This window comes from Pseudomonas sp. UBT, assembly GCF_050915955.1.
Lineage (GTDB): Bacteria > Pseudomonadota > Gammaproteobacteria > Pseudomonadales > Pseudomonadaceae > Aquipseudomonas > Aquipseudomonas antarctica_A.
In genome coordinates, this window is sequence record NZ_CP168081.1 from 57,672 (window position 1) to 169,648 (window position 111,977).

Annotated in this window: 111 protein-coding genes, 1 tRNA gene and 2 pseudogenes (2 of these 114 cut by a window edge); 67 read left to right on the forward strand and 47 right to left on the reverse strand. The window is 59.7% G+C overall.

Annotation, left to right across the window (positions count from 1 at the left end; translation table 11 throughout):
* Positions 1-576, forward strand: the 3' portion of a protein-coding gene (locus tag ACDZ94_RS24650) for a hypothetical protein (RefSeq protein WP_432751760.1). 315 nt of this gene lie to the left of the window's left edge; the window shows 576 of its 891 coding nt (coding positions 316-891); its start codon lies beyond the left edge, outside the window; its stop codon occupies positions 574-576.
* Between the two features lie 137 nt (positions 577-713).
* On the opposite strand, the gene deoC is transcribed toward ACDZ94_RS24650, so the two are convergent.
* Positions 714-1,397 carry a deoxyribose-phosphate aldolase gene (gene deoC / locus ACDZ94_RS24655; protein WP_432751761.1) on the reverse strand — a complete coding sequence of 228 codons (684 nt, stop codon included), beginning with the start codon at positions 1,395-1,397 and terminating at the stop codon, positions 714-716.
* Positions 1,398-1,525: 128 nt separating this feature from the next.
* Between deoC and deoR the strand changes: the two genes are divergently transcribed.
* A complete protein-coding gene (gene deoR, locus ACDZ94_RS24660; protein ID WP_064452463.1) occupies positions 1,526-2,284 on the forward strand; it encodes a DNA-binding transcriptional repressor DeoR in 759 nt (252 codons plus the stop codon).
* Here the strand turns inward: deoR and ACDZ94_RS24665 are convergent.
* Genes ACDZ94_RS24665 through rbsK form a run of 3 tightly spaced genes read right to left on the reverse strand, consistent with a single transcriptional unit; the run spans position 2,281 to position 5,602 of the window.
* Positions 2,281-3,327: an aldose 1-epimerase family protein gene (locus tag ACDZ94_RS24665; RefSeq protein WP_432751762.1), complete on the reverse strand. Its 1,047-nt coding sequence runs from the start codon at positions 3,325-3,327 to the stop codon at positions 2,281-2,283. The genes deoR and ACDZ94_RS24665 overlap by 4 nt on opposite strands.
* Positions 3,324-4,655, reverse strand: coding sequence for an L-fucose:H+ symporter permease (gene fucP, locus ACDZ94_RS24670; protein WP_432751763.1), 1,332 nt, complete (start codon positions 4,653-4,655; stop codon positions 3,324-3,326). Before fucP ends, ACDZ94_RS24665 begins: the two co-directional genes overlap by 4 nt.
* Positions 4,656-4,681: 26 nt before the next feature.
* Positions 4,682-5,602 carry a ribokinase gene (gene rbsK, locus ACDZ94_RS24675; RefSeq protein WP_432751764.1) on the reverse strand — a complete coding sequence of 307 codons (921 nt, stop codon included), beginning with the start codon at positions 5,600-5,602 and terminating at the stop codon, positions 4,682-4,684.
* Positions 5,603-5,898: 296 nt separating this feature from the next.
* On the opposite strand from rbsK, the gene ACDZ94_RS24680 reads away from it, so the two are divergent.
* Together ACDZ94_RS24680 and ACDZ94_RS24685 are read left to right on the forward strand one after the other, a co-directional pair.
* Positions 5,899-7,101 (forward strand): multidrug effflux MFS transporter, encoded by a 1,203-nt coding sequence (locus tag ACDZ94_RS24680; RefSeq protein ID WP_064452467.1) that lies wholly within the window; start codon positions 5,899-5,901, stop codon positions 7,099-7,101.
* Between the two features lie 111 nt (positions 7,102-7,212).
* On the forward strand, positions 7,213-7,476 hold the full coding sequence (locus ACDZ94_RS24685) for a DUF2790 domain-containing protein (RefSeq protein ID WP_064452468.1): 264 nt from the start codon (positions 7,213-7,215) through the stop codon (positions 7,474-7,476).
* 6 nt (positions 7,477-7,482) lie between these two features.
* Here ACDZ94_RS24685 and ACDZ94_RS24690 read toward each other — a convergent pair whose 3' ends face one another.
* Both ACDZ94_RS24690 and ACDZ94_RS24695 read right to left on the reverse strand, forming a co-directional pair.
* Complete coding sequence (locus tag ACDZ94_RS24690) at positions 7,483-8,397, reverse strand: site-specific integrase (protein ID WP_221294800.1); 915 nt, start codon at positions 8,395-8,397, stop codon at positions 7,483-7,485.
* Between the two features lie 108 nt (positions 8,398-8,505).
* Entirely contained in the window at positions 8,506-9,324 is an 819-nt protein-coding gene (locus ACDZ94_RS24695) for a M949_RS01915 family surface polysaccharide biosynthesis protein (RefSeq protein ID WP_064452470.1), read from the reverse strand.
* Positions 9,325-9,790: 466 nt separating this feature from the next.
* Here ACDZ94_RS24695 and arnC point away from each other — a divergent pair, with 466 nt between their 5' ends.
* The 12 genes from arnC (at position 9,791) to ACDZ94_RS24755 (ending at position 22,855) form a co-directional block, all read left to right on the forward strand.
* Positions 9,791-10,825, forward strand: coding sequence for an undecaprenyl-phosphate 4-deoxy-4-formamido-L-arabinose transferase (gene arnC / locus ACDZ94_RS24700; protein ID WP_064452471.1), 1,035 nt, complete (start codon positions 9,791-9,793; stop codon positions 10,823-10,825).
* A complete protein-coding gene (arnA, locus tag ACDZ94_RS24705; RefSeq protein ID WP_432751765.1) occupies positions 10,822-12,813 on the forward strand; it encodes a bifunctional UDP-4-amino-4-deoxy-L-arabinose formyltransferase/UDP-glucuronic acid oxidase ArnA in 1,992 nt (663 codons plus the stop codon). The genes arnC and arnA overlap by 4 nt, the downstream gene beginning before the upstream one ends.
* On the forward strand, positions 12,813-13,697 hold the full coding sequence (gene arnD / locus ACDZ94_RS24710) for a 4-deoxy-4-formamido-L-arabinose-phosphoundecaprenol deformylase (RefSeq protein WP_064452473.1): 885 nt from the start codon (positions 12,813-12,815) through the stop codon (positions 13,695-13,697). The genes arnA and arnD overlap by 1 nt, the downstream gene beginning before the upstream one ends.
* Positions 13,694-15,349 carry a lipid IV(A) 4-amino-4-deoxy-L-arabinosyltransferase gene (gene arnT, locus ACDZ94_RS24715; RefSeq protein WP_407017759.1) on the forward strand — a complete coding sequence of 552 codons (1,656 nt, stop codon included), beginning with the start codon at positions 13,694-13,696 and terminating at the stop codon, positions 15,347-15,349. The genes arnD and arnT overlap by 4 nt, the downstream gene beginning before the upstream one ends.
* Complete coding sequence (gene arnE / locus ACDZ94_RS24720) at positions 15,346-15,693, forward strand: 4-amino-4-deoxy-L-arabinose-phosphoundecaprenol flippase subunit ArnE (protein ID WP_432751766.1); 348 nt, start codon at positions 15,346-15,348, stop codon at positions 15,691-15,693. Before arnT ends, arnE begins: the two co-directional genes overlap by 4 nt.
* On the forward strand, positions 15,690-16,103 hold the full coding sequence (arnF, locus tag ACDZ94_RS24725) for a 4-amino-4-deoxy-L-arabinose-phosphoundecaprenol flippase subunit ArnF (protein ID WP_064452476.1): 414 nt from the start codon (positions 15,690-15,692) through the stop codon (positions 16,101-16,103). Before arnE ends, arnF begins: the two co-directional genes overlap by 4 nt.
* Positions 16,100-17,479 carry a UDP-glucose dehydrogenase family protein gene (locus ACDZ94_RS24730; RefSeq protein ID WP_064452477.1) on the forward strand — a complete coding sequence of 460 codons (1,380 nt, stop codon included), beginning with the start codon at positions 16,100-16,102 and terminating at the stop codon, positions 17,477-17,479. The genes arnF and ACDZ94_RS24730 overlap by 4 nt, the downstream gene beginning before the upstream one ends.
* 3 nt (positions 17,480-17,482) lie before the next feature.
* Positions 17,483-19,105 (forward strand): ArnT family glycosyltransferase, encoded by a 1,623-nt coding sequence (locus ACDZ94_RS24735; protein WP_221294803.1) that lies wholly within the window; start codon positions 17,483-17,485, stop codon positions 19,103-19,105.
* Positions 19,106-19,398: 293 nt separating this feature from the next.
* Positions 19,399-19,566: a hypothetical protein gene (locus ACDZ94_RS24740; protein ID WP_432751767.1), complete on the forward strand. Its 168-nt coding sequence runs from the start codon at positions 19,399-19,401 to the stop codon at positions 19,564-19,566.
* Between the two features lie 173 nt (positions 19,567-19,739).
* Positions 19,740-20,450 carry an HPP family protein gene (locus tag ACDZ94_RS24745; protein WP_064452479.1) on the forward strand — a complete coding sequence of 237 codons (711 nt, stop codon included), beginning with the start codon at positions 19,740-19,742 and terminating at the stop codon, positions 20,448-20,450.
* A 131-nt stretch (positions 20,451-20,581) separates the two neighbouring features.
* Entirely contained in the window at positions 20,582-21,700 is a 1,119-nt protein-coding gene (locus ACDZ94_RS24750) for an enoyl-CoA hydratase/isomerase family protein (RefSeq protein WP_432751768.1), read from the forward strand.
* 3 nt (positions 21,701-21,703) lie between these two features.
* On the forward strand, positions 21,704-22,855 hold the full coding sequence (locus tag ACDZ94_RS24755) for an acyl-CoA dehydrogenase family protein (protein ID WP_262664751.1): 1,152 nt from the start codon (positions 21,704-21,706) through the stop codon (positions 22,853-22,855).
* 206 nt (positions 22,856-23,061) lie between these two features.
* Here the strand turns inward: ACDZ94_RS24755 and ACDZ94_RS24760 are convergent, their stop codons facing one another.
* The 5 genes from ACDZ94_RS24760 to ACDZ94_RS24780 are packed head-to-tail and all read right to left on the reverse strand — an operon-like array spanning position 23,062 to position 28,619.
* Positions 23,062-23,835, reverse strand: a complete 774-nt coding sequence (locus tag ACDZ94_RS24760) for an enoyl-CoA hydratase (RefSeq protein WP_064452482.1) — start codon at positions 23,833-23,835, stop codon at positions 23,062-23,064.
* An 11-nt stretch (positions 23,836-23,846) separates the two neighbouring features.
* Entirely contained in the window at positions 23,847-24,974 is a 1,128-nt protein-coding gene (locus ACDZ94_RS24765; protein WP_407017755.1) for an acyl-CoA dehydrogenase, read from the reverse strand.
* A gap of 9 nt (positions 24,975-24,983) precedes the next feature.
* Positions 24,984-26,168, reverse strand: coding sequence for an acetyl-CoA C-acyltransferase (locus ACDZ94_RS24770; protein WP_064452484.1), 1,185 nt, complete (start codon positions 26,166-26,168; stop codon positions 24,984-24,986).
* A 12-nt stretch (positions 26,169-26,180) separates the two neighbouring features.
* Positions 26,181-26,948, reverse strand: a complete 768-nt coding sequence (locus tag ACDZ94_RS24775) for an SDR family NAD(P)-dependent oxidoreductase (protein WP_064452485.1) — start codon at positions 26,946-26,948, stop codon at positions 26,181-26,183.
* Positions 26,949-26,969: 21 nt separating this feature from the next.
* The gene (locus tag ACDZ94_RS24780) at positions 26,970-28,619 is read right to left on the reverse strand and encodes an AMP-binding protein (protein WP_221294807.1); all 1,650 of its coding nucleotides are present in this window, start codon (positions 28,617-28,619) and stop codon (positions 26,970-26,972) included.
* A gap of 223 nt (positions 28,620-28,842) precedes the next feature.
* Here ACDZ94_RS24780 and ACDZ94_RS24785 point away from each other — a divergent pair, with 223 nt between their 5' ends.
* The 4 genes from ACDZ94_RS24785 (at position 28,843) to ACDZ94_RS24800 (ending at position 34,184) form a co-directional block, all read left to right on the forward strand.
* Entirely contained in the window at positions 28,843-29,736 is an 894-nt protein-coding gene (locus ACDZ94_RS24785; RefSeq protein WP_432751769.1) for a bestrophin family protein, read from the forward strand.
* Positions 29,737-29,812: 76 nt separating this feature from the next.
* The gene (locus tag ACDZ94_RS24790; protein WP_064452488.1) at positions 29,813-30,871 is read left to right on the forward strand and encodes a HEAT repeat domain-containing protein; all 1,059 of its coding nucleotides are present in this window, start codon (positions 29,813-29,815) and stop codon (positions 30,869-30,871) included.
* Between the two features lie 143 nt (positions 30,872-31,014).
* The gene (locus tag ACDZ94_RS24795; RefSeq protein ID WP_221294809.1) at positions 31,015-32,517 is read left to right on the forward strand and encodes an ATPase domain-containing protein; all 1,503 of its coding nucleotides are present in this window, start codon (positions 31,015-31,017) and stop codon (positions 32,515-32,517) included.
* Entirely contained in the window at positions 32,514-34,184 is a 1,671-nt protein-coding gene (locus tag ACDZ94_RS24800; RefSeq protein ID WP_432751770.1) for an ATP-binding protein, read from the forward strand. Before ACDZ94_RS24795 ends, ACDZ94_RS24800 begins: the two co-directional genes overlap by 4 nt.
* Positions 34,185-34,209: 25 nt before the next feature.
* Here the strand turns inward: ACDZ94_RS24800 and ACDZ94_RS24805 are convergent, their stop codons facing one another.
* The 5 genes from ACDZ94_RS24805 to ACDZ94_RS24825 form a co-directional block, all read right to left on the reverse strand.
* A complete protein-coding gene (locus ACDZ94_RS24805) occupies positions 34,210-34,587 on the reverse strand; it encodes a response regulator (RefSeq protein ID WP_003217591.1) in 378 nt (125 codons plus the stop codon).
* A 78-nt stretch (positions 34,588-34,665) separates the two neighbouring features.
* The gene (locus ACDZ94_RS24810) at positions 34,666-35,859 is read right to left on the reverse strand and encodes a hybrid sensor histidine kinase/response regulator (RefSeq protein ID WP_221294811.1); all 1,194 of its coding nucleotides are present in this window, start codon (positions 35,857-35,859) and stop codon (positions 34,666-34,668) included.
* On the reverse strand, positions 35,853-36,452 hold the full coding sequence (locus ACDZ94_RS24815; RefSeq protein ID WP_064452492.1) for a chemotaxis protein CheB: 600 nt from the start codon (positions 36,450-36,452) through the stop codon (positions 35,853-35,855). Before ACDZ94_RS24815 ends, ACDZ94_RS24810 begins: the two co-directional genes overlap by 7 nt.
* Complete coding sequence (locus ACDZ94_RS24820) at positions 36,449-37,279, reverse strand: CheR family methyltransferase (protein WP_208604435.1); 831 nt, start codon at positions 37,277-37,279, stop codon at positions 36,449-36,451. The genes ACDZ94_RS24815 and ACDZ94_RS24820 overlap by 4 nt, the downstream gene beginning before the upstream one ends.
* Positions 37,280-40,777: a response regulator gene (locus ACDZ94_RS24825; RefSeq protein WP_432751771.1), complete on the reverse strand. Its 3,498-nt coding sequence runs from the start codon at positions 40,775-40,777 to the stop codon at positions 37,280-37,282. It abuts the gene before it with no gap.
* 276 nt (positions 40,778-41,053) lie between these two features.
* Here ACDZ94_RS24825 and ACDZ94_RS24830 point away from each other — a divergent pair, with 276 nt between their 5' ends.
* The 3 genes from ACDZ94_RS24830 to ACDZ94_RS24840 all read left to right on the forward strand — a co-directional run bounded on the left by ACDZ94_RS24830 (position 41,054) and on the right by ACDZ94_RS24840 (position 47,221).
* Complete coding sequence (locus tag ACDZ94_RS24830; RefSeq protein ID WP_432751772.1) at positions 41,054-44,953, forward strand: hypothetical protein; 3,900 nt, start codon at positions 41,054-41,056, stop codon at positions 44,951-44,953.
* 258 nt (positions 44,954-45,211) lie between these two features.
* Positions 45,212-45,583 carry a response regulator gene (locus ACDZ94_RS24835; RefSeq protein WP_407017751.1) on the forward strand — a complete coding sequence of 124 codons (372 nt, stop codon included), beginning with the start codon at positions 45,212-45,214 and terminating at the stop codon, positions 45,581-45,583.
* 243 nt (positions 45,584-45,826) lie between these two features.
* Positions 45,827-47,221: a DUF1254 domain-containing protein gene (locus tag ACDZ94_RS24840; RefSeq protein ID WP_064452496.1), complete on the forward strand. Its 1,395-nt coding sequence runs from the start codon at positions 45,827-45,829 to the stop codon at positions 47,219-47,221.
* A 111-nt stretch (positions 47,222-47,332) separates the two neighbouring features.
* Here the strand turns inward: ACDZ94_RS24840 and ACDZ94_RS24845 are convergent, their stop codons facing one another.
* Positions 47,333-48,004 (reverse strand): DUF3313 domain-containing protein, encoded by a 672-nt coding sequence (locus ACDZ94_RS24845; protein ID WP_128589230.1) that lies wholly within the window; start codon positions 48,002-48,004, stop codon positions 47,333-47,335.
* Positions 48,005-48,073: 69 nt separating this feature from the next.
* Positions 48,074-48,568: a hypothetical protein gene (locus tag ACDZ94_RS24850; protein ID WP_432751773.1), complete on the reverse strand. Its 495-nt coding sequence runs from the start codon at positions 48,566-48,568 to the stop codon at positions 48,074-48,076.
* 163 nt (positions 48,569-48,731) lie between these two features.
* Here ACDZ94_RS24850 and ACDZ94_RS24855 point away from each other — a divergent pair, with 163 nt between their 5' ends.
* Positions 48,732-49,424, forward strand: coding sequence for an aspartate/glutamate racemase family protein (locus tag ACDZ94_RS24855; RefSeq protein WP_407017750.1), 693 nt, complete (start codon positions 48,732-48,734; stop codon positions 49,422-49,424).
* On the opposite strand, the gene ACDZ94_RS24860 is transcribed toward ACDZ94_RS24855, so the two are convergent.
* Entirely contained in the window at positions 49,421-49,933 is a 513-nt protein-coding gene (locus ACDZ94_RS24860) for a GNAT family N-acetyltransferase (RefSeq protein ID WP_262664763.1), read from the reverse strand. The genes ACDZ94_RS24855 and ACDZ94_RS24860 overlap by 4 nt on opposite strands.
* A gap of 229 nt (positions 49,934-50,162) precedes the next feature.
* On the opposite strand from ACDZ94_RS24860, the gene ACDZ94_RS24865 reads away from it, so the two are divergent.
* The 4 genes and pseudogenes from ACDZ94_RS24865 (at position 50,163) to ACDZ94_RS24880 (ending at position 54,459) form a co-directional block, all read left to right on the forward strand.
* Positions 50,163-51,134: a helix-turn-helix transcriptional regulator gene (locus ACDZ94_RS24865; RefSeq protein WP_432751774.1), complete on the forward strand. Its 972-nt coding sequence runs from the start codon at positions 50,163-50,165 to the stop codon at positions 51,132-51,134.
* Positions 51,135-51,252: 118 nt separating this feature from the next.
* Complete coding sequence (locus ACDZ94_RS24870; protein WP_432751775.1) at positions 51,253-52,128, forward strand: transporter; 876 nt, start codon at positions 51,253-51,255, stop codon at positions 52,126-52,128.
* A gap of 36 nt (positions 52,129-52,164) precedes the next feature.
* Positions 52,165-53,350, forward strand: a pseudogene (locus ACDZ94_RS24875) (MFS transporter).
* Positions 53,347-54,459, forward strand: coding sequence for a class II histone deacetylase (locus ACDZ94_RS24880; protein ID WP_064452504.1), 1,113 nt, complete (start codon positions 53,347-53,349; stop codon positions 54,457-54,459). Before ACDZ94_RS24875 ends, ACDZ94_RS24880 begins: the two are co-directional and overlap by 4 nt.
* On the opposite strand, the gene ACDZ94_RS24885 is transcribed toward ACDZ94_RS24880, so the two are convergent.
* Positions 54,456-55,598, reverse strand: a complete 1,143-nt coding sequence (locus tag ACDZ94_RS24885) for a glycerate kinase (RefSeq protein WP_064452505.1) — start codon at positions 55,596-55,598, stop codon at positions 54,456-54,458. The genes ACDZ94_RS24880 and ACDZ94_RS24885 overlap by 4 nt on opposite strands.
* 91 nt (positions 55,599-55,689) lie before the next feature.
* Positions 55,690-56,796, reverse strand: a complete 1,107-nt coding sequence (locus ACDZ94_RS24890) for a sugar diacid recognition domain-containing protein (protein WP_064452506.1) — start codon at positions 56,794-56,796, stop codon at positions 55,690-55,692.
* Positions 56,797-56,957: 161 nt separating this feature from the next.
* Between ACDZ94_RS24890 and ACDZ94_RS24895 the strand changes: the two genes are divergently transcribed.
* Positions 56,958-58,268, forward strand: coding sequence for an MFS transporter (locus ACDZ94_RS24895; RefSeq protein ID WP_432751776.1), 1,311 nt, complete (start codon positions 56,958-56,960; stop codon positions 58,266-58,268).
* A 51-nt stretch (positions 58,269-58,319) separates the two neighbouring features.
* Here the strand turns inward: ACDZ94_RS24895 and ACDZ94_RS24900 are convergent, their stop codons facing one another.
* The gene (locus tag ACDZ94_RS24900; RefSeq protein WP_432751777.1) at positions 58,320-59,024 is read right to left on the reverse strand and encodes an SDR family oxidoreductase; all 705 of its coding nucleotides are present in this window, start codon (positions 59,022-59,024) and stop codon (positions 58,320-58,322) included.
* 101 nt (positions 59,025-59,125) lie between these two features.
* Here ACDZ94_RS24900 and ACDZ94_RS24905 point away from each other — a divergent pair, with 101 nt between their 5' ends.
* From ACDZ94_RS24905 to rarD, 3 genes are all read left to right on the forward strand, one after another.
* The gene (locus ACDZ94_RS24905; protein WP_432751778.1) at positions 59,126-60,028 is read left to right on the forward strand and encodes a LysR family transcriptional regulator; all 903 of its coding nucleotides are present in this window, start codon (positions 59,126-59,128) and stop codon (positions 60,026-60,028) included.
* A gap of 81 nt (positions 60,029-60,109) precedes the next feature.
* Positions 60,110-61,120 carry an aldo/keto reductase gene (locus tag ACDZ94_RS24910; protein WP_432751779.1) on the forward strand — a complete coding sequence of 337 codons (1,011 nt, stop codon included), beginning with the start codon at positions 60,110-60,112 and terminating at the stop codon, positions 61,118-61,120.
* Between the two features lie 219 nt (positions 61,121-61,339).
* Complete coding sequence (rarD, locus tag ACDZ94_RS24915) at positions 61,340-62,221, forward strand: EamA family transporter RarD (protein WP_064452511.1); 882 nt, start codon at positions 61,340-61,342, stop codon at positions 62,219-62,221.
* Positions 62,222-62,277: 56 nt separating this feature from the next.
* Here rarD and hppD read toward each other — a convergent pair whose 3' ends face one another.
* Both hppD and ACDZ94_RS24925 read right to left on the reverse strand, forming a co-directional pair.
* A complete protein-coding gene (gene hppD / locus ACDZ94_RS24920; protein ID WP_064452512.1) occupies positions 62,278-63,354 on the reverse strand; it encodes a 4-hydroxyphenylpyruvate dioxygenase in 1,077 nt (358 codons plus the stop codon).
* Between the two features lie 243 nt (positions 63,355-63,597).
* Positions 63,598-64,521, reverse strand: a complete 924-nt coding sequence (locus ACDZ94_RS24925) for a DMT family transporter (protein WP_432751780.1) — start codon at positions 64,519-64,521, stop codon at positions 63,598-63,600.
* 77 nt (positions 64,522-64,598) lie between these two features.
* Between ACDZ94_RS24925 and ACDZ94_RS24930 the strand changes: the two genes are divergently transcribed.
* Positions 64,599-65,477, forward strand: a complete 879-nt coding sequence (locus tag ACDZ94_RS24930) for a LysR family transcriptional regulator (RefSeq protein WP_432751781.1) — start codon at positions 64,599-64,601, stop codon at positions 65,475-65,477.
* On the opposite strand, the gene ACDZ94_RS24935 is transcribed toward ACDZ94_RS24930, so the two are convergent.
* Genes ACDZ94_RS24935 through ACDZ94_RS24955 form a run of 5 tightly spaced genes read right to left on the reverse strand, consistent with a single transcriptional unit; the run spans position 65,474 to position 71,296 of the window.
* Entirely contained in the window at positions 65,474-66,502 is a 1,029-nt protein-coding gene (locus ACDZ94_RS24935) for a fimbrial protein (protein WP_432751782.1), read from the reverse strand. The two genes, ACDZ94_RS24930 and ACDZ94_RS24935, sit on opposite strands and share 4 nt — an antisense overlap.
* A gap of 14 nt (positions 66,503-66,516) precedes the next feature.
* Positions 66,517-67,272: a fimbrial biogenesis chaperone gene (locus ACDZ94_RS24940; protein ID WP_432751783.1), complete on the reverse strand. Its 756-nt coding sequence runs from the start codon at positions 67,270-67,272 to the stop codon at positions 66,517-66,519.
* Entirely contained in the window at positions 67,272-69,890 is a 2,619-nt protein-coding gene (locus tag ACDZ94_RS24945) for a fimbria/pilus outer membrane usher protein (RefSeq protein WP_432751784.1), read from the reverse strand. The genes ACDZ94_RS24940 and ACDZ94_RS24945 overlap by 1 nt, the downstream gene beginning before the upstream one ends.
* A 2-nt stretch (positions 69,891-69,892) precedes the next feature.
* Positions 69,893-70,675, reverse strand: coding sequence for a fimbrial biogenesis chaperone (locus ACDZ94_RS24950; RefSeq protein ID WP_432751785.1), 783 nt, complete (start codon positions 70,673-70,675; stop codon positions 69,893-69,895).
* A gap of 60 nt (positions 70,676-70,735) precedes the next feature.
* Positions 70,736-71,296 carry a fimbrial protein gene (locus tag ACDZ94_RS24955; protein ID WP_221294830.1) on the reverse strand — a complete coding sequence of 187 codons (561 nt, stop codon included), beginning with the start codon at positions 71,294-71,296 and terminating at the stop codon, positions 70,736-70,738.
* Positions 71,297-71,592: 296 nt separating this feature from the next.
* On the opposite strand from ACDZ94_RS24955, the gene ACDZ94_RS24960 reads away from it, so the two are divergent.
* Both ACDZ94_RS24960 and ACDZ94_RS24965 read left to right on the forward strand, forming a co-directional pair.
* A complete protein-coding gene (locus tag ACDZ94_RS24960; RefSeq protein ID WP_432751786.1) occupies positions 71,593-73,134 on the forward strand; it encodes an EAL domain-containing protein in 1,542 nt (513 codons plus the stop codon).
* Between the two features lie 198 nt (positions 73,135-73,332).
* Entirely contained in the window at positions 73,333-73,695 is a 363-nt protein-coding gene (locus tag ACDZ94_RS24965; protein WP_064452520.1) for a histone-like nucleoid-structuring protein, MvaT/MvaU family, read from the forward strand.
* Between the two features lie 110 nt (positions 73,696-73,805).
* Here the strand turns inward: ACDZ94_RS24965 and ACDZ94_RS24970 are convergent, their stop codons facing one another.
* Positions 73,806-74,354 (reverse strand): DUF4946 domain-containing protein, encoded by a 549-nt coding sequence (locus ACDZ94_RS24970; protein ID WP_407017765.1) that lies wholly within the window; start codon positions 74,352-74,354, stop codon positions 73,806-73,808.
* A 196-nt stretch (positions 74,355-74,550) separates the two neighbouring features.
* Here ACDZ94_RS24970 and gloA point away from each other — a divergent pair, with 196 nt between their 5' ends.
* A complete protein-coding gene (gene gloA / locus ACDZ94_RS24975) occupies positions 74,551-75,072 on the forward strand; it encodes a lactoylglutathione lyase (protein WP_064452521.1) in 522 nt (173 codons plus the stop codon).
* Positions 75,073-75,180: 108 nt separating this feature from the next.
* On the opposite strand, the gene ahpF is transcribed toward gloA, so the two are convergent.
* The 3 genes from ahpF to ACDZ94_RS24990 all read right to left on the reverse strand — a co-directional run bounded on the left by ahpF (position 75,181) and on the right by ACDZ94_RS24990 (position 78,506).
* Positions 75,181-76,746, reverse strand: coding sequence for an alkyl hydroperoxide reductase subunit F (gene ahpF, locus ACDZ94_RS24980; protein WP_064452522.1), 1,566 nt, complete (start codon positions 76,744-76,746; stop codon positions 75,181-75,183).
* Positions 76,747-76,876: 130 nt separating this feature from the next.
* Positions 76,877-77,440: an alkyl hydroperoxide reductase subunit C gene (gene ahpC, locus ACDZ94_RS24985; RefSeq protein ID WP_053255965.1), complete on the reverse strand. Its 564-nt coding sequence runs from the start codon at positions 77,438-77,440 to the stop codon at positions 76,877-76,879.
* A 133-nt stretch (positions 77,441-77,573) separates the two neighbouring features.
* The gene (locus ACDZ94_RS24990; protein WP_432751787.1) at positions 77,574-78,506 is read right to left on the reverse strand and encodes a site-specific integrase; all 933 of its coding nucleotides are present in this window, start codon (positions 78,504-78,506) and stop codon (positions 77,574-77,576) included.
* Positions 78,507-78,676: 170 nt separating this feature from the next.
* Here ACDZ94_RS24990 and ACDZ94_RS24995 point away from each other — a divergent pair, with 170 nt between their 5' ends.
* A complete protein-coding gene (locus tag ACDZ94_RS24995; protein ID WP_432751788.1) occupies positions 78,677-79,684 on the forward strand; it encodes a DNA-binding protein in 1,008 nt (335 codons plus the stop codon).
* Here ACDZ94_RS24995 and gorA read toward each other — a convergent pair whose 3' ends face one another.
* Together gorA and galU are read right to left on the reverse strand one after the other, a co-directional pair.
* On the reverse strand, positions 79,685-81,043 hold the full coding sequence (gorA, locus tag ACDZ94_RS25000) for a glutathione-disulfide reductase (protein ID WP_432751789.1): 1,359 nt from the start codon (positions 81,041-81,043) through the stop codon (positions 79,685-79,687).
* A 106-nt stretch (positions 81,044-81,149) separates the two neighbouring features.
* On the reverse strand, positions 81,150-81,989 hold the full coding sequence (galU, locus tag ACDZ94_RS25005) for a UTP--glucose-1-phosphate uridylyltransferase GalU (protein WP_003212579.1): 840 nt from the start codon (positions 81,987-81,989) through the stop codon (positions 81,150-81,152).
* 307 nt (positions 81,990-82,296) lie between these two features.
* Between galU and ACDZ94_RS25010 the strand changes: the two genes are divergently transcribed.
* Together ACDZ94_RS25010 and ACDZ94_RS25015 are read left to right on the forward strand one after the other, a co-directional pair.
* Positions 82,297-82,482, forward strand: a complete 186-nt coding sequence (locus ACDZ94_RS25010; protein WP_017734216.1) for a hypothetical protein — start codon at positions 82,297-82,299, stop codon at positions 82,480-82,482.
* Between the two features lie 143 nt (positions 82,483-82,625).
* Complete coding sequence (locus ACDZ94_RS25015) at positions 82,626-82,910, forward strand: hypothetical protein (protein ID WP_053255959.1); 285 nt, start codon at positions 82,626-82,628, stop codon at positions 82,908-82,910.
* A 9-nt stretch (positions 82,911-82,919) separates the two neighbouring features.
* Here the strand turns inward: ACDZ94_RS25015 and ACDZ94_RS25020 are convergent, their stop codons facing one another.
* Positions 82,920-83,150, reverse strand: a complete 231-nt coding sequence (locus ACDZ94_RS25020) for a hypothetical protein (RefSeq protein WP_064452526.1) — start codon at positions 83,148-83,150, stop codon at positions 82,920-82,922.
* 211 nt (positions 83,151-83,361) lie between these two features.
* Positions 83,362-83,712 carry a hypothetical protein gene (locus ACDZ94_RS25025; RefSeq protein ID WP_064452527.1) on the reverse strand — a complete coding sequence of 117 codons (351 nt, stop codon included), beginning with the start codon at positions 83,710-83,712 and terminating at the stop codon, positions 83,362-83,364.
* 212 nt (positions 83,713-83,924) lie between these two features.
* Between ACDZ94_RS25025 and ACDZ94_RS25030 the strand changes: the two genes are divergently transcribed.
* The 4 genes from ACDZ94_RS25030 to ada all read left to right on the forward strand — a co-directional run bounded on the left by ACDZ94_RS25030 (position 83,925) and on the right by ada (position 86,209).
* Positions 83,925-84,227 (forward strand): DUF1883 domain-containing protein, encoded by a 303-nt coding sequence (locus tag ACDZ94_RS25030; protein WP_064452528.1) that lies wholly within the window; start codon positions 83,925-83,927, stop codon positions 84,225-84,227.
* 26 nt (positions 84,228-84,253) lie between these two features.
* Positions 84,254-84,421: a hypothetical protein gene (locus ACDZ94_RS25035; RefSeq protein WP_262664782.1), complete on the forward strand. Its 168-nt coding sequence runs from the start codon at positions 84,254-84,256 to the stop codon at positions 84,419-84,421.
* Positions 84,422-84,424: 3 nt separating this feature from the next.
* On the forward strand, positions 84,425-85,090 hold the full coding sequence (alkB, locus tag ACDZ94_RS25040) for a DNA oxidative demethylase AlkB (protein ID WP_262664783.1): 666 nt from the start codon (positions 84,425-84,427) through the stop codon (positions 85,088-85,090).
* A gap of 75 nt (positions 85,091-85,165) precedes the next feature.
* Positions 85,166-86,209, forward strand: a complete 1,044-nt coding sequence (gene ada / locus ACDZ94_RS25045) for a bifunctional DNA-binding transcriptional regulator/O6-methylguanine-DNA methyltransferase Ada (RefSeq protein ID WP_221294836.1) — start codon at positions 85,166-85,168, stop codon at positions 86,207-86,209.
* 4 nt (positions 86,210-86,213) lie between these two features.
* Here ada and ACDZ94_RS25050 read toward each other — a convergent pair whose 3' ends face one another.
* Both ACDZ94_RS25050 and ACDZ94_RS25055 read right to left on the reverse strand, forming a co-directional pair.
* Positions 86,214-86,675 (reverse strand): GyrI-like domain-containing protein, encoded by a 462-nt coding sequence (locus ACDZ94_RS25050; protein WP_082895895.1) that lies wholly within the window; start codon positions 86,673-86,675, stop codon positions 86,214-86,216.
* Between the two features lie 12 nt (positions 86,676-86,687).
* Entirely contained in the window at positions 86,688-87,281 is a 594-nt protein-coding gene (locus tag ACDZ94_RS25055; RefSeq protein WP_407016819.1) for a CGNR zinc finger domain-containing protein, read from the reverse strand.
* A 175-nt stretch (positions 87,282-87,456) separates the two neighbouring features.
* Here ACDZ94_RS25055 and ACDZ94_RS25060 point away from each other — a divergent pair, with 175 nt between their 5' ends.
* The 8 genes from ACDZ94_RS25060 to ACDZ94_RS25095 all read left to right on the forward strand — a co-directional run bounded on the left by ACDZ94_RS25060 (position 87,457) and on the right by ACDZ94_RS25095 (position 95,818).
* Positions 87,457-88,335, forward strand: coding sequence for an alpha/beta fold hydrolase (locus tag ACDZ94_RS25060; RefSeq protein ID WP_432751790.1), 879 nt, complete (start codon positions 87,457-87,459; stop codon positions 88,333-88,335).
* Positions 88,336-88,444: 109 nt separating this feature from the next.
* Entirely contained in the window at positions 88,445-89,509 is a 1,065-nt protein-coding gene (locus ACDZ94_RS25065; RefSeq protein ID WP_221294838.1) for an NAD(P)H-dependent flavin oxidoreductase, read from the forward strand.
* Between the two features lie 114 nt (positions 89,510-89,623).
* The gene (gene modA, locus ACDZ94_RS25070) at positions 89,624-90,397 is read left to right on the forward strand and encodes a molybdate ABC transporter substrate-binding protein (RefSeq protein WP_432751791.1); all 774 of its coding nucleotides are present in this window, start codon (positions 89,624-89,626) and stop codon (positions 90,395-90,397) included.
* Positions 90,398-91,078 (forward strand): molybdate ABC transporter permease subunit, encoded by a 681-nt coding sequence (modB, locus tag ACDZ94_RS25075; protein ID WP_259762452.1) that lies wholly within the window; start codon positions 90,398-90,400, stop codon positions 91,076-91,078.
* Between the two features lie 3 nt (positions 91,079-91,081).
* Entirely contained in the window at positions 91,082-92,161 is a 1,080-nt protein-coding gene (modC, locus tag ACDZ94_RS25080; RefSeq protein ID WP_221294840.1) for a molybdenum ABC transporter ATP-binding protein, read from the forward strand.
* Between the two features lie 74 nt (positions 92,162-92,235).
* Positions 92,236-93,285 carry a DNA topoisomerase IB gene (locus ACDZ94_RS25085; protein WP_064452537.1) on the forward strand — a complete coding sequence of 350 codons (1,050 nt, stop codon included), beginning with the start codon at positions 92,236-92,238 and terminating at the stop codon, positions 93,283-93,285.
* 124 nt (positions 93,286-93,409) lie between these two features.
* On the forward strand, positions 93,410-95,044 hold the full coding sequence (locus tag ACDZ94_RS25090; RefSeq protein WP_432751792.1) for an ABC-F family ATP-binding cassette domain-containing protein: 1,635 nt from the start codon (positions 93,410-93,412) through the stop codon (positions 95,042-95,044).
* Between the two features lie 69 nt (positions 95,045-95,113).
* Positions 95,114-95,818, forward strand: a complete 705-nt coding sequence (locus ACDZ94_RS25095) for a YoaK family protein (RefSeq protein WP_221294841.1) — start codon at positions 95,114-95,116, stop codon at positions 95,816-95,818.
* A 144-nt stretch (positions 95,819-95,962) separates the two neighbouring features.
* Here ACDZ94_RS25095 and ACDZ94_RS25100 read toward each other — a convergent pair whose 3' ends face one another.
* Entirely contained in the window at positions 95,963-96,316 is a 354-nt protein-coding gene (locus ACDZ94_RS25100) for a hypothetical protein (protein ID WP_128589283.1), read from the reverse strand.
* 109 nt (positions 96,317-96,425) lie between these two features.
* Here ACDZ94_RS25100 and ACDZ94_RS25105 point away from each other — a divergent pair, with 109 nt between their 5' ends.
* Complete coding sequence (locus ACDZ94_RS25105) at positions 96,426-96,683, forward strand: hypothetical protein (protein WP_064452540.1); 258 nt, start codon at positions 96,426-96,428, stop codon at positions 96,681-96,683.
* A 107-nt stretch (positions 96,684-96,790) separates the two neighbouring features.
* Here the strand turns inward: ACDZ94_RS25105 and ACDZ94_RS25110 are convergent, their stop codons facing one another.
* The 3 genes from ACDZ94_RS25110 to ACDZ94_RS25120 all read right to left on the reverse strand — a co-directional run bounded on the left by ACDZ94_RS25110 (position 96,791) and on the right by ACDZ94_RS25120 (position 98,081).
* On the reverse strand, positions 96,791-97,102 hold the full coding sequence (locus tag ACDZ94_RS25110) for an AzlD domain-containing protein (protein ID WP_064452541.1): 312 nt from the start codon (positions 97,100-97,102) through the stop codon (positions 96,791-96,793).
* Entirely contained in the window at positions 97,099-97,794 is a 696-nt protein-coding gene (locus tag ACDZ94_RS25115) for an AzlC family ABC transporter permease (protein WP_064452542.1), read from the reverse strand. Before ACDZ94_RS25115 ends, ACDZ94_RS25110 begins: the two co-directional genes overlap by 4 nt.
* 71 nt (positions 97,795-97,865) lie before the next feature.
* Positions 97,866-98,081, reverse strand: a complete 216-nt coding sequence (locus ACDZ94_RS25120) for a hypothetical protein (RefSeq protein WP_064452543.1) — start codon at positions 98,079-98,081, stop codon at positions 97,866-97,868.
* Between the two features lie 177 nt (positions 98,082-98,258).
* Between ACDZ94_RS25120 and ACDZ94_RS25125 the strand changes: the two genes are divergently transcribed.
* The 10 genes from ACDZ94_RS25125 to ACDZ94_RS25170 all read left to right on the forward strand — a co-directional run bounded on the left by ACDZ94_RS25125 (position 98,259) and on the right by ACDZ94_RS25170 (position 107,455).
* Entirely contained in the window at positions 98,259-98,615 is a 357-nt protein-coding gene (locus tag ACDZ94_RS25125) for a metalloregulator ArsR/SmtB family transcription factor (protein WP_064452544.1), read from the forward strand.
* 19 nt (positions 98,616-98,634) lie between these two features.
* Entirely contained in the window at positions 98,635-99,918 is a 1,284-nt protein-coding gene (locus ACDZ94_RS25130) for an arsenic transporter (protein ID WP_432751793.1), read from the forward strand.
* 13 nt (positions 99,919-99,931) lie between these two features.
* Complete coding sequence (locus ACDZ94_RS25135) at positions 99,932-100,402, forward strand: arsenate reductase ArsC (protein ID WP_221294842.1); 471 nt, start codon at positions 99,932-99,934, stop codon at positions 100,400-100,402.
* A gap of 9 nt (positions 100,403-100,411) precedes the next feature.
* Positions 100,412-101,101, forward strand: coding sequence for an arsenical resistance protein ArsH (arsH, locus tag ACDZ94_RS25140; RefSeq protein ID WP_432751868.1), 690 nt, complete (start codon positions 100,412-100,414; stop codon positions 101,099-101,101).
* Positions 101,102-101,149: 48 nt separating this feature from the next.
* Positions 101,150-101,941, forward strand: coding sequence for a helix-turn-helix domain-containing protein (locus ACDZ94_RS25145; protein WP_432751794.1), 792 nt, complete (start codon positions 101,150-101,152; stop codon positions 101,939-101,941).
* A 73-nt stretch (positions 101,942-102,014) separates the two neighbouring features.
* Positions 102,015-102,626 carry a LysE family transporter gene (locus tag ACDZ94_RS25150; RefSeq protein WP_407016825.1) on the forward strand — a complete coding sequence of 204 codons (612 nt, stop codon included), beginning with the start codon at positions 102,015-102,017 and terminating at the stop codon, positions 102,624-102,626.
* Between the two features lie 317 nt (positions 102,627-102,943).
* Positions 102,944-103,252, forward strand: coding sequence for a hypothetical protein (locus tag ACDZ94_RS25155; RefSeq protein WP_259746045.1), 309 nt, complete (start codon positions 102,944-102,946; stop codon positions 103,250-103,252).
* A gap of 235 nt (positions 103,253-103,487) precedes the next feature.
* Positions 103,488-106,202 carry a magnesium-translocating P-type ATPase gene (gene mgtA, locus ACDZ94_RS25160; RefSeq protein WP_432751795.1) on the forward strand — a complete coding sequence of 905 codons (2,715 nt, stop codon included), beginning with the start codon at positions 103,488-103,490 and terminating at the stop codon, positions 106,200-106,202.
* Positions 106,203-106,267: 65 nt separating this feature from the next.
* Positions 106,268-106,615, forward strand: a complete 348-nt coding sequence (locus tag ACDZ94_RS25165) for a DUF2493 domain-containing protein (protein WP_064452551.1) — start codon at positions 106,268-106,270, stop codon at positions 106,613-106,615.
* 18 nt (positions 106,616-106,633) lie between these two features.
* Positions 106,634-107,455 (forward strand): hypothetical protein, encoded by an 822-nt coding sequence (locus ACDZ94_RS25170; RefSeq protein ID WP_064452552.1) that lies wholly within the window; start codon positions 106,634-106,636, stop codon positions 107,453-107,455.
* Here ACDZ94_RS25170 and ACDZ94_RS25175 read toward each other — a convergent pair.
* Positions 107,452-108,144 carry a DUF533 domain-containing protein gene (locus ACDZ94_RS25175; protein WP_432751796.1) on the reverse strand — a complete coding sequence of 231 codons (693 nt, stop codon included), beginning with the start codon at positions 108,142-108,144 and terminating at the stop codon, positions 107,452-107,454. The genes ACDZ94_RS25170 and ACDZ94_RS25175 overlap by 4 nt on opposite strands.
* A 122-nt stretch (positions 108,145-108,266) precedes the next feature.
* Here ACDZ94_RS25175 and ACDZ94_RS25180 point away from each other — a divergent pair, with 122 nt between their 5' ends.
* The gene (locus ACDZ94_RS25180; protein WP_432751797.1) at positions 108,267-108,794 is read left to right on the forward strand and encodes a DinB family protein; all 528 of its coding nucleotides are present in this window, start codon (positions 108,267-108,269) and stop codon (positions 108,792-108,794) included.
* Between the two features lie 2 nt (positions 108,795-108,796).
* Here ACDZ94_RS25180 and ACDZ94_RS25185 read toward each other — a convergent pair whose 3' ends face one another.
* Positions 108,797-109,255: a GFA family protein gene (locus tag ACDZ94_RS25185; RefSeq protein WP_064452555.1), complete on the reverse strand. Its 459-nt coding sequence runs from the start codon at positions 109,253-109,255 to the stop codon at positions 108,797-108,799.
* Between the two features lie 183 nt (positions 109,256-109,438).
* On the opposite strand from ACDZ94_RS25185, the gene ACDZ94_RS25190 reads away from it, so the two are divergent.
* Positions 109,439-109,720 (forward strand): hypothetical protein, encoded by a 282-nt coding sequence (locus ACDZ94_RS25190; protein ID WP_064452556.1) that lies wholly within the window; start codon positions 109,439-109,441, stop codon positions 109,718-109,720.
* 92 nt (positions 109,721-109,812) lie between these two features.
* Here the strand turns inward: ACDZ94_RS25190 and ACDZ94_RS25195 are convergent.
* A pseudogene (locus ACDZ94_RS25195) lies at positions 109,813-109,989 on the reverse strand (VOC family protein); the annotation flags it as partial.
* A 134-nt stretch (positions 109,990-110,123) separates the two neighbouring features.
* Here ACDZ94_RS25195 and ACDZ94_RS25200 point away from each other — a divergent pair.
* From ACDZ94_RS25200 to ACDZ94_RS25210, 3 genes are all read left to right on the forward strand, one after another.
* Positions 110,124-110,210, forward strand: a tRNA-Leu gene (locus ACDZ94_RS25200).
* Between the two features lie 341 nt (positions 110,211-110,551).
* Positions 110,552-111,028 carry a YkgB family protein gene (locus ACDZ94_RS25205; protein ID WP_064452557.1) on the forward strand — a complete coding sequence of 159 codons (477 nt, stop codon included), beginning with the start codon at positions 110,552-110,554 and terminating at the stop codon, positions 111,026-111,028.
* Between the two features lie 120 nt (positions 111,029-111,148).
* Positions 111,149-111,835: an SOS response-associated peptidase family protein gene (locus ACDZ94_RS25210; RefSeq protein WP_407016828.1), complete on the forward strand. Its 687-nt coding sequence runs from the start codon at positions 111,149-111,151 to the stop codon at positions 111,833-111,835.
* A 39-nt stretch (positions 111,836-111,874) separates the two neighbouring features.
* On the opposite strand, the gene ACDZ94_RS25215 is transcribed toward ACDZ94_RS25210, so the two are convergent.
* On the reverse strand, positions 111,875-111,977 hold the final stretch of the coding sequence (locus ACDZ94_RS25215) for a hypothetical protein (protein ID WP_407016829.1). Its footprint extends 206 nt past the window's final position; the window shows 103 of its 309 coding nt (coding positions 207-309); the start codon falls outside the window, past its right edge; it ends in the stop codon at positions 111,875-111,877.

Sequence of the window (111,977 nt, forward strand, 5' to 3'; positions counted from 1 at the left end):
ACCCCATCGAGCGCCGTTGCTGAGCGCCCCTGGGATGTGCTGACGGGTAACACGCTGAACTTCACCAACGAGCGTGACACGCCGATGACTATCGTGTTCACCGCCAATGCCGGCCAGCCCCTTGTTCCCTCCGTCACACTCAAACCCGGCGAAACACTGGCGCAGTCTTTCCCCGAAGGTTGGTCGGGTAACTTCCGCTCCTCGACCGGCGATGGCGTCAACGCCACACTTGGCGAAGTGGCTTTCAATGGTGGAGCGGACGGTAAGCAGACTTTCTACGACGTCAGCTATATCGAGGGCAACAACGCCCGTATGACCATCGAACCGAGCTCGGGCGGCCCGGTGTCCGGCACACTGAAGGACATCGTGAGCGGCGCACCCGACAGCATCAAGGCGCGGGATGAGCACGGCAATGTCTACGGGCTGAAGAAAACCACCAACGCGCAAGTCATCAACGATTCGGTGGTCAGCTACTACCGTGCCGCAGTCGGTGACGGCGAGGGGTACGTCGTGCCGAAGGATGACGCGAGCACGCTCGGCTCCAACTCCAACAGCCTTAACGTGCGAATTGCTTGATTAGGTTGCGCCCATACACGTCTAAAATCGCCCTATGTAAAAAAGCTGGCCCTTGAGGCCAGCTTTTTCTCGGCTGGCAAAAGCTGAAGCTGACCGCCGCCGTAAGGACTGCAAGTACATACTAGACCGGAGACCCTTCAGTAACCGCTCGCCGCCGTCATCGCCCCACCCACGATCGCAATCCCTGAACTGCTGCCCAAGCGCGTCGCCCCGGCTTCAATCATTTTCACCGCCGTCGGGTAATCACGCACCCCACCGGATGCCTTGACCCCAACCCCGGCGCCTACGGTTTTGCGCATCAGTGCCACGTCTTCGACCGTGGCGCCGCTTCGGCTGAACCCGGTAGACGTCTTGACGAAAGCCACACCCAAGTCCCGGCAGATTTCGCACGCCTGGACCTTCTGTGCGTCGTCGAGCAGGCAGGTTTCCAGGATGACCTTCAACGGTACGGTGCCGCAGGCCTTGTGGACCACGGCAATATCATCGCGCACCGCGTCCAGCAGCCCTTCCTTCAACCAACCGATATTGAGCACCATGTCGATCTCCCCTGCCCCGGCGGCAATCGCCCGTGCGGCTTCAAATGCCTTGCTGTCACTCAGGCCCGCGCCCAGCGGGAAGCCCACCACCGCACAAATCACCACGGTATCGTCGGTCAGGCACGACGCGGCGTAAGGTACCTGTCCCGAATTCAGGCACACCGAATAAAAGCCGTGTTCCTGGGCTTCTTCGCACAAGGTGCGAATCTGCTCACGGGAGGCGTCGGGAGACAGCAAAGTGTGATCGATGTACTTTGCCAATGCTGCGGGTTGAAGAGTGTTCATTTAACGGGCCCTTGCCTGTATGTTGCCAATGATCGTGTGCCGCTTGTCACAGCGCTCACAATAATACGTTACAATAGTCACACTTAATGTTGCGTATTTAACAACAACAATCAAGCCCTGGAATACTCGTGGACAGTAAAAAAGCCGAGCGACTCAAGCTTATCCAACAAGCCTTGCAGGACCAGAACGCCATTCACCTGAGGGAAATGGCAGCGTTGCTGGACGTCTCCGAGATGACGCTGCGCCGTGATCTCAATCACTTCAGCGATCACCTGCGACTGTTGGGCGGCTACATAACCCGGGGCGGCAGTGAGGTCAGCGAATACCGGGTCGCCGACCAAGGCACGCGCCACGTCGAAGAGAAACGCCGCATCGGCAAGCTCGCTGCCGGTTTGATACAGCCGGGTGACACGGTCTTCTTCGACTGCGGCACCACCTCGCCCTTCGTCATAGACTTCATCCCCGATGAGCTGGAGTTCACGGCCGTGTGCAGTTCGTTGAACGTGCTGCTCAAGTTGCATAACAAGCCCAACTGCCACATCGTCTTGTGCGGCGGCACCTTTCACCGCAAGAACCAAGTATTCGAAAGCAGCGCCGAAAGCAGCATTCTCGACAGCGTGCGCCTGACGTGGGCCTTCGTGACTGCGGCGGGTGTCAGTCAGGAATTCGGTGTGACGTGCTTCAACTTCAATGAAGTCGAGGTCAAGCAAAAGGTCCTGCGCCAGGCCCAGCAACGCGTGTTGCTCGCCGACTTCAGCAAGTTCGACACGGTGCGCACCGCTCATTTCGCTAGCCTTGAAGACTTCCAGTACGTGGTGAGCGACAAGAAAATCCCCCGCGCCTATAAAGAAGTCATCCAGGCCCGCGGTGCGCAATTGCTGGTTTAACCCAACAACCTCTGCCGTTCCTTCTTATTCAAATAGCCGGTGGTCACGCTGAACGAGGCGCTCGCCCCGGCCGCCAGCTGCCTCACGTGGCCTTTGGCTTTCTCAGCGTTGTAGCCCTCGGGCTCGCAGGTCGACGGCAGCACGAACGCGGCCACTTGCTGATCCGGTGTGTGCAGGACCCAGCGTGCGGCGTGCTCGAATTGCTCGGGGCGATAACGGGTGTAGAACGCGGCGCCATCGGGATGCTCGAGCAGAAAGTGCGCGTGGCCGCTGGCGTCGGTGCCGACGCCGTCGAGGAAAAACACAATTTCAGGGTCATACAGCGCAGGCGCTTCGAGGCAGGCCAACTGGGCGGGATGCTCGGCCAGTTGCGCCATGTAGGCACTCCAGTCGGGTGTCGGCTTGACGTGGTCCGGCACACTGGTCCGCAGGCGCAGACGCTGCATGCCCAGCGGCTCGACGAACCGGGCACCGTCCACATAGGCGTAGTTCATGTGGGCCATGTACATCAGGTCCATGGGCTTGCCGGCCAGGTTCGTCACATCCATCTCGATATCGAACAAGGCCGAATCAGCGCGCAGTGTCACGCTGGGGCAGGCCCGGTAGCGATCGCCGAACCCCTTGGCATATTCATATGACCCGCCCAGGCGCACAAAGCCCTCGCCCAACTCCAGCCAGGCGGTGTCCATATGCGCGCAGGGCATTTCGCCGTGCAAGGCATGCGTGTCATCCGGCGCCGGGCAGCCGTTGCGCAGCAAGCCACTGTGAAACATGAAACAGCCATAGGTATCAATGACCGTCGGGCTCGGCCGGGGCTGCTCGAACAGGTTGCGCATGGTCAGGTCACACCCCTCGAACACGGCCGACCAGATCATCTGCCCTTGATAAGGCAGCACCACCAGGCGTCCACGGCTGTTCTCCAGGCTCAGGGCCAACACACCGGACGGGTAGGTCCAGGCACTGACCTTGAAATCCTCAGACTGCAAAAGGATCTTTTCCTGCTCGCCAAACACCGCACGATACAGCGCGATACGTGTGTTCATGAGGCCACCGCCGCTGCCGCGCCCGCTGGCAAGGTGTCTGACTGGCGCAGGCATTTGACCGCGTACATCACGATCACGATAAAGCACAGCAACGGCACGCTGTAGGCCAGTTGCATGTTGCCGCCACTGGCATCGGACAACAGGCCCTGGAAGATGGGGATGACCCCGCCACCGACGATGCTCATCACCAGCAATGAACCACCGACGCCGGTGTCTTCACCCAGGCCATCGATGGTCAGGCCGTAAATGGTCGGCCAGCATGGGCCGAGAAAAATACTCACGCCAACCGCTGCATACACCGCCGAAATGTTCGGCACCATAATCGTGTAGGCCAGCAGCACAATGCACAGCACGCCGTAAATCGCCAACACTCTGGCCGGGTGCAGCCTGCGCATCAACAGGTTGGCGATCATCTTGCCAACAAAGTACGCCGCAAAAGTGGTCAGCAGAAACCACGAGGCGCTGCGTTCATTCATACCGCCCATTTGCATGGCCAGGCGAATGGTAAAACTCCACACACCCACCTGTGCGCCCACATAGAGAAACTGCGCCAGTACGCCAAAGGTAAAACGCGGGTTACGCAACAGCCGCCCCAGGCTTTGACGCAGGCTGCCAGGTTTGCTGTCGGCAGGCTTATTGCCCTTGCAGGCGGGGAACCGGGTAATGGCGATCAGGATAAACATCAGCACCAGTACAGCGATCATCCACTTGTACGGCAGCAACGTGGACTGGATCATTTGCAACTGCTGCACCGCCGCCTCGGAGGCGCTCATTTGCTTCAGTTGTTCAGTGGTGGCGTCGGAGTCCTTGAACATCACAAAGCTGCCCACGTACACCCCGGCCATCGCGCCGAATGGGTGAAAGGTCTGCGAGATATTCAAACGTCGCGTCCCGGTTTCCCGTGGGCCCATCAGCGTCGAGTAGGTGTTGCACGCGGTCTCCAGGAACGACAGGCCGGCGGCAATCACAAACAGTGCCAGCAGGAACATGCCGTACTTGGCGGTGGAGGCCGCCGGAAAAAACAGCAGGCAGCCAAACATGTACAACAACAGCCCGATCAGAATCGTGCTCTTGTAGCTCAAGCGACGCACCACCATCGCGGCCGGAATCGCTACAAAAAAATAGCCCAGGTAAAACGCCGACTGCACGAAGGCGGTCTGGAAATCACTGAGCAAAAACGCTTTCTTGAAGTGTGCGATCAGCACGTCGTTCATGCTCGCGGCGGCTGCCCACAGCGCAAAGATGCTGCACAGCAGGATAAAGGCGAACCAGGGCGTGCGGTTCAGGTAAAAACCGTCGGGGGTTTGTTGCAGCGCAGGTTTGTTCATTATTGTTCTCCGGGCTGATGGGGGTGTTACCGCTGTTGCTGAAAGCGGGCGAATGCTTCGCTGTCGGGATAGGAGGTCTGCGTACCCAGCGCCATCACCGAGCAGGCGGAATACGCCACTGCCTGTTCCATGGCATGACGAATCCCATCGTTGCGGTTCCAGTGTTGAATAAAGCAGCCAATAAAGGCGTCACCGGCACCGGTGGTATCACGGGCGGCAACCCGTTGGCCCGGCACCTGGAATTCGCCCTCCTCGCCCACGTACAGCGCGCCTTGCTCGCCAAGGGTGACAATCACGTGGCGAATACCGCTGGCTACCAGGGTTTTTGCGGCGGTGCGGGCTGAGTCCGGCGAGTCCACGGTCTGGCCGGTGATCAGCGCCAGTTCCGATTCGTTGGGGATCAGGAAATCCAATTTGGCCAAATGCTCGGCGCTCAACCCGGCCATGGCCGGTGCCGGGTTGAGCAGTACCGCAATGCCATGCCGGTGAGCGAATTCGATGGCGTAGTAGACCGTCTCCAGGTTGATCTCCAGTTGCAGCACGATCAACGTGCACGCGCGCAGGTCGGCTGCTGCCGCATCGATATCCGCAGGCGACAAATGCGCGTTGGCGCCTTTGACGATCAAAATGCTGTTGTGGGAGTCGGCCCGGACAAAAATCGGCGCCACGCCGCTGGAAACGCCAGGCACCCGCTGCACATAACGAGTGTCGATACCAAAGTGCTGGAAGTTGGCCAGGGTGTTGTCGGCAAACATGTCGTCCCCGACCTTGCTCAACATCAACACATCCGCCCCAAGCTTGGCTGCCGCCACCGCCTGGTTGGCCCCTTTGCCGCCGCAACCCAGGGCAAAGCCCGGTGCTTCCAGGGTTTCGCCCTGGCCCGGCATGCGGTCGATGTACGTAATCAAATCCACCATATTGCTGCCGATGACTGCGATCTTGCTCATTGCTATTCCACCTTGTTGCGGCACGACCAGGCAGGTTGTGGCGCTCTTGTTTTGTTATTTAAATAACATTATGTGTGAATATTCAATCTTTTTTTTGCGATGAGAGATCAACGGAGTGTGCACATGGTCGGCAGCGCCCTTAAGCAGTCGCTGATCGACTGCGTCGGGTCTGCTCCATAGCCCGACTCAAATAGGGCAAGGTCGCAATTATGTAGCGTGTGTGTAAGCGTCACCTTGTGTCCCCGGGGAGCGCTCACTAAGCTGGCCGATCTTTTTTGATGCAACCCGGAATCCCCATGCCTCGAAGTATTGCCCACCTCGCCTTGCTGCTGGGGTTGATCACCGCCATAGGCCCTTTCGCCATCGACAGCTATTTGCCCGCGCTGCCCACCCTCGGGGCCAGCCTGCAGGCGTCGCCGGCGGCCGTGCAGATGAGCTTGACGGTGTTCTTCATGATCATTGGCGTGTGCCAGCTGTTCTACGGGCCCATCAGCGATGTGTTCGGTCGCAAGCCGCCGATTTATGCAGGGTTGGTGATTTTTGCCGTGGGCAGCGTCGGTTGTGCGCTGGCCCCCACTATTGAAGTGCTGATCGGCTTTCGTGCCCTGCAAGCGTTTGGTGCGTGTGCCGGCATGGTCATTCCCCGGGCCATCGTTCGTGACCTGTATACCGGCCATGAAGCGGCGCGCTTGATGGCCTTGCTGATGCTGGTGATGAGTGTTTCACCGATCCTGGCGCCCTTGGCCGGCAGCGTCGTCATTTCCCTTTGGAGTTGGCGTGAAGTGTTCGTGGCGCTGGCTGTCGTGGCGGTGCTGTGCCTGGTGATGACCATCGTGCAACTGCCGGAAACCCATCCGGCCGAACGCCGTTTGGGCAAGACCCTGGGCAATGCGTTCGGCAGCTACGGCGCCCTCCTTCGTGACCCGGTATTCACTGGCCTGTCGGTGGTGTGTGGCTTTGGCCTGGCGACGTTCTTTGTGTTTATCGGCAGCGCACCGTTCGTATACATCGAGTATTTCGGACTGACGCCGACGCAATTCAGCCTGTGCTTTGCAGTAAACGCTGCCTCATTCTTCGCCATGAGCCAACTGACGGCGCGCCTGAGTGCGCGCTTTGGCCTGGCCCCGCTGATTCGCTGGTCGGTTGTAGGCGTTGCCGTGGTCATGACATTGCTGGCCACCACCACGCTATGGAGCGACAACCTGGCGTTGATGATGGCGCTGCTGTTTATCGGTTTCGGCTTTCTCGGCCTGTTACTGCCGGCCGCAGGGGTATTATCCATGGAAGATCATGGTGCCGTGGCGGGTTCCGCGTCGGCGCTGCTCGGTGCTATCCAAATGATCACGGCGGCCGTCTCGATGACCCTGGTTGGTGTGTTTGCCGACCACACACCTGCCCCCATGCTGATTGGCATCGCGCTGTGTGCCGTCGCCGCGATGCTGGTCACCCTGTGGACCCTGCGTCGTTTACCGACTCATCTGGCCCGCGCCAGGTCCTGACATTGTTTTGACTGATAGCCGTTATTGGCCGGAATCCGTTCTGGGGCGGGGCCAGGCTTTATAGAATGGCGACCACAGTCTAACCGCCACCGATCGGTGCTGGAGGTCGTCATGCGTTACCTGTTTATTGCACTGCTGAGCGTGGTCAGCACTTTCGCCGCCGCCCAGGGCGCCCCTAATCCGGGCGCGGACAAACCGGTCAATCAGGCCGACAATTACGCCGAAGACTTGGACATCGCCAAGGCCGTGCGTAATACCAACGCCGCGTCCGCCACCTGCGGCCCGGTCAAGGGCCATGTTGTGTACGTTGACAGCCAGGGCGTGCGTCACGAACTGGACTATAGGCGGGTCGGTGACACCTGCCCGCACAGTTAAGCTCACTTACAAATCAAACCGGTCCACCGCCCGTCGCCGCTCGTTGTCATCGCGCACGTCATAACTGGCGGTCGTCTGGATATTGGAGTGATGCGCCAGTTTCTGCGCGATCGACAGGTCATGCTCTTCGATCACCCGGGTGATGAAGGACCGTCGGAAATCATGGGGCATGATCTTCACGCCCACCTGTTCGCCGCGCTGACGGGCGATGTAGTAAATCGCGTGCTTGGTAATCCGTTCGCGCGTGATATGGCTGCCCCGGCGGATACGATTGAACAGAAATGGATCGTCCTGTTCGCCTTCCTTGAGGTGTTCGCGGCGAAACTCCAGCCATGCTTGCAGCTTGGCAAACGCCCAGGCGGGTGCGTACTTGATCAGTTCCTTGTTGCCCTTGCCGGTCACGCGCAAGCTGCGTTCGTCGAAGTTGATCTGCGCCAGGTCGAGGTTGACCGACTCCGACTTGCGCATGCCCGAGCCATACAAAATACCGATCACCGCCGCATCCCGCAGGCCCTGGGGGCGTGGGTCGGCGGCGCAGACGTCCATCATTTCGCGGATCAGTGTGCGCCGCAGGTTACGGCCCTGCCCCAGGCGGGTGCCGGGCGCAGCCTTGACCGAACGCATCTTCAACAGGTGGTCCTGGCTGATCAAGCTCATGCGCCACGCCTCGTTCATTACCCCGCGCACCGCATTTACATACAGCGAAGAGGTGTTCGGCGCATAGCCGTCCTCGCGCAACGCGGCGACAAGGGCAATCACGTGTTCGGGTTGCAGCAGGTGCCAGTCGATCTCTTCGAGATTGATGTCTTCAAAACCGAGTCGGTCGGCGGCGTCCTGCAGCACGTAACGCATGGTCAGTTGACTGGAGGGCGCCAGGCGGGTGAGGTAGAGGGTCAGCGGGTTGCGGATAGACTCAGTCAAGGTAGATCAGCCTTTGGATTAAATACCTCGACCAACTCATTGTTTAATCGAGGTATTTAGTGAATTGGCGAGCGCCGAGTTTAACGCACGACCGGCCCTTGCACAAAATCACTGGGCCGATTCGTCATCCTCTGTGGCGTCTTCGGGCTGAGGCTGGGTTTGGGTCTGGCTCCATTCAGTGTCCTGTTTCTGCATCAGCCCAAACCAATGCTGGCGCATGAACGCCAGGTAGCCGTCCGGCGCCTTGGCGAAATCACTCTCATCGCCATAGCAGCCGGGAAGCGGCAACTCAGTGCCCTGCTCCTTGTACTGGCTGACCAGCGCCTGTTGCGCTGCAATAGAGCAGTCCGTCGGCAGCGGCATGCCACGCAGGGCGCCAGCTTCCTCGTCCCACCAGCTCGCGCCGACGCGATCGACACCGCGCAGGCGGTACTTCTGGGATTTGCCGACATGCATGATCAGTTTGAATTCACGGGGGCTGACGTCGCTGGTGCACGTTCGCGAATAGCCCACGGTCGCCTGGGTCATGCCATCCCCGGCCAGGTCGGTGACCTTGGTCGCCGCCATGTCAAAGCGCAGCGCTGCATCGAATTGGCAATGCTGCACGTCGTCATAAAGCATCCAGACGCGTTTGGGATGGTCGCCCGCCAGCAGGTATTGGGCCGCATAGACGAAGGCCGACTGGGTGCCGTCATCGTCACGCTCGCCAACCTGCTCGGCGAGTACCAACAGGTTTTTGCCTTGGCGGTCGTCCCAGGTATAGGCGGCGACCTGCTTGCCACGCACTTCCACGCCCTCCGGTACCTGCTCGATGCGCGAGAGCACTACCCCGTCGTCGGCCCGTACGGTCGTGACACAGGCCACGGCCATCAACAATCCCATCAACGCAGGCCGTAATTGGCCGCGAAAAAGCTGCACGCTATTCATCCGAGTACCCTGGCAAGAGATGGCTTACTTTACCGGCACTTGAAGGGCAATGCAGAGAAGATTGTTGAATTACAATCGGTCGGCGGCACAACGCTGAAATAACCCAGCAGTTTTACCCGGTAAACCTATTGCTTGGCGCTTCAGTCACTTAGCTGAACCCTAGCTGTCTACCTGTCAAATAAACGAGTTTTTCATCCGCCTTTCATATTCGTTCAACATTTTTCCGCTTAACCTTGGCCGCAGAACTTGAGAACAAACCGCGTTTTTACCGACTAACCTGTTGATTACGCTTTACCTTTCATATATTTCGTCTTTAATCTGATACCCATGGAAGAATCCGTTGCCCGTCTTCAGGAAAGTCGAATGAATGCCGCAAACCCACGCTACGTTTAATCAGTCAGCGTTTTACCGACTGATTACTGCTGTTTTCACGCTTCAATTGCTCTAGCCCCGAGGTCATGAATCTTTGAAACCCTACCCTATTCATTGCGTGTCGATCGTTATCCCGGTCTACAACGAACAAGAGAGCCTGCCTGAATTGCTGCGTCGCACGACGGCAGCCTGCAAGCAACTGGCTTACGAATACGAAATCATCCTGGTGGATGACGGTAGCCGCGACAACTCGGCTCAATTGCTTGAAGACGCCGCCGCTGAAGACGGCAGCAACGTGGTGGCGGTGATCCTCAACCGTAACTACGGCCAGCATGCGGCGATCATGGCCGGCTTCGAGCAGTGCCGGGGCGAGGTGGTCATCACCCTCGACGCCGACCTGCAGAACCCGCCCGAAGAGATCCCGCGCCTGGTGGAACAAGCTGCCCTGGGTTACGACGTGGTGGCAACCGTGCGTAACAACCGCCAGGACTCGGCCTTCCGCCGCTGGCCTTCGCGCCTGATCAACCTGGCGGTGCAACGCTCCACCGGCGTGGCCATGACCGACTACGGCTGCATGCTGCGCGCCTACCGCCGCACCATCGTCGACGCCATGCTCGCCTGCCGTGAGCGCAGCACCTTTATTCCGATCCTGGCCAACGGCTTTGCCCGGCACACCACCGAGATTCTGGTGCATCACGCCGAGCGCGAGCACGGCGAGTCCAAATACAGCGCGATGCGCCTGATCAGCCTGATGTTCGACCTGCTGACCTGCATGACCACCACCCCGCTGCGCCTGCTGAGCATCGTCGGTTTCAGCCTGGCGGCGCTGGGCATGCTGTTTGCCTTTGCACTGGTATTCCTGCGATTGGTCTTCGGTGCCGAATGGGCAGGCTCAGGCACGTTTGTACTGTTTGCGGTATTGTTCGTGTTCACCGGCGGTCAATTCATCGGCATGGGCCTCTTGGGTGAATACCTGGGCCGCATGTACAGTGACGTGCGCGCCCGCCCACGCTTCTTTATTGAAAAAGTGCTGCGTAACCAACCCGCAGCACCTGCTCCGGTCGTCGTGGTCGACGGCCTGACAAGTTCTCACACTTCCACTTCTCCTTCCGATCAGGTTTCGTCATGAATTCAAAAGCTGTTGTCTTCGCTTATCACGATATTGGCTGTGCAGGCATTGAAGCCCTGCTGACCGCCGGCTACGACATTGCTGCCGTGTTCACCCATGCCGACGACCCCAAGGAAAATAATTTCTACGGCTCCGTCGCCCAACTCTGTGCCCGCAACGGCATCCCGGTACACGCACCGGAAGACGCCAACCACCCACTGTGGATCGAGCGCATTGCCAAGCTGAACCCGGATTTCATCTTCTCGTTCTACTACCGCAACCTGCTGAGCGAAGCCCTGCTGGCCACCGCCAAGAAAGGTGCGTTCAACCTGCACGGCTCGCTGCTGCCTAAGTACCGTGGCCGCGCCCCGGCCAACTGGGTGCTGGTAAACGGCGAAACCGAAACCGGCGTGACCCTGCACCGCATGGTCAAACGTGCCGACGCCGGCGCGATCCTGGCCCAGCAAAAAGTCGTTATCGAGCGCACTGACACTGGCCTGACCCTGCACGCCAAACTGCGTGAAGCGGCCACCAACCTGCTGCGTGATGCCCTGCCACAACTGGCCCAAGGCAAGCTGGCGGAAACTGCCCAGAACGAAAGCCAGGCCACCTACTTCGGCCGCCGCACCGCTGCCGATGGCAAACTGGACTGGAAAAAGCCGGCTGAAGAGCTGTTCAACCTGGTTCGCGCCGTTACCCAACCTTACCCGGGCGCCTTCTGCGCCGTAGGCGAGCACAAACTGATCGTTTGGCAAGCCGATGTGGTCAAGGGCAACGAAGGCATTGCCCCGGGCCGTGTGATCAGCGTCAACCCGCTGCGCATCGCCTGCGGTGAAGATTCCCTGGTGGTCAAGTTTGGCCAGCGCAACGAAAACGGCCTGTACCTGGCCGGTCCTTCCCTGGCCGACGAGTTGGGCCTGGTGGACGGTTCCGTACTGCGCGGCGCCGAGTCCGGCCGCAAGCCACGTCGTACTCGCGTACTGATCCTGGGTGTGAACGGTTTCATCGGTAACCACCTGTCCGAGCGCCTGCTGCGTGACGACCGTTACGAAATCTACGGCCTGGATATCGGTTCCGACGCTATCGAGCGCCTGCGCAGCCACCCGAACTTCCACTACGTGGAAGGCGACATCAGCATTCACTCCGAGTGGATCGAGTACCACATCAAGAAGTGCGACGTGGTCCTGCCGCTGGTGGCCATCGCTACCCCTATCGAATACACCCGTAACCCACTGCGCGTGTTCGAACTGGACTTTGAAGAGAACCTGAAACTGGTTCGCTACTGCGTCAAGTACAACAAGCGTGTGATCTTCCCGTCGACCTCCGAAGTCTATGGCATGTGCCAGGACCAGTACTTCGACGAAGACACCTCCAACCTGGTGGTTGGCCCGGTCAACAAGCAACGCTGGATCTACTCGGTCTCCAAGCAACTGCTGGACCGTGTGATCTGGGCTTACGGCGACAAAGGCCTGAACTTCACCCTGTTCCGTCCGTTCAACTGGATGGGCCCGCGCCTGGACCGTCTGGACTCGGCACGTATCGGCAGCTCCCGTGCAATCACCCAGTTGATCCTGAACCTGGTAGAAGGCACGCCGATCCGCCTGTTCGACGGTGGCGAGCAGAAGCGTTGCTTCACCGACATCGCTGACGGCATCGAAGCCCTGGCACGCATCATTGATAACGACAACGATGTCTGCAATGGCCAGATCATCAACATCGGCAACCCGGAAAACGAAGCCAGCATTCGTCAGCTGGGCGAAGAGCTGCTGCGTCAGTTCGAAGCTCACCCGCTGCGTAGCAACTTCCCTCCGTTCGCCGGTTTCCGTGACGTAGAGAGCAAGGCGTTCTACGGCACCGGTTACCAGGACGTGGCGCACCGCAAGCCAAGCATCGAAAACGCCAAGCGCCTGCTGAACTGGGAGCCAACCGTTGAGATGAGCGAAACCATCGGTAACACCCTGGACTTCTTCCTTAAAGAAGCCATGCTCGAAATCGCGGACAAGCGCTGATGCAGGCAGGTCTTCGCATCGACGTCGACACCTACCGTGGCACCCGTGAAGGTGTGCCGCGGTTGCTTGAATCCCTGGATGAAGCCGGGGTGAAAGCGACGTTCTTCTTCAGCGTTGGGCCGGACAACATGGGGCGCCACTTGTGGCGCCTCATCCGTCCGCAATTCCTGTGGAAGATGCTGCGTTCCAATGCCGCCGGGCTGTATGGCTGGGATATCTTGCTGGCCGGCACCGCCTGGCCGGGCAAGCCGATTGGTCGTGACCTGGGGCATTTGATGCGCCAGGCCAAGGCCGCCGGCCATGAAGTCGGCCTGCACGCGTGGGACCACCACGGCTGGCAGGCCAACACCGGGCGCTGGAGCGACGCACAACTGGTAGAGCAGATTCGTCGCGGCGTCGACACCTTGAGCGACATTCTCGGTGAACGCATCGACTGTTCCGCCGCCGCCGGCTGGCGTGCCGATGAACGCGTGGTGCAAGCCAAACAAGGTTTCAACTTTCGCTACAACAGTGATTGCCGTGGCAGCAGCCTGTTTCGACCCACCTTGGCCGATGGCAGTGCGGGCACCCCACAAATTCCGGTAGACCTGCCGACCTTCGACGAAGTCGTCGGTCCGGTGGTGGCTGCCAAAGATTTCAACAGCTTTATTCTTGACCGGTTTACCGCGTCAAAGCTGAACGTCTACACGATCCACGCAGAAGTAGAAGGGATTCTGATGGCTGAAGATTTTCGCCAGTTGCTCGCCCAGGCCGGGCAGCGCGGCATCGACTTCAAACCCTTGGGCGATCTGCTGCCCGCGGATGTGACCACCCTGCCCCAGCAACACCTGGTGCGCGGCGCGCTGAGCGGCCGCGAGGGATGGCTCGGAGTACAGCAGGCATGATCCGGCGCTGGGCATTGCCCCTGCTCCTGTTGGCGTTTGGTGTGTTTTATCTGTTACCGCTGGCCAGTCATGGCCTGTGGATTCCGGATGAAACCCGTTATGCACAAATCAGCCAGGAAATGCTGCTGACCGGCAAGTGGGCTTCGCCACACTTCATGGGCATCCGCTACTTCGAGAAACCCGCCGCCGGCTATTGGATGATTGCGCTGGGCCAGGCGATTTTCGGGCAAAACCTGTTCGGCGTGCGCTTTGCATCCGCGCTGAGCACCGGGTTGAGCATCCTGCTGGTCTATCTTGTGTCTCGCCGACTGTGGAACGACCCGCAAAAAAGCCTGGTCAGCACGGTGCTGTACATGAGCTTTGTCAGCGTGGCCTTGCTCGGCGGTTATGCCAACCTGGACCCGCAATTCACCTTCTGGGTCAACCTGACCGGTGTGGCGCTGTGGTTCTGCTTCGACAGCACCACGCGCCGCGGCCGTTTATGGTCCTGGGCCATGCTCGGTTTTGCCTGTGGCATGGGTTTCATGACCAAAGGGTTCCTGGCCTGGCTGCTGCCGGTGTTGATCGCACTGCCCTACGCAATCTGGCAGAAACGCTTTCGTGAATTGCTGGCTTACGGCGTGGTCGCCGTGGTCGTTGCGATTGTGGTCAGCCTGCCGTGGGCCCTGGCTGTGCACCTGCAAGAGCCGGACTACTGGAACTTCTTCTTCTGGCACGAGCATATCCAACGCTTCGCCGGGGATGACGCCCAGCATGCCGAGCCATTCTGGTTCTATCTGCCGCTAATGGTCGCGTTCTCGTTGCCATGGATTGCCCTGCTGCCATCCACGGTTAAACGCGCCTGGCTGGAAAAACGCCTGCCTAAAACCGCGTTCCTGCTGCTCTGGCTATTGATGCCGCTGGCATTCTTCAGCCTGGCCAAAGGCAAGCTGCCGTCGTACATCATGCCTTGCCTGTTGCCGTTGGCCCTGCTGATGGGGTCGACCCTGAGCGACAAACTTGCCCGGGGCCATAGTCGCGCACTGCGCATCAACGGCTGGCTGAACCTGGGTATCGGTATCGCGGCTTTGTTGGCAATCAGCTGGTTTCAATTGAAGAACCCGGTGTACGAACACGGACAAGAAACCCTCAGCCTGGTGCTGGTGTTTACCTTCCTGTTCGGCTGGATTGTGGTCAACCTGCTGCAGGCCGCGCGCCCTTTGAAACTGTGGGCAGCGCCGGCGATCGGCAGTTGGTTGCTGGTCGCTCTGGTGCCGGCCGCCCTGCCCCATTCGGTGGTGTACAACAAGACGCCGGATCAGTTCATCATCGACCACCTGCCAGAACTGCAACCGACCACCGCTCTGCTCAGCAATGACCTGGGCGCCGCGTCGGCCCTGTCATGGCGTTTGGGCCGCCCGGACGTCAGCCTCTACAACACCGTCGGCGAAGTGAAATACGGCATCGCCTACCCGGACACCGCCCATCGCAAGATCGATACCAGCGAAGTCCAGCAATGGATGAGCGAAGCGCGCAAAAAGGGTTCTGTCGGCGTGGTGATGCGGGTCAAGGGCGACGATGAAGTTGCTGAAGTGAACCTGCTGCCCCAGGACGGCAAGCGTTATGAGCAAGGCAATATCGTGATCCTGATTTTCCCACAGGCTGCGCAATGATCACGTTGCTTCTGCTATTAAGCGCCTGCCTGCTCACCTGCATGGGCCAGGTTTCGCAAAAATTTGCCGTGGAAAGCTGGCGTGACCAGCCGGACGGTTGGGCGCCGAAACTGCGCTCCCCGTGGCTGTGGTCGGCGCTGGTTTGCCTGGGCCTGGGCCTGTTGGTGTGGCTGCTGGTGTTACAGCGTCTGGAGGTGGGCATCGCCTACCCGATGCTCAGCTTGAATTTCGCACTGGTAACGCTGATGGCGCGCTTTGTGTTTCATGAGCACATCGATGGCCGTCATTGGCTCGGTGTGGCGCTGGTCATCGGCGGCGTTGTACTGCTGGGGCGTCACGTATGAGCCGGGCGCAAGGGTTTGCCCTGGCCCTGGGCAGCGTCGGTCTGGTGAGCGCCGCTCAACTGGGCATGCGCTGGAGCATGACGCGCCTGCCGCTGCCGGACGAGTGGCTGAGCGCATTCAACAGCAACGCCATTGATCTGGGCGCCCTGGGCGTGGTCAGCCTGGCGATCATCGCCTATGCGCTCTCGATGGTGTGCTGGCTCGGCGCCCTCAAGCATTTACCCCTGGGTCGCGCCTATTCGCTGCTCAGCATCAGCTACGCGCTGGTGTACCTGCTGGCGGCCAGCCTGCCGGTGTTCAACGAACATTTTTCGCTTTCAAAAACCCTGGGGGTGGCGCTGGTCATCCTCGGTGTTCTGGTTATTAACTCTCGTCGTGCTAGCGTTGCAAGCCCCAGGAATGCCCCATGAAAATCAGTGTATTTGGTAGCGGTTACGTCGGTCTGGTACAGGCCACCGTATTGGCCGAAGTCGGTCACGATGTGATCTGCATGGACGTTGACAAGAGCAAGGTCGAGTCGCTTCAGAAAGGCCATGTGACCATCTTCGAACCGGGCCTGGCTGCCATGGTCAAGGAAAACCTGGAAAGTGGCCGCCTGCACTTTACCTTTGATGAAAAACTCGCCGTTGAACACGGTGAAGTGCTGTTTATCGCGGTGGGCACGCCCTCGGATGAAGACGGCTCGGCCGACCTCAAGTATGTGCTGTCGGTAGGTGATGCCGTGTCCCGCCATCGTGTGGAACCGGTGATTCTGGTGGAAAAGTCCACCGTACCCGTCGGCACCGGCGACACCTTGCGCGCCCATATCGAAAAAAACCTGCACATCGCGGGCCGTCACCTGGAATTCGATATCGTCTCCAACCCGGAATTCCTCAAGGAAGGCACGGCCGTCGCCGACTGCCGCCGCCCGGACCGTATTATCATCGGTTGCGAACGTGAAGAAGTGCGTGAAGTGATGCGCGACCTGTATGCGCCCTTCAACCGCAACCACGACCGCATCATCTTCATGGACCTGCGCAGCGCCGAACTGACCAAGTACGCCGCCAACTGCATGCTGGCCACCAAGATCAGCTTTATCAACCAGATCGCCGAGCTGGCCGAACATCTGGGTGCGGACATCGAAGCCGTACGCCTGGGCATCGGCGCCGACTCACGAATTGGCTACCACTTCATCTACCCGGGTTGCGGCTACGGCGGTTCGTGCTTCCCCAAAGACATGCGCGCCCTGATCCACAGCGCCAAGGAAGCCAACTGCTCCAGCGACCTGCTGGAAGCGGTCGAAGCCATCAACCAGCGCCAGAAGAGCAAGCTGTTCGAACGTATCAATGCTTACTTCAAGGGCGAGCTGAAAGGCAAGACGTTCGCGTTGTGGGGCCTGGCCTTCAAGCCCAACACCGATGACATGCGTGATGCACCGAGCCGCGTGCTGATGGAAGCCCTTTGGGCGGCGGGCGCCAATGTACGTGCGTTTGACCCTGAAGCGATGCAGGAAACCCAGCGAATCTACGGTGACGAGTCGCGCCTGACGCTGCTGGGCACACCGGAGTCCGCCTTGAGCGGCGCCGATGCGCTGATCGTTTGCACCGAATGGCAGCAGTTCAAGGCCCCGGATTTCGAGCTGATCCTCGACCGCCTGAAAAACCCGGTGATTTTCGACGGTCGCAACCTGTACGACGGCGAGCGCCTGGCGCGCAAAGGCTTCAAATACTTCCCAATGGGTCGTGGTGATTCCTGCGAGTTGCCGATTCCTCAGCAAAACTGGGTAGCGCCGGTCAAGGAAGACTGACACGTGAACAAAGCTCAACCGCCCTTGCTTACTGCAACGATCCGCAACCAGTCGCTGGGGCTTGGGCTCCTGGCACTGGTGCTGTTTATCGTCGGCAATTGGCACCAGGCCATCATCGGTTTCGACTCGCGCTTCGTGGTGTTTGCTCAGGAGATGCTGCGCCATGGGCCGAGCTTCTTTCCCACCACCTATGGCCAGCCCTACGCTGACTACCTGGCGACCTCAACACTGCTGACGTGGCTGTTGTCCTTGCCGTTCGGCCAGGTCACCAGCCTGACGGCATGGCTGCCTACGTCTATTGCGTCAGCGCTGATCGTAACCCTGGTGTATCGCCTCACGGCGCCCTACTCCACGCGTTGGGGCCTGTTGAGCATCGCGATGTTGCTGCTCAGCAGCACCTTCATCAGTGAAACCCGTGCGGTGTCCCTGGACCAGATGCTCGCCGCCATCGCCCTGGCGGTGTTCTACCTGGGTTACGCCCACGATCACTTCGGTGCCGCCAAACGTCTGCATTGGTTGTTCCTGCTAGTGATTCTAGGCTTTGCAGTGCGTGGGCCAATCGGCCTGGTGATCCCGACCGGCGTACTTTGCAGCTATTACCTGATCAATCGGCAATGGCGCCAACTGTTCACCTTTGGTGTGCTGGCACTGGCTCTGTTGGTGGCATGCGTCGGCCTCTTGCTGCTGCTGGCCAAGCTCAGCGGTGGCGAAGACTTCATGCAGGACGTGATCCGCATGCAGTTCCTGGGGCGTATGGACGGCACCGAAGGTTCCAGCGGCGTGCTGTATTACTTCACCAGCTCCATGGGCAACTATGCGTTGGCCTATCCGCTGGCGTTGTTGGTGCTGTTGGCGGTCGTCGTCGGCGGGCGCCGAGCGCCGGACCCGGCGTTGCAACTGGTGTTGTATTGCGCGGCGGCCGGTCTGCTGGTGATGCTGGGCCTGTCGGTACCCCAGGCCAAAAAGGCCCGCTACATACTGCCGATGCTGCCCATGGCGGCGATCATTGCGGCCTACCCGTTCCAGGTCACCCAGGGGCGACTGTTCGCGGCGCTACGCGCTTTGATGCTGGGTATCTGGACGCTGCTGCCAGCGCTCCTGGTGATCGGGTTGGTGGTGGCGCGCAAGCGTTACCCGGCGCAGCTGGACAACCTTGGGCTGATCTTCACGTTGCTGGGTGTGCTTCAGGGGCTGGCGTTGCTATCACTCCTCAAAGCACGCCTGCGGCCGCTGGGGCCCGCCTTCGCGGCAGTGCTGGCGCTCTGGTCGACCTACATCGTGGTGGTCGAACCGCTGGAACGCACGCTCTACGACACCCGCACCTTCAGCCTTGCGGTCAAAGCGCAAATCCTGCAGCAACCGGCACCGGTGGTACTGCATGGCTTGGGTAAAGATGCGAAAGCCATCAAGTTCATGGTCAACTTCAACTGCGATAAGGTGCCACTGTTTACCCAATCGTCCGCAGATCTGGCCCCGTTGCAAGGGCCGGCCTGGCTGGTAATGAGTGCTCAGGACTTCGAAAAACTGCAAGATCCACGCTTGCGCTCGATCACACCGACGCTCAGTGGAGAGTTCGACAAAGATCCTTATGTGTTGCTGCATCTGGAGAAAGTCTCAGCGCCTTGATCGCGTTCACTGATCGCGGTCACAGCAGTCTGACGGAAACAACGCCCACTCCTCAAAGAGTGGGCGTTTTTCGTTATTAGCGCCCGGAAAGCACCTACGTTGCTATGCGTAAAGGCTGGTGCGCTTTGCCTTCCGATGCCTGGAACCCAAATGTAGACTCGTTCGCCAAGTGCGTTAACTATCTACTACAGGACGCTGCCATCCCTTCAACGCACAGTGGCCGCCATCATTAAAAGGGCAATACCGTGCCAGAAGATTTGTTGCTTATGCCTGCGCCGAGGCTGGATCGGTTGATGGAGCTGCGCGACGCGTTGGTGGCGTTGAAGGGACCCTTGGCCGATAACACTGCGCTGCAGGCGAACCTGCAAAGGCAGCTGTTCAATGAAGAGGCTGATACCCGTGTTCTCGGACGGATCAACAGGCCGTTCGCGCAGCAGACACGCCTGATCGCTTTTGATTAAGCCCTATAACTTCACTTTTTTTGCATTCAACCCTCATTAATATGCAGTGGCGCCAGGGTGCCCAGGTCGGCACACTGTTCAGTGTTCCTCCCCCAACTATTGGAACTTTCAAAGGGCTTTTGCGGGAAACCCGCCAAGCCCTTTTTTTCGCCTGCTATTGATGGACTGCTTCGATGCTCGCTCGCTGGTTACCCGCTGCAATCAATACCCGCCCTGCCGAATGGAGCCGCGCCGCAGTCGGCATGGCCGTAGGCACGCTGTTCAGTGTCTGGGTGTGTGCCCGGCTATTTGGAATGGAAGTCGCACTGCACCTGCTCGGTCCCCTTGGCGCTTCGGCCGTGCTGCTCTTTGCGGTGTCGTCCGGTGCGCTGGCCCAACCCTGGTCGATTATTGGCAGCTATTTGTGCGCCGCCGTGGTGGGGTTGCTGGTCGCTCGGGTATTGGGCCGTACGCTGGGCAGCGCTTGCCTGGCGGCCGGCATGACCGTCATCCTGATGTGCTGGCTGCGTTGCTTGCACCCACCCGCCGGTGGCCTGGCCATGACCCTGGTGCTTGCCGACCCCGCCTCTATTGCGCTGGGTTGGCAGGAGTTGGCCCCGGTCATGCTCGGCGCGTGTGCCCTGCTGGTGTGCGCGTTGGCCTATAACAACGCCACGCGCACGCGTTATCCCAAGGGTACGGGCGAATCACCTGCGGTCATCATCGGCACTGCGCCATCGGGGGCAGACGCCGCCATCACCGCAGCCGACCTGAAGCTGGCCATGGCCGAGATGGAGCAGTTTTACGATGTGCAACCGACAGAGCTGGAACAACTGATCCACGCGGCCGAAGGCCATGCACGGCGTCGCAGCATTGGCCAGGTACTGGCCAGTCGCGTCGCTTGACCTCATCTGCATAAATGCAAAAACGACCTGCATGATTCCGGGTTGTACGGGGCAAATTTGCACTGGTACGATCGCGAGAGGGTTCGTTCGCGAACATCTTGATAAAGAACAATAAAAGCAGGGAGTTACAGATGACTGCTCAGGTTTCATCCGAAGCAAGCCGCGCCGAGGCTCTTCAGCAGGAGGCCCTTAAGCACGAGGTGCTGGCCGACGTGCGTAACCATATCGGCCACCTCACCCTCAATCGCCCCGCTGGCTTGAACGCCATTACCCTGGAGATGGTCCGCAGCCTGACGGCGCAGTTACAGGCCTGGGCGGATGATCCTCAGGTTTACGCCGTGGTACTGCGCGGCGCCGGTGAAAAAGCCTTCTGCGCCGGTGGCGACATCCGTTCGCTGTACGACAGCTTCAAGAACGGCGACAACCTGCACGAAGATTTTTTCGTTGAAGAATACGCCCTCGACCTGGCCATTCATCATTACCGCAAACCCGTATTGGCCCTGATGGACGGGTTTGTGCTGGGCGGTGGGATGGGCCTGGTGCAAGGTGCCGACCTGCGCGTAGTCACTGAGCGCAGCCGCCTGGCCATGCCGGAAGTGGCCATCGGCTATTTCCCGGATGTGGGCGGTAGCTACTTCCTGCCCCGCATTCCGGGCGAACTGGGGATTTACCTCGGCCTGACCGGCGTACAGATTCGCGCGGCCGATGCGTTGTATTGCGGGTTGGCGGACTGGTCTATCGACAGCGCCAAACTCAGCGAGCTGGACCGCAAGCTCGATCAATTGCAGTGGCAGGACTCGCCGCTCAAGGACCTGCAAGGCGTATTGGCCAAACTGGCCGTACAGCAATTGCCCGATGCACCACTGGCCGCGCTGCGACCTGCTATCGACCACTTCTTCGCCTTGCCGGACGTGCAGAGCATCGTTGAGCAACTGCAGGAAGTCACCGTCGCCGACAGCCACGAATGGGCCCTGACTACCGTTAACCTGATGCAAACCCGCTCGCCGCTGGCCATGGCCGTAACCCTGCAAATGCTGCGCCGTGGCCGCCGCCTGCCGCTGGAGCAGTGCTTTGCCCTGGAACTGCACCTGGATCGCCAGTGGTTCGAACGCGGCGACCTGATCGAAGGGGTTCGTGCCCTGATCATCGATAAAGACAAAACGCCCCGTTGGAACCCGCCGACTGTCCACGGGCTGGACGCCAGCCATGTCGACAGCTTCTTCCGCGACTTCGTGCAGACTGGGAAATAGGCCATGCAAGATATTGAATACACTGAAGAACAGGTAATGATCCGTGACATGGCGCGCGACTTTGCCCGTGGCGAAATCGCCCCGCATGCGCAAGCGTGGGAAAAGGCCGGCTGGATCGATGACGCTTTGGTCGCAAAAATGGGTGAATTGGGCCTTTTGGGCATGGTGGTCCCTGAGGAATGGGGCGGCACCTATGTCGACTACGTGGCTTATGCGCTGGCGGTAGAAGAGATTTCTGCCGGTGATGGTGCTACCGGCGCGCTGATGAGTATCCACAACTCAGTGGGTTGCGGGCCAATCCTCAACTACGGCACACACGAACAGAAACAAACCTGGCTGCCCGACCTTGCCAGCGGCCAGGCCATTGGCTGCTTCTGCCTGACCGAACCCCAGGCCGGCTCCGAAGCCCACAACCTGCGCACCCGCGCTGAGCTGCGTGATGGCCAGTGGGTAATCAATGGCGCCAAGCAGTTTGTCAGCAACGGCAAGCGCGCCAAGTTAGCCATTGTGTTTGCGGTGACTGACCCGGCGTTGGGCAAAAAAGGTATTTCCGCGTTCCTGGTGCCCACCCAGACGCCGGGGTTTGTGGTTGATCGCACGGAACACAAGATGGGCATTCGCGCCTCGGATACCTGCGCCGTCACACTCAGCGAGTGCACAGTGCCCGAAGCCAACCTGCTGGGTGAACGCGGCAGAGGCCTGGCCATCGCCCTGTCCAACCTCGAAGGCGGGCGCATCGGTATTGCCGCCCAAGCGTTAGGCATCGCACGGGCAGCGTTTGAGGCGGCGCTGGCGTACGCCCGTGATCGCGTGCAATTCAATCAGGCAATCATTGAGCACCAGAGCATCGCCAACCTGCTGGCAGACATGCAAACCCGGCTCAATGCCGCACGCCTGCTGATCCTGCACGCCGCGCGCCTGCGCAGTGCCGGCAAACCATGCTTGTCGGAAGCCTCCCAGGCCAAGCTGTTCGCCTCGGAAATGGCCGAAAAGGTCTGCTCTTCAGCGATGCAGATTCATGGCGGCTATGGATATCTTGAGGATTACCCGGTGGAGCGTTACTACCGGGATGCCAGGATTACGCAGATTTACGAAGGGACCAGTGAGATTCAGCGGATGGTCATTGCCCGAGAGCTCAAGCACTACCAGCTCTGACAGATACGCCGCTCCCACCTGTGGGAGCGGGCTTGCCCTAATGCCAGTCAGTTAAGCGAACGGAATGCTCAATGCAGCGAAGATCAAATGTGGGAGCGGGCTTGCTCGCGAAGGCGGCCTGAAGCAAACATTGATGTTGATTGACCCACCGCTTTCGCGAGCAAGCCCGCTCCCACCATGGGGTCTACCGTGTTTTTGGGGTCAGCTTACTGGTCCTTGAACTCAGGCGCGCGCTTGGCCACAAATGCCGCCATGCCTTCCTTCTGGTCTTGCGTCGCAAACGCCGCATGGAACACCCGGCGTTCAAAGCGCACGCCTTCGGACAGGCTCACTTCAAACGCGCGGTTCACACTTTCCTTGACCATCATGCTGATCGGCACTGACTTGCCGGCAATCAGTGTGGCGACTTTCAGCGCCTCTTCCAGCAGTTCATCGGCCGGCACAATGCGCGCGACAATCCCGCAGCGCTCAGCTTCCACCGCATCGATAAAACGCCCGGTCAGGCACATTTCCATGGCCTTGGCCTTGCCCACTGCGCGGGTCAGGCGCTGAGTGCCGCCCATGCCCGGCAATACACCGAGGTTGATTTCCGGCTGACCGAACTTCGCCGTATCACCGGCCAGGATGAAGTCGCACATCAACGCCAGTTCGCAGCCGCCGCCCAGGGCGAACCCATTAACGGCCGCAATGATCGGCTTGCGGCGGTTGGCCACGCGGTCACTGTCGCTGAACAGGTCGTCGAGGTAGATCTGCGGGTAAGTCAGCTCGGCCATTTCCTTGATGTCGGCACCGGCGGCGAAGGCTTTTTTGGAGCCGGTCAACACGATGCAACCGATTTGCGGGTTGGCTTCCAGGCTGTCGAGCGCCTGGTTCAACTCGCTGACCAACTGCGCATTCAAGGCATTCAGCGCGTGCGGGCGATTAAGGGTAATCAACCCGACGCGGCCCTGCACTTCGAGCAAAATGGTTTCATAACTCATGTATTGGCTCCTTAAAGATTGCGTGAGATGACCATGCGTTGAATGTCGCTGGTGCCTTCGTAAATCTGGCAGACCCGCACATCGCGGTAGATCCGCTCCAGGGGGAAGTCGCTCAGGTAACCGTAACCGCCCAAGGTTTGCAAGGCGGCGGAGCAGACTTTCTCGGCCATTTCCGAGGCAAACAGCTTGGCCATCGACGCTTCGACCAGCGCCGGCTTGCCGCTGTCACGCAGCGCGGCGGCGTAATGCACCATTTGCCGGGCGACCGCGATTTGAGTGGCCATGTCCGCCAGGCGGAACGCCACCGCCTGGTGCTCAATCAACGCTTTACCAAAGCTTTCGCGCTCACGTGCATAGTCGCGTGCCGCTTCAAACGCGGCGCGGGCCATGCCCACCGATTGCGAGGCAATACCCACACGCCCGCCTTCGAGGTTGGCCAGGGCGATCTTGTAGCCTTCGCCCTCCTCGCCCAAGCGATTGGCGACGGGCACCTTCACATCCTCAAACAGAATCTGGCACGTGTCGGACGCGTGCTGGCCCAGCTTGTCTTCCACCCGCGCGACCGTGTAACCCGGTGAGTCGGTAGGCACGATAAACGCGCTGATCCCACGTTTGCCGGCTGCCGGGTCAGTGACCGCAAACACAATCACAATGCCGGCGTTCTGTCCGGAGGTGATGAACTGTTTGCAACCATTGAGCACGTAATGGTCGCCTTCAAGGCGCGCACGGGTTTTCAGGCTACTGGCATCAGAGCCTGCCTGTGGCTCGGTCAATGCGAAAGCACCGAGCATGGCGCCACTGGCCAAGGGTTTGAGGAACAGTTCTTTCTGCTGATCGTTGCCGAACTTGAGAATCGGCACGCAACCCACCGAGTTGTGCACGCTCATGATGGTTGAGCACGCGCCGTCACCGGCGGCGATTTCTTCCAGCGCCATGGCATAGGCCAGGTAGCCGGTGTCGCAACCGCCCCACTGGTCCGGCACCAGCATGCCGAAAAAGCCCAGCTCGGCCATTTCGCCGATGGCTTCCTTGGGGAAACGGTGCTCGCGGTCCCATTCGGCGGCGAACGGTTTCAGGCGTTCCTGGGCAAATTGCCGGGCCGCCTCGCTGATTTGCAGTTGTTCGTCATTGGGCAGCATGTTGAGTCCTTAATACAGACATTCGACGGCCATGGCCGTGGCTTCACCACCGCCGATGCAGATGGCGGCAACGCCACGCTTGAGGCCTTTCTGGCGCAGGGCCGAGAGCAAGGTCACCAGAATGCGCGCGCCGGAGGCGCCGATCGGATGCCCCAAGGCACAGGCGCCGCCGTGGATGTTGACCTTGCTGTGGGGGATATCCAGCTTGCTCATCGTCACCAGGCTGACGACCGCGAAGGCTTCGTTGATCTCGAACAAATCTACGTCGCCCAGGTGCCAGCCGGTCTTGCTCATCAGCTTGCGAATTGCGCCCACCGGCGCCACCGGGAACAGCCCCGGCTCATCGGCAAATGCAGCATGCCCGTGGATCACCGCCAGCGGCTTGAGACCGCGCTTTTGCGCCTCGGACTGGCGCATCAGCAGCAACGCCGCCGCGCCATCGGAAATCGAACTGGAGTTGGCCGCCGTCACGGTGCCGCCTTCACGAAACGCCGGTTTCAGACTGCTGATCTTGTCCAGCCTGGCTTTGGGTGGCTGTTCGTCATGCACGATGGTTTTTTGCTCTTTACCAACGGTGACCTGCACCGGAACGATCTCCGCAGCGAAGCTGCCGCCGGTAATCGCCGCTTGCGCACGGGTCAGCGAGGCGATGGCGAACGCGTCCTGGGCTTCACGGGTAAACCCGTTGTGCTCGGCGCAGTCTTCGGCAAAGGTGCCCATCAGGCGGCCCTTGTCATACGCATCTTCCAGGCCGTCGAGAAACATATGGTCGAGCACCTTGCCATGGCCCATGCGGTAGCCGCTGCGCGCACGGTCGAGCAGGTACGGCGCGTTGGACATACTCTCCATGCCACCGGCGATCACCACTTCGACACTGCCGGCCAACAACGCGTCGTGGGCTAGCATGGTCGCTTCCATGCCTGAACCACACATCTTGTTCAGCGTGGTGCAGCGGGTGGCCTTGTCCAGCCCGGCACCCAGGGCCGCCTGACGCGCAGGCGCCTGGCCCAGGCCTGCGGGCAGCACACAACCGAACAACACTTCATCCACGGCATCGGACGCAATACCGGCGCGCTCGACAGCCGCGCGAATCGCGGCGGCGCCCAGTTGCGGTGCGGTCAGACCTTTGAGGTCGCCCTGGAAACCGCCCATGGGCGTGCGCACGGCGCTGACTATGACAATCGGATCGCTCATGAATAATTCTCCTTATTTGGCCGCCATGCGCAAGGCACCGTCGAGACGGATCACCTCGCCATTGAGCATGCTGTTTTCAATGATGTGCCGCACCAGCGCAGCGTATTCGGACGGTTTGCCCAGGCGCGGCGGAAATGGCACGCCGGCAGCCAGGGAATCGCGCACTTCCGGCGTCATACCCGCCATCATTGGCGTCTCGAAGATGCCGGGGGCAATGGTCATCACCCGAATGCCATAGCGTGCCAATTCGCGCGCGGCGGGCAAGGTCAGGCTGGCAATGGCGCCTTTGGAGGCGGCATACGCCGCCTGGCCGATCTGCCCGTCAAAGGCGGCCACCGATGCGGTGTTGATGATTACACCGCGCTCACCGTCGGCATTCGCCTCGGTGTCGGCCATTGCCGCAGCAGCCAGGCGCAACAGGTTGAAGCTACCGATCAGGTTGACGTTGATCACCTGGGCAAAGCTGGCCAGGCCGTGGGGGCCGTTCTTGCCGAGGATCTTCTCGCCGCGTACGACACCGGCGCAATTCACCAGGCCATGCAAACCACCAAAGGCTGCAACGGTGGCGTGAACGGCAGCTTCAGCAGCGGCTTCCTGGCTGATATCTGCCACCGCACTGCGGGCGTTCTCGCCGAGCTGTAGGGCTTTGGCCGCCACGGCCTCGGCGTTCAGGTCCACCAGCATCACTTTGGCACCGGCCGCGATGAGCATGTCAGCGGTGGCCGCGCCGAGGCCCGAGGCACCGCCGCTGACCAGGAATACCTTGTTTTCAATCTGCATCATTGTTTCCTTAAAAGTTGATCAAGCCAGTGCCGCTTGGGCCTTGGCGATTTCCTGATTACGCAAAATAAAGCGCTGCAGCTTGCCGCTCGGGGTCTTGGGCAAGTCACTGACGAATTCGATTTCTCGTGGGTAGGCATGGGCGGCCAGGCGTTGGCGCACATACAGGCGCAGCTCTTCGGCCAATTCCGGGGTGGCGCGGTATTGCTCGTTGATCACCACAAACGCTTTCACCAGTTCGGTGCGCTCCGGGCAGGGTTTACCGACCACCGCAGCCTCGATGACAGCCGGGTGCTCGACCAGCGCGCTTTCCACGTCGAACGGCCCCACGCGGTAACCGGAAGTGGTGATCACATCATCACTGCGCCCGACAAAACTGATGCTGGCGTCAGGGTTCAGCTCGACGGTGTCGCCACTGAGGTAGTACTTGCCCACGAAGGCTTTGGTCTTGACCCCGTCATACCCCGCAAACCAGCACATTGGCGATTGTTCACGGTCGATGGCCAGGATTCCCGGTTGCCCGGCGGGCAACTCCTGGTAATCGTCATCCAGCACCACGATACGATGCCCCGGTGAGGCAAAACCGGCCGAGCCGACGTGCACCGGGTGCGCCAGGCCATGGTGGTTGCAGAGCACCATGCCCAGTTCGGTCTGGCCGTAGTGGTCGTGAATAGTGACGCCCAGGTTATCGGCGAACCAACGGATGACCTCCGGGTTCAGCGGCTCGCCGGCGCTGCTGACGATGCGCAGCTTGCCCTTGATCGAGCGGGCGAACTGCTCACCACCGGCAATCAGCAGGCGATACGCCGTGGGAGAGCCGGTCAGGTTGGTAATCCCGTATTTATTGATCACCCGGCAGGTGCTTTCGAGGGTAAAGGGGCCATCGTAGAAGGTGATCGGGTGGCCCATGGACAACGGCCCGGTCACGCCGAAATAGATACCGTAGGCCCAGCCTGGGTCGGCCACATTCCAGAACGCATCTTCAGGGCGCAGGTCCACCGCGTCACGGGTGTAGCGCTGAAACGCAACGATCGCCTTGAGCGGCACCGACAGCGCTTTCGACGGGCCGGTGGTGCCCGAGGTGAACATCAGCAGGAAAGGGTCATCGCCGCCCAGCAACACCGGCTCGCACACCGGGGAATAGTTGGGCAATTCGGCCCAGAAACTGTAATCGCCCCGCACGAGGCCTTCACCCTTGGCACCCGCGACCGTGACAATGGTTGGGCAACCCTGCACCTCCGCCAGTTTCGGGCGGTTCACCGCATCGGTGACCACCAGCGCCGCGGCGGAGCTGCTCAGACGATGCTCAATAGCCTTGGGGCCAAACGCAGTAAATAACGGCTGATAGACCGCGCCGATGCGCCAGGTCGCCAACACCACCACCAGCAATTCAGCCGTGCGGGGCAGCAGGCCCGCCACCTTGTCACCGCGTTTGACGCCCTGGGCCTGCAGGAAATTGGCGAAGCGGGCCGCCTGGTCCTGCAGTTGGGTAAAGGTAGACGTGGCGCTCTGCCCGTCCTTGCCCTCCCAGAACAACGCGATGCGCCCCGGTAGCGCGTGCCGGTCGCAGCATTCCACGCAGGCATTGAGCGCCTGTAGATTGCCGGCCAGTGCGGCATCGACGGTGTGCTGATAATCGAATTCGGTGATGGCAGCCAGGTACTCACGCATTGCTTCAAATCCTTCTGTATTTTTATTTTGATGACGGTTTTGAGGACAAGAATCGCTGAAATAGTCGCTCTGGAGCGGCGCAGCAGCAATGGTCAAAGCCTTCAACTTGACTGACTGGTTTGGCCAATCATTGATTGCGCTGATCAGCCGGTCAGCCCAAGTGATTGGACGCCCCCAGCGCTTGCTTCTAACCTGATGGCCTGCGCCACCACAGAAGCCTTCCATGATCGTTCGCCCCAAACCCAACCTGCTGGGCATCCTGTTTTCCCTCAAGGGCTCGATTGCCAAGCGCATCGCCTTGCGCAGCCTGCTGGTCACGCTACTGGCCTCAGTGATCGTGCTGGTGGAAACCCTGCACCCGGCCTATTTCTCCAAGGTCAACGCCACGCCCTTCACGTTGCTCGGGCTGTCGTTGTCGATCTTCATGAGTTTTCGCAACAACGCCTGCTACGACCGCTGGTGGGAAGGCCGCAAGCAACTTGGCCAAATGATCATTGAGGTGCGCTCGCTGAATCGCGAAACCCAGGTGCTGGCTGATCCGGCTGAGCGCGCGGGCGTGTTGCGCGGTCTGTGCGGCTTTGCCCATGGTTTGATCGCGCGCTTGCGTCATGAAGATGAGGCCCGGGCCATCAAGCCCTGGATCAGCGTCGAGCAGGCGCACCCCAACCTGCCCGATAGCGTATTGCAACAACTGGGCGCCCGATTTTCGCTGCTGGCAGAACGGGGCGTGATCAGCGAATGGCGCTACACCCAGCTCGAAACCCGGCTGGTCAGCCTGAGCCAGGTGCAAGCGTCGTGTGAGCGCATCAAAAGCACGCCGCTGCCCTTCCCCTATACGCTGCTGCTGCACCGCACCATCTACCTGTTCTGCATTCTTCTGCCGTTCGCCATGGCCGAGCCATTGGGTTGGCTGACGCCGCTGTTCACCGCCATCGTGAGCTACACCTTCTTTGGCCTGGATGAAATCGGCGACGACCTGGAGGACCCGTTCGGTTTTGACGAAAACGACTTGCCGTGCAATGCGATCGTACGCACCCTGGAGCGCGAGTTGCTCGCCGCCCTCGGCGAATCCGACCTGCCACCGGCGCTGGAGCCGGTTGAATACGTGCTGAACTGACGCGGGTTTGACACTCGCCGTGGTCTGACCGAAGCTGATGGCTTTGCGATAGCTGCCCCAGCTTTTGGACGCCTGCATGTCAAAGTCACGCCGTTACTCCATCATCGGCCTGTGCGCCCTGTTGTTGCTTGTGTTGGTCACTTGGTTTTTCTCCCGCTCCAGTCCAGTGGCCGTGCCGCCGGCGATTGCCCACGGCTATTCCAAAGCCTTGAAGCAGGCGCATAACGGCGAGCCAGGGGCCGCGCGCGTGCTGTATCAACAGCTCGGCCGGCCGGACCTGACTCCCCAGCGTCGCGCTGCGTTGCACGCCGAACTGCCCAATTACCCCAGCCCACAAGCGCTGAAACTGGCCGATAAAGACCTGGCCGACGAGTCTCCATTGGTCCGCGAGGCGGCCATTCACAGCATTGTCGGCCTGGTACCCAGCGGCCAACGCACGTTGTTGCTCGGCCCTGTGCTGGATGACCCTGAACAAGACGTGCGCTTTGCCGCCGCGAATGCCTTGCTCGGCCTGTCGCCGGATACCCTGGGTTTGTATTTCGGGCCCTTGCAGCAAGTGCTGGATGAGTTTGTGAAAAAGCTCAAGGGCGAGCCCGAAACGGCTGAAGGCTGGATTCAACTGGCGCGCCTGTACATCCACAGTGCCTTGCTGCCGGAGGCGCAAAACGCACTGGAGCAGGCCATGCGCTTGCAGCCAGACAATCTGCAGGCCGTGGTCGCACAAATCGAGCTACTGGACAAACAAGGCAAAACCGATGAGTCGCGTCAGTTGCTGGCACGCCAATTGGCGGCCCATCCCGAGTCGGCTTACTTGCAGCATGCTCTGGGCATGTGGCTCTTGCACCACGGCGAACGGCCGTATGCCCTGCTCGGTTTGTCCAAAGCGGTAGAGCTTGAACCGGACAATCAAGATTACCGCTACGACCTCGCCACCACCCTGCACGCCCAGGAGGAATTGGAAGCCGCCCAGCGTCAGCTGGAAGAAATCATTCAGCGCCACCCGGCCAATCGCAAGGCACGGGTGTTGCTGGTCAATTACTGGAAAGAGAGCGGCCAGTTGCAGAACGTCCAGGTGTTACTCGCCCAACTTGAGCAACAAAATCCGGATGATCCCGCCCTGCAGCAAGGCCTGTAGCCCGCGCTAAAAAGATGTAAGCCTTAGCCAGGCTTGTACAAATTGTGCAAAACGTTGAACCGCCACGGACCACTACGGTCAAGTAAATATGGCGCGCCCAAGGCGGTGCGCTCCTCTACTTGTACGTGACCCGAGGGCACTTCTTGTCTACATCCAAAGAGCTGTTCAGTGAAAAGGCGGCCACCGGCATCGAAGGTCTTGACGACATTCTTTCCGGCGGGCTTTCGCGCAGCCACCTGTTCCTGCTGGAAGGCGAACCCGGCACCGGTAAAACCACCGTAGCGCTGCACTTTCTGCAGGACGGCGCAAAGAACGGTGAACGATCCTTGTACATCACCCTGTCCGAAACCGAACGGGAGTTGCGCCAAGGCGCCGAATCCCATGGCTGGGACCTGGATGACAATATCCATATCTTCGAACTGACCCCGCCGGAAAGCCTGCTCGACGCCGATCACCAACAAAGCTTGCTGTATTCCTCCGACCTGGAACTGGGGGAAGCCACTCGACAGATTTTTGAAGAGGTGGAACGGGTCAAACCGTCGCGGGTGGTCATCGACAGCCTCTCGGAAATCCGTCTGCTCGCGCAAAGCTCGCTGCGCTATCGCCGGCAGATCCTGGCGATCAAGCACTACTTTGTGCGCTACAACGCCACGGTGCTGTTGCTGGACGACCTGACCACCGAATCCCTGGACAAGACCGTACACAGCGTGGCCCACGGGGTGATTCGCCTGGAAGAATTGACGCCCACCTACGGCGCCGAGCGCCGTCGCGTGCGGATTGTGAAATACCGTGGCCAGAAATACCGCGGCGGGTTTCATGACTTCACCATCATGGCCGACGGCATTCACGTATTCCCCCGCCTGGTAGCGGCCGAGCACCGTGGTGGTTACGTGCGTGAGACCCTGAGCAGTGGCATCCGCGAAATGGATGCCTTGATGGGCGGCGGGGTCGAGACCGGCTCCAGCACCTTGATCCTCGGCCCTGCCGGTACCGGCAAATCCCTGATCTCGATGATCTTTGCCGCAGCCGCCGTGGCCCGTGGCGAGAAAGCCGCGTTGTTTATTTTCGACGAAGAGCTGGGCTTGTTGTTCGAGCGCATGAACAACATGGGCATCGACCTCGCCGCCCTGCAAGCCACGGGCAACCTGCTGATCGAACAGGTGGACGCAGCCGAGCTTTCTCCTGGCGAGTTTTCGCACCGCGTGCGGCGCTGCGTCGACGAGCGCGGGATCAAAACCGTGGTGATCGACAGTATCAACGGCTACCAGGCCGCAATGCCGGAAGAAAACTCACTGATTTTGCATATGCACGAACTGCTGCTGTACCTCAACCGCCGGGGCGCCGCGACCTTCATGACGGTGGCCCAGCACGGGCTGGTCGGCGATATGCAGGCGCCCGTGGACATTACCTATCTGGCCGACACCGTGATTCTGCTGCGTTACTTCGAAGCGCTCGGCAAAGTTCGCCGGGCCATTTCGATTATCAAGAAACGCACCGGCGCCCATGAGTCGACCATTCGCGAGTATCGAATCAGCGCGCGTGGCCTGACTATTGGCGAACCCCTCGACAATTTCCAAGGCGTACTGCGCGGCATCCCGACTTATATGGGCGCCGGTTCCCCGCTGCTCAAGGAAGACGGCGTGTGACCGGTCTTTCCCCCCTCTCCGAACGCGCAATCATCCTCGCGCCATTGGGCCGTGACAGCTCTCTGGCGCTGAAGATGCTCAACGAAGCCGGCTACAGCGGCATGATTGCCGGCAACCTGACGGCACTCTGCGAGGCACTGGAGCAAGGCGCCGGTATGCTGTTGATTGCCGCTGAAGCCCTGCGCGGTGTCGATTTGGAACCGCTGCTGGAATACCTGCATGAACAACCGGCCTGGTCAGACCTGCCCATCGTACTGATGACCCACCATGGTGGCAGCGAACAGAATGGCTCATCCCATCTGAGCGGGCTGCTGGGCAACGTGACCTTTCTGGAGCGGCCCTTCCATCCCGTGACCCTGATCAGCCTGGTGAGCGCGGCCCTGCGCGGTCGGCGTCGGCAATATGACGCGCGTGACCGCCTGATCGACTTGAGCGAGAGTGAACTGCGCCTGCAACGTACCCTCGAGACCCTTGAGCAGCAGGTCGAAGAACGCACGGCGCAGTTGCGCAGCAACGAAGAAGCGCTGCGTCAGTCGCAAAAAATGGAAGCTGTGGGACAGCTGACAGGCGGCATCGCCCATGACTTCAACAACATGCTCACCGGGATCATCGGCAGCCTGGAACTGCTGCGCAGGCGCGTTTCGCGCGGGAAGCTGGATGATCTGGACAGCCTGATCGACCTGGGTGTCACCTCCGCCAACCGCGCCGCCGGCCTGACCCATCGGCTGCTGGCGTTCTCCCGTCGCCAATCCCTCGATCCCAAGCCCGTGGAGATCAACCAGTTGGTCGCCTCAATGGGCGAACTGCTGCAGCGCAGCATCAACGAAAGCATTAGCCTGGATATGCGCCTGACCGAGGCGCTGTGGACCGCCGAAGCCGACCCCAACCAACTGGAAAGTGCCCTGCTCAACCTGGTGATCAACGCGCGCGATGCCATGCCCAACGGCGGCAGCCTTATCGTGGAGACCACCAACCGCCACCTCGACAGTGTGTTCACCGCCGCCTACGGCACGTTGATGCCAGGCGATTATGTCGAACTGAGTGTGAGTGACACCGGTTGCGGTATCCCTGAGAGCCTGATTGGACGCGTCTTCGACCCCTTCTTCACCACCAAGCCGATTGGCCAGGGGACGGGCCTCGGCCTGTCGATGATCTATGGCTTTGCGAGGCAATCCCACGGCCATGTGATCATCCACAGTGAAGTTGGCAAGGGCACGACCGTCAGCCTGTTCCTTCCGCGCTTTATCGGTGAGCCGGTGACGGCCGCAGCCGTTAACCCGGCGCTGTTGCCGTTTGCCAATCCTGGCGAGACGGTATTGATCGTCGAAGACGACCCCGCCGTGCGTGTGCTGGTCAGCGCCGTACTCACGGAATTGGGGTATGCCTTTGTGGAAGCAGGTGACGCCAACACCGCCGTACCGATCATTGAGTCTGACCAGCGCATTGACCTGTTGATCAGCGATGTCGGACTGCCCGGCATGAACGGGCGGCAACTGGCGGAAATCGGGCGGCAACTGCGCCCGGAGCTGAAAGTGCTGTTTATCACCGGCTATGCCGAGCATGCAGCCGTGCGAGGTGGCTTCCTGGACCCGGGCATGCAGCTGATCACCAAACCGTTCACGTTTGACCTACTGACGGAAAAGGTGCGGGAGATGATCAAGCAATAGGGCTGCATGGCAGCCCTGGCGAGCTTCAGGCCAGCAAACGCTGGATATGCTCTTGCAGCGTGTCCAGGTCAAAAGGCTTGGCCAGGATCGGCGCGTTGCGCGTGATCGGGCTGTTGCAGTCAAGAATTTCCTGCGGGTAGCCGCTGATAAAAATGACTTTCAGTTCCGGTCGCAACTTGATCGCCGGCTCGGCGATCTGCACACCGGAAATGCCACCCGGCAAACGGTAGTCCGTCACCATCAGGTCCAGGTGCGGCTTGGTCGCAAGGATTTCAAAGGCCTGCTCCCCATCGATCGCCTTCAATACCCGGTAGCCCAGGCCGGCCAGGTATTCACCCAGCACGAACATAATGGATTCGTCGTCTTCGACGATCAGTACGACATCTTGTGCATCTTCACTCATGGGAAGCCTTTGTCCGGTCAATTGCTGCAAGTACGACCATGGGGTCACGCAGAGGTTGCGTCGAGGTGACGATTGATTTCATACCGACGCCTCAAGAGGCAGGCACACCCGAAACAAGGCGCCCTCGCCTATGCGGCTTTCGACCTCGATGGCGCCGCCGTGGGCGGTCACGATCTGCTCGGAGATAAACAACCCCAAGCCCAGGCCTGCCGCTACATGGCTGGCCGAGACACGCTCGAATTGCTGGAAAATACGCTTCTGGTTGTCTTCGCTGATACCAATGCCACGGTCACGCACCTCGACGCGCGCCTCACCGTGTGAGGTATACACCCGCACATACACAGGGCTCTTGGCCCCGTAGCGCAACGCGTTGGTGAGCAGGTTGGTCACCACCTGTTCAATGCGAAACTCGTCCCAATTGCCCACGACGCCCTCTTCGGCCTCCAGGTCCATGGTCGAGCCCGCCGCGGCCACCTGCGGCGCGAAGTTCTGCACCAGGTTACGCACCAGTTGGGTCAGGTCGAAACGCGCCGGGCGAATCGACAGCTTGCCGGTGCGGATGCGCGACACGTCGAGCATGTCTTCGATCAAGCGAATCAGGCTCTGGATTTGGCGTTCATCGCGGTCGACCATAGCGTGCATCTTGTCCAGCGTAAACGCAGCGGCGTTATCACGCGCCAGGTGCATCTTGCGCAGCTGGGTCTCCAGGATCAGCCCGTTAAGCGGCGTACGCACTTCGTGGGCGACGATTGACATGAAGTCGTCACGCATGCGCACGGCCTGCTCCAGCTCGGACTGGGTGGCCTGCAGGCGCGTCAGCAACAGTTCCTGCTCACGGCGACTGCGCTCCAGGGCTTCCACCTGCAGTTTCATGGCCTTGCTCTGGCGATACAGGTCTACGAACACGTTGACCTTGCTCTTGACCGCATGGATATCCAGCGGTTTGTGCAAGAAGTCCACGGCACCGCTTTCATAGCCTTTGAAGGCATAGTTGAGTTCACGGCCGGCAGCGCTGACGAACACAATCGGGATATTCTTGGTTTTTTCAGTGCCGCGCATCAGTTCGGCCAGCTCGAAACCGTTCATGCCGGGCATCTGCACATCGAGAATCGCCATGGCGAACTCGTGCTCCAGCAACAGTGACAAGGCCTCGTCGGCGCTCAATGCCTTGAAGACCTGGCGATCCTCGCGCTTGATCAGCGCCTCGAGGGCCAGCAGGTTTTCCGGCAGATCATCGACGATCAGCAGTTTGGCCTGGACAGTACTTAACATGGGGAAGGTTCCAGGGAAGCCAGCAGTGAGCCAATCTGGCTCAACGTTAGAATATGATCAGGTGTATGCAAGGCCAGGGCCGCCAGGGGCATCACGGCGATGCGTGCTTCTGTGGGTTCTTGTACGACGGTGGTGCCACCCGATTGTTTGACGTGGGCAAGGCCGCGCGCGCCATCATGGTTGGCGCCCGTCAGCAGAACCGCCATCAAACCGGTGCCATAGGCATCGGCAGCGGACGCAAACAAATAATCGATCGCGGGTCGGGAATGGTGTACGCGGTCTTCCTGGCTCAGGGACAGGCTGCGATCGTTTTCCACCGACAGGTGATAGCCGGGCCCGGCGAAATACAAGGTGCCCGCCACTATCACTTCCTTGTCTCGTGCTTCTTGCACCGGGATGCGCAGGCGCCGTGCAAAGACTTCGGCCAACTGGCTACGGCGCTCATCCGGCAGGTGCAATACGGCAATGATCGGCACACTGAAGGTACCGGGCAACGTGCCAAAAATACTCAGCAACGCCTCGACACCGCCGGCGGAAGCGCCGACGACGATGGCTTCAATCCCGCTGATCGGGCTGGTTGCGGCGTCGCTCATGATTTTCGGTAGATCCGTTCCTGCTTGACCAAGGGTTCGAACTGCTTGCTGTAAGCGGAAAAATCCAGGGTTTCCTTGCTGCCCAGCACCAGAAAACCGCGATGGCACAGCGACTCATGAAACAACCCGAACGCTCGGTCCTGTAATTTTTTATTGAAATAAATCAGCACGTTGCGGCATGAAATTAATTGAGTTTCTGAGAATACACTGTCGGTTGCCAAGCTGTGATCGGCAAAGGTGACGTTCTCGCGCAGTGTCTTGTCGAAGATCGCATAATCGTAGGCCGCCGTGTAGTAATCGGCAAATGAACGCTGCCCGCCGGCCTGCTGATAGTTGGCGGTGTAGGCCCGCACATTCTCCAGGGAGAAGATGCCTTGCTTGGCTTTTTCCAGCGATGCCGGATTGATATCCGTGGCATAGATGATCGTGCGCTCCAGCAAGCCTTCTTCGCGCAGCAGGATGGCCATGGAGTACACCTCCTCCCCCGTGCTGCAACCGGCGATCCAGATCTTGATCGACGGGTAGGTCTTGAGCAACGGCACCACCTCCTGGCGGATCGCCAGGAAGTGCGACGGGTCGCGAAACATCTCGCTCACCGGGATCGTCAGAAATTGCAGCAACTGCATGAACGCGGCGGGGTCGTGCAGCACGCGCTCCTGCAGCGCGGAAATAGTGGCGCAGCCAAACTGGTGTAAGGCGTGGGCCACACGTCTCTTGACTGACGCACCCGAGTAGTCGCGAAAGTCATAGCTGTACTTGAGGTAAATCGCCTCGATCAGCAGGCGCAGCTCAATATCGCTGCTTTTATCCAAAAAACTTCGCTCCACTTAAATGCGTTCCATCTTCGGTAGCCATACGCGAATCAGCGAGAACAAACGGTCCAGGTCGATCGGCTTGGCCAGGTAGTCGTTCGAGCCCGCCGCGAGACAACGTTCCTGATCGTCTTTCATGGCCTTGGCCGTCACTGCAATGATTGGCAGCTTTTTCCAGCGCGGGTCCTGGCGGATCAAGGTGGTAGCCTCGTAACCGTCCATTTCCGGCATCATCACGTCCATCAACACCAGGTCCACGTCGTCAACTTCATTGAGTTTGTCGATCGCCTCACGGCCGTTACGCCCGATCACCACCACGGCGCCCTTGTGCTCCAGGGCACTGGTCAGGGCGAAGATGTTACGCACATCGTCGTCCACCAACAGGATCTTGCGACCTTCAAAGACCTTGTCGCGGCTGCGGGCGGTCTTGAGCATCTTCTGGCGGTCATGGGACAGCTGGGATTCGACTTTGTGCAGAAAGAGTGTCACTTCGTCCAGCAAGCGTTCAGGTGAGCGCGCGCCTTTGATGATGATCGAGCGCGAATACTTACGCAGCTCCGCCTCTTCGTCACGGGTCAGGTTGCGCCCGGTGTAGACGATTACCGGCGGGAACGAGCAGATGTCTTCGGTCGCCATGCGCTTGAGCAGCTCATTGCCGAGCATGTCCGGCAGTTTGAGGTCTATGATCATGCAGTCGTAAATATTCGTGCGCAGCAGGTCCAGAGCGGCCTGGGCGTAGCCTACATCGGTGATTTCAATGTCATCGTCGCCGATCAAGCGGGCAATGCTGTCGCGTTGCAGGTCATCGTCTTCCACCAGCAGTACGCGTTTGACCTTCTGGGTCAATTTGGCTTCCAGACGCGCAAACACATCCTTGAGCTCTTCGCGGGTGGTCGGTTTGACCGCATACCCGATGGCGCCCATGTGCATCGCGGCCTCGACGCGATCTTCCACAGAGATCACATGCACCGGAATGTGGCGGGTATTGGCGTGTTCCTTGAGGCGTTGCAGCACGGTCAGCCCGGAATGGTCGGGCAGGCGCATGTCCAACAGGATGGCGTCGGGGATGAACTCCTCGGCCAGGCTGTAGCCTTCGTCCGCGCCATGGGCGACCAGGCAGTTGTAGCCCAGCTCGTGGGCGAGATCGAACAGGATGCGCGCAAAATTGGGTTCGTCTTCCACCACCAGAATACAACGGGTGGTGAACGGTGCCTTGTCGCGATCATCGGCAAAACGCGGGATCTGTTGTGCGTCGGCAATCGGCAGCGCAGAGACCACAACAGGCTTCGGTGCAGGCGCTGCGACGACTTGGCGTGGCGGCTCGATCGGCGCGTCGTTCTGCGCGTGTTCCACGTACTGCTCCGGCAACACCAGGGTAAACACGCTGCCCTTGCCCGGCTCGCTGGTCACGCTGATATAGCCGCCGAGCAACGTCGCGAGGTCACGCGAGATCGACAAGCCCAGGCCGGTCCCGCCGTAACGGCGGTTGGTCGTGCCATCCGCCTGACGGAACGCCTCGAAGATGCTTTCCTGCTGGTCCGGCGCAATGCCGATCCCTGAGTCCCGCACGGTAAAGGCAATGCCGCCCTCCCCGGCACGAGACACCGAGAGGCTGACCTCACCTTGCTCAGTGAACTTGACGGCGTTGGACAGCAGGTTCTTGAGGATCTGCTCCAGACGCTGGCGGTCGGTAAACAGCATCGTCGGTGAGTCTGCCTGTACCTCAACCTGGAAGCCCAGCTTGCGGTCGGCGGTCAGCGGCTCGAACATGACACGCAAGCCATCGACCAGCCGCGCGACGCTGGAGTTTTCCGGGCGCACCTCCAGTTTGCCGGCTTCTACCTTGGAAATGTCGAGGATGTCGTTGATCAGGTTAAGCAAGTCATTACCGGCCGAATAGATGGATTCGGCGAACTTGACTTGTTCTGCGCTGAGGTTTTCCTGAGGGTTCTCCGCCAGCAGCTTGGCCAGAATCAGCGAGCTGTTCAGCGGTGTGCGCAACTCATGGGACATGTTGGCGAGGAACTCGGACTTGTACTTGCTGGAGCGCTGCAATTCATCTGCGCGGTCTTCCAGTTCGATCTGGGCGCGGTTCAGCTCGACGTTTTTGCGGTCCATGGCATCGCGCTGCTCGGCCAGGGTTTGCGTCTGCGCGGCCAACTGCTCGTTGGTCTGCTCAAGCTCGGCCTGCTGGGTTTCCAGGTGAGCCTGGGATTCCTTGAGAATGCGCGACTGCTCTTCCAGCTCTTCGTTGGCGGTCTTGAGCTCTTCCTGCTGCACTTGCAGCTCTTCGTTGAGTTGCTGGGTCTCGGCCAGCACTTCTTGCAGGCGCTGGCGATAACGGGCAGCTTCGATGGACGTGCCAATATTGCCGGCAATCAATTCCAGCAATTCGACATCACGCTCTTCCAGCGGGCGCAGGAAGCCCAGTTCGATGACACCGTTGACACGGTCGTCGTCGCTGGTCGGCATCACCAGCACACTGCGGGTTGAGCCTTCGCCCAGGCCCGAACTGACCTTGAAGTAATCCACCGGCACATCGTCCAGGCGAATCAGGCGATCAAGCTGGGCGGCCTGCCCAACGATGCCCTCGTCACTGTAGATCGACTGTTCCTGCTGCTCCTGTTCACGGGAGAAGCCATACGTGGCAACACGTCTGAGGCCGCCGTGCTCTTCACGCACATACAGCGCAGCCACGACCGAGCCCATGTACTGGGCGAAGAAATGCAGGATGTTGCGCCCCAGCAAATTCACGCTGAGTTGCCCCAGCACTTGTTCGGCCAGCTCGGTTTGACCGTTGCGTAACCAAGCCTGCTGTTCCAGGCGCCGGGCGATCTTCTGTTGTGACGCGAGGTTTGCGCTGTAACTATCTGATAGGGATACTAAATTCTTTCTGCCGCTGTACGCCAAAAAACCGCTTAGGCCGAGCACAAAGGCCAGGTACAGGCTCACGCTGACCACTGTTGTGCGGGTGACATCTGCGTTGCGGGTGACACGGAACTGCTGCTCCATGTCCACCGCATCTGCATATTCCTGGCGAATGGCGTCGGTCAGGCTCTTGCCCCGGCCGGACTTGACCGCCCCGCGGTAATCCCCGCTCTGGCGCTGCAGGTCGATCATCGATTGGGCGTACTTGTTCCACTCGGCCTGCATCGACTCCAGGCGTTTAAGGCGATCCACTTGTTGCGGGTTATCCGCAACCAGCTCCTGCAGATTACGTAAATCGCCAATGATGCGCGGCTTTGCCACTTCATACGGGTCGAGGAAATGCTCATCGCCGGTAATCAGGAAACCCCGCAAGCCGGTTTCCAGGTCAACCGTCAATTTGGACGAGTCATTGAGGTTATTGATGACCCGATCGGTGTGCTCCACCCACTGGATCACCGACAACAGATAGGTGATCAAAACGACAAAAAAAGCCGCGCTGAGCACGCCCACGCCCAGAGGCAAGGCCACGTTTCGGCTCAGGAGTTTACGGAAGCTCTTTTCATCGACAGACGAAGCGGGAGTCATGGGCATGCCTTGGCCAAGTGCGGAAAAAGAGGGAGTTTGCCCGAATACCAGGGCCAAGGGCTACGTTTCTGCGTGGATTTGAAGCAATAGCCTACTCACTGCACGTGAATTTCAAGGTGATTTCGGCCGGTTTCTTCAACTCATTTACACACCTTAAAACAGATGACTGGGACTTCAGCGGAACGGACCTACAAGGTTTTCGCACTCAAGATTGCGCCTCAGGAACACGGAAGATCTTTTGGAAGGCGTCTTTTCTGACCCACCAAGGTAATTCACATGAGCATCACCCACGCTGCACTGCAGCCAGTCGTCACCTCTCACAACCACACTGTCACAGAGCCTGACGTTAAAACGCAAAACGCCTCAAGCACTTCAACAACGACCACTGCCACCGTTCAGGCGCCCACTACCAGTTCCTTGCAGCGACTTCTCGCTGACCAGGAAAACCTGAAAAACCTGGCCAGCAGGCTGCGGGGGATTGTTCCCTGGGTTAAAGACGGCTTCTTAGCTTCAGACTGGTTGAACAAAAACACACTGCGGCTGCATGAGCATTCGTCCAAAGCCTCAGCCCAGACCACGCCTCAAACGTTTACCAGCGTCATTACTGACCTCGGTTATGACCTGCCGCGTACTGCGGATGAATTCACTGCGTTGGCGCAAAAGCTGGAGCAAAAGGCCTCATTGCATCCTCTGGGAGATTTCGGTGGCGCGCTGTCCTGGCCAATGCCGATATCGCAACAAGACCAGATCCGCATCGTGAACTTCCTCCACTCAAACAACACGGGGCTGCCTGGCTTACCGCTGCCCAGAGATGGCGACAGCACCATTGGTTACCTGTTGAGGGGCAGTTCGCTGACGTCAAGCGACCTGCACAACCCCGCCCTGGCGCTACAAAAACTAATCGACTCACCCAAGGGCCAGGCACTGGGGAAAGCCCTGCAAACGCATCTGAATGGCGCGTCATCGGACATCAGTATTTACGACTATGTATTGGCCGCCATTCATCTTGGACTCGATCAGGCGTCCAGTAGGCATCCCGAGCGTAACAAGGTAGCCGGTGTTGTTTTGCATGAATCCTCGTACTGGGGCGCGTCACCCTCGCTGGCGGTTAAATCCGTGAGCGATCAACTTGTTGCCAACAGCAAAGCGACAGCGACCACCGTTAAACTCGCAACGCACCTTCTGTTAGCCCGCAGTTACCCACAATTTCTCATCAAAGATATCCCGCCCACTGTGACGTACGGCAGCACCGTCTGGACGCAACTGACCCTTGCAGTAGCCAAGATCGAAGCGCAGACGCCTGGTCGGGTACCAAACATGACCTATGCCGAGGTTATTGCCGCCGCAGAATCCATGCCGACCGACAGCTATGCAGTTCAATCTGCCCAGCGCGAAGCCCTGAGAAATTGGGGTGTGGTCAGTGGCATGTTGGATCTCTTCGGCACCCAACCTTCGGAGCCCGAAATCGAGAAGGTCAGGAATGCCTATAACAATCAGTTGAAAGCATTGACCAACGCTTCTTCGTTGATGCAGACACCTTGGCCCAGTCGAAAGGAGATCGCGCTCAACTGCCTTAAAGCGGAATTCCCGGGGGTTGATCCAGCGGTTTTTGAAGCCAAAGTCTTGAAACTCCTCCACAAGAACAGCAGTCAGGCGCCCTTCGTTTTCCCCGAGCGGCGTTCCATGCTCGACATCGCAATGGAAGGTGAAAGGCTCGAAAAAAATCACAGCTGGGTCACCGACGACACAAGAATTCCAATCAGTCGTTTCAACGCCTATGTCCAGTCCGATAACTTTCATGCCGCCCGTCTATTCAAAGATGAGTATAAAAACACCTTAAAAGCACAAGCCGATGGGCACCACGAGAGGGTGAAGTACCTGACCTCGACATTGTCACTGGAAGATCGCAGGAACCTCGATTCCGGCAAACTCGAGTTCTTCCACACCAATGATTACAAGGTGGACATGGATTTCACGTCGCCGCTCGCGCTGTCAAAACGTGGGAATACGCTGCATGTTAAAACCACTCGCGGGGGCGAGGTGAATATTTACTGCCTTGATACCAGTAAGGGAACCTTTGAGAAAGCGAACCACCTGAAAAGTAAGTTCACCGAGCCTTACAGTGGTGAAAAACTGGATAAACGAAATGCAAATATCGTATCCCGTACGAAACTGTTTGCCCCCCCTTACGCCGGCACGCACGCTGACGAGATAAAGAACCCTCCTGCGATCCCCGACAGCTATAACTCAGACCGCACTTCGTTTATCGCCGATGTCTTCGTCAAATCGCTCGCACTGGATAACGAGGATCTCCTGAACCACGCCAAGGGCGTGACGTCGTTTGACAAAAACCGTTCGTTGAACGCGGCGATTGGTGAGTTCTTTCTCAACCTGATCCCGCTTCGGTCTGCCATCGTCAATTTCCAAAATCACAAGATCGGTGAGGGGTTATTTGACCTGTTCTTTGACGTCGTTGGACTGGTCACACTTGGCGCGGGTAAGGCCGCGCAAGCCACAAAAATCTTGGGTACAGGCCTACACGCAGCCACCAAGGCCGTGAAAACGGTCAAATTCCTTGGCGTGGCCGCCATTGAGGCACTCAATCCACTTGGTGGCGTGGGCGATTTGGCTGTTGGCGTTGGCGGGCTGCTGGGCAAAGGTTTCAGCTATCTCTCGTCCAAAGGTCGCGATGCCATCATCAAGCTCAAGGGCCTCACAGGTAGTTACGATGGGCTCAAAGCAGCCAGTAAAACCCATGGTGTCGCAGCGACAGGCACCTATAAGGTTGCAGGGCAGACCATCGAGGGCGGCGCTGTGTTTCAGGAGGGCAAATGGTATGCCTATGACCCTGTCAGCGACCGCCGGTATGGTCCTGCGCTCAAGGACTTCAAGCCAACGGTCGCCGCACACGATGGGGACATACGGGCAGTCACCGATAGCTGGCTGGGGAAAATGATAGGGGCTGTCGTCGCGCCTGCGGCAGTAAATCCCAATTTCCTTGATGACTTTGTATCGGCGTTAGCCAAAGCCAAAGCTGAGGACAAGGCCGCTTATATACGGGGCCAGAACACGGGAAAACCAGAGGCTATCTATGGCTACTCCCCAGCGCTGAAAATCAATGATTTGAAGCGTCTTGCGGTAGCTGAACGTCGTACGCCGACGGAGCTCGGCAGCCTGGTGAAACGTATAGGTGAACTTGAAGCACTCCCCGAGCGATTCAAAACAGCCCGTGAAACGGCGCAAGTCATTGACGCTGACGGCTATAAGAGAGGGTATGACGCGGGTGGGCCAGAAGGTATCAGTGGGTTCTCGAAAACGTTGAGCCTGAATCAGTATGCAGAACTGGGTATCGCGCGCGGGCGTACACCTGAAGAGCTTGGTCGCCTGGTCAAGTATATGGAAAAACGAAGAATTGACGTTGATCTGGAAAACTACAGGGTATTCCACGCGGAGATAACCGCTGCGGGTGGCAAAGCAGTTCCCATGCCGCAAAGCTTTTACCTCAGCCAAAGCCAGGTTTCCCTGCTATCGGAGGGCGAGTGTGCAGCGATTTCCAATGTGATGGCAGCCGCTGCTGCGCACCCGGCCCCTGGCAAACAGGACATCTTTATGAAAAACATGTACGCCGCGATGGTGCCTGCGCTTAGCCCCAGCGAAATCGCCGAATTACGAAAAATCAATCCGAACAAAGCCATCATTGAACAACGCCGGTCAGCCGACGTAAACAAGTTCCGCGAACAGCTGAACCAGATTCAAGAGGTACTCGGCGACAAATTCCATCACACAATGCAGGCACGACAAGTCACACCCGCGGTCATCATTTCGGAGCTCGCCAAAGCCGGCAAGTCCTCGACCTCAAAAACGCTATTAATCCATGGCCCAGGGCATGGTATTACGGCCGGATACAACGCCAGGACGAGAGAATGGTTTTATTTCGACCCTAACTTTGGGAAAGCGACATTTACGACTGAAGCGGCGATGAGTGCTGCGCTGGAAAGTACATTAAACAGCGGTCTTAGCTCACACCTGATGCCGCACTTTACAGGCACCACTCGCGGCACACGTGAGTATAAGATGTCGGTATTCGAGGACGCGAACCTGAACAGTACGATCAAGGGGACGGGCGTTGATTTGTCCTTTTTCTACCGAGACAATTTGTTTAAAACCACCCTGTAAACCGGTCTGAAGATCCAGCGTTGTCGCTAGGATGGTCGTTTTTCTGGCGACCATCAACGTGCGTCAATGGTGCTTTTGGAAAGTACCATTGACGCCCTGCCCCTCTCGATGCCACCCACTCGTGCGCAACGCGACATTTTCTCTGATTCCCTTCACAATGCCGCAGCCTACGGAACTTGCCGAGATTGACGCGACTCATTAGAGAATGGTCTTTCAAACGATCAAGACCTGCCCCTCCATTTTTCGGGAATTTTCATTATGTCCGCTACCGCCTCCACCCTCCTTGTAGTCGAAGACGACGCCATCGTGCGCATGCTGATCGTCGATGTACTCGAAGAATTGGAGTTCACGGTAGTAGAAGCGGCGGACGGGGAAGCAGCCCTGGTGATCGTGGAAAACACCGATCAGGTGATCGACCTGATGATGACCGATGTCGGCCTGCCTGATATGAATGGAAAAGACTTGGCGAAGAAGGTGCGTGAGCTGCGCCCTGCTCTGCCAATCCTGTTTGCCAGCGGCTATGCCGACAGTATCGATGTGCCGCCCGGCATGCAGGTGATCGGCAAGCCATTCTCTATCGATCAACTGCGCGACAAGGTCAAATCGATGCTGGCTGATCGTCTGAACTGACGTTGACGCTGCCCATTCGCGGCAGCACGCTCCTCATTTTTGTAGCCCTGGCGAACATCATCGGCCCATCGCGGCGATTGCGAGGGCCGCTCTGCGCCTCAACACCTGCCCTGACCCGCATGACGGCTATAGTCTCAGTTCACCTTGTTTGCAGGGATTAACGTGACGTTCGGCCAATAAAGCTGGACACTCAGCACTTTGATCCCACGCCCTTTATAAAGCACTCTGGAAGGACGCAACAACATGATTGGAAAACCGACGCGCCTGCTGTTGGCGAGCCTCTCGATTCTCATGAGTACCGGCGCCTGGGCCGATTTTACGGCAACCCCTGCCGAAGCCCGGGCCATTGCCAAGGAAGCCTACTTATATGGCTACCCGGTAGTGGCAATGTACAAGAGGCTTTACACCCAGGCCGTTGATAAAGGCGGTGCCAAATTCAAGGCGCCGTTCAACCATATCGCTAATACCGCCCAGGTCTTCACGCCCAAGGACACGGCGTTCGCCACCCCGAACGCAGACACGCCCTACTCGTTCGTGTGGATGGACCTGCGCAAAGAACCTCTGGTACTGACCCTGCCGAAGATCGAAGACAACCGTTACTACTCGGTGCAGTTGATCGACCTTTATACGCAGAACATGGCGTACCTGGGCACCCGCAGCACCGGCAACAATGGCGGCCACTACATGATCGCCGGCCCGGACTGGAAGGGTCAGCAGCCGGTTGACATCGACCGAGTGGTCTACAGCGAAAGCAACATCGCCTACGCCTTGTATCGCACGCAATTGTTGGACGACAAGGACCTGAACAAGGTCAAGCAGATTCAGAACGGCTACAAAGTGCAGTCGCTGAGCAGCTATGTAAAACAGCCTGCACCGGCTCCGGTGCCGAAGATCGAATGGCCCAAGCCTACGGCGACCATGACCGAAGGCCCGCAGCTGTTTCGCTACCTGAACTTCATGCTGGCGTTTGCCGCGCCCCAGGACAGCGAAAAAGACCTGTTGGCACGCTTTGCCAAGATCGGTATCGCCCCTGGCGCGCCGTTCAAGGTCAAGGCATTGACCGTCGAACAGCGCAAGGCGCTGGAAGATGGCATCGCCGATGGCCGGGCTGAGTTTGCGGCATTCAAGAAGGACAAGATCGACACTCATCAAGTGTCCAGCAGTGACCTGTACGGCAGCCGCGATCGCCTGAAAAACAATTACCTGTACCGCTACGCCGGGGCCGATCTGGGGATTTTCGGCAACTCCCCTGACGAAGCCATTTACCTGAACTACGCCGTTGACAGCGAAGGCAAGCCGGCCAACGGCGCACGCCACAGCTACACCGTGCACTTTGACAAGGATCAATTGCCGCCGGCCGATGCGTTCTGGTCGCTGACCATGTACGACGCCAAGACCAAGCTGCTGGCGCCCAACCTCAAGAAACGCTACCAGATCAATTCGCGGATGCTGCCCGACCTCAAGCTGGACGCCGACGGCGGCCTGACCCTGGCATTACAGCACCACGAGCCGCCCAAAGCCGAACAGAACAACTGGTTGCCGGCCCCGCCTGGTCCGTTTTATGCCGTACTGCGGATTTACCTGCCCAAGCCTGACGCGACTCAATGGCAGTTACCACCGCTGACACCGCTCAAGTAACACCCGGTGCCCGGCCGAAACCTCGATTCGGCCGGGTACGTCCCTCCTCGATGATAAGTGCGCCGCCCTGTCCCGCTATAACAACCCTGGCGCAGGGAATGCGTCGAACCCTCAGCGGTTTTTCAGCTTCACATAAGACTGATACACGTCCGACGCCCAGCCATCGATGACGCCTTTAACGTCATCCGCCTTCATCACTTGAGCATCGTTGGACAAAGGCTTGCCGGTGCCTTTGCGAACCACCTGTGCGAGCACCTTGCCAGTCGCGCCATCCAGAAACTGCGCCTCAGTGCCCAGTGTCGTCTCCTGATCACGAATACCGGCTCCGGTACTCACCGCCGCCACCACCAAGGCCACGGGAATGTACTCGTAAGGCTTGAGGCTTTCGGTCTTGCTGCTCACGGCGGTAATGGCTGCGCGCAGCACGATCACGCCCGGGCCGGGGGCATTGGCCACCTGCATTGACTTGCTCAGCTCGCGCTTGAGCGCTGCGGTGTAGTAACTGTTGATACCGTTCAGGGTGCTGGCCGGAATTTTGGCGGTGGCCTGGGGTTTGGGATAGAACTGGGTGGGTTCGATGTACACCGCGGTGTAGCGCTTGAGGTCCAGGTTGGGATCGACCCAGCGCATCACCTCGGCGCCCGAGGGCGACTTGGCCTCTTTAAGTTGGCTGTAGTCCGAGAGAAAACCGGAATACTCGTCCGGCTGGGGGGCCTTTGAGGCACACCCGGACACTGCGATAGTAGCGACGCACAGCGCACTGACCATTAGCCTTAGTTTCATCATTGAACTCCCTGGCGACCATCATTTAAACAACGAGCCCTATGTATAGCCAATGCTGAAGGAGTTTGCTCAGCCGCGTTCACGCGGGATCAGGCTTTGTAACTGCGCGGCCAGGAAGTTGGCGTCGAAGGCGAAGGTGTCCGGGTCTTTCAGGCCATTGGTTTTCTTCCACAGCCAGTCCTGTTTATCCGGCGGTAGCACCAGCGAGATACTGCCGTGCCGAGCAGCGGTCAGGCCTATCACCGAGACGGAAATCAAGCCGCCTGCGCCCATGACTTCCGGCACGAACTCAACGGCTTTGCCGGTGATCTGCACGGTAAGTTTCTCGGTCTTGAAGGTCGAACTCTCGACCGGCAGGCTCGGGTTGCTGGCGACATACGCTTCGCGATGGACGTCCAGCAGGCCGACGGTCTTGACCGGCTCCAGCCACTGTTCAATCTGCCCGAACAACTCACCGAGCTTTTGCGCCCAGCGCGCCGACTGCACGTCGAATTGCTGTTTCTTGTGCGCTTCGCTATCGGCGTAATGACGAAGCATCTCGCCCAGTTGCTGTACATCGTCCATTGCAGATTTCCTTGGGTGAGCCAGGTTGCGAAGTAGGATCATGGCAGAAGTGGCGGCTCGCCGTATGGCTTAAAACTGCTCCGGTCATTTAGCGGGTAACTGCATATGACTAATCCGCAGGCGGTGAGTAAGGTAACGCGACATTCCTTGTCAGGAGCTTCGCATGCGTACCATTGGCCTAATCGGCGGCATGAGCTGGGAGTCCAGCGCCGAGTATTACCGCATCATCAACCAACGCGTGCGCGACCAACTTGGCCCACTGCGCTCTGCGCAATTGTTGATGTACAGCGTGGATTTCGGCCCGGTGGAACAGGCTCAGCATGCCGGCCGCTGGGATGACACCGCGCTGATTCTGGAAGATGCCGCGCGCCGCCTGCAAGCCGGCGGTGCCGAGTGTGTGGTGCTGTGTACCAACACCATGCATTTGGTGGCGTCGCGCATTGAAGCGGCGGTGTCGATTCCGTTTCTGCATATTGCCGATGCCGCCGGGGCAGCGGCCGTTGAGCGCGGCACGCTGACGGTCGGCCTGCTGGGCACCGCGTTCACCATGGAACAGGATTTTCTCAAAGCGCGCCTGGCCGCCCAGGGCTTGACCGTGCTGGTGCCCGACGCGGACGAGCGCCAGGCCGTGCACCGGATCATCTATGAGGAGTTGTGTGTCGGGGTGATCAACCAGGCTTCGCGCCAGGTCTATCAGCGCGTAATCGCCACCCTGGCCGCACGGGGTGCCCAGGCAATCATCCTCGGGTGCACGGAAATCGGCCTGCTGATCAAGCCTGAACACAGCGACCTGCCGCTGCTGGACACCACCGAGCTGCATGCGCAGGCCGCGGTGGCGTTTGCGCTGGAGGATTAAGCCGATTTGCGCAGGCGCGCCATGCTCAGGGTGTCGACAAAAACACCGTCACGCAGGGCGTAATCGCGCAACCGACCTTCAACTTCGAAGCCGAACTTGCGGTACAGGTTATGCGCCGCCTCGTTGTCGGCGTACACCGTGAGTTCCACGCGGTGCAGGTTCATCCAGTTGTCGGCCACATCCAGCGCGGCCGTCAACAACCTGGAACCCACACCCTTGCCCTGCCAGGCCGTCGCCACGCCCATGCCGAACGAACCGACGTGGCTCTGGCGTACGCGCAGGTACTGTTCCAAGCCGAGCTGACCAATCACCTCGCCGCCATGCATCGCCACCAGCTGTAGCCGGCGCTCGTTATCCATCACCAACCGCTTGCGCCAGGCCTCGATCGACTGAAAAGGCATTTGCAGCACCTGACGACACACAGCCGGTTCGTTATAGAGCGCAGCCACACCTTCAAGGTGGGCTTCGGTAAAGCGCTGGATCACGATGTGGGGTTCAGGCGTGTGCATTGTGTTTCATCCTTTGAAAGACAAGTGGCAGGCCAGTGTAGGGGCAAACCAGCTTCTCTGACGAGCCCGGAATCCTCCCGCAAATCAACCGGCTGTATCCTGCATCTGTACGATAGCGATCGCACCCGGCAGCGCGGATACTTGGCGCAGGCCCTGCCACGTCAATCCAACGTTTCGGCCTTTAACCCTGTGACGAAAACAACAAAAAAAGTCCCACAGAGGAACGCCCATGAATCGTCTTGATCCCTCGGGCCTGTTACAGGCCTTCAGCACCCTGACCCTGGATTTGCAGCGACTTGCCCAGCGCCAGGACATCGAACATTTTCAGCAGCATGCACTGACGCGTATCAGCCAGTTACTGGCGTTTGACAGCGCCTGGTGGGGGCGCGCGGCGCTGATAGGAGGCTTGCCGGAAGAGCACAGCAGCTATCTGTACCAGTTGCCGCCGGGCTATTTGGACGACTGGCAATCGATCCGCCATATGGATGTGACGATCAAGCAGGTACATGCGGCGCCAGGCCAGGCCGTCATCATCGACATGCGCGACTGCGCCAGCGGCGCCGGCTTGAATTGGCTCGGCGAACGGCACGGGATCGGCGAGTTGTTGTGCGTCATCCATGTCGACCCGCTCACTTGTCTGAGCGATCACCTGACCTTGTACCGCAAGCCTGCGGCTGCGAAATTCAACGAGCAGGACTGCCTGCTGCTCAACAACCTGATGCTGCACTTGGTGGCGGCGGTTTCGGCGAACCAGATCCGCACCCTGGTGGCCATGCGCGAAACGCTCACAAGCCCACGCAATCTCGCGCTGGCGGTGTGCGGCCCGCGCGGCGTCCTGCAGTGCGCCGAGCGCGGCTTTACCGATTTACTGCTCAGTGAATGGCCGCAATGGAGCGGCCCTACCCTGCCGGTGGCCCTGGATGAGCGCGGCTACGAGGGCAAGCAGATCCACATTGAGGTTTCGGCGGTGGGCGATCAGTTTCTGCTGGCGGCGCGCATCAACCGCGCCCTGCCCCAGCTCAGCCCAAGGGAAAACGACGTCGCCCAAGGCTTTGGCGAGGGCAAGACCTATAAGGAAGTCGCCCGCGACCTCGGCCTGTCGCCCAATACCGTACGCCATCATATTCGCGCTATCTACACCAAGCTCGGCGTCAAGGACAAGGCGCGTATAGCGCACTTGGTGCACGCCCCACCCGACTGATCTACACCGGTTTATCGCAGCGTTTTGCACTGTCGTTTTGACGGTCACGGGTTTCTTTTGCCCATTTTTTTACCGCTGCTGCACTCGCCCTGACGCTCCATTCAAGAGACGCCTCGCCATGACCCCAACAACCGTGCGTAACCTGACGGTGCTGCTCGGCGGCACACTGCTGTGCCTCGATAGCCAGGCTGCCGACCTCAATGCCCGCGACTTTTTCAGCGCACCGCCAGGCACCAGCCTGGGCGTGCTGTACTTGCCTGCGACGCGTGCCGGAAATTTCCACGGGCCTGCCGATACCACCGGCAAGGCCGACCTCAGGGTGAACGCCCTGGCATACCGCCAAGTGTATTTCACCGACGCCTGCGGCACGCTGTGCACGCCGCAAGTCATCGTGCCCTTCGCCGACATCAATGCGCGCTTGCCAGGCGCCAGCCAACGCACCGGCGAAAGTGGGCTGGGCGATCCGCAAGTGGGCGGCACCGTGTTTTTCATCAACGACCCGGCCTCTCATACCTACAGCGGCCTCTTGAGCCTGATCACCGTGCCGGTGGGCGAATACCACAGCAACAACCCGGACGTGTCTGCGGGCGCCAATCGCTGGGGCGCAACCTTTGTCTACAACTACACGCGAGGCATCGGCGAAAAATGGGTGCTGGAAGCCAATCTGGAAGCCCAGCTCTACGCCCCCAATGACGACTATTTCGGCAGCCAGCTCAAGCAAGCCCCGCTGTATCGCCTGCAAGCATTTGCCTCCTACGACTTCAGCCCCGCCACTTACGGTGCGTTGCGCCTGATCCAGGCCGACGGTGGGGCGCTGCGCCTCAACAACCGTCAACTCGACGACACCCACAAACGCTACACCCAGGTCGGGTTCGAGGTCGGGCACGGGCTCGACAAGCAGAACCAACTGATGTTCGGCCTTTCGCAAAATGTCGCCGCGTCAAACGGTTACGCCGGAACCGATGCGCTGTTGCGCCTGGTCCACGTGTTCTGACGCGCTTTCCAGAGCCCCTTTTCCCGGAGCAAGAAGATGCACACTCAAACCCATGCCGCACAACATGAGGCCTCAGCCTCATCGTCCTCCTGGGCACTGCTGGCAGCCATCGTGCTGTTCGCCGCAATCACCCCGACCATCCTGATGACCGCCCCCGCCGTGGCTTCACAGTTGGCGAGTCAATGGCAACTGAGCCCTGCGCAAATCGGTGATCTGTTTTCCGTCGAACTGGGCGCCATGAGCCTGGCGACGCTGCCCGCGCTCTGGTGGCTCAAACGGGTCGACTGGCGGGTGGCGGCCTTATGCGCCGCACTCCTGTTCATCGCGGCCAATCTGCTGTCGATGCTCGCCGACACCTACGCCAGCTTGCTTGCCTTGCGCTTCGCCAGTGCGTTGGCCGGAGGTTCATTGATGATCATCTGCCTGGCCAGTGCCGCCCATACGGCCAACCCCAGCCGGGTCTACGGGCTATGGGTGATGGGGCAACTGGTGGTCGGCGCCTTGGGCCTTGCGGTACTTCCGGGCTTATTCGAACGCTACGGCTTGAATGCCTGCTACCTCATCCTGGCGGTCCTGATGACCATACTCTTGCCCCTGGCCCGTGGTTTTCCCCGTGCCAGCCCGGCGAACAAGGCGAACGACAGCCCTTCGCTGCACCGCTCACCCTGGAAGGCCGCGCTGGGGATCGCAGCGGTCCTGGCCTTTTACATCAGCCTCGGCGGCGTCTGGACCTTCATCGGTGCCCTGGGTGCGCGTGCCGGAATCTCGCCACAGCACAGCGGTGAAGTGTTGGCCGTCGCGACGCTGATGGGCATTGCCGGGGCGACGTGCGCTGCGCTGATCGGTGCGCGCCTGCCGCGTGGGGTGCTGTTGCTCGCGGGCTATGCACTGATGGCGACCGCCGTGCTGCTACTGCTCGGCCAACCCGCGCTGCTGCGTTTTGCGCTGGCGGCGCTGCTGTTCAAGTTCACCTGGACCTTCATCCTGCCGCTGATCCTCGCCTGCCTGGCCGACCTGGACCACAGCGGCAAGTTGATGAACGCCTCCAACCTGGTGATCGGCGGCGGCCTGGCCATCGGCCCTGCCGTCGCCGGCCGGCTGATCGAGACCAGTGGCGGGTTTACCGCGCTGCTGGTCGGCGCTGCCGTTATCACCTTGCTGTCCCTGGCGATGACCTTCGCCAGCCGCCCATCACAACCCCGTTGAACTGGAGCCTGTATGAACCGAACCACCGCGTTTTTCTTTGATGAAATGACCCTGTGGCACAGCGCCAGTGCCCACGCGCTGACCTTGCCCGTGGGCGGATGGGTGCAGCCGCCGGCTGGCAGCGGGCATGCCGAGTCGCCGGACACCAAGCGACGCTTGAAAAGCCTGCTGGACGTGTCCGGCTTGAGTCGCCACTTGCACCTGCACAGCGCTCCTCCCGCCAGTGAAGAGGATCTGCTGCGGGTGCATGGCAGCCACTACCTGCAACGTTTCAAGGCCCTGAGCGATGCCGGCGGTGGTGAACTCGGCCCCCAGGCCCCGATAGGTCCGGGCAGCTACGAAATTGCCAAGTTATCCGCCGGCTTGACCATCGCCGCGGTGGACACAGTCCTAAACGGCCAGGCACACAATGCCTATTCGCTGTCGCGGCCACCGGGGCACCATTGCTTGGCCGACAGCGCGATGGGCTTCTGTTTCCTCGCCAACATTGCGCTTGCCATCGAAGTGGCCAAGGCGCGCAACGGGCTGGGCAAGGTCGCCGTGATCGACTGGGACGTCCATCATGGCAATGGCACCCAATCGATTTTCGAGGACCGGGGCGATGTGTTGACGATTTCACTGCATCAGGACGGTTGTTATCCGCCGGGTTACAGCGGCGAGCAGGATCGCGGCCGTGGCGCCGGCCTGGGGGCGAATATCAATATTCCATTGCCGCCGGGCAGTGGGCACGACGCGTACCTGCATGCCATGGCGCGCATCGTGGTGCCGGCGCTGGAACGGTTTCAACCGGAGCTGATCATCGTTGCTTGCGGCTATGACGCCAACGCCGTCGACCCGTTGGCGCGCATGCTGCTGCACAGTGACTCTTTCCGGCTGATGACCCGCGCGCTACGCCTGGCGGCAGAGCGCCTGTGCCAGGGCCGCCTGGTGCTGGTGCATGAGGGCGGCTACAGCGAAGCCTATGTGCCGTTTTGCGGGTTGGCCACCCTGGAGGAGTTAAGCGGTGTGCGCACAGCGGTGCAAGACCCGATGCTGGAATTTGTCCAGTTGCAGCAACCCAACGCGACGTTGCTGACATTCCAGAAGCAATGGATCGAGCAGTTGGCGCGCGGGCTTATCGATTAAACCCTGGGCGCCGCCAGCCGCCATAAGCGCGCGATGTCCGAGGCCCGCTCGCGTAATAAACGCGGCGCTTCGCTGCAAGCCTGTTCCAGGCTCATCGGGCCCGAAGGCAAGGCGAATGCGGCGTCCACACCGTGGGCGTACATTTGCTCGTAGCCATCGCCCAGTGTGCCGGCGATCACGATCACCGGCACGTTGTGCTGGCGGGCAATGCGTGCCACGCCGAACGGGGTTTTGCCACGCAGCGTCTGGGCATCGAAGCGGCCTTCGCCGGTAATCACCAGATCGGCGCCCCGTACGGCTTCGTCCAGCCCCACCAATTCGGCGACGACCTCAACGCCGGCGCGAAATTGCGCGTCCAGGAAGGCCTTGGCGGCAAACCCCAAGCCACCTGCTGCACCACTACCGGGCTCATCACGCACGTCTTTGGGCAGAACCTTGGCGCAGTGATCGGCAAAATGGCCGAGGGCGGCGTCCAGTTGTTCGACCTGCTGCGCATTCGCACCTTTTTGCGGGCCGAAGATGGCAGAGGCGCCGTGTGCGCCGCACAGCGGGTTGTTCACGTCGGCGGCAATCTCAAAGCGTACGTGGGCCAGCCGTGGGTCCTGTTGTTCAAGATTGATGCGCGCCAGGCCTGCCAAGGCCAGGCCACCGGGCGCAAGTATCTGGTCCTGGGCATCGAACAGTTGCACGCCGAGCGCCTGCATCGCGCCTGCACCACCGTCGTTGGTGGCGCTGCCGCCAATCGCCAGGATGACGCGCCGGGCGCCAGCATCCAATGCGGCGCGTATCAGTTCGCCGGTGCCGTACGTGGTGCTGGTGCAGGCATCGCGCTGACCCGGCGGCACACGTTGCAAGCCGCTGGCTTCGGCCATCTCGATAATCGCGGTGCAGCTGTCGGCCAGCCAGCCCCAGCGCGCTTCAACCGTCCCGCCCAACGGACCTCGCACAGTGTGGCTGCGCAGTTCGCCATTGCAGGCGGCGAGTACCGAATCCACGGTGCCTTCACCGCCATCGGCCATCGGGCACTGGATCAAGCGTGCATCCGGCCACACCTGGGCCAACCCTTCGGCAATCGCCTGGGCGACACCTTCGGCACTCAGACTGTCCTTGAATGAGTCGGGGGCGATGATGATTTTCATGGGGTTTCTCCGTTTTTTATAACGCCCATGCTGCCAGTTGGCTGCGGCAATGACGCCGGTCAGATGCACAAGTGTGAGTGAGGTTTGTTGTTCATTTCGACAAAGCCTGGGGCAACAACTGTACGCCCAGGTAAAGGGCAAGCATGCCGTCGAGGGTCAGTGGGTCGACACCACTCAACTCGGCTATGCGCTCCATCCGATAACGCAGGCTGTTGCGGTGAATACCCAACGCATCGGCACATGCCTGGCTCTGGCCGTCGTGTTCGCACCAACTGCGCAACGTCGCCAGCAACTGACCGTTGGTGTCCTTGGCCAGCACTTTGCGCAACGGGTTGAGCAATTCGTCGAGGGCGTCTTCATTGCGGTGTCGCCAGAGCATCACGGGCAAACGATAACGGTTGAGCGTCAACAGCCGTGATTGCGGGAGAATATCGCGACCATAGGCGAGCAAGTCCCCCACGCGACGGTAACACCGGCGCAGCCCCGCCAAGCCATCGGCCTGACCGCCCACGGCCACTCGCAGGATATTCCAGCCCAGGCCTTCAAGCTTCTCCAGCAAGCGCAGGTTATCCACGTGCACCGCTGCCGGTCGGCACCACAGCAGGGAAAATTGCGCGGAGCTGACGCACCAACTGTCCGGGTAGCGGCTGGTGAGCCAGGCGCTCAACGCGTCCGCCGATTGGCCCACGCCCAGCTCGAACAGGTACGGCGTGCGCGTCATTTGCGGTTTGAGCCCCAATTGTTGCGCCTCATCGACCAGACGTGGCGAGTCGCCGGCGTCGGCCAAAAGCAACGCCAGCAGATCATCACAGCGCTGGCGCCGCCATTGCTGTTCGGCTTGTTGATGGCGATGGCTGACCAGCATTTCCGCCGTCATGCGCACCAACTCAGCGTAAGTGCGCAACAACTCGGGTTCACCGGTAATGCCGAGCACGCCGATCAGCCGCTGGTCGTGCATCAGCGGCAGGTTGATGCCGGGTTGCACGCCCTTCAGGTGTTTGGCGGTCTGGCCGTCGATTTCCACCACCCGACCGTTGGCCAGCACCAACTGCGCGCCTTCATGACGCGTGTTGATGCGCTCCGGCTCACCGCTGCCGAGGATCAAGCCCTGGCTGTCCATGACGTTGACGTTGTAGGGCAGGATGGCCATGGTGCGATTGACGATATCCTGCGCCAGGTCATGATCCAGCTCGAACATGGGGCTAAGTTCCTTGAAAGGCAGGGTTGTTCATAGGCACAGCGCAAAGCCTGCTTCACTGTGCGCTAGCACAAAGACAGCACCCCGGCCGGTGGCCGAGACTCTTTGGGCGATCAACGTTACCCTCGCATCGCAAAAAATCATAATAAAGAGAGACTGCCATGTCACAGAGCGCCGCTGCCACACTGGCCACCGATGACGATAAAAACGCCATCTACAAGCGCATTACCCTGCGCCTGATCCCCTTCATTTTTATCTGCTACTTGTTCAACTACCTTGACCGGGTGAACGTTGGCTTTGCCAAGTTGCAGATGCTCGACGCCTTGAAATTCAGTGAGACGGTGTACGGCCTCGGTGCCGGGATCTTCTTTATCGGCTACGTGCTGTGCGGCGTGCCGAGTAACCTGGCGCTGACCAAATTCGGCCCGCGCCGCTGGATTGCGTTGATGATGATCGTGTGGGGCACCTTGTCCACGTGCCTGCTGTTTGTCACGACGCCGACGCATTTCTATGGGCTGCGACTGTTGACCGGCGCCGCTGAAGCCGGCTTTTTCCCTGGCGTGGTGCTGTACCTCTCGCAGTGGTTCCCGACCTTTCGCCGCGGGCGGATCATGGCATTGTTCATGTCGGCGATTCCGGTGTCCGGCTTGCTCGGCAGCCCGTTCTCCGGCTGGATCCTCAACCACTTTGCTGCAGGCCAGGGTGGCCTGGCGGGCTGGCAGTGGATGTTCCTGCTGCAAGGCATCCCGACCGTAATACTTGGCGCACTCGCTTACTTCCTGCTCAGCGACAGCTTTGCCAATGCCCAGTGGCTCACGCCCCATGAGCGTGCAGTGCTGGAAGCCGATCAGGCGATGGACTTGGCCAACAAGCCGAAGACCACCACCGATTCGCTCGGCGCAGTGTTCAAGAACCCGGCCATCTGGGCGTTCGGCCTGATCTACTTCTGCATCCAGAGCGGTGTGTATGCGATCAACTTCTGGCTGCCGTCGATCATCAAGAACCTGGGTTTCAGCGATAACCTGGTGATTGGCTGGCTGAGTGCGATTCCGTATCTGCTGGCCGCCGTGTTCATGCTGCTGGTGGGCCGCTCCGCCGACTTGCGCAAGGAGCGTCGCTGGCATTTGGTGGTGCCGATGTTGATGGGCGCCATCGGCCTGCTGATCGCGGTGAATTTCGCCACCACCCCGGCGATTGCGATTCTCGGCCTGACCATCGCCACCATGGGCGCCCTCACCGGCCTGCCGATGTTCTGGCCGGTGCCAACCGCCCTGCTCAGCGCGGGCGCGGCGGCAGGCGGTTTGGCGCTGATCAACTCCATGGGCCAGATGGCCGGCTTCCTCAGCCCCTACATCGTGGGGTTTGTGAAGGATGCCACCGGGTCCACGGACATGGCGTTGTACCTGCTGGCGGCGGTGATTGTCGCCGGTAGCCTGTTGGCGCTGCGCATGACACGTACTCTCAAAGTATAAAACCCAGTCCATGTGGGAGGGTGCAAGCCCATCCCACATTTTGCGCTGTGTTTACAACACACCGCCGCCGTCGATATCCATCACGGCACCGGTCATAAACCCGTTCTCCATGGCCAGCACATACCCCGCCGCAACCTCCTCAGCCTGCCCCACTCGCCCAACCGGCAAGGCCCCGCCAGCCTTGGCGAACATCGCCAGCCGCTGCTCCTCTGTCAGCCCTGCATAAGCCGGTGTATCAATCACCCCCGGGCTGATCACATTGACCCGACGGGGCGCCAATTCTTTTGCCAGTTGCTTGCCCAGCGCTTCGGTTGCAGCGTTGATGCCGGTCTTGATCAACTGGCCGGGCGCCAGTTTGCGGCCCAGTTGGCCCGAGGTCAGGCTGATGCTGCCGTGCTCAGCCAAAAACGGCAGCGCCTGTTGGATTGCCCGCAGCGCGCCCCAGAGTTTTACGTTGAAGTTGTCCTGGGCTTCGGTCAGGTCGGTTTCACTGAGGGTTTTGGCCCACACCGACGGCCCGGCGGTATAGACCAGATGATCAAAGCGTCCGACCGCTTCGAACAAACGTTGCAGGGAGACGCTGTCGGTCACGTCGACCGGCTCGCTGCGCACGCCGTTGTCGACACTGGAGGCCAAGCGGCGCCCGGCCAGCACCACCTGCGCGCCACGCGCGGCGGCGGCCTTGGCCACTGCTGCGCCGATACCGCTGCTGCCGCCAATCACGATGACGGTTTTACCGCTGAGGGAGGATGTCATGAGGTTGATACCTGATTGAGAAAGTGAGCGTTGATCTTCTCAGCTTGGCAATCAGCGAAAAATCCCGGTAAAACGACAAGATCTTTAAAGGATTTTTACAAATGAGCTCAACCCTGGACCTGGAAGTGTTTGTGCGCACCGCCGACACAGGCAGCCTCTCGGCGGCCGCGCGTAGCCTTAACCTCACGCCGGCAGCAGCCAGTATCGCCCTCAAACGGCTGGAAACCCGCTTGGGCATCCGCCTGCTCGCCCGTTCCACCCGCAGCATGCGCCTGACCGAAGAAGGTCGGCGGTACCTGGACAGCGTACGCATAGCCCTGGAAGCCTTGTCCGAGGGCGAGCAAGCGATCAAACAACAAGGCCAAAGCCTCAGCGGCCTGTTGCAGTTGGCCGCCCCCTCGGATTTCGGGCGCAATGTGCTGCTGGGCTGGCTGGATGAATTCAAGGTCGAGCACCCGAACATCCGCTTGCAGTTGTTGCTCAACGTCAGCAACGCCGATTTGTTCCGCGACACCGTCGACATCGCCCTGCGCTTTGGTGTGCCACGGGACTCCAGCCTGGTGGCATTACCCGTCGTGCCCGGCCACCATCGCATTCCTTGCGCGAGCCCTGACTACCTCGCGCGGCACGGTACGCCGCGTACGCCTGCGGACCTGGCGCAACACAGTACGCTGCGCTACATGCGCCGGGGGCAGCCGAATAACACCTGGTACTTTCGCCAGGGCGCACTGCTCCAGGAAGTCGAAGTGACGGGCGATTACCTGAGCGACGATGGCGAAATTGTGCGGCGTTGGGCGTTGGCTGGCCACGGGGTCGCGTATAAGGCCAACCTGGATATCGCCCGGGATATCCAAGCCGGGCGCCTGGTGCCGCTGTTGCCCGATTGGCAAGGCGAGCCCACCCCGTTCAACCTGATGTGCCCTCACCGCCTGCAAGTGTCGGAACGGGTGAAAGTGCTGCATCGTTTTTTACAGCAGCGCTGTCAGACCTTGCTGAGCGCATGAAGAAAGCCGTGCTGGGGTTGTTCCAGAGCCCTTGAGTCTGGTATTGCATCACTTACGTTTCCCAGCCATGAGGATCTTTGCATGATTTACCGCACATTGGGCCAGTCCGGGTTGAAGGTCAGCGCACTGACCCTGGGCACCATGATGTTTGGCGAACAGACCCACACCGAAGACTCGCTGCGCATCATCGACAAGGCCTGGGACCAGGGCATCAACTTTATCGACACCGCCGACGTTTACACCGGCGGGCGCTCCGAAGAAATCGTCGGTGAAGCTATCGCCCGCCACCGCTCGGATTGGGTGGTGGCGTCGAAAGTCGGCATCGGCCCATTGGACGGTTTACCCAACCGCAATGGCCTGAGCCGCAAGCGCATTTTCAACGCACTGGAAGCCAGCCTCACCCGCCTCGACACCGACTACCTGGACATCTATTACCTGCACCGCGAAGACCACGACACGCCGCTGGAAGTGACGGTGTCGGCGATAGGCGACCTGATCCGCCAAGGCAAGATTCGTTATTGGGGCCTGTCCAACTACCGGGGTTGGCGCATCGCTGAAGTGATTCGCGTGGCCGAGCGTTTGGGCGTAGACAAGCCGATCATCAGCCAGCCGTTGTACAACATCGTCAATCGCCAGGCCGAGATCGAACAAATCACCGCCGCTGGCGCCTATGGCTTGGGCGTGGTGCCTTACAGCCCGCTGGCCCGTGGCGTGCTCAGTGGCAAGTACGCACCTGATGTGACGCCCGAAGCCGGCAGCCGCGCGGCGCGCCAGGACAAACGCATTCTGGAAACCGAATGGCGAATTGAGTCACTGCGTATTGCCCAGCAGATTCAGCAATACACCCAGGGGCGCGGCGTGGGGATCGTGGAGTTTGCGATTGCCTGGGTACTGAACAACTCGGCGGTCAGTTCAGCGATCGTCGGGCCGCGTACCGAGGCGCAGTGGGATGCGTACACCGGGGCGCTGGATGTGAAGATCAGCGCTGAAGATGAGGCGTTTATTGACTCACTGGTGACGCCGGGGCATTCGTCTACGCCGGGGTTTAATGATGTGGGCCATTTTGTCTCGGGTCGCGTAGCTCGTTCTTAGCGTGTACCCCGGCTCGCCCGCCGCCTGTGACCAGTAGCAGGGTGTGGCGAGCCGGGGTCACCATAAAAGCCCGCTTGCCACAGGGATTGGCCAAAACCGCGTGTCGTGAAAAATTTCCCGCAAACGCCCCAAAACAGCGCAACCGTATTCCGCCAAAAGCACCATAATCCCCTCCTGAAATCTCTCTCTTTTGTAGCAATCGGTTTTCGCGAGGACAGTGTGTCTAAAGGTGTTGTGTTATCGGTATTGGCCTCGGTGTTGTTTGCCGTGATGTATTACTTCACTTCGTTGCTCACGCCATTGAGCGGCCTGGAAATTTTTGGCTGGCGCATGTTGCTGACCGTACCCTGCATGACCGTGTTCATGATCGTCAGTGGCGAATGGCGGCGCGTGTGGGAACTGGTGCGGATGTTGGTGGCCAAGCCGAGGCTGATTGGCGGTGTGCTGCTGTCGTCGGTCCTGTTAGGTGTGCAACTCTGGCTGTTTATGTGGGCACCGCTGAATGGGCGCAGCCTGGATGTGTCGGTGGGGTATTTCCTGCTGCCGCTGACCATGGTGCTGACCGGGCGTTTGGTGTACGGCGAACAGCTGTCACGCCTGCAGCAGATCGCGGTATTTTTTGCCGCGCTCGGGGTGCTTAACGAGTTGTATCAGGCCGGGGGTTTTTCCTGGGCGACATTGGTGGTGATCATCGGTTACCCGATCTATTTTGTGGTGCGCAAATACTTGGGCACCGATCACTTGGGCGGCTTGTGGCTGGACATGGCACTGATGCTGCCGGTGGCCTGGTGGTTTGTGCAGAGCGGTGAACAGGGGTTTGCCGTGCTCGATGTGCACCCCAAGCTGTACGCGTTGATTCCGATGCTGGGCTTGATCAGCGCCTCCGCCCTGGTGAGCTATATCGTTGCCAGCCGCTTGCTGGCGTTCAGCCTGTTTGGCTTGCTCAGCTACGTGGAGCCCGTATTGCTGCTGGCGGTGGCGTTGATATTGGGAGAAGGCATCAAGGGCGGCCAATGGCTGACTTACATCCCGATCTGGCTGGCGGTGATGGTGCTGGTGTATGAAGGGTTCAAGCACTTGGTGCGTCAGCGCAGAGCGTGATTCGCAGGCAATAAAAAGCCCGCCCGAGGGTTAACCTCGGGCGGGCTTTTTTACGCTTAGTCGGCGGTCAGTACACCACGACGCACCTGGTCACGCTCGATCGACTCGAACAGTGCCTTGAAGTTGCCCTCGCCAAACCCATCATCGCCCTTGCGCTGGATGAATTCGAAGAACACCGGGCCCATCAGGGTTTCCGAGAAGATCTGCAGCAGCAGACGTTTGTCGCCTTCAATCGAAGAACCGTCGAGCAGAATGCCGCGTGCTTGCAGTTGGTCCACCGGCTCGCCGTGATTCGGCAGGCGGCCTTCAAGCATTTCGTAGTACGTGTCCGGGGGCGCCGTCATGAAGCGCATGCCGATCTTCTTCAGCGCGTCCCAGGTCTTGATCAGGTCGTCGGTGAGGAACGCCACGTGCTGAATGCCCTCACCATTGAACTGCATCAGGAACTCTTCGATCTGGCCGGCACCCTTGGAGGACTCTTCGTTCAGCGGGATGCGGATCATGCCGTCAGGGGCACTCATGGCCTTGGAGGTCAGGCCGGTGTATTCGCCCTTGATGTCGAAGTAACGCGCTTCACGGAAGTTGAACAACTTCTCGTAGAAGTTGGCCCAGTAGACCATGCGCCCGCGGTACACGTTATGGGTCAGGTGGTCGATGACCTTGAGGCCGGCGCCCACCGGGTTGCGGTCGACGCCTTCGAGGTACACGAAGTCGATGTCATAGATTGAGCTGCCCTCACCGAAACGGTCGATCAGATACAGCGGCGCGCCGCCGATGCCCTTGATCGCCGGCAGGTTCAGTTCCATGGGCCCGGTTTGAATATGGATTGGCTGGGCGCCCAGCTCCAACGCGCGGTTAAACGCCTGTTGCGAGTCTTTGACGCGGAACGCCATGCCACACACCGATGGGCCGTGCTCGGCCGCAAAGTAGGATGCGAGGCTGTCGGGCTCGTTGTTGAGGATCAGGTTGATCTCGCCCTGGCGGAACAGGTCGACGTTCTTGGAGCGGTGGGTCGCGACTTTGGTGAAGCCCATGATCTCGAAGATCGGCTCCAGTGTGCCCGGGGTTGGCGATGCGAATTCGATAAATTCAAAGCCCATCAGGCCCATTGGGTTTTCGTATTGGTCGGCCATTTTCGGCGCCTCATTCTTGTAGTGAACAAATAGTTATTTGCGAGCAAGGATGAGGTCGGAGGGAGGCGCACAAGAGAGGCCCCGCACACTGCGTGCGAGGAAGTCACCAAAGATCAGGGGGGAGCCGAATAGCTTCATGGTTACATCAGTCTCTGACGGCCGAGGCTTGCGTGAGCGCAAGTCCATATTCTTGTATGCGTAAATCGATTCTACACAGCGTAACCATATTTGTCCGCACTCTTATCAAATCCCCATTGGCTTGGCCTGCGCAAGGGGTTTGTTGCACAGATAGATGCCAGACAGGATCACCGCGCCGCCCAGCACCATGGGCGCAGTCAGTTGTTCGCCCAGCAGCAGTGCGCCGCACATCACCGCTGTCAGCGGGTTAAGCGCAATAAACACACCGGCACGGGTCGCGCCGATGCGCCGAATGCCGTCGTAATAGCCGATGTACGCCAGTGCTGAGCCCAGCACGCCCAGGTACAACAAACTCAATGCCTGCGCCAGTTGGAGGCTGCCGAGCCCTTCTGCGGTGAAACGTCCCATGAACAGGGTGAGGACGGTGAGCATCAAGGTGCCCAGCAGCACGGACCAGGTGACGGTTTGCAAAGGGCCGAGGCTCTGATTCAGCTCACGGGAAAACAGCGAGTAAATCCCCCACCCCACTACGCAACCAAAAATCAGCACGTCGCCCCGCCAGTTGCTCGCGGTGCTGTGCAGCAACTCAGGGTTGCGACTGACGATCACCACGGCGGCGCCCGCCAGGCATAAGGCGATGCCCATAACTTTGGCGACACCCAGGCGCTCTTTGAAGAGCCACCATGAGGCCAGGCCGATCACCGCCGGATTCAACGCCACGATCAACGAGGCGCGCGATGCGTTGACGTAATGCAGGCCATAGAAAAAACACAGGTTATAGAAAAAGATGCCAAAGAAACCCAGCACGCTCAGCCGTACCAGTTGCCAAGGATCGGGTCGCGCCAGAGGAATCCGCGCGCACACCATAAACAGCAGCAGCGCCAGGCTGGCCAGGATAAACCGCAGGCTGGCGGCCAGTAACGGGTCGACCCGATCGGCCAGGTAGCGCCCGGCGACAAACGTGCCGCCCCATATCATGGTCACAGCAGCAAGTTTCAGATAGGTCAGTCGATCGGACAGGGGGTGCATGAGGAGGTGCTCAGGGTACTGAAGGATTGGCGTATTCTTCGACTAATGATCGGTAATCGTAAAATGAGCCTTTACTCATGACCCTGACGCAGTTGGAAATATTTTCGTTAGTCGCCGAACTGCAGGGTTTTACCAGTGCAGCTCACCGCCTCGGCATCAGTCAATCCGCGGTGTCGCATGCGATCAAGGCCCTGGAACAAGAGTTGGGCGTGGAATTGTTCCGGCGCCACCAGTCGTTGGTGGAACTGAGCGATATCGGCGCGCAATTACTCGGGCGCGCGCGTGCAATGCTGGGCCTGGCCAATACCTTGCAGCAGGAAGCGGCCGATGCCCGCGGGATGAAACGCGGCACACTGCGGATTGGGTCGTTCGGGCCGACGGCGTCAATCCGCATCTTGCCCACGCTCCTGCGGCAGTTTCGACAGGCTTATCCGGGCATCGAAGTGCACGTGGACGAAGGGCCCGACAGACAGGTTATCCAGTGGCTGGATGAGCGCAGGATCGATGTCGGGTTTGTGGTGCTGGATCAGGAGCGCTTCGACACCGTGGCCTTGTTCGAGGACCAACTGGTGGCACTGCTACCCGCCGGTCATCCACTGGCCGCCAACGCGGCGCTGCCCTTGCAAGCGCTGTGTGATGACCCTTTTATTCTCACCGAGGCCGGTTCCTCGGAACTGGTGATGCGTTTGTTCAGCGAGGCCCGTTTAAGGCCTAAAGTGCGTTATCGCTGCGCCCAATTGCTCAGCACGCTGGAAGCCGTCAGCCGTGGCGACGGGCTGAGTATCGTGGCGCAAGCGTCGCTGCCGGAACGCGTCGACCCACGCTATGCAGCGCGGCCGTTGTCTCCCGCGGTGCCACGCCGGATCGGTCTGGCCGTGCTTGACCGCCGCCAGTCCTCACCTGCCACCCTGGCGTTCATCGCGCTGGCGCAAAAGCTGCACCACGCCGGGACTTAGCGATAACTCATGGTGAACGAGGCCAACCCGTTAGCGACGCCGGGCGTGATCGTTTGTTCGGTTTGGACGTAACGGGCGGTCAGGGGGATCGTCACCTTGCCATTGCCGGTGCTGCCCACCTGCCATTGATTCAGGTTGCCCACGGCCGCGGAATCGGCGCCATACCTCACCAATTGGGCGCCATGCAGCAGTTGCAGCGCCACGCCACGGGCGTTTGAAGTGCGGGTCAGGGTCAACCGGTCGCTGCGATTAGCGTTGTCAGTCTGGTCGGTTATCGTGATGAATACATCCTGGGTACCACCGGTTCCGCCAGCGCACTCCAAGGTAATATCCTGGGTCACGCTGCCGGCGAAACTGCCTGGCCCCTTGAAATCACGGCTGGCTATACGCCCCACCGGCATCGCAATCGACGGCGCAGAGACACGGCAGGTAGGCCTGCGCGGGGGAGCTATGACCGCAGGGGTAAAGTTGACCGCCACATAGCCCGGACCTGCGGTCGATACATTTGTCAGCGTGTACCTGGCGATGTTGCGGGAGGGAATCGTACCGGCCGATACCGGCCCGGTGGCAACCAGATAGACCCGCCCTTGAAGCCCCCAGCCATTGGGTTTGTTATGTTTGGTGGTTAACAGTGTGGTGCCGGTGTGGCTGATCGCACGCATTGGCTGGCCCGGGTCCCTGGCCATCATGGCAAACCCGACCCCGGGCAGGCCGGTGGCATACACCGGCATTGACACGCCTGAGGCGCTGAACGTCCTGCCACTGACTGGCGAATTGACCACGCTCATGTTCACAGACACCGGTTGCTCGACGGGCCAGTCCTGATATCGACACAGCATCACAAAGCTATTGTTGCCGAAGTCATAACCGTTCGCCGCACCTATCACCTGACCCACTTGCGGGTTGACCGGCAAGGTGATCGGCGCAATGGAGAGGTTCAGTGTCGCTTGTGGCGTACACGTGCCAGCACTGAAATGAGCATGGGCCGCCATCGCAAGTCCCCAACCCGCCAACAGTGCGCTCATGCGAAAAAACCTGATCATATCGCCACATCCTCTGTAACAGGACCCGCCAGGGACACCGAATGCTCGCGCGTCACGCCGTGGTCATCCAGGGTGGTAAAGCGCAGCGTCGCCGAGCCTTGCCAAGGTGCTGACCGGCCTTTCAACATCAGGTTTGCCGTGGTGCGTGGCAACAGCATCGGCGGGTCCTCACTGGGGTACTCGACGCCCTCCAGGGTCAGCACGACGCTGGATAACGTCACATGAAAGGCACTGGGGTTATGCACCCGTAGCACCGGGCTGTCGCCGCCCAGCCGCCACCGCAGGGTCTGCACGGCGTCCACCTCCCGGCCTGTCAGCTCCTCTGGGCGCAGGAACAGCTTGATTCGTGTGCGAAAGACAAATTGCAGTTGATTGCTAGTCCTGGCCGTGGGCCGGATACCTCGTACATTCAGCCAATACACTGACTCTTGAGGGCGTGCGTTCGCCTGCTCCTCAGCGGGGTGGTAAGCCAACCGCAACCCCTGTGCCGTGCCGGCCTCCAGCCGCAGGATCGGCGGGCTGACCGTAAACGGTACGTCACTCAACTCCGGCAAGGCCTCAGGGTCGCCGCGATCAATCCATACCTGCACCAACCTCGGGCCGTCAGCCTCATTGCGAAGGTTGACCGTCACCTCCCGCGCGGCGGCGGGGTAGATGATGCGGGTTCGATCTATGACGATTTCCCCGTGCGCCGGCCACATCTGAGCCGCCAGTGCCAGACCGAATACGGTCTTCAACCACCTGTTAAACATCAACTGCTCTCCTCCTGCCTATCCAGGTCGCCCTTGCACTGGCTGATCAACTGGTCCGCGTTTTGCTGGCGCCGGCCGGGTTTTCGGGGTGGCAAGCGATACTGGATAAAGCAGCGCTCGCCGGCGGCCTCAGCCCAGCGGACGGTCAGCGTGCCGTGCTCGGCAACGCCACGCACAAACGCCTTGCCGGCCTGCCCGATAACGCCGACTTCACTACCGTGTTCATCGAACACCTGTGCGGCGAACGGCACGGGTCTGCCGTCTGGATGGGTCGCCTTGATCACCACCGCCCGGCCGCTGACGGTCTCGAACCTGACCCGCGACACCGCCCCCATCGTGGGGACGACGTGATGGTTGGACGCTTTCAACTCCACATCCATGGGCATGCCCTGTGGATCAATGGCCACTTCATTGCGCTGGTACGCCCTGAGCGAGGGCATGACGCCATAGCCGTGTTTGTCGATACGCACCCCGGAACTGCCGAGCTGCGCGCCCTGCGCATCCGGCGCATAAACCAGCGCCGAGGCTTCACCAAGGCTTGGCGAGAGCGTGACGCCGCCGTCATGGGCGATGAGCCCACCATCGGCGCTCATGGACACTTGCGCGCTGTCCCGGCTCTGGCCATAACCGGCGCGCAGGCTGGCGGTGTTGCTGCGATAGCCCGTGTAGGCATTGAAACTTGAGCCGTGCTGGTTACCCGTGCCGTGGCTGCCGATCAGCCCGTAGTGAGTGTGATCTGAATCCCCCAGCAAACCATTGATTCCGACTTGCTGTTGGCTGCCGCGCGAATCACCGGCGTCCCGGTAAAGCGAACTGCTCAGGGTCGGTGCGTGCGCGCCATCGCCCAACGGCATGGAGAGGGTCAGTACCAGATGATTATCGACACGCCCTGCTTGCGTGGCCCGGCCAAAAAAGATCTCGTCACTGCGTTCTCGGTCGCTCGAGCGATGCGTTTCACTGACCCTCGAGCGCTGCGCCGAGAGGTTCCAGTTGAGCTTCTTCCAATGGGCCCCATAGCTGACAGTGAATGAAGTCTGGCGCCCTTGCGTCCCGGCCCAGTAGTCGATGGAACTGCCGTACACACTCAGCGTGCCCTCGCCCACCTGCTGACTGATCGTCAGGTCCAATCGACTTTTCTGCCGGGTATAACTGCCCATGCTCCCGCCGTGATGCCCCAGTTCCCGTACAGTCAGTGCGTCAGGCAGGCTCAGATAGCCTTCGGTAGAGAAGCGATAGGCCCCCAACATAAAATGTGTCCCTGAGTACGGCACGTTCTTGCTATAGGCCAGGCCCCAGCTTTGTCCGCCGAACAGCCCTTGCCCCGGCACCTGAGTACGCGAGCGCGTGCTGTCGAGGGCGAACGCGCCGATAGGCGTGCTCATCGCCACACCCACCTTGGCTTGACCATAACCCTGGGAAAGCGTGCTGCCTGCGTAGGCGGTCAGGCTATTCGTGAGCCCCTGCTGGAGGGTGCCCTGGAATACCGTGGGGCTGGCGCCGGCTAGCCCGCGTTGTTGCACGCGCCCCATGGTCACGGTGTAGTGGGTAGCGCCATTACGTAACAGGTGCGGGGCAACCGAATAGGGCACGACAAAGGTGCTACTCCGCCCGTCCACCTCGGTGACGCTAACGTTGAGGTCGCCACCGTAACCGGTGGGGTAAAGATCATCGATCACAAAGGGCCCGGGAGCCACCGTGGTTTCGTAGAGCGTGTAGCCATTCTGGCGCACCGTCACCGTGGCATTGCTTTCGGCGACGCCGCGAACCTGTGGTGCATAGCCTTGTTGCGACTGCGCAAGCATGCGGTCCTCGGTCGCCAGGGTAATACCCCGTACGCGCACGCCGTCGAGGATCTGGCCGCTGCTGAAACTGTCGCCAACGGTAAGTTGCGAACGCCAGGTTGCAAGGGAGCGTTGCAGGTAGGTGGCCGTTTGTTGATAAGGCAACCGGCCACTTCGCGATGCCCAGGCTTGCCCTCCCTGGTGGCGCAGTCGCCAGTCACCCAGGTTGACGCCGCCGTTAAGGCCAAGGTAGCCCCGGTCCTCACCGGCGCCCGACGTCACCGCTGCGGCGCTGAAGTTGTAATTGAGCAGTGCGGCATCAATGCCCTCGTCCCACTGGGCAGGGTCAATGTAGTCGCGTGCGGAGCGGTTGATGTAGACCTGCGGGATACTCAGGTCCAGCGTCAGCGACTCGGTGTCGACGCGGCTGCTGGCCATGGGGATCCAGTCGGCGAAATCGCGGCAGGCAGCCTGCGAGGCGCCGTCGAGTTGGTGCAGCACCACCCCGAGTTCGGCAAGCTGTTGCGCACTCACGCACGGCTGCGCGCCATCCTGCTCATTGCGGGGCACGAAATTGAGCGCGTGGCGGCCAATCGATTGCCCATTGAGCATCACGTCTACGCGATAAACGCCAGGCGCTAGTGTATTGACGGCATTGAAACGCGTGATGTCCGCCGGGCTGGACTGGCCGCTGCTGAAAGCCTCTATGTCAAACAACAATGGGGCAGCCTCGACCGACATCACCAGCGTACTCAGGAGGCCGAACAACACCACCAGCCGAGGATGGGAAAACAGCCAGGCGCATTGGTAGAACGTAAATTGTAATGAGGCAGGCATAGTCAGAACTTCAGGGGCGCACGCTGCGGCGGGGAAAACGCGCCGTAGTCATTGATGTATTTAAAATGCACCTGGGCATCAGCGGGAATTGCATGCACGACCTCGCGCACGGCCAGTGTCAGATGACCGCCGGGCGCCACCATGCCCTCTCCCGCCGGCAGCAGGCGCGCTTCAGGTTGCGCGCCCATGGCCAGCGCGACCTCGTTGAATGTCACGTGATAGGCCGATGGGTTGTGCACTTCCAGGAGCGCGCCCTGGGCGCTGCGGTGCAGGGTCCAGCGTAATTGGGCGGGCGCCTCGTCCGTGCTGCCGGGTAAATGGGCCGGCCGAAAAAACACTTTGGTGCGGATGCGAAAGGCGAACTGCAGGTGGCTCGCAGGAGCGTCGTCCTGAGCGGACTGCTCAGCGTTGACCTTGGGCGGAATCTCAAGCGCGTTCAGCCAAAACACTGACTCGCGGTCAGCCGGCAGCGGCTCTTGGGTATAGACCAATCGCACCGCCTGGCTTTTGCCCGGGTCCAGACGGAATACCGGTGGCGAAAGAATGAAAGGCACTTCACTGCCTGACGGGGCTGACGCTGGGTCACCCGGGTCCAGCCACACCTGCACCAGGCGCGGAGCCCGCGGGTCGTCGTTGGTCAGGCGTAGCGTGACTTCACGGCGCTGCTGCGGGTAGATGTGCCGAGTGCCGTCAATCACCACGCCGGCGTGGGCGGCGCTTGGCCATCCCGCGCTGATCGAAAGGGTCATCAGCAGGCAACTCAGAAGCAAGGGTCGGGCGAGCATGGATCGGTCCTTCAAGGCGCTGTCCGGTGCCTGGCGAATCGCCAGGCACCTGGGCCTTGATCAGGGGAACGTGATGGAATACAGCACTTGCGTGCTGACCGGGCCAGGGGTTGCAACACCGGTGGCGAAATACTGAGCTGCGAACGGCAACGACACTTCACCGTTTTCAGGGACCTTTGCGGCGCTCGAATTAAGGGCGAGGCGAAGGTCCATAGGGCGGTGAGTGGTGCCGTCGACAATCTGTACTTCAACCAGAGAAGCGGGCTTCGGCGAGGCAGGCGCTTGATTCTTCAAGTTACCGGTAGCCGGGTTGATGGCAGGGCTGCTGCTCTCAAACAAGACGGCCACGGCCGTGTCCTTCGGGCAAGCACCCACTCGCACAAAAAAGGGCGTGGTGCCGGCCGTCTGGCCTCTGGCCTTGAGCGCGCTGGCCTGGACCTTGCTGAGCGCCACCGCGAAGTTCGAACTGGTGCCAGCCGCGGAGCCGGAGCCGCCACTGATACTGCACGTTGTACCGGTGATTTCACCGGTCAGGCTGATCGTGCCATCTGCGCCAAACACAGGCAGCGTGGCAACGCCGGTAGCGGCCAGCAAGGCGGCGGCCAGTCGGATTTTTTTCATTGCGGGTGTTTCCTCATAAGTAGCGTTAACGGGTTGCAAGACGAATTTCAATTATTGAAAGACGAGGTCGTACCGTCCCGCCAAAGTTGGGCTTGAACGGCTGAGAGAGAGGCTGGAGGGGGTGTTGTTCCTGAGTCTCTTACTTTTTGCAACGATGTTTATCTTGCCAAGGTGAAGTGCCCGCAACAACTGACCAAACGGCTAGGTGGATGGGCCTCAAACAACTGAGCACACCGGCGCAATGCCATCTATCATCGGCATACACCTCTGTTTTCATTTCGTTATTGGCTGCCCCTATGCCCCTCACCGCCAAAGGCCCACGAAGCCGAACCGTACGCGCGTTTATCAGCGGAGTCTGCGGCGTGCTCCCCGTTTTACTGGGCGTTGCGATTCTTTATTGGCAGGCCGAACGCACCCTTGAACAAAGCACGGACCAAACTGCCCACGAAGCCGTTCGCCAATTCGACTTGATGCTCGACAATACCGCCCTCGCCGCCCGCACATTGCTACCGCTGGCCGGCCACCCTTGCGACAACGGTACGCAACTGGCCCTGCGTGAGCAGGTGACGCGTCGGCCCTTTGTGCGAGCGACGACCCTGTCCTGGCAGAAAAACATTTATTGCAGCTCGTTATTCGGAGGTACTTACCAGTCAGCGGTTAACCCGGATGATTACGTTGATGGCACGTTGTGGCTGATGAACGGCAACCCGGTGACGCCGGACACCGCGCTGCTGGTTTACCGCTTGGTCGAAGGCGATAAAGCCGCATTTGCCTCTGTTGACGGCTACCACCTGACCAACGCCTTGCGCCTGATCAGCCGTTACGCGTACCTGATCCTGCAAGTCGGCCCCAACTGGCTGGATGCGGACGGCAAAGTACACAACACCGCTGTGCCGGAGTATGCCGTGGCCCATCACCACTTGGCCTCTGAGCGTTATCACTACAGTGTCGACGCAGGCATGCCCGACGGCGAGGTCTGGCGTTATATGGAAGCGCGCTACCCGGCCCTGTTCAGCCTGCTGGTGTTCTTCGGCGTACTGGCGGGCATGCTCGCGCACTGGCTGCAAAAGCGCTCGTCCGCACCCACCCACGAGCTGCAGCGCGCCTTGGGTGCCAACGAGTTCATTCCCTATTTCCAACCCGTGGTACGCGGCGATACCCGCGAATGGGCTGGCTGTGAAGTGTTGATGCGCTGGCAACACCCGAAAGAAGGCCTGGTGCGCCCTGACCTTTTTATCCCGCTGGCCGAACACTCCGGCCTGATCGTACCGATGACCCGCTCACTGCTGCGCCAGACCGCCGCGCAACTCGCCCCACATGCCGGGCGCTTCAGCCCTGGTTTTCATATCGGCGTGAACATCACGGCACACCACTGCCAGGATCTGGAGCTGGTACAAGACTGTCAGGAGTTTCTCGCCGCCTTTACCCCAGGCCAGGTGACGCTAGTGCTGGAGCTGACCGAACGCGATCTGATCCAGCCTACCGACATCACCCGCCGCTTGTTCGACGCCCTGCATCAACTGGGCGTGATGATCGCGATTGATGACTTTGGCACCGGCCACTCGAGCCTGGGTTACTTGCGCAACTTTAATGTCGACTACTTGAAAATCGATCAAAGCTTTGTCGCCATGATTGGGGCCGATGCACTCTCAAGGCATATTCTTGACAGCATCATCGAACTCTCCGGCAAGCTGGATCTGGGTATTGTGGCCGAGGGTGTGGAAACAGCAGAGCAGTGCGAATATCTCGCGGCACAAGGTGTGGATTTCCTGCAGGGTTATCTCTTCGGTCGACCGTTACCCTGTGAAGAGTTCATTAAGTCCCTGACCAGCCATTGAATAGCCATCTACTGCGCTCGATGAAATAATCTTATTAAAGCAACAACGTGATTTACTCGTGCGACATTAACTACTACAATTTTTCCTGCCTGTGCTGAACTCGCAGAAAGGCCTCTTTCTTTGAGTCACCTTAAGCTCTTGGCTTACTAGCTTTGTCTGCAGTTGATATCAGCCAACTACACTATTGGAGTACAGATTTTGTCCAGACTCGCCGAATTTCGCGCAGCAGAAAAAGCCCTTCAAGAGCAGCTTGCCCAGCTGGAATCCCTGAAGAACGACGCCGGCCTGAAAAAAGAAATCGAATTTGAAGAAAAGCTGCAAGGCCTGATGAAGCACTACGGCAAAGGCCTGCGCGACATCATCTCGATCCTTGATCCAAACCCAGGCAAAGCCGGTGCCGCCACCAACGCCCCCAAACAGCGTCGCGCGCGCGTGGTCAAGGTTTACCACAACCCGCACACCGGCGAACTGATCGAAACCAAGGGCGGCAACCATCGCGGCCTGAAAGCCTGGAAAGAACAGTATGGCGCCGCCACTGTAGATTCCTGGCTTCGCGGCTAATCAAAAGTCACTAGCAAAAAGCCCCGCCTACGCGGGGCTTTTTGTTTGAGGGTTCGAAAACGAATCTAACTACCGTTTCACTTTGTTCACTATCGATCAAAAGGGTGTGTTCAAAGTTTCAGACTGTCGCGCACCGAACTCACTTCACCCTGGCTGGCCTCGTAGGCTTCGGCTTGGCCCGCGTATGAAAAAACATACGCTTTATCGGTATCTACCGCGCCCACCAATGTTTGTGACAACACGTGCCGTCCGTTCTCGGTAATCACGCAAGTAGTTTCCATCGCCTCAAGACGGCTCAATGTGGTTGGGTGCATTTTGCTGCACACGCTTTGATAACCACTGCGGGCAAATGCTTTCTGGATGGATTTACGCATGTCCAGCAACACACCCTGAAGATTAACTTTATGCCCGGCCTCAATCGGTGTGCCGGTCAACTCCATGACCATCAAGGTATTGCCATTTTCATCATTCTTGATCGCGCGTTGCCGAGACGCCGCCAGGGGGGTTACCGGCGCGGCGTCGTCGGGCACCACCTCCTCGACTTGCCAGCCGCTGGGCCAATGAATTTCCGGGTCTGCCGCTTGCACGAATGAACTGCCCAAGAGTGGGCCAAACAGCAAACACAAAGCACTCAACAGCGGTTTACGGAATTCAATCATTGCGAAAAACACCCAAGGTTCAAGCGCCAAAGTTTGACGCCCGATACCCGCAAGTCGCAAGCGCTGTGTGACCTTTTCATTTGGCGCAGCAGGCAGGCCTTGCGTATCATGGCCGGGCTGCATGGATGCTTGCCGCACGCCAAGGGAACGCTATTCTCACTTCAAGCCGCGTTTGCCCCATTTTTCTGGAGGGCCCATGAGCCTGCACGATCTGAACACTTTCCCGGGCGTCACCGCCCAACCCGACACCGCGACCACGAACTTCGTGTTCAACCACACCATGCTGCGGGTCAAAGACATCACCAAATCGCTGGACTTCTACACCCGCGTCCTGGGTTTTTCCCTGGTTGAAAAGCGCGACTTCCCGGAAGCCGAATTCAGCCTGTACTTCCTGGCCCTGGTGGACAAAGCCCAGATCCCGGCAGATGCCGCTGAACGTACCCAGTGGATGAAATCGATCCCGGGCATCCTGGAACTGACCCACAACCATGGCACCGAAAACGATGCCGATTTTGCCTACCATAACGGCAACACCGACCCTCGTGGTTTTGGCCATATCTGCATTTCGGTGCCGGATATCGTGGCTGCCTGCGAGCGCTTTGAAGCCCTGGGTTGCGACTTCCAAAAACGTTTGACCGATGGCCGCATGAAAAGCCTGGCGTTCATCAAAGACCCGGACGCGTACTGGGTTGAAATTATTCAACCGGCGCCGATGTAAGCCGCTTATGGGTGGGTGCAGAGCGTCACTGAATGCATTCCCACGCAGCGCGCAGGAACGAAAAAACCCCATGATCACTCATGGGGTTTTTCGTTTTCGAGCGCGAATTTATGCCGGAGCGGAGGTTCGGATCAGGTGATCGAAAGCACTCAAGGAAGCCTTGGCACCCTCGCCTACCGCAATCACGATCTGCTTGTACGGCACGGTGGTTACGTCACCGGCAGCGAACACCCCTGGCAGGGAAGTTTCGCCACGGGCATCGACAATAATCTCGCCACGAGGCGTCAGCTCCACAGTGCCCTTGAGCCAATCCGTGTTGGGCAGCAAACCGATCTGAACAAAAATGCCCTCCAGGTCGATGGTGTTGAACTCACCGCTATCGCGATCCTTGTATGCCAAGCCGGTGACTTTCTGGCCATCGCCTTTGACTTCACTGGTCAGCGCGCTGGTGATGACATCAACGTTCGGCAGGCTGTAGAGCTTGCGTTGCAACACCGCATCGGCGCGCAGCTTGCTGTCGAACTCGAGCAACGTCACGTGGCTGACGATACCGGCCAGGTCGATGGCCGCTTCAACGCCAGAGTTACCACCGCCAATCACCGCTACACGCTTGCCCTTGAACAACGGGCCATCGCAGTGCGGGCAGAAACACACGCCCTTGGCTTTGTATTCCTGCTCGCCCGGCACACCCATTTCGCGCCAGCGGGCGCCGGTGGCCAGGATCACGGTCTTGGACTTTAGGGTCGCACCGCTTTCAAAGCGAATCTCGTGCAAGCCACCGGCATTTTTCGCAGGGATCAAGCTGCTGGCACGTTGCAGGTTCATGATATCCACGTCGTACTGACGCACGTGTGCCTCAAGGGCACTGGCCAGTTTCGGCCCTTCGGTCTCTTGTACAGAGATGAAGTTCTCGATGGACATGGTGTCCAGTACCTGGCCGCCAAAACGCTCGGCCGCCACACCGGTGCGGATGCCTTTACGCGCGGCGTAGATGGCAGCCGACGAACCGGCTGGGCCACCGCCGACGACCAGCACATCAAAGGCATCTTTGGCGCTGATTTTCTCGGCGGCTTTTTCGATGCCGCTGGTGTCGAGTTTAGCGAGGATTTCTTCCAGGCCCATGCGGCCCTGGCCGAAGTTCACACCGTTGAGGTAAACACTGGGCACTGCCATGACCTTGCGCTCATCGACCTCAGCCTGGAACAGCGCGCCGTCGATAGCGACGTGACGGATGTTCGGGTTGAGCACCGCCATCAGGTTCAACGCCTGCACCACGTCCGGGCAGTTCTGGCATGACAACGAAAAGTAAGTCTCGAAGCTGAACTCGCCTTTCAAGGCGCGAATCTGTTCAATCACTTCGACACTGGCCTTCGACGGGTGGCCACCGACTTGCAGCAGGGCCAACACCAGCGAAGTGAATTCATGGCCCATCGGGATGCCGGCGAAACGCAGGCTGATATCGGCACCCGGGCGGTTGATGGAGAACGATGGCTTGCGCGCATCATCGCCATCGGTTTTCAGGGTAATCAGCGTGGTGAGGCTGGTTACGTCCTGCAAAAGAGCGAGCATTTCCTGGGATTTCGCGCCGTCGTCGAGGGAGGCGACGATCTCGATCGGCTGGGTGACCCGTTCCAGGTATGACTTCAACTGAGCTTTAAGATTGGCGTCCAACATACGGGCGATTTCCTATTAATTCGGTTTATTGCAGACAAAAAAACGCCCGAGCGAAACTCGCCCGGGCGTTTTGAGGGCGGTGCAGCTTACTTAAGGTGCGGCACAATCCGCCCTGAGGTGTTTCACAGACTTAGATCTTGCCGACCAGGTCCAGGGACGGAGCCAGGGTGGCCTCGCCTTCTTTCCACTTGGCTGGGCACACTTCGCCCGGGTGGGCAGCAACATACTGAGCGGCCTTGATTTTGCGCAGCAGCTCGGAAGCGTCACGGCCCACGCCGCCATCGTTCAGCTCAACGATTTTGATCTTGCCTTCTGGGTCAATCACGAACGTGCCGCGGTCAGCCAGGCCAGCTTCTTCGATCAGTACGTCGAAGTTGCGGGAAATGGTCAGGGTTGGGTCGCCGATCATGGTGTACTGGATTTTGCCGATGGCTGGCGAAGTGTTGTGCCAGGCAGCGTGAGCAAAGTGGGTGTCGGTGGAGACGCTGTAGATTTCGACGCCCAGTTTCTGGAATTCGGCGTAGTTGTCAGCCAGGTCTTCCAGCTCGGTTGGGCAGACGAAGGTGAAGTCGGCCGGGTAGAAGAACACTACGGACCATTTGCCTTTCAGGTCAGCATCCGACACGTCTACGAAGTTGCCGTTTTTGTAGGCGGTAGCTTTGAACGGTTTTACTTGGCTGTTGATGATAGGCATCGATGACTCTCCGTCAGGGGTTAGTAAGTTGATGAGATGAATCCTACCCACTCTCTCCGACGATGGCTCATTGGCAAACCTGATGCTGACGATTGGTTTTCGCTATCAAGTGACACTATTAATAGAAGAAATCTCAAATCAGCGGTTGGGTGGCCAAGGTCATGCCAAGAAAGGGCGTCGCTTCAACATAGCGCATGGCGGATTTCATGTCGCTCCAGCCGACGTAGCTCATCAACGACTTCAAATCCCAGCCGCTGCGATGGGCCCAGGTGGCAAAGCCTCGGCGCAACGAGTGACTGGTGTATAGGTCGGCAGGAATGCCTGCGCGCTCCAGCGCTTGGCGCAACAGCGGGATAACGCTGTTGGGGTGCAGCCCCTCCTCGCCCAGGTTGCCCCAGCGATCTACCCCGCGAAACACTGGGCCACGCACCAGCGCCGACGCGTTGAGCCATTCGCTGTAGGCCTGCACCGGGCACAGCCGAAGCAACGCCGGGGTCTGGTAGGTCTTGCCGAGGTTGTCGCGGTCACTTTTACTGCGCGGCAGATACAGGCTGATGCCGGCGCCCGGTACCGCCCGCACGTGCTCGATCGTCAGGCGGCACAACTCATCGCTGCGAAAACCGCGCCAGAAGCCCAGCAGGATCAACGCTGTGTCGCGCTTGGCGCGCAGCAATCGCGGCTGATCCTGGTCAATACGTGCCTGAATCGCTTCCGCCGCCAAAGACGCAACCACCTGCTCAAGGTGCTTGAGCTGCAGCGGTTCGGCCTGTTTCTCCTGCGCCGGGTGCACCGCACGAATGCCCTTGAGCACCTTGCGCACCACCGGCGCCTTGGTCGGATCAGGGAAGCCCTGGCTCGTGTGCCACTGCGCCAATGCCGAGAGCCGTAGCTTCAAGGTGTTGACTGCAAGCACCCCGGCGTGTGCCACCAGATAACGCGCCACGCTATCGCTGGTCGCGGGCAGGAACCCACCCCAACTTACCTCAAAGTGCTCAATGGCCGCGCGATAGCTGCGCCGCGTGTTGTCGCGGGTGGCGGCATTGAGATAACGATCCAGATCGCTCATGAAAGGCCTATTCGTACTGCAGACGGGTGTATTGGTGCTCAAAACCGCAATGACACGGGATAATACGCCAATATCCCATCTGTTAAATCATGAATTTAAACGAATTTTTATTCGTGTTACAGTATGTACATACATACTACATAACACAGTACTAAATCGACGGAGACTCCATGGCTCGCGGCGGCATAAACAAAGCAGTAGTTCAAACGGCACGCCTGGCGATCCTTGCCCGCGGCGAGAACCCGAGCATCGACGCAGTCCGCATCGAAATGGGCAATACCGGCTCAAAGACCACAATTCACCGTTACTTGAAGGAGCTGGACGAGAGCGAAACCCGGCTGACGATCACCGAAGCGCCCATCGACGACGAACTGGGTGAGCTGGTCGCACGCCTGGCCCAGCGCCTTAAAGAAAAAGCCCAGGAGCCGATTGACCTGGCGTTGGCGCAGTTCGATCAGCAGAAAGCCGCCCTACTCGCCCAGGTGGAAGCGCTTGAAGAGGCTCACAGCCAACTCAATCAGCAATTTGCGATCCAGGCCGCTGCCCTCGCAGAAGAAAGTGCTGCCCTGCAAACCGCGAGCACCAGCCTGCAAACCGAGCAAACCCGTAACGCCGGGCTCAGCCAGGCGTGCAGCGATTACGAATTACGCATCAACGACAAGGACGAACAAATTCGTTCGCTGGAAGAAAAGCACCTGCACGCCCGGGAAGCCCTTGAGCATTACCGCAATGCAATCAAGGAGCAGCGCGAGCAGGAACAGCGACGTCATGAAGGCCAGTTGCAGCAGGTCCAGGCGGAACTGCGCCAAGCCCAGCAAAGCGCAATGGTGCGCCAGGATGAAATCACCCAACTGCACCGCGACAATGAGCGGCTATTGATTGAACACCGTGTGACGGCGAAAGAGTTGGCCGCCCTGCAGGAGCAAACCCGCAAAGACCAGGCCTTGCAGCTTAAGTTGAACGAACAGGCAAGCCTGATAGAGAGCGAGCGCACCCTGCTTCAGGAGCGCCTGCGGGTTGCCGTACTGGAGAGCCAGTCACGCCAGCAAGCGCTGAGCGAACACCAGCAGGCCAACAAAACCCTGGAACTGGACCTTATCAAGGCCCAGGCCAGTATCGAGGCATTGCGCCTGGCGGCCGTCGTTGCAACGACGCCAGAGGCAACGCCCGATACCTGATCAGTCCGCCACAGGCGTGCGCATGGTGACGAATTCTTCCGCCGCCGTAGGATGCACGCCAATGGTTTCGTCGAAATGTTGCTTGGTCGCGCCCGCCTTGAGCGCGATCGCCAGCCCCTGAACGATCTCGCCGGCATCCGGCCCGACCATGTGGCAACCCAGGACTTTGTCGGTGTCGGCATCGACCACCAGTTTCATCAGGGTTTTTTCCTGGCAATCGGTCAGCGTCAGCTTCATAGGTCGGAAGCGGCTTTCAAAGACCTGCACCTTGTGGCCGTTCTTCTTCGCTTCTTCTTCGCTCAAGCCGACGGTGCCGATGTTCGGCAGGCTGAACACCGCCGTCGGAATCATCGCGTAATCCACCGGGCGGTACTGTTCTGGCTTGAACAGACGACGGGCCACCGCCATGCCTTCAGCCAGGGCCACCGGCGTCAATTGCACACGACCAATCACATCACCGATGGCCAGGATCGACGACTCAGCGGTCTGGTAAAGGTCATCCACTTCAACAAAACCGCGCTCGTCCAGGGTGACACCGGTATTCTCCAGCCCCAGGTTGTCCAGCATCGGACGGCGACCGGTGGCGTAGAACACGCAATCGGCCTCCAGCACACGCCCATCTTTCAGGGTCGCCTTGAGGCTGCCGTCTGCTTGCTTGTCGATACGCTCGATATCGGCATTGAATTGCAGGTCCAGGCCGCGCTTGGTCAACTCTTCCTTAAGGTGCGTACGAACCGAGCCATCAAAGCCGCGCAGGAACAGATCGCCGCGATACAGCAGCGTCGTCTGTGCGCCCAAGCCATGGAAAATACCCGCGAATTCAACTGCAATGTAACCACCGCCAACGACCAGCACGCGCTTAGGCAATTCTTTCAGAAAGAACGCCTCATTGGAGCCAATGGCGTGTTCACGCCCCGGGATCTCCGGGATCTGCGGCCAGCCACCCGTAGCGATCAAAATGTGCTTGGCGGTGTAACGCTCGCCATTGATTTCCACCTGGTGCGGATCAACCAGGCGTGCGTGCCCTTCATGCAAGGTCACGCCACTGTTAACCAGCAGATTCCGGTAGATGCCATTGAGGCGATTGATTTCGCGGTCCTTGTTGGCGATCAAGGTCGCCCAATCAAAGTTCGCTGCGCCCAGCGACCAACCAAAACCGCTGGCCTGCTCAAAGTCTTCGGCAAAATGCGCGCCGTACACCAACAGCTTCTTCGGCACGCAGCCAACGTTAACGCACGTGCCGCCCAGGTAGCGGCTTTCCGCCACGGCCACCTTGGCACCAAAGCCTGCGGCAAAGCGCGCCGCGCGAACACCGCCAGAACCGGCACCAATTACATACAGATCAAAATCGTAGGCCATTTCACTCTCCTCGGCAGGACATCAGCATACCGATTTAGATGGGGCTGAAAAACGAAAAAGCCACCCGAAGGTGGCTTTCTCTTAAAACAGGTCAGGCAACCGTGAATCAGTAAGCCTTGCCAGTTTTGTAGAAGTGCTCGTAGCAGAAGTTGGTCGCCTCGATGTAGCCTTCAGCGCCACCGCAGTCGAAACGACGGCCTTTGAATTTGTAGGCAATCACGCAGCCGTCTTTGGCTTGCTTCAACAGGGCGTCAGTGATCTGAATCTCGCCGCCCTTGCCTGGCTCGGTTTCTTCGATCAATTTGAAGATGTCCGGGGTCAGGATGTAACGGCCAATGATGGCCAGGTTCGAAGGTGCATCTTCCGGCGCTGGCTTTTCAACCATGTCACGCACGCGAATCAGGCCATCACCAATGTCATCACCGGCGATCACGCCGTACTTGTTGGTTTCCTGAGGATCGACCTCTTGAACCGCAACGATGGTGCAGCGGTATTTCTGGTACAGCTTGACCATCTGGGTCAGTACGCCGTCGCCTTCCAGGTTAACGCACAGGTCATCCGCCAGTACCACGGCGAACGGTTCGTCACCGATCAGTGGGCGGCCGGTCAGGATCGCGTGGCCCAAGCCTTTCATCTGGGTCTGACGGGTGTAGGAGAACGAGCACTCGTCGAGCAATTTACGGATACCGACCAGGTATTTTTCCTTGTCGGTGCCCTTGATCTGGTTTTCCAGCTCGTAGCTGATGTCGAAGTGGTCTTCCAGCGCGCGCTTACCGCGGCCGGTAACGATGGAAATTTCGTTCAGACCGGCATCCAGTGCCTCTTCGACGCCGTACTGAATCAGTGGCTTGTTCACCACCGGCAGCATCTCTTTAGGCATGGCTTTGGTCGCTGGCAAGAAGCGAGTGCCGTAACCGGCTGCTGGGAACAAGCATTTCTTGATCATATGAGTCCTTACAAAGGGCTGTGCGTACGGAATTCGGCGCAGTCTAATGAGGCCGCAGTCACCTTACAATGGGTCCTGCTGGCGTTGCGATGTCAACATAGAGAAAAAATGTGCGCGTAAGTTCCGCTGATCCTACAAGGGGCATTACCAACGGCACGACAAAACACGCCTTGACCCCTTTGTTTAAAAGGGCTGTAACCGTTTTAGCACGCTTTTCGACGCAAGGCACTGACCTGCAACAACTTGCGCGCTTGCAGGGCGTTTGGCGCTATCATTACGCGCTTGAACCACACCACGAGATTGATAGATGTCAGAACCCAAAGGCGTAAACGGCTACCTGATCACAAAGCGAGCGGACGGCTGGCACTTGATCAACTTCCACGGAGACAGCGTCGCCGGGGCATTTGCGACCGAAAGCCAGGCTGCTGCAGTAGCCGAAGTGTTTGTGGACGAAGCCGGCCACGCGTCGAGCAAAAGACCAAAGGGTAAGTAAGCATCAAAGCCCTTTGCACAAAGCCCCGGTAATCGGGGCTTTTTTGTGATTGGCTGTACCTAGGTGGCAGTTCGCTATAATCTTGCACAAACGCCCCACGACAGTGTCAGCGCCCCTCCAACACCCTCGACGACGATTCCACTATGAACAAGATTCTGGCACTGCCTGCACTACTGGCGCTGATGGCCGGCTGCACCACCACTTCCGACACTTACCTGAAAAATGGCGAGCAAGGCCTGACCATCGACTGCTCGGGCGAGGCGAACTCGTGGGCCAGCTGCTACGAAAAAGCCGATGCTTCCTGCGCAGGCACCGGCTACCGCATCGTCGGCACTGAAGGCACGCCGGCACTGAAGGAAAGCGACAAGACCCTGGGCAAAGACGTGGGTAACTTCAAGAGCCGCAGCGTGGTTGTCGTCTGCAAGTAAACCCGATGGCTACAGATGAATTTCAGCGAACTTGATGCCAAGGCCGCGCAGGATTTCGATCAGGTCATCCAGGCGCGCAAATGATTCGACTTCATCGTGCTCATCCACCAGGAAAAAACTGCGACCGCCGCTTTTCTTGAAAAATACGATCCACTCGCCCAGGTGCGCGGGGTTCTGGATGACATGGGTGGCCGAGATTTGGCCCTCGGCATGGCGGGCGGTGACGTGTTCACGTTTCATGACGGTTTCCAGAAAAGACAAATGCCGCGCATTCTCAAGGCTTGCGCGGCATTTTTTTGGATTGGATGACCGACAGTTTAACGGATCTACAAATCGCAGGGTAATGATCCTTTGTCGACAACACCTGACATCAACGCAAAAAAAAGCCTGACGCCGCTATCGTAGCGTCAGGCTTTTCTATCGGATTCAACGGCGTGGGTGAGCCTCAGGCTCAGCCGGAAATGCAATCCTCCGCGGCTTTCTTGATATCACCTGGGCGGATCGGGACATTGGACATGCTCTCATAGAGCTTGATGCTGCTGCCGCTGGAGCGCTCTTCAATCTCGAAAATTGCCGAAGGGTCGGCCGAGAATTTCTGCGGCACAATCACCTGTACACCCTCCTTATGTGGCTCGATCTGCGGCGGGCGACGGGTCGCAGCCAGCTTGCGCACCACACACGCAGCATATTCCGGCGGTTTTTTCCCGGAAATGACCACCAACGTTGGCGGGGTCTGCTTGATATCTGCAACCGAAGCACATCCACCTATCGCCAAGGCCAGAACCAACACACTCCACTTCATACTAAAACCTCCGATAAAGACCCTACGACAGCTTAGAGAGTAAATTTCTCCCGCCAATGTAGGATTTATCTCTGAAAACTCGGTAAATAACTGTTTTAAATTGTCGAAGTCGTCGACGACGACCCGATAATAAACGCGCTGGGGCTGATAAACTCTATCTTAACCTACGTATCATTCTGATTTTTCAGAAAAAGCCCTTCTGGAGACACCCCATGAAATTCATCCACCAGCGCGAGCACCTCAACGAGGGCGACATCGTTGTCATCGAATGCTCGCAGACCTGCAATATTCGCCTGATGAGCGATGCCAATTTTCGCAGCTTCAAGAACGGCGGCCGCCACACCTACCACGGCGGCGCCTTCGAAAAATTCCCGGCGAAAATCACTGCACCCAGCACTGGTTTCTGGAACATCACCCTGGACGTAGTAACGCGTCGCGCCATCAGCGTTACCCGCAAACCCGCGTTGTCCCACAAGATCCGCATCGTTCGTCGCACCAGCACCAAACTGAGCTGATCCGAACCCTCGACAGGAAAATAGCTGTGACCACCACGACTAAATACGTCATCAAGTACAAGCTCAACGGCGAACGTCGCTTTGAGTTCGCACAATTGCTCACCAACAGCGTCGAAGAGGCCAAACAGGCCTTGGCGAAAATCCACGATGCCAGCGACGAAATCACTGACATCAATGTGAGTAAGGCGCTGTAAGTCATGCCAGGGCCGACTGCCGACCTGTTCGCCGAGGATGCGTTGCAGCAACCTGCAAGGCGCGAACAGATTGGCGAAGAGTCTTACGTACTGAGGGGCTATGCCCTGCCCTGGATTGAACGCCTGCTACCGGAGCTTCGGCAGGTGCTGGCCCAATCGCCGTTTCGGCAAATGGTCACGCCCGGCGGTTTTACCATGTCAGCAGCGCTGAGCAGTTGCGGCGAACTGGGCTGGACCACCGACACCGCCGGCTATCGCTACAGCCCTCTCGACCCGCGCAGCCAGCAACCCTGGCCAGCCATGCCCAGCGCCCTGCGCGAGCTCGCCACGCTTGCGGCAGCCGAGGCGGGCTTCAGCGAGTTTTCCCCGGATGCCTGCCTGATCAACCGCTATGTGCCCGGGGCCAAGATGTCCCTGCATCAGGATAAAAACGAGCGCAGCTACAACGCCCCGGTGGTTTCCGTGTCGTTGGGGCTGCCGGCGATTTTCCTGTTCGGCGGCCCTGAGCGCAGCAGCAAGACCCAGAAAATTTCCTTGTTCCACGGTGATATCGTGGTCTGGGGCGGCGTCGATCGCCTGCGTTTTCATGGGGTGATGCCGATTAAGGAAGGCGTGCATCCGGTCATGGGCCCACAACGCATCAACCTGACCTTTCGTACCGCCGGCTGATTTGACCGCAAGCTTCGGAGTGCCGAGTATGACCGGTGCGGCTAATCTGCCCCTGATCCGTCAAGAGTGCAGGCCATGAACAACGAACACGACCCCCGCTGGGCCGCCATCATCGCCCGCGATGCCAAGGCAGACACGCTGTTTGTCTACGGCGTAAAAACCACTGGCGTGTATTGCCGCCCCAGCAGTGCCTCGCGTTTGCCTCGCCCGCAAAACATCGAATTTTTCGACACCCCCGAGCAGGCCGAGGCTGCCGGTTATCGCCCGAGCAAACGCGCCTCCGGTGACCAGACCCAACTGGCCGCGCACCATGCGCAGTTGGTGGCAGCGGCTTGTCGCTACATAGAACAGGCCGAAACACCACCCAGCCTGGATGAAATCGCCTGCCTGGTCGGGTTGAGCGCGTTCCATTTCCACCGCGTATTCAAAGCCATCACCGGCCTGACCCCCAAAGGTTATGTCAGCGCCCTGCGCGCGCGCAAAATGCGCGACGGCCTCATGGGCGAGCATTCCGTGACAGCAGCGCTGTATGACGCCGGCTTCAACTCCAACAGCCGCTTTTATGAGTCCGCCGATCAGTTACTGGGCATGACGCCGACTGATTACCGGGCCGGCGGCACTAACAGCGAGATTCGCTTTGCCGTGGGCCAATGCTCATTGGGGGCGATTCTGGTGGCGCAGAGTCAACGCGGTGTGTGTGCGATTTTGCTGGGGGATGACCCGGACAAACTGGTGCGTGACCTGCAGGATCAATTTCCCCAGGCACAATTGGTGGGCGCGGACCGCAACTTCGAACAGCTGATTGCCCACGTCGTGGGCTTTATCGAAGCGCCTGCGCTGGGGTTGGATTTGCCGCTGGACTTACGCGGTACGGCCTTTCAGGAGCGAGTATGGCGGGCGCTGCGCGAAATTCCGCTGGGCAGCACCGCCAGCTATGCGCAGATTGCCGAGCGTATCGGTGCCCCCAAATCCTTTCGCGCCGTGGCCCAGGCCTGTGGAGCCAACAGCCTGGCGGTGGCGATTCCCTGCCATCGCGTGGTGCGCAGCAACGGTGAGTTGTCGGGCTACCGCTGGGGCGTAGAACGCAAGCGGCAGCTGCTGGAGCGCGAACGTCAGTAATGCGCTAGCGGATACCGATATAAATCCGTGCCTCTTCGTCTGCCTGATAGACCTCGAAGTCGGTGACAAACGCCCGCGACTCGACACCCGGCTTTGCGAAATAAGCCCAGACCTGTTGCCAGGTAGCAATGATTGCATCCGGCATTGGCCCGCGCGCCTCAAACACCAAATAACGGCCCGGCTCGATCACCAGGCTTTCAAAGCCTTGCGCCGGTGCAACGGAGGCAACACCCGCCGTCACATCAAAAAAACCACTCGCATCCGATTCATAGCCGCTGTACACCCCGTACACCGGCGAGTCGGGGTGCTTGCCCGGGATTGCCTGGTACAGCCCCTCCTCAAAAAACCGTTGCCACATTGGGCCGATTTTCGCGCTCGCGGGCTGCATTTCATCGGCATTTCGGGTCCGCACTTGCAAGCCCGACACCCTGATTGCCGCCACGACCTGTTCCTTGATTGCTTGCAAAGCCCTCTCCTTTCAACGCTTCAATTGACGTTTACGGAATTCGGCGACTTTATGCCGGTTACCGCACAAGGCCATGCTGCACCAACGACGCTTGTGGGCCTTGGTCCGATCATAAAACCACAGGACGCATTCCGGATGCTCGCACCGGCGAATCAAACTGAAATCGCCGGCCACCAATAAGTTAGCTGCGGCTTCGGCAATCGGCGACAAAAATTGCTCCGCCGTCTGCAATTTGCGTTGGCGCTCCAACAGAGGCGCTCCGGACGCCGGCCAGACCAGCTGTGGATGGCTGACCGCCTTGCGCAAAAAACTGTTGAGCGCCGCAGGATCGCCCACTTGACCGTGCTTGCGTGTCGCGACGAGGTCACGAATCACCTCGCGCAACTCACGTGCGGCAGCGAGTAAGGCGCCCTCCTCAAACGTGGGAAGACGCCCTTCCTGAACCCACGCCAAACGCACTAACCAGCGCTGGACGTCAGCATCGGCCTGCCAGAAATCCCACGGCATGCCGTCGATATTCGCCAGGGTATTGAGCATGTCCAACACCGGGTCATCGGCAAGCACATAGGGTTCCAAGGGTGTGGCTGGGGGCGTAGGGATGGCCATGATTCGTCCTCTTGATCACCGCGCAATCGTAACCGCTATTTTCATGCAAGGGTAGTTACACCAGACGAATAGCTAACCTGAATTATTTATTTGACAGGTTACATAATTTGGCGCAGCTTTTTTAAAAAGGTAACCCGTAATAATACTTAATCAAGTTACAAAAGGTGATCCAGTCATGTCTATCCAAGCCCCTGTCGTTCGCTACCACCACGTCGATGCCGATGGCGTTCGCATGTTCTACCGTGAAGCCGGCGACCCGGCCGTACCCGTGATATTGCTGCTGCATGGTTTTCCCAGCTCCTCCCATATGTACCGCGACCTGATCCCGCTGCTCGCCACACGTTTCAGGGTTATCGCGCCAGACTTGCCGGGCTTCGGCTTCACCGAAATCCCTGCCGAGCGTGCTTATCACTACAGCTTCGATAACCTGGCGGTCACTGTCGGGCATTTCGTCGATGCGCTGAAGCTGTCCCGCTACGCGCTATACGTGTTCGATTACGGTGCACCCGTGGGCCTGCGGCTGGCAGTGGCACATCCGGAGCGGGTCAGCGCGCTGGTCTCGCAAAACGGCAACGCTTACCTGGAAGGCTTGGGCGATGCCTGGGCACCGATTCGGGCCTATTGGGCCGAGCCGAGCCAGGCCAATCGCGAGGTGATCCGCACGGCGGTGATCAGCCTGGAGGGCACGCGCTACCAGTACCTGCACGGTGTGAGTCAGCCGGAGCGGGTTGCGCCCGAGTCCTACATGCTTGATGTGCTGTTGATGCAGCGTCCCGGCAATGACGAGATCCAACTGGACCTGTTCCTCGATTACCGTAACAACCTCACGCAGTACCCGGCGTTCCAGGCGTTCTTCAAAGCCACACAGGTGCCCACGCTGGTGATTTGGGGCCAGAACGATCCGTTCTTCATCCCGCCTGGCGCCCACGCTTACAAAGGGGACAACGCGAATGCCGTGGTCGAGTTACTGGACACCGGCCACTTCGCCCTGGAAACCCATGCGGCGCATATCGCTGAGCGCATTCATGCGGTGCTGGGCGAGGCCATCGACTGACGGCGCTACACGAAATCTCGACTTCGTCCAGTGAATAAAACAGACTGGCCGGGTGCCAAGGGCCCTGTTAAAACAGCGAAAAGACCTACTACTGCTGGAGACGCATCCCATGAGCACCTGGCCAGACACCCGAATTCTCGACCTGCTGGGCATTGAAGTGCCTATTATCCAGGCGCCCATGGCTGTCGGGACCACCACCGCCATGGTCATCGCCGCCAATAACGCAGGCGGGCTGGGTTCTCTGCCGGCTGCCGCGCTGAGTCTCGAGCAACTGCGCGACGCCTTGACCACCATCCGCCAGGCAAGCTCGCGCCCCATTAACGTCAATTTCTTCTGCCATCAACCGCCTGCTGCTGATGCAGTGCGTGATCGCCACTGGAAGGATTTGCTGGAGCCCTACTACCGCGAACTCGGCGCCGATTTTGATGCGCCAACCCCCGTTTCCAACCGCGAGCCATTCAACGAAGCCGCCTGCAAAGTGGTCGAGGAGTTTCGTCCCGAAGTGGTGAGTTTTCATTTTGGCCTGCCGGAAAAAGCCTTGCTCGACCGGGTAAAAGCCACCGGGGCCAAGGTGCTGTCATCGGCCACCACCGTAGAAGAGGCCATCTGGCTGGAACAGCATGGTTGCGACGCAATCATTGCGATGGGCATAGAGGCTGGCGGGCATCGTGGTTTGTTTCTCAGCGACGACCTTAATACCCAGATCGGCCTGATGGCGTTGGTGCCGCAAATTGTCGACGCCGTGAGCGTGCCGGTGATTGCTGCCGGCGGTATCGGTGATGCGCGCGGGATTGTCGCGGCATTTGCGCTGGGGGCGTCGGCCGTCCAAATCGGTACCGCGTACCTGTTCACCCCCGAAGCCAACGTAACCGCCTCCCACCACTTTGCACTGCGTCACGCCCAGGCCAGCGAGACGGCCCTGACCAACCTGTTCACCGGCCGCCCGGCACGCGGTATCGTCAACCGCGTAATGCGTGAACTCGGCGCGATCAACCCGGCGGCCCCTGCCTTCCCCACCTCCGGCGGCGCCTTGATGCCGCTCAAGGCCAAGGATGAAGCGGGTTTCAGCAACCTGTGGTCAGGCCAGGCGCTGCGCCTGGGTAAAGAGCTTTCCACTTATGACCTGACGCGCCAGTTGGCCGAGCAGGCGCTGGCCAAGCTCAAGCGCGACTGACACTGGGAACAACTTTGCACTGTACCGGCTATGGCCAACCGCTATATATTCCCATACATAGCGGTAACCCCTTCTCCCTATAACAAGCCGTACAACGCCCAAAGGAGCTGCTTCATGATGATCCGCGCCTCACGCTTGGCCCACACTGCCCTGGTAACCGTTATTGCCGCCTTTGCCTTTGGCTCGGCCCAAGCCGATGAAGTGCAGGTCGCCGTCGCCGCCAACTTCACCGCCCCGATCCAGGCGATCGCGGCTGACTTCGAAAAAGACACCGGCCACAAACTGGTCGCGGCCTACGGCGCCACGGGTCAGTTCTATACGCAGATCAAGAACGGCGCACCGTTCGAAGTGTTCCTCAGCGCTGATGACACCACCCCGCAAAAACTCGAAACCGAAGGCGACACCGTCAAAGGATCGCGCTTCACCTACGCAGTCGGTACCCTCGCACTGTGGTCGGCGAAAGAAGGCTATGTGGATGCCAAAGGTGACGTGCTGAAAAAGAATGCATTCAAGCACCTGTCCATCGCCAACCCGAAAGCCGCCCCGTATGGCCTGGCCGCCACTCAAGTGCTGGCTAAAGAAGGCCTGACCGACAAGGTCAAGGACAAGATCGTCGAAGGCCAGAACATCACCCAGGCCTATCAATTCGTGTCCACCGGCAATGCCGAACTGGGCTTTGTTGCCCTGTCGCAGATCTACAAAGACGGTAAAGTCACCAGCGGCTCGGCCTGGATCGTCCCGGCGGCCATGCATGACCCGATCAAACAGGACGCCGTGATCCTCGCCAAAGGTAAAGACAGCGCCGCTGCCAAAGCCCTGGTCGAGTACCTCAAAGGTCCGAAAGCCGCCGCGGTGATCAAGTCCTACGGTTACGAGCTGGCCAACTAAATGCCGCTGTCGAGTGCCGATTTTTCCGCGATCTGGCTGACCATCAAGCTGGCGTCACTGACCACCGTGATCCTGCTGGTCATCGGCACTCCGATTGCGCTGTGGCTGTCGCGCACCCGTTCCGCGTGGCGCGGCCCCATCGGGGCGATTGTCGCGTTACCGTTGGTGTTGCCACCGACGGTGATCGGTTTCTACCTGCTGTTGACCATGGGCCCCCATGGTTACTTCGGCCAGTTCACCCAATGGCTGGGCCTGGGCACCCTGACCTTCAGTTTTGCCGGGCTGGTGATTGGCTCGGTGATCTACTCCATGCCGTTTGTGGTGCAGCCGTTGCAAAACGCCTTCTCCGCCATCGGCACTCGCCCATTGGAAGTGGCCGCAACCTTGCGCGCCAATCCCTGGGATACTTTTTTCACGGTGATCCTGCCTCTGGCGCGCCCAGGGTTTATCACTGCATCGATTCTCGGCTTCGCCCACACCGTGGGTGAGTTCGGCGTGGTGCTGATGATCGGCGGCAACATTCCCGACAAAACCCGCGTGGTCTCGGTGCAGATCTACGACCACGTCGAAGCCATGGAGTATGCCCAGGCCCATTGGCTGGCGGGTTCCATGGTGGTCTTCGCTTTCCTCGTGTTGCTGGCGCTCTACTCCAGCCGTAAAACCAAGATGGGCTGGAACTGATCGATGATTGAGGTACGCCTGAACCTTCACTATTCCGCCTTTGCGCTGGACGTCGACCTGCATTTGCCCGGCCGCGGTGTCACCGCGCTGTACGGCCATTCCGGTTCCGGCAAAACCACTTGCCTGCGCTGTATCGCCGGGCTGGAGCGCGCCGAAGACGGGTTTATCCAGGTCAATGATGAGGTCTGGCAAGACAGTCGCAAGGGGCTGTTTGTGCCGCCGCACAAACGTGCCTTGGGCTATGTGTTCCAGGAAGCCAGCCTGTTTCCTCATCTGTCGGTACGCGCCAATCTGGAGTTCGGCCTCAAGCGCATCCCACGCAGGCTGCGTCATGTGGACATGGCCCACGCGACCGAATTGCTCGGCATCGGCCACCTGCTCGAGCGCCACCCGCAGCATTTGTCCGGCGGCGAGCGCCAGCGCATCGGCATCGCCCGCGCATTGCTCACCAGCCCCCGGCTGTTGTTGATGGATGAACCGCTGGCGGCCCTGGACAGCCAACGCAAAAGCGAGATCCTGCCGTACCTCGAGCGCCTGCACGACGAACTGGAAATCCCGGTGCTGTACGTCAGCCATGCCCAGGACGAAGTGGCGCGGCTGGCCGATCACATCGTATTGCTCAGCGACGGCAAGGCCCTGGCCAGCGGCCCCATCGGCGAGACCCTGGCGCGCCTGGATTTACCCCTGGCCTTGGGCGATGACGCCGGCGTGGTCATCAATGGCAGCGTCAGCGCATATGACGAGCATTATCAGTTGCTCACCCTGCAGTTGCCCGACAGTGCGTTGAGCATGCGCGTCGCCCATACACCGCTGGCGTTGGGCAAACAGCTACGCATCAAGGTGCAGGCCCGAGACGTCAGCCTCAGCCTGCAGGCTGAGGAACACACCAGCATCCTCAACCGCCTGCCGGTGACGGTCACTCAGGACATTTCGGCGGATAACAGCGCCCATGTGCTGGTGCGCCTGGACGCCGGGGGTACGCCGCTGTTGGCGCGCATCACCCGCTTCTCCCGCGACCAGTTGCAACTGCATCCCGGCCAGACGCTGTGGGCGCAAATCAAGGCAGTGGCGGTACTCGCTTAACTTTTTTGCACGCGCGCAAAACCCTGCGGTCAATCAGACATACCGGCCTGATCCGTTGCCAAGGAATTTGCACGATGCCCGACTCTGCCCTGACTGCCGACCTGCCCCGCGACCTGCATTACGTTGACGACACCCAGCCCGGCATTCGCCGTAAAAAGCTGCGCGGCAAATTTCAGTATGTCGACGCCAAAGGCCAGCGCATCACCGATGCCGAGGAAATCAAACGCCTGAATGCCCTGGCCGTGCCGCCTGCCTACACCGACGTGTGGATCTGCGCCGACCCGCGTGGCCATCTGCAAGCGACCGGCCGCGATGCGCGCGGTCGTAAACAGTACCGCTACCACACGCGCTGGCGTGAGGTGCGCGACACCGACAAGTATTCGCGGCTGCAGGAATTCGGCAATGCCTTGCCCAAACTGCGCAAGCAACTGGAGGCGCAAATCGCCGCCCCAGGCTTCACGCGCGAGAAAGTCCTGGCCACGGTGGTGATGCTGCTGGATGCCACGCTGATCCGTGTCGGCAACACCCAATACGCCCGCGACAACAAATCCTACGGGTTGACCACCCTGCGCAACCGGCATGTGGACGTCAAGGGCAGCGAGATCCAGTTCCAGTTTCGCGGCAAGAGCGGCGTCGAGCATCAGATCAGCGTCAAGGACCGACGCCTGGCCACGGTGGTCAAGCGTTGCCTGGAATTGCCGGGGCAGAACCTGTTTCAGTACCTGGACGAAGCCGGCGAGCGCCACACGGTCAGCTCCCACGACGTGAATGCGTATTTGCACAGCCTGACCGGCGCCGACTTCACCGCCAAGGACTACCGCACCTGGGCCGGTACCGCGATGGCGCTGGCGGTGCTGCGAGAATTGGCGTGGCAACCGGAATCCGACGCCAAGCGGCATGTGGTGGCCATGGTCAAGGATGTCGCCAAGCAACTGGGCAACACCCCGGCAGTGTGCCGCAAGTGCTATATCCACCCGGCGGTGCTGGAGCATTTCAGCCTGGGTGAACTGTCCAGTTTGCCAAAACCGCGCAAGCGCACGGGCTTGAAAGCCGAGGAAGTCGCCCTGGCGATGTTCCTCGAACAATTGGCCGCTGACTTGCCGAAGAACGCCAAGGTGCGTTAGCCTTCGCGTCCCTTCTGACTCACGGGATGACCGCCGACGTGAACAACTAAGCCTTCCAAAATGTATCTGCAACGAGCCGCCCTGCGTGCTTGTTGGCCTGTTCGACATTTTTTTGGAGGTGCTGATGACTGACGTCAAACGGCTGCCCGTACTCGTATCCCTGCAACACATGTCCTTCCAGTTCGCCAATGGCGAGACCCTGCTGGAAGATTTGAACCTGTCGATTGATCACACGCCCACCGGGATTGTCGGCCGTAATGGTCGGGGCAAAAGTATCCTGGCGAAGTTGATCGCCGGGGCGCTGACGCCCTCCTTCGGCATGCTCGACCGTAAGGCCCGCGTGGCGTACGTCGCACAGAACCCGGTGGTTGAAGCGGGAGCAAGCGTCGCCTGTTTCACCCGCACCGCCGAGGCCCTGGCCGCGCTTGAGCGCATGGCCGGGGGCGCACCCCAGGCCGATGACCTCGAAGTGATCGACGATCGTTGGGACCTTGCCGAACGTCTGCGCGCAGCACTTGATAGCGCAGGTTTGCAAGCGCTCAGTTTTGACGCCCCGGCCGATCAGTTGAGTGGCGGCCAACAGGCCAGGGTCGCCGTGATAGGTGCGCTGCTGGCGGCGCCGGATTTGCTGGTGCTGGATGAGCCCACCAATCACCTCGACAGCGCCGGCCGCGAATGGCTGCTGAACATCCTGGGCGATTGGCGTGGTGGCCTGGTGGTGGTCAGCCATGATCGGCAGTTGCTCAATACCCTGGCGCGCATCATCGAGCTTTCGCCCCTCGGCGCACGGGTGTACGGCGGCAATTATGATGCCTATCGCCGGCAACGCGACACCGAACAACAGGCTGCGGTTGCCGCACTTGAGCACGCTCGCCTGGATCGCAGTCGCGAACGCAAGCGCCTGCAAAAGGATCACGACAGCCTGCAACGCAGTGCCGCCCACGCGCGCAAACACGCGGAGACCGCCAATGTCTCGCGGTTTACCAAGGCCCGCTGGAAAGGCGCTGCCAAAGAAATCGTCAGCACGGTCCGCAGCGCTCATCACGCGTATAAAAACGAGCTTGATGGGCACGTTCGCGAAGCCTATGCGCGTGTTGTCGATGAAAGCCCCACCCTGCTTGCACTGCCCGGTTCGGCCCTGCCCAACGGACGACACGTATTGACGCTGGAAAACGCCCAACTGCCATGGCTCGACCCACGGCAACCTTCGGCGTACGTCACGCTCGACCTGATGGGCCCGGTACGCGTGGCCGTGCGCGGCCCAAATGGGTGCGGCAAATCCACGTTGCTCAAACTGCTTGCGGGCCAATGGCAGGCGGTCAGCGGCGACTGTGCGGTGCACGTACCCTGTGCGTATATCGATCAACAGCTCGCGCTGTTGGACGATCAGCGTTGCATCGTGGAGCAGCTCAATCTACTCGACACTCCGCTGGCCGAAGCGCAACTGCGCACGCGCCTGGCCTTGCTGCAACTGGATGCCGTGCGCGTCACTCAACCCGTCGGCCGACTGAGTGGCGGTGAGCGTTTGAAGGCTGCGATGGCGATTGCCTTGTGGCGTGAAGTACCGGCGCAACTGCTGCTACTGGACGAGCCGACTAACCATCTGGACCTGGAATCGGTGCTGGCTTTTGAACAGGCACTGCAAGGTTTTACTGGCGCAGTGGTCGCGGTGTCACACGACGAAGCGTTTGTGCAGGCGATTCGGCCAACCCATCACTTGATCTGGCAGCCAGCGGGATGGCGACTGGTGTGTGTCTGAGGTCATTGCATGCGCAACCAAAGCGCACTACGGTGGTGGCCGAATAATCTCACCGAGGAGCCCGGCCCCATGCTGCCTTCATCCCACAGACCTTACGCTAATGCGGCGCTCGCCCATCGCCAACGCTGGCGCGGGCGGGTCGGTTTGATGCTGGTGGCCAGCCTTTCCGTGCTGGCAGGCATGACCGATGCGATTGGCTTTATGGCCAGCGGTGATTTTGTCTCGTTCATGAGCGGTAACACCACGCGCCTGGCGGTGGCGATCAGCGCAGGTGACCTCGGCCTGACCGGGCGCTTGCTGTTGCTGGTGCTGGTGTTTGTGGTTGGCAACGCCTTGGGCGTGGTGGTCAGCCGGCTCAGTCGGCGGCATGCACTGCCGTTGCTGATGTGCATCGCCACCTTGTTGTGTGGCGCAGCCGTGTGGCCCTATGACGATGCCTTGCCTGCGCTGCTGGCAGCGATTACGGCCATGGGCATGCTCAATGCCGCGGTGGAAGAGGTCAACGGCCTGCCGGTAGGCCTGACGTATGTGACCGGTGCGCTGTCACGTTTTGGGCGCGGGCTCGGGCGCTGGATGCTCGGGGAGCGACGCAACGGTTGGCGGGTGCAACTGGTGCCGTGGGCCGGGATGTTTGTGGGCGCGGTGATCGGCGCGGTGCTGGAGCATCAGCTTGGCCTCAAGGCGCTGCTGGTCAGTGGCGCATTGGCCGCCTTGCTGGGGTTGGTGTCGCTGAAGATTCCTCGGCGCTGGCACCTGGGCTACATGCCACGCTAAGAAGAAAGGAGGCCCGCCCGACGTTTCGGCCTCGACATCCGTGTACTGGTAAAGAGCTATCACGTCGAGCGAGCGGAAAGAATGATAAGCCAATGCCTGCCAGCTGTCCCGCCGGGCATTTCCGAATATCACTAAGGCAAAGGATTACAGACAGGTTGCGAGTGCAGCCAAACGGCGTTTAGCCGGCATCGTGTCCTGGGCCGCGTAGTAGTTCACGCTGGAACCCGCGCCTGCGGCGCGCACGTCGACAAAATAATCGCCGCCGGTGGTGTAGACGGTAAAACCACCCGCCTCAAGAGGTTCCTTGAAGCCCCCGGCGTCTACGCCAAATACCGCTTCGTCCTGCCAGCCGAACTGAATGCATTGGGCAACCACCAGCGTGGCCTTGTCCGACGCCAGGGTCTTGTAAGGCTGACCTGCGCGCGCGTCTTTCATCTTCGAGCCCGCGCAACCGGACAGTGCAGCCACTACCAATGCGCCAATTACCACCTTGTGCATGCCATCGCCTCCTTGTAAAAAATGCGACTCTACCATTAGCCAGCGACACCCAAGGATTATTCAGTCACCCTGTCGCCTACTTGCAACCTCGCTTCTACCTGGAAACCCGATGACCCCCAACGCCGAGCGCTACAACCCTTCCACCGACTACGCCGACAAGCTGGTCAGCCGCATTGGCCAGACACCCGCGTGGATCGCCAAGCGTATCGGCGTCACGGACAAGCGCATCCGCTACATTCTCGATGGCGAGCGCACCGTCAAGGGCGAAAGCACGCCGATCCAGATGACCTACACCGAGCAGTTCGCCCTGGAATGCCTGGCGGCTGAAGCGAAGGCCAAGAAGAAGCCGTTACCGGCCGCCGAATGAATTTAGTTTCACTGTGAAGGGACACCACGACGCCTATAGTCAACAGGCTCATTTTTAAGAAGTCTCCCTTCTGCCCGCTCTCCCGCGGGCTTTTTTTCGCCCCTGATTCAGAGCCACCAGCGAAACAGATAGAACAACGCCATGCTCAGCAGCACGGTGATCAATACGCTGCGCGTCCAGAACATCAATGCCACGGCGCAGATGCCGGCCAGCAAGTAGGGGTTGGCCGGGCTCAGGTTGAGCGTGTGATCCGCGAGGAAAATGATCGGCCCGCAAATCGCCGTGAGCATGCCCGGCACCGCAAACCCAAGAAACTCGCGCGCGCCGCGGTTGAGGCGTACCGGCAGGCGTGGCTCGATAAACAGGTAACGGTTGAGAAACACCACCAGGCCCATGGCCACGATCATGATGTAGATCATTTCAGCCCTACTCCCAGTCGTTTGCAGGCAAACCCTGCGCTCATCCCCAGCACGCCGGACACCACCACCGCCGACTCCCAGTGCAGGTAACTCAGCCATACCGAGCACAGCAGGGAAACTGCGACGCACACCACGGTGGGCAAGTCGCGCACTACGGGGGTGATCAACGCGATAAACGTCGCGGCGATTGAAAACTCCAGCCCCAATTGATCAAGGCCGGGAATGCTTTTGCCAAGCACAATGCCGGCCAGGGTAAACAGGTTCCAGATGATATAGAACGTCAGGCCAACGCCCAGGGCATACCAGCGGTTGAAGGTCTCACGGTCATAGTGGTTGACCAGGGCGAAGAACTCATCGGTCAGCAGAAACCCCAGGCTCATGCGCCAGCGAGTGTTAAGCGATGAGAGTGTCGGGCGCATGTGCATGCCATAGAGCAAATGCTGGGAAGTCAGCAGCAAGGTGGTCAGCACAATCGAAATCAGGCTGGCGCCACCCTTGACCATACCGATAGCCACCAACTGGGCTGCACCGGCGAAGACAATGGCGGACAAACCCTGGGCTTGCAGCGGGGTAAATTGCGCATCAATGGCCATGGAGCCGGCCAGCAGCCCCCAAGGGGCACAGGCCAGGGACAGCGGAATAACGGCAATTGCGCCGCGTCCGAAGGCGTAATGAGGTAAGGCTGTAGGCATGGAGACGGCTCATCGACAGACAGTCGACAAGCATGCCAGCGTCATACGGAGCTTGTCTTGAACGATCGTGCTCAGGCGAGCCTTACCGAGACCTGTTCAACCGAGTCGCGCGCTTCGCGCAGCTCGTAGGCATCCTGGTTTAGCCGGTGAATAGTATTGAGCAGCCGTTGGCGCAGCACTTCATCACTGAGTTTTTCGACGGCGCGCATCAGGTCAAACGCCGCGGTTTCGTTGTTATCCGCGACGGAATCGAGGGTCTTGCGCAGGTTGCGAGTGGCACGGGTCACGCGGGTTCTTCCTTCATCAGTAATGGCTGGCACTTTAGGACATGCGTGTTTCAGTTTAATTTCAGTCAGTTGTGGCTGTTTTGCCGGCGGTTGATCCACATCAAACGAATTCAGGATTTGACCTACATATATGGCTATACGTATATTCGAATAATCATATATATAAAGATCTTGATCATGTCTGACCTCCTCTCCCCGCCCACCCTGTTCAAATGCCTGGCCGATGCCACCCGCGCACGCTTGACGTTATTGATCCTGCGCGAGGGCGAACTTTGCGTGTGCGAACTGATCCATGCTCTGGACGACAGTCAACCAAAAATCTCCCGCCACCTGGCGCAACTGCGCAGTTGTGGGTTGTTGCAGGACCGTCGCCAGGGCCAATGGGTCTATTACCGCATCAATCCGGCATTGCCCGCCTGGGTGACACAGGTGCTCGACACCACTTTGCAAGCCAACCAGCCATGGTTGCAAAACGACGCGCTGCGTCTGGATGCAATGGGCGACAGACCACAACGCGCCAGCAATTGCTGCTGAGCCATCGGAGCGTTTACTCATGCTTGTCGCAATTGCGATTTTTATCTTCACCATTGTCCTGGTCATCTGGCAGCCCAAGGGCCTTGGGGTGGGTTGGAGTGCAACAATGGGGGCGATCCTGGCCCTGGCGTGCGGGGTCATCAGCCTGTCTGACATTCCGGTGGTGTGGCACATCATCTGGAACGCTACCGGCACTTTTGTCGCGCTGATCATCATCAGCCTGTTACTCGATGAAGCCGGGTTCTTTGCCTGGACCGCGCTGCATGTGGCGCGTTGGGGCCGGGGGCGTGGTCGACGGCTGTTCGCCTACATGGTGCTGCTCGGCGCACTGGTCTCGGCACTCTTTGCCAACGACGGCGCGGCGCTGATCCTGACACCTATCGTGATGTCGATGCTGCTGGCGCTGCGCTTTTCCCCGGCGGCGACCCTGGCATTCGTCATGGGCGCCGGGTTTATTGCGGACACGGCGAGCTTGCCGTTGGTGGTATCGAACCTGGTGAACATCGTTTCGGCGGATTACTTCAAGATCGGTTTCAACGAATACGCCGCCGTCATGGTGCCAGTGAACTTCGTCAGTGTTGCCGCCACCCTGGCGGTGCTGCTGTGGTTTTTCCGCCGCGACATTCCCCAGGCCTACGACCCGGCCGACCTGGAAGACCCGGCCAGTGCCATCCATGACCGCGCGACCTTTCGCGCCGGTTGGTGGGTACTGGGCATTTTGCTGGTCGGCTGTTTCGCCCTGGAGCCGCTGGGCATTCCCATCAGTGCGATTTCCGCCGTGTGCGCCGTATTGCTGCTGGTCATCGCCGCCAAAGGCCACAAGATTTCCACGCGCAAAGTGTTGAAAGGCGCGCCGTGGCAGATCGTGATCTTTTCTCTGGGCATGTACCTGGTGGTCTACGGCCTGCGCAACGCCGGCTTGACCACCTACCTGGCGACCTGGCTCGATACCTTCGCCACTTACGGCGTGTGGGGCGCGGCCATGGGCACCGGTGTGCTGACGGCCCTTTTGTCATCGGCGATGAATAACCTGCCGACGGTATTGATCGGCGCGCTGTCCATCGAGTCCAGCCATGCGGTCGGTGTGGTCAAGGACGCGATGATCTACGCCAACGTAATAGGCAGTGACCTGGGCCCGAAAATCACCCCCATCGGCAGCCTGGCGACGTTGCTGTGGCTGCATATCCTGGCGCGCAAAGGCATCACCATTACCTGGGGTTACTACTTCAAGGTCGGGATCGTGCTGACCTTGCCGGTGCTGTTGATCACCCTCGCCGCCCTCGCTTTGCGCCTGAGTATCTGAAGGAGATACCGAAATGAAAGTCCTGTTCATGTGCACTGCGAACAGTTGTCGCAGCATCCTGTCCGAAGCGGTATTCAATCACTTGGCGCCGCAAGGCTTCGAGGCGATCAGCTCCGGCAGTTTCCCCAAGGGCCAGGTCCTGCCGCGCAGCCTGAGCGCGTTGCAGGCGGCGGGCATCAGCACCGAAGGGTTGTACAGCAAGGGCAATGATGCCTTTGAAGGCAGCCCGCCGGACCTGGTCATTACCGTGTGCGACAAGGCTGCCGGAGAGGCATGCCCGGTGTATTTCGGGCCGGCGCTGAAGGCGCACTGGGGGTTGGAAGATCCGTCCGATGTTCAGGGCGACGATGAACATCTCAACGCCGCGTTCAACGCAACGATGGGCATCATCGCCACCCGCTGCCAGGCGTTTTTCGCCCTGCCCTTTGCCCGGCTGGGCCCTGTTGAACTGAAGGCTGAGCTCGACCGCATCGCACGGTTGTAGCCGGAGAACCTGATGACTACGCTGCCTAACCTAGACACAACCCTGTCAACACCCTTGCATACCGGGCCGACTCACCCGCCGCGCATCCTGTTGCTTTACGGCTCCACCCGGCCGCGGTCGTTCAGCCGTTTGCTGGTGGAGGAAACCGCGCGCCTGTTACGCCACTTCGGTGCCGACACTCGGATTTTCAACCCGTCCGGGCTGCCTCTGCCTGATGATGCACCCAACGATCACCCCAAAGTCCAGGAGCTGTTGGACCTGATGCAATGGTCCGAAGGCCAGGTCTGGTGCTCCCCCGAACGTCACGGCTCGATGTCGGCAGTGTTCAAGGCGCAACTTGACTGGGTGCCGTTGGCGTTGGGTGCCGTGCGGCCCACCCAGGGCAAGACCTTGGCAGTGATGCAAGTGTCGGGCGGCTCGCAATCTTTCAACACCGTCAATCAACTGCGCGTGCTCGGACGTTGGATGCGCATGTTCACCATCCCCAATCAATCCTCGGTGCCCAAAGCATTCATGGAGTTCGACGACCAGGACCGCATGAAACCGTCGGCGCTTTACGACCGCGTCGTCGATGTGATGGAGGAGCTGGTGAAGTTCACCTTGTTACTGCGCGACCGCCCGGACCTGGTAGACCGTTACTCGGAGCGCAAGGAAAGCGCTGATGAGCTGTCGCAGCGGGTCAACCAACGGTCGATTTGATCGACCCTACCAGCGTATGCTCAAGCAAACCGCTTCCCGAGCTGAATGATGAGCGCCATTCAACACGCCTGGCTGGGCAACTACGAAGTCAGCAGCACCACCTGCACCGGCCTGACCTTTGCCCGTCACAGCCATGATGAGTGCGTGATCGGCGTCAACCTTGTCGGTGAGGAAAAAGTCTGGCTCGATCGCCGGGAGTTCGAGGCCGGGCCGGGCACCATCACCTTGTACAACCCGGGTCAGATCCAGGGCGGCGGCGCGGCTGAGGGAGCGCCTTGGCACTTTGTCAGCCTGTACGTCACCGCGGATCAACTGGCGGCTGACCTGGGGCTGTCGCACCTGGAGTTTGATCGCTCGCTCTGCTTTCAACCTGACCTCGCGCAACGGGTGGCCGCGGCCGTGAAAGGCGCCTTGAGCAACGATACGTGGGTCCGCGAATTCAATGAGGAAGCCCTGGTGTTACGGTTGGGAGAAGTGGTCGGCGTCAGCGGTGTACGCTTGCCTGGCAGCACCAACACCGGCAACCGCATGATCGGTCGCGCCCAGGAATTGCTCGCCTCGCACCTGCATCAGTCACTGCCCCTGGACGAGCTGGGCAATGAATTGGGACTGTCCAAATTCCATCTGTTGCGTGTCTTTCAAAAAGAAACCGGTATGAGCCCCAGGCAGTGGGCCATGCAACTGCGTACCTGCCGCGCCAAAGGACTGTTGCGCAACGGCATCTCGGCCAGTGACGTCGCCCATGGCCTGGGCTTTGCCGACCAAAGCCACCTCAATCGACACTTCCGCGCCGCCTATGGCATCACTCCTGGCCGCTATGAAAGCGTGTTGAAACGCTGAACAGCGCAATCTGGTTCAAGACGCCTGCCTCGACAGACACCACACTGCCCGCCTCTTTTGAAGGAAAGCGGGCATGTTGACGATCTTTTTTTACGCGCTGGTATTCGGGTTTGTGTTTTGCCTTTCTCCCGGCGCGGTGCTGGCAGAGACATTGCGCCGTGGCTTGCTCCACGGCTTTACGCCAGCCCTGCTGGTGCAGATCGGCTCACTGGTGGGCGATGCGGTGTGGGCGGTGATCGGCCTCACCGGCATCGCCCTGCTGATTCAACATGATGCAGTGCGCGTGCCGCTGACCATCGTGTGCGCGCTGTACCTGGCCTGGCTGGGCGTGCGCAGCCTGATCGATGCCTGGCATTTGCCCGAACCCAGTCACGCACCGGCCAGTTCCGGGCGCAATGCGCTGGCGGTGGGGGCGGCCATTTCCCTGGCTAACCCGAAGAACATTATTTACTGGGGTGCGCTGGGCAGCGCTTTGTCCGGCATCGTCGGCGCCACGCCCAGCCACGGGCAAACCCTGATGTTTTTTGCAGGGTTCATGCTCGCGTCGGTGCTGTCATGCTTTCTGATTGCCGCGCTGGTCAACCTGCTGCGCAAGAACGCATCAGCGTTGTGGCAGCGCATCAGTTATGGCACGTGTGGTGGGGTATTGATCTATCTGGCCGTTCTGGCGGTACATGGCATATGAAGTTATATAGTGCGTAACTTGCGCCGCGGCTAATCTGAATGAACTCTGAACACAGGGTATTTTAATTAATCATGCGTTGACATTTTGTAACCGTCTGAGTAGATTGCCCCTGCCCACAACTGGGGCCTTTTTTAAACCTCACAAAAGAAGCCAATGGACACAGTATCTAGTCGCTGTCCGAGCACCGCTATTGCGGGCATCGGGCGCCAAACCCAGAATATGACAGGACTCGCCTTCCAGGTCCGGTAAGCTGCGCTAGAGCTTGATGCTCCACCGTAACTGCCTCACCGGTCGCTCGTCCGGTCCCGAGGTGTGTTATGACCTTCCAACTCATTGCTTTACCTGATGTTCGTACGCTGGCCGCAGCCTTGCGCGCCAAGCTGTGCCGCGAGCCCGTGGGCTTTTCGCCTACTCGCGCAGCCTTTGCTGCACCCTTCCCCCCAGCAAGTAAAGACCAAGCGCGCCCGGCTCCCCCGCTGGCGCATTGGCGTGTCTGCCCTGCCAGCGGCCAATTGCTGCAGCAATGGGATCACGCCGACCCTCAAGACCCGCAGAGACCGAAGGTTTCCAGACTGGCACACGCTGGCCTGATGCTCGGACTTTACGTGAGCACTCGCGCCGCTTAACCCGGCTGGAAACAGCAACTTTCTAATTGATGTTCTGGAGTTCTTTATGAACACGTCCAGTAGTAGCCCGCTGCGCGTTAGTTAATTAACGCGCGCTTGGCGGGCACACTAGAAGTTATGTAGACACCTTATTTAAACCGATCGCGAAGTCCGCGGCTCGGCATGCTTTCGCTCGCCTGTATTCAGGTAAGTACCAGGTATGTTTTGTCGAGAATTGGCGACAGGAGTACAGACAATGAGCGCCGTAAAAAACACGCCTCTGCACAAGAAAAATGGCACCGCTACCGACACCAAACTGTCGATGCGTGCCGCCCGTGAAGCCCAGAACGGCCTATCGGCCACCCTTGCCAATGTGCGAGCCACCCAGGATGGTTTAACCGAACTGGACGCCTCGGCGCGTCTGCAACGCGAAGGCTACAACGAAGTGGCCCATGACAAGCCGCCTCACGCCATCGTCCAGTTCCTGCAGGCACTGAACAACCCGTTCATCTACGTACTGCTGACATTGGCCGGCATCAGCTTTGTCACTGACTACTGGTTGCCGCTGCAGGCCGGTGAAGAAGTCGACCTGACCAAAGTCATCATCATCATGCTCATGGTCTTGCTCAGCAGCCTGCTGCGTTTCTGGCAGGAGCACCGCTCGGCCAAATCCGCCGAAGCCCTGAAAGCCATGGTGCGCACCACGGCCACGGTGCTGCGTCGTGAGCAAGTCGGCGCCCAGCCGACCCTGCGTGAAGTACCGATGCGCGACCTGGTGGCGGGCGACATCGTGCAGCTTTCCGCCGGCGACATGATCCCGGCCGACATCCGCCTGATCGAGTCCCGCGACCTGTTTATCAGCCAGGCCGTGCTGACCGGCGAAGCGTTGCCGGTCGAGAAGTACGACACCCTCGGCGACGTCACGCAAAAGTCCGCGATACCGGCAGCGGCCGACCAAGGCAACCTGCTGGACCTGCCGAACATCTGCTTCATGGGCACCAACGTCGTCAGTGGTCGCGCCAAAGCCGTAGTAGTCGCCACCGGCCCACGCACCTACTTTGGCTCCCTGGCCAAAGCGATTGTCGGCTCGCGGGTGCAAACCGCTTTCGATCGTGGTGTGAACAGCGTCAGCTGGCTGCTGATCCGTTTCATGCTGGTGATGGTGCCGATCGTGTTCTTCCTCAATGGCTTCTCCAAAGGTGACTGGGGCGATGCGTTCCTGTTTGCACTGGCGGTCGCCGTTGGCCTGACCCCTGAAATGCTGCCGATGATCGTCAGCGCCAACCTGGCCAAAGGCGCCAACGCCATGGCCAAGCGCAAAGTCGTGGTCAAGCGCCTCAACGCGATTCAGAACTTCGGCTCAATGGACGTGCTGTGCACCGACAAGACCGGCACCCTGACCCAGGACAAGATCATCCTCGAGCATCACGTCAACGCCTTTGGCCAACGTGATGATGCAGTGCTGTCCCTGGCCTGGCTCAACAGCTTTCACCAGAGCGGCATGAAAAACCTGATGGACCAGGCCGTGGTGCAGTTCTCGGAACAGAACCCGAAGTTCCAGGTGCCGTTTGCCTACAGCAAAGTCGATGAACTGCCGTTCGACTTTGTACGCCGTCGCCTGTCGATCGTGGTCAAGGATGCCGCCGGCGACCAGTTGCTGGTGTGCAAGGGCGCGGTGGAAGAGATGCTGAGCATTTCCACGCACGTCATGGAAGGTGGCGACGCCGTCCCGCTGGATGAGCGCCGCCGTGAAGAGTTGCTGACGCTGGCGAACGATTACAACGAAGATGGTTTCCGTGTACTGGTCGTCGCCACCCGCAACATCCCGAAAGCACTGGCGCGCCAGCAGTACACCACGGCCGATGAACGCAATCTGGTGATCCAGGGCTTCCTGACATTCCTTGATCCACCGAAGGAAACCGCAGGCCCGGCGATTGCCGCACTGCAACAAATCGGCGTAGCGGTAAAAGTGCTGACCGGCGACAACGCGGTGGTCACCAGCAAGATCTGCCGTCAGGTCGGCCTCGAGCCTGGCCAGCCGCTGCTCGGCGTGGAAATCGAAGCGATGGATGACGCAACCCTGCTGCGCCGCGTGGAAGAGCGCACAGTGTTTGCCAAGCTCACGCCGCTGCAGAAATCCCGGGTACTCAAAGCGTTGCAAGCCAACGGCCACACCGTGGGCTTCCTCGGCGACGGCATCAACGATGCACCGGCGCTGCGTGATGCCGATGTGGGCATTTCGGTGGACAGCGGCACTGATATCGCCAAGGAATCCGCCGACATCATCCTGTTGGAAAAGAGCCTGATGGTGCTGGAAGAAGGCGTGCTCAAGGGCCGCGAAACCTTCGGCAACATCATGAAGTACCTGAACATGACGGCCAGCTCGAACTTCGGCAATGTGTTCTCGGTGTTGGTCGCCAGTGCGTTTATCCCGTTCATGCCGATGCTGGCGATCCATCTGCTGCTGCAAAACCTGATGTACGACATCTCCCAGCTGGCCTTGCCATGGGACAAGATGGACAAGGAATACCTGGCCAAACCGCGCAAGTGGGATGCGAAAAACATCGGCCGCTTCATGATCTGGATCGGGCCGACCTCGTCGATCTTCGACATCACCACCTTTGCATTGATGTGGTACGTGTTCTCCGCCAACAGCGTGGAAATGCAGACCCTGTTCCAGTCCGGCTGGTTTATCGAGGGGCTGCTCTCGCAAACCCTGGTCGTGCACATGTTGCGTACACGCAAGATCCCGTTCTTCCAGAGCACGGCCGCCTGGCCGGTGTTGATGATGACCGCCATCGTCATCGGGCTGGGGATCTACGTGCCGTTCTCGCCGCTGGGCACCCTGGTGGGCCTGGAGCCGTTGCCGCTGGCGTACTTCCCATGGTTGGTCGGCACCCTGCTCGCCTACTGCTGCGTCGCCCAACTGATGAAGACGATCTACATCCGCCGCTTCAAGCAGTGGTACTGATCACCCCCGCCGTTTAAACGGTGGCGGTCGCCCGGCCGCCACCGTGCAACACAAGGACACTCCCTATGCGCGTCTTGATCTGTGCAGGTCGTCATTACGCCGACACCAAAAAGTCCCGCCAAGTGCTGGACGCTTACCACCGCCTGCGCCCCGTGCAGGTATTGATTCACGGCGGCAACCAATTCCTGGGCAGCGACATCGAGGAATGGGCGCGAGAAATCGGCATCGACGTGGTGCGCTACCCGCCCAATTGGCAACGCCATGGCAAGCAGGCGGAACGCCAGCGCAACCATTTCATGCTGACCGACAGCCGGCCCGACGTGATCATCGCCCTGCCGGGTGGTGACGACACATCGGAGTTGGTCTGCCAAGCCAAAACCAGCGGCATTTCGGTGCTGACCGTAGAAAGCTGAATTCAAGCGAGGTGCATCATGCACAAAAAACACACCCCTCAACACGCGGACGGGTTTGCCAAATATCGCGCGCGTCATTACCGCGGAGCCCGCCAGACCCTGTTGCTGTTGCCACCGGCCAAGCGCCGCGCGCTGCAACGTAACCTGATCTTTATTGGCACAACCCTGGGCCTTATTTTGCTGACCGCCCTGTTCTCGAAAGCCCAGGCGGCCGGCGGCGCCTATGTAGTCGACGACGGTGCGGTTAACGAGCCGGGCGAATGCAATGTTGACGCCTGGTACACAGCCGATCGCCACCAGGGCAACATCCATAGCCAAACCCTGAACCCGGCCTGCACGTTCAGCGCACTGCCCTATGTGCAATGGAGCGCCGCGCTGTCGCGCGCCAGCAATGCAGGCGATGCCGAGACCCAGGTCAGCCCGCAAGTAAAGGCGCAGGTGTGGTCACAAGAAGACTTGGGGCTGCAGATAGCAGTGTCTGCCACCAGCCATTTTGCGCTGGACCGCCAACATGCGTTCGACGGTGCGGACTTGAATGTGCCGTTGACCTGGCAACCCATTCAAGCACTGCGCCTGAACCTCAACGGTGGCTGGACACATGCCTATAACGGCGGCGAGCAAAACCATCGCCTGACCTGGGGCACCGGCTTCGAGTATCAGGTGGCGGATGCACTGACGCTGATCGGTGAGCGCTATGGCCAGGAAGGCGGCGACCAGGCCTGGCAGGCCGGGCCGCGGTTCCATGTTGGCAAACTGGTCGATGTGGACGTGGTCGTCGGGCAAAGCCTGACCGGGGACCGTAACCAGTGGTTGACCACCGGCGCGACCGTGCGCTTCTAAGGTTTGGCCTGCTGCTCCAGGTGCAGTTGCAACTGTGGGTCAAGTTGCAACTGCCCCGCCAGTTCGTCCAGGTAGGTGCGCTCCGCGCCCTGCTGATCATTGACCAGCATTACGCTGGCCAGGTAGATCTCCGACGCCAGCGCGGGGTCATGGGCATACTCGGCAAAATCGGCTGCACTCAGTGGCTTGGCGACTTCGGCGTCGAGCCACTGTTGCAACTGCGGGTCATCGGTATGGCGGCCGATCTCGGCAGAAATCATCTGTTGTTCCTGATCGTCGATCTTGCCATCCGCCTTGGCTGCGGCGATCAGGGCTCGTAATAGCGCATGGCTGTGGGCCTCGGCTTCCGGGCCTTGAAGTTGGTCGACCGTCTGGAAGGCTTGCTGCGGGGCGGTTGCCTGTTGGCGCTGCCAAGCCTGGTATGCCTGAAAAGCCGCCATCCCCAGGGATGCCAGCGCTGCGTAGTTCATCCCACCGGCACGTGCTTGCGTCGTACCGCTGGCGGGCGCACCGCCCAACAAACCGCCAAGCCCGCCGAGCAACCCACCCAGACCACCGCCGGCCGGGGCACTGCCGGTGTTGTTACCTTTCAATAAACCACCCAACAGCCCACCCAGGCCGCCGCCTGAGGAAGTGCCGCTTGGCTGCCCGGCGCGTAGCAATTGTTCGAGTAGATCGCTGGTGTTCATCGTGTTGCTCTCCCGGAGCGTAGTAGTGGCGTTCATCAACCATAGACCGCTCCGGCGGGAACACCATGACCGCCGGGCGGGCACGCTTTATGATGGGGTCATCCCGCCAAGAGAGCACACCTGTGAACCGCATCGAGCACATTGCGTTGATGGCCAACTACAACCAGTGGATGAACCGCAAGCTGTATGACGCCGCGAGCACGCTGACAGAAACGCAGTTGGCGGCGGACCGACACGCATTTTTCGGCTCGATCCTTGGCACGCTGAACCACCTGACATTAGGCGATACGGTCTGGCTCAAGCGGTTTGCCCAGCACCCGGCAGGCTTTGCGGCCCTGGCGCCGCTAAGTAGCCTGGCCATGCCTGTGGATTTGAAGCAGGTGGCCTTCGGCACGCTTGGCGAACTGTCGGACCGTCGCGCCTGGCTGGATCAACTGATCATTGATTGGGCACACAGCCTTCGCGAGCTCGACCTGGATCATCGCCTGCACTACCACAACATGCGCGGTATGCGGGCGAACAAACCGTTCTTCAGCTTGCTCGTGCATTTTTTCAATCACCAGACCCACCACCGGGGCCAGGCAACGACGCTGCTGACCCAGGCGGGTGTGGATGTCGGCGATACGGACCTGCTGGCACTGATTGACTGATTTCAGCCGGCGCTGAACGCGGCGTAGGCCTGCATCAAGCGCGGAAAGTCTTGCGGCTCGGGCAATTGCGCAAAGCTTTCGACGGCAGGCGTGGCGGCCCAAGGCAGTTTTTCACAGGCCCAGGTTTCCATGAACGGCACGTAGTCGCGGGCGTTATCCAGCAAGGTCGCACGCACGTTGACGAACTCGTCGATGCCATGGGGGCGTGTAAACAGCCAACTCATGCAATGCGGGCAGCAATAGTGACGGTCCACACCGTGCAAGCCGCCGATAACCGGGCAGCCCTGGGTGACGGTGAAGCCGGCCGCGGGAATCAGGGCGCTGAGGGAGAACGCGCTGGAGGTCATTTTCTGGCAACCGCTGCAGTGGCACGCCATGGTGATAACGGGTGGCAGGCTGATGCTGAAACGCACCCGGTTACAGCGGCAACTGCCTTCCAGCGGCAGGTTTTCGACGCTCATCATTCATTCCTTTTTTATGTTTTTTGGCCTGACAGGCTAACGTAAACCCGCGCAAGGGCAAAACCGAACGCTGCGCCGCACATGGGGTCGTAACTATAAGGCGCCGGGGTTACTGCCCCGCCCCGCTTGCGCGCAACCGCTGCTTTTGGGATGCGCGCTCCCCCATAAGAAGGAGACGCTTACATGGTCACTCACTTCAAGGTCGCCGGGCATTTGGCCTGCGGCCACCACGGCACCGACCTCCCTTCCAGCACCGAGCTGAACCGAGTCAAATGCCGTACCTGCCGTAATACCGACGCCTACAAAGAAGCGCGTCGTACCCAGCGCAATGCCGCCCGCCGCACCGCGCGCAAAGCCAAACCCCATACCGCCAGTGACTGGCGCAGTGCATGGACACAACGCCTGACCGACCTGCCCGGATTGCAGCGTTTGCCACGCGGATTCAGCGGGCAGCCATTTGTTTGACTGCTCGACTCATCAGGTGCTGAAAAGATAATCACCAGGTTCCCATCAGGATCCTGAATCAGCGCGGAAGTATTGCCCCATGGCATTTTCGTCACAGGCATCATCACTTCCGCGTTGCTGGCCTGGAGCAGAAGCGCCTCCACATCATCCACTTGAAACGCCAGGATCGCTGAACGGTTGCTGGCTACGACGGCCAGCCCGTTGTGATGCCGGCGGATCAAGCGCGCGTCACTTATCGCCATGACGGGAGGTGCGAAAAGCCTCGCCATAAAGCCAGGCTACCGGTGTAGATCACTGATCTGACAAGCTTTTTCAGCTTTGCATCAGTGCAAGAAACGAGCTTTCAACCTTGCATCCAAACGCTTGGGTCTATATATTCCCAACCCTGCTGCACCGCGCTGCCGCCCGAATGGCGAAACTGGTAGACGCATGGGACTTAAAATCCCCCGCTCGTAAGGGCGTCCCGGTTCGATTCCGGGTTCGGGCACCATAGATATCAAGGGCTTGCATGATGAACTTCATGCAGGCCCTTATCTTTTCCGCTCCGCAATTCCAGAGCCCGCTTCGCAGCGGTCCCTCCACGGCGTCCTGCCGAACGAACACCAAATCTTCATGGTGCTGGAATATCTCAAATGACGGGCCACGGTCCAGCTTACTGGTCCAGCTCTGGCCAATCACTTCGCGGCGCATGCCCATTAAGGTTTGGTGGGCATGGTGGCCGGCCGAAAATCCCCCTTTCATAATTTCTTTTCAAAACGCTTACAAAATCTGTAACGCAGCGCTGTTAGCGAACTCTAGGTCTACAACGCTCACTGACCTATAGGAAATCCCATGCCTTCATCAATGTATTCCCGTTTTCTCCGCCAGCCGTTTGAAGTCGAGTTCATGCGCTGGGTGCTGGTCTTGATATTCCTTATGTTTGGCTACACAAAATGGTTTGATTACGAAGCCCAGGCATTGATTCCGCTGATCAGTCACAGCCCCCTTCTTTCCTGGATGTACGGTGTATTTGGCACTCAGGGCGCAAGTTATGCGCTAGGCACCGCTGAATGGACTATCGGCCTTGGCCTGGCCATCGGTGCATGGTCGCCAAGGATCGCGCTGATTGCCGCCGCCGCCTCCTCTGTGACCTATCTGACAACCGCCAGTCTGCTCCTGACTACTCCGGGCGGCTGGGAGGCTTCGGCGGGTGGCTTCCCGGCCATGGGCGGCGCCAGCTCTTTTCTGATCAAGGACCTGGTGTTGATGGCCGGTTCGTTGGTGCTGCTCAAGAACGCGGCGCAACAACTGACCACATGCGCCAAATAGCCTGATGCCACACTGGCCATCGTGAGTAAGTACCACGCTAAGAAATAGCGGCAGTCGTAAATGAAATGAGGCCCCGTCCGACCACGATTGTCTAAGCTCAAAGCGACTGAGGGCTGGGCCATGTGCGGAAGACTTTCACAGTACCGGGGCATTCACGACTTCGTTGCCGCGCTTGGCATGCCCAATGCTTTAGCGAGCAGCGTGGGTGACCAGCCGATCGAGCACTACAACGTGGCGCCGACAACCCAGGTAGCCCTGCTGCACGTCCAGGGCGAGTTGCTGCTGGCCGATCCGGTGCGATGGGGATGGAGGCCGCATTGGGCCAAGGACCGCGCCACGCCAATCAATGCGCGCGTCGAGAAGGTCGCACTCAGCCCGTTCTTCCGGGCGATCTGGCCACACCGGGCAATTACGCCTATCGACAATTGGTTTGAGTGGGTAGATGAAGGTGGGCCGAAGAAACAGCCTTACCTGATCCGTAGACGGGATGGCTGCCCGGTCCTGTGTGCGTCCATTGGCCAACTGCCGGATGCCGATGAAGGTCCGAGCGAACATGACGGCTTCGTGATTATCACCGCCGACAGTGCTGGCGGTATGGTCGACATTCACGACCGCCGGCCGGTGGTGCTGACGCCGGAACTCGCGCGCGAATGGCTGGACCCGGCCACGCCAAAGGCGCGCGCCGAGCAGATGGTGCTGCACCAGGGCGAACCCTCAGAGGCCTTCGAATGGTTCAAGGTTGACCCAGCCGTGGGCAACGTGCGCAAACAAGGGCCGGAACTGATCCGGCCAATCAGCCGGCGATAGCGTGAAGGACGCCTGGCAGGTCTGATCGGTCTTAGACCATTAACCGCAGGCGTCTACGTGCAAGCCAATGCCCGTCTGTTTGGCCATCATGGTCAACATCAATTCCGCCGCCGCCGGGTCTCCCTGATGCAGTTTATGGAAT

Coding starts and splice junctions, on each gene's coding strand:
- deoC (WP_432751761.1), bottom strand. CDS start 1,397: ATGAACACTCTTCAACCCGCAGCATTGGCAAAGTACATCGATCACACT.
- ACDZ94_RS24665 (WP_432751762.1), bottom strand. CDS start 3,327: ATGAACACACGTATCGCGCTGTATCGTGCGGTGTTTGGCGAGCAGGAA.
- fucP (WP_432751763.1), bottom strand. CDS start 4,655: ATGAACAAACCTGCGCTGCAACAAACCCCCGACGGTTTTTACCTGAAC.
- rbsK (WP_432751764.1), bottom strand. CDS start 5,602: ATGAGCAAGATCGCAGTCATCGGCAGCAATATGGTGGATTTGATTACG.
- ACDZ94_RS24680 (WP_064452467.1), top strand. CDS start 5,899: ATGCCTCGAAGTATTGCCCACCTCGCCTTGCTGCTGGGGTTGATCACC.
- ACDZ94_RS24685 (WP_064452468.1), top strand. CDS start 7,213: ATGCGTTACCTGTTTATTGCACTGCTGAGCGTGGTCAGCACTTTCGCC.
- ACDZ94_RS24695 (WP_064452470.1), bottom strand. CDS start 9,324: ATGAATAGCGTGCAGCTTTTTCGCGGCCAATTACGGCCTGCGTTGATG.
- arnA (WP_432751765.1), top strand. CDS start 10,822: ATGAATTCAAAAGCTGTTGTCTTCGCTTATCACGATATTGGCTGTGCA.
- arnD (WP_064452473.1), top strand. CDS start 12,813: ATGCAGGCAGGTCTTCGCATCGACGTCGACACCTACCGTGGCACCCGT.
- arnT (WP_407017759.1), top strand. CDS start 13,694: ATGATCCGGCGCTGGGCATTGCCCCTGCTCCTGTTGGCGTTTGGTGTG.
- arnE (WP_432751766.1), top strand. CDS start 15,346: ATGATCACGTTGCTTCTGCTATTAAGCGCCTGCCTGCTCACCTGCATG.
- arnF (WP_064452476.1), top strand. CDS start 15,690: ATGAGCCGGGCGCAAGGGTTTGCCCTGGCCCTGGGCAGCGTCGGTCTG.
- ACDZ94_RS24730 (WP_064452477.1), top strand. CDS start 16,100: ATGAAAATCAGTGTATTTGGTAGCGGTTACGTCGGTCTGGTACAGGCC.
- ACDZ94_RS24740 (WP_432751767.1), top strand. CDS start 19,399: ATGGAGCTGCGCGACGCGTTGGTGGCGTTGAAGGGACCCTTGGCCGAT.
- ACDZ94_RS24745 (WP_064452479.1), top strand. CDS start 19,740: ATGCTCGCTCGCTGGTTACCCGCTGCAATCAATACCCGCCCTGCCGAA.
- ACDZ94_RS24750 (WP_432751768.1), top strand. CDS start 20,582: ATGACTGCTCAGGTTTCATCCGAAGCAAGCCGCGCCGAGGCTCTTCAG.
- ACDZ94_RS24755 (WP_262664751.1), top strand. CDS start 21,704: ATGCAAGATATTGAATACACTGAAGAACAGGTAATGATCCGTGACATG.
- ACDZ94_RS24760 (WP_064452482.1), bottom strand. CDS start 23,835: ATGAGTTATGAAACCATTTTGCTCGAAGTGCAGGGCCGCGTCGGGTTG.
- ACDZ94_RS24765 (WP_407017755.1), bottom strand. CDS start 24,974: ATGCTGCCCAATGACGAACAACTGCAAATCAGCGAGGCGGCCCGGCAA.
- ACDZ94_RS24770 (WP_064452484.1), bottom strand. CDS start 26,168: ATGAGCGATCCGATTGTCATAGTCAGCGCCGTGCGCACGCCCATGGGC.
- ACDZ94_RS24775 (WP_064452485.1), bottom strand. CDS start 26,948: ATGCAGATTGAAAACAAGGTATTCCTGGTCAGCGGCGGTGCCTCGGGC.
- ACDZ94_RS24780 (WP_221294807.1), bottom strand. CDS start 28,619: ATGCGTGAGTACCTGGCTGCCATCACCGAATTCGATTATCAGCACACC.
- ACDZ94_RS24785 (WP_432751769.1), top strand. CDS start 28,843: ATGATCGTTCGCCCCAAACCCAACCTGCTGGGCATCCTGTTTTCCCTC.
- ACDZ94_RS24790 (WP_064452488.1), top strand. CDS start 29,813: ATGTCAAAGTCACGCCGTTACTCCATCATCGGCCTGTGCGCCCTGTTG.
- ACDZ94_RS24805 (WP_003217591.1), bottom strand. CDS start 34,587: ATGAGTGAAGATGCACAAGATGTCGTACTGATCGTCGAAGACGACGAA.
- ACDZ94_RS24810 (WP_221294811.1), bottom strand. CDS start 35,859: ATGTTAAGTACTGTCCAGGCCAAACTGCTGATCGTCGATGATCTGCCG.
- ACDZ94_RS24815 (WP_064452492.1), bottom strand. CDS start 36,452: ATGAGCGACGCCGCAACCAGCCCGATCAGCGGGATTGAAGCCATCGTC.
- ACDZ94_RS24825 (WP_432751771.1), bottom strand. CDS start 40,777: ATGACTCCCGCTTCGTCTGTCGATGAAAAGAGCTTCCGTAAACTCCTG.
- ACDZ94_RS24830 (WP_432751772.1), top strand. CDS start 41,054: ATGAGCATCACCCACGCTGCACTGCAGCCAGTCGTCACCTCTCACAAC.
- ACDZ94_RS24835 (WP_407017751.1), top strand. CDS start 45,212: ATGTCCGCTACCGCCTCCACCCTCCTTGTAGTCGAAGACGACGCCATC.
- ACDZ94_RS24840 (WP_064452496.1), top strand. CDS start 45,827: ATGATTGGAAAACCGACGCGCCTGCTGTTGGCGAGCCTCTCGATTCTC.
- ACDZ94_RS24845 (WP_128589230.1), bottom strand. CDS start 48,004: ATGAAACTAAGGCTAATGGTCAGTGCGCTGTGCGTCGCTACTATCGCA.
- ACDZ94_RS24850 (WP_432751773.1), bottom strand. CDS start 48,568: ATGGACGATGTACAGCAACTGGGCGAGATGCTTCGTCATTACGCCGAT.
- ACDZ94_RS24855 (WP_407017750.1), top strand. CDS start 48,732: ATGCGTACCATTGGCCTAATCGGCGGCATGAGCTGGGAGTCCAGCGCC.
- ACDZ94_RS24860 (WP_262664763.1), bottom strand. CDS start 49,933: ATGCACACGCCTGAACCCCACATCGTGATCCAGCGCTTTACCGAAGCC.
- ACDZ94_RS24865 (WP_432751774.1), top strand. CDS start 50,163: ATGAATCGTCTTGATCCCTCGGGCCTGTTACAGGCCTTCAGCACCCTG.
- ACDZ94_RS24870 (WP_432751775.1), top strand. CDS start 51,253: ATGACCCCAACAACCGTGCGTAACCTGACGGTGCTGCTCGGCGGCACA.
- ACDZ94_RS24880 (WP_064452504.1), top strand. CDS start 53,347: ATGAACCGAACCACCGCGTTTTTCTTTGATGAAATGACCCTGTGGCAC.
- ACDZ94_RS24885 (WP_064452505.1), bottom strand. CDS start 55,598: ATGAAAATCATCATCGCCCCCGACTCATTCAAGGACAGTCTGAGTGCC.
- ACDZ94_RS24890 (WP_064452506.1), bottom strand. CDS start 56,796: ATGTTCGAGCTGGATCATGACCTGGCGCAGGATATCGTCAATCGCACC.
- ACDZ94_RS24895 (WP_432751776.1), top strand. CDS start 56,958: ATGTCACAGAGCGCCGCTGCCACACTGGCCACCGATGACGATAAAAAC.
- ACDZ94_RS24900 (WP_432751777.1), bottom strand. CDS start 59,024: ATGACATCCTCCCTCAGCGGTAAAACCGTCATCGTGATTGGCGGCAGC.
- ACDZ94_RS24905 (WP_432751778.1), top strand. CDS start 59,126: ATGAGCTCAACCCTGGACCTGGAAGTGTTTGTGCGCACCGCCGACACA.
- ACDZ94_RS24910 (WP_432751779.1), top strand. CDS start 60,110: ATGATTTACCGCACATTGGGCCAGTCCGGGTTGAAGGTCAGCGCACTG.
- hppD (WP_064452512.1), bottom strand. CDS start 63,354: ATGGCCGACCAATACGAAAACCCAATGGGCCTGATGGGCTTTGAATTT.
- ACDZ94_RS24925 (WP_432751780.1), bottom strand. CDS start 64,521: ATGCACCCCCTGTCCGATCGACTGACCTATCTGAAACTTGCTGCTGTG.
- ACDZ94_RS24930 (WP_432751781.1), top strand. CDS start 64,599: ATGACCCTGACGCAGTTGGAAATATTTTCGTTAGTCGCCGAACTGCAG.
- ACDZ94_RS24935 (WP_432751782.1), bottom strand. CDS start 66,502: ATGAGCGCACTGTTGGCGGGTTGGGGACTTGCGATGGCGGCCCATGCT.
- ACDZ94_RS24940 (WP_432751783.1), bottom strand. CDS start 67,272: ATGTTTAACAGGTGGTTGAAGACCGTATTCGGTCTGGCACTGGCGGCT.
- ACDZ94_RS24945 (WP_432751784.1), bottom strand. CDS start 69,890: ATGCCTGCCTCATTACAATTTACGTTCTACCAATGCGCCTGGCTGTTT.
- ACDZ94_RS24950 (WP_432751785.1), bottom strand. CDS start 70,675: ATGCTCGCCCGACCCTTGCTTCTGAGTTGCCTGCTGATGACCCTTTCG.
- ACDZ94_RS24955 (WP_221294830.1), bottom strand. CDS start 71,296: ATGAAAAAAATCCGACTGGCCGCCGCCTTGCTGGCCGCTACCGGCGTT.
- ACDZ94_RS24960 (WP_432751786.1), top strand. CDS start 71,593: ATGCCCCTCACCGCCAAAGGCCCACGAAGCCGAACCGTACGCGCGTTT.
- ACDZ94_RS24970 (WP_407017765.1), bottom strand. CDS start 74,354: ATGATTGAATTCCGTAAACCGCTGTTGAGTGCTTTGTGTTTGCTGTTT.
- gloA (WP_064452521.1), top strand. CDS start 74,551: ATGAGCCTGCACGATCTGAACACTTTCCCGGGCGTCACCGCCCAACCC.
- ahpF (WP_064452522.1), bottom strand. CDS start 76,746: ATGTTGGACGCCAATCTTAAAGCTCAGTTGAAGTCATACCTGGAACGG.
- ahpC (WP_053255965.1), bottom strand. CDS start 77,440: ATGCCTATCATCAACAGCCAAGTAAAACCGTTCAAAGCTACCGCCTAC.
- ACDZ94_RS24990 (WP_432751787.1), bottom strand. CDS start 78,506: ATGAGCGATCTGGATCGTTATCTCAATGCCGCCACCCGCGACAACACG.
- ACDZ94_RS24995 (WP_432751788.1), top strand. CDS start 78,677: ATGGCTCGCGGCGGCATAAACAAAGCAGTAGTTCAAACGGCACGCCTG.
- gorA (WP_432751789.1), bottom strand. CDS start 81,043: ATGGCCTACGATTTTGATCTGTATGTAATTGGTGCCGGTTCTGGCGGT.
- galU (WP_003212579.1), bottom strand. CDS start 81,989: ATGATCAAGAAATGCTTGTTCCCAGCAGCCGGTTACGGCACTCGCTTC.
- ACDZ94_RS25010 (WP_017734216.1), top strand. CDS start 82,297: ATGTCAGAACCCAAAGGCGTAAACGGCTACCTGATCACAAAGCGAGCG.
- ACDZ94_RS25015 (WP_053255959.1), top strand. CDS start 82,626: ATGAACAAGATTCTGGCACTGCCTGCACTACTGGCGCTGATGGCCGGC.
- ACDZ94_RS25020 (WP_064452526.1), bottom strand. CDS start 83,150: ATGAAACGTGAACACGTCACCGCCCGCCATGCCGAGGGCCAAATCTCG.
- ACDZ94_RS25025 (WP_064452527.1), bottom strand. CDS start 83,712: ATGAAGTGGAGTGTGTTGGTTCTGGCCTTGGCGATAGGTGGATGTGCT.
- ACDZ94_RS25030 (WP_064452528.1), top strand. CDS start 83,925: ATGAAATTCATCCACCAGCGCGAGCACCTCAACGAGGGCGACATCGTT.
- alkB (WP_262664783.1), top strand. CDS start 84,425: ATGCCAGGGCCGACTGCCGACCTGTTCGCCGAGGATGCGTTGCAGCAA.
- ada (WP_221294836.1), top strand. CDS start 85,166: ATGAACAACGAACACGACCCCCGCTGGGCCGCCATCATCGCCCGCGAT.
- ACDZ94_RS25055 (WP_407016819.1), bottom strand. CDS start 87,281: ATGGCCATCCCTACGCCCCCAGCCACACCCTTGGAACCCTATGTGCTT.
- ACDZ94_RS25060 (WP_432751790.1), top strand. CDS start 87,457: ATGTCTATCCAAGCCCCTGTCGTTCGCTACCACCACGTCGATGCCGAT.
- ACDZ94_RS25065 (WP_221294838.1), top strand. CDS start 88,445: ATGAGCACCTGGCCAGACACCCGAATTCTCGACCTGCTGGGCATTGAA.
- modA (WP_432751791.1), top strand. CDS start 89,624: ATGATGATCCGCGCCTCACGCTTGGCCCACACTGCCCTGGTAACCGTT.
- modB (WP_259762452.1), top strand. CDS start 90,398: ATGCCGCTGTCGAGTGCCGATTTTTCCGCGATCTGGCTGACCATCAAG.
- modC (WP_221294840.1), top strand. CDS start 91,082: ATGATTGAGGTACGCCTGAACCTTCACTATTCCGCCTTTGCGCTGGAC.
- ACDZ94_RS25085 (WP_064452537.1), top strand. CDS start 92,236: ATGCCCGACTCTGCCCTGACTGCCGACCTGCCCCGCGACCTGCATTAC.
- ACDZ94_RS25090 (WP_432751792.1), top strand. CDS start 93,410: ATGACTGACGTCAAACGGCTGCCCGTACTCGTATCCCTGCAACACATG.
- ACDZ94_RS25095 (WP_221294841.1), top strand. CDS start 95,114: ATGCTGCCTTCATCCCACAGACCTTACGCTAATGCGGCGCTCGCCCAT.
- ACDZ94_RS25100 (WP_128589283.1), bottom strand. CDS start 96,316: ATGCACAAGGTGGTAATTGGCGCATTGGTAGTGGCTGCACTGTCCGGT.
- ACDZ94_RS25105 (WP_064452540.1), top strand. CDS start 96,426: ATGACCCCCAACGCCGAGCGCTACAACCCTTCCACCGACTACGCCGAC.
- ACDZ94_RS25110 (WP_064452541.1), bottom strand. CDS start 97,102: ATGATCTACATCATGATCGTGGCCATGGGCCTGGTGGTGTTTCTCAAC.
- ACDZ94_RS25115 (WP_064452542.1), bottom strand. CDS start 97,794: ATGCCTACAGCCTTACCTCATTACGCCTTCGGACGCGGCGCAATTGCC.
- ACDZ94_RS25125 (WP_064452544.1), top strand. CDS start 98,259: ATGTCTGACCTCCTCTCCCCGCCCACCCTGTTCAAATGCCTGGCCGAT.
- ACDZ94_RS25130 (WP_432751793.1), top strand. CDS start 98,635: ATGCTTGTCGCAATTGCGATTTTTATCTTCACCATTGTCCTGGTCATC.
- ACDZ94_RS25135 (WP_221294842.1), top strand. CDS start 99,932: ATGAAAGTCCTGTTCATGTGCACTGCGAACAGTTGTCGCAGCATCCTG.
- ACDZ94_RS25145 (WP_432751794.1), top strand. CDS start 101,150: ATGAGCGCCATTCAACACGCCTGGCTGGGCAACTACGAAGTCAGCAGC.
- ACDZ94_RS25150 (WP_407016825.1), top strand. CDS start 102,015: ATGTTGACGATCTTTTTTTACGCGCTGGTATTCGGGTTTGTGTTTTGC.
- ACDZ94_RS25155 (WP_259746045.1), top strand. CDS start 102,944: ATGACCTTCCAACTCATTGCTTTACCTGATGTTCGTACGCTGGCCGCA.
- mgtA (WP_432751795.1), top strand. CDS start 103,488: ATGAGCGCCGTAAAAAACACGCCTCTGCACAAGAAAAATGGCACCGCT.
- ACDZ94_RS25165 (WP_064452551.1), top strand. CDS start 106,268: ATGCGCGTCTTGATCTGTGCAGGTCGTCATTACGCCGACACCAAAAAG.
- ACDZ94_RS25170 (WP_064452552.1), top strand. CDS start 106,634: ATGCACAAAAAACACACCCCTCAACACGCGGACGGGTTTGCCAAATAT.
- ACDZ94_RS25175 (WP_432751796.1), bottom strand. CDS start 108,144: ATGAACACCAGCGATCTACTCGAACAATTGCTACGCGCCGGGCAGCCA.
- ACDZ94_RS25185 (WP_064452555.1), bottom strand. CDS start 109,255: ATGAGCGTCGAAAACCTGCCGCTGGAAGGCAGTTGCCGCTGTAACCGG.
- ACDZ94_RS25190 (WP_064452556.1), top strand. CDS start 109,439: ATGGTCACTCACTTCAAGGTCGCCGGGCATTTGGCCTGCGGCCACCAC.
- ACDZ94_RS25205 (WP_064452557.1), top strand. CDS start 110,552: ATGCCTTCATCAATGTATTCCCGTTTTCTCCGCCAGCCGTTTGAAGTC.
- ACDZ94_RS25210 (WP_407016828.1), top strand. CDS start 111,149: ATGTGCGGAAGACTTTCACAGTACCGGGGCATTCACGACTTCGTTGCC.